Below are 113,248 nucleotides of genomic sequence, written 5' to 3'. Positions count from 1 at the left end.
CCAGCCACCCCCGGCGTCGGGGCCACTGACCTCGTCGCCGAAGCGCACCCGGGTCAGGCCGAGTTCCTCGTCCAGTTCGCGGCGCAGCGCATCGATCGGGTCTTCCCCCTCCTCGACCTTGCCGCCGGGGAACTCCCACATCCCCGACAGGGTGCCGTGGGCCCGTCGGGTGGCGAGCACCTTGGTGGGTGCGTCCAGCCGGTCGACCACGACCGCCCCCACGACGAGTTTCGCCGGGCGGGTCATGCGGCGGTGGTCTTCGGGTAGCGCGACCAGTAGAAGCAGTACAGCCCGTAGGCGGCGAAGCCCAGGGCCACCGCCAGCAGCAGGAAGGTGCCGAAGGGCTGTTCCAGGATCGTGCGCAGGGCCTCGTCGGTGCCGCCGGCCTTGTCCGGGTCGAAGGTGATCGCCGCCCAACCGAACAGCGCGCCCACCACCCCGATCGCGATGCCCTTGGCGATGTAGCCCAAGGTGCCCAGCACGCGGGCCCCGGTGCCGGGACGAGTGTTCAGTTCTTCGGTGAACTTCTGTCGCACCGCCTTGACGATCATGCTGATCCCGACCGCGATCACCACCACGCCGACGACGATCACCAAGATCCGCCCCAAGGGCATACCCATCAGTTTTCCGGTGAGTGATTCCTCGGTGCCGCCACCGCCGTCATCGCCGGTGGTGGCCAGCCGCACCGCGCTGAACCCGAGTGCTCCGTACAGGATCACCTTGCCGGCCGAGGCCAGACGTTTCCGGATCCGCTTCTTGTCCTCGAACTCGTGGTGGCCGAACAGGGCCTGCAGTAGCTGCCAGATCACCAGGGTGCCGAAACCGATTGCGATCACCACCATCAGCACCTCACCCCAGGGCTGCTGCGCCAGGCTGCGCAGGGCTCCGCTGGACGAAGCCTCCTCTCCCCCGCTGGACCCGCCGAGAGCCAGTTGGCCCGCGACCCAGGCGATCAGCAGGTGCACGATGCCGTAGCAAATCAACCCCACGGTGACCAGCCAGCGGTAAGCCTTGCTCTGTTCCACCGCCCGGCCGGCGCTCTTGCCGGTTTCCTCGGCCTGGTCGCGGGCCTGACGCACGTCGTCGCCATCAACCATGTCGGGCTCCGTTTCAGAAGTTGATCATGTGCCCCGAGATGCCCTCGGCAGCCTCCTTCATTGCTTCCGACAGCGTGGGATGGGCGTGGATATTACGTCCGATTTCCTCGGCGGTGAGATCCCACATCTGCGCCAGGGTCAGTTCCGGCAGCAGTTCGGTGACGTCGGGGCCGACCATGTGGGCGCCCAGCAGTTCGCCGTGGGTGGCGTCGGCGACGATCTTCACGAAACCGGTCGCATCGCCCAGGCCCCAGGCCTTGCCGTTGGCCTGGAAGGGGAACTTCGACACCTTGACGTCGTAGCCCAGCTCCTTGGCCTTGTCCTCGGTGTAGCCGAAGGAAGCGATCTGCGGCTGGCAGTAGGTCGCACGCGGGATCATGTCGTAGTTGATCGCCATCGTCTCGGCCCCGGCGATCGTCTCGGCCGCCACCACACCCTGAGCCTCGGCGGTGTGGGCGAGCATCAGCTTGGCGGTGACATCGCCGATGGCGTAGATGTGGTCGACGTTGGTGCGCATGTAGTCGTCGATCGCGATCGCGCCGCGGTCGGTCAACTCCACCCCGGTGTTCTCCAGACCGTAGCCCTCGGTGCGCGGGGCGAACCCGATCGCCGACAGCAGTCGGTCGGCCTCGATGACCTTCTGTTCCCCACCGTCTGCAGGGCTGACGGTGACCCGGACGCCGGAGCCGGTGTCCTCGACCTGCTCGACCTTGGTGGCGGTGAGCACGTCGACACCGAGTTTCTTGTAGGCCTTGGCCAGTTCGCGGCTGATCTCGGGGTCCTCGTTGGGCACCAGCCGGTCGAGGAACTCCACGATGGTGACCTTGGCGCCGTAGTTGGCCAGCACATAGGCGAACTCGGTGCCGATCGCGCCGGCACCGGCGATCACGATGCTGCCGGGCACCTGGTCGTCGAGGATCTGCTCCTCGTAGGTGACCACGTTCTGACTGCGCTCCACCCCGGGCACCATCCGGGTCACCGAACCGGTGGCGATGATCACATTGTCGAAGGTCACGGTGGTTTCGTCCTTGCCGCCGCTGACCTTGATGGTGTTCGCGTCGACGAACTCGCCCCAGCCGTCCAGTTCGGTGATCTTGTTCTTCTTCATCAGGAAGTGGATGCCCTTGACCATCCGGTCGGAGACCGCGCGGCTGCGGGAGAACGCCTTGCCGTAGTCGAAGGACACGTCACCGGAGATGCCGAAGGTGTCGGCCTCGGCGTTGAAGATATGAGCCAACTCCGCATTGCGCAGCAGCGCCTTGGTGGGGATACAGCCCACGTTCAGGCACACCCCACCCCACCACTGCTTCTCGACGATGGCCGTCGACAGGCCCAGTTGGGCGGCACGAATCGCCGCAACGTATCCGCCCGGGCCCGCGCCCAGAACCACGACATCAAAGTGAGTGCTCATGACCCATACTCTATTGGCCCGCGGCGTCCATCACACGATGGGTTCATCGCGGCACCTGCTTCATCGAGATTGGTCGCACCACTTGGCTGCACCCGACACTCCCCACCCCACCCGGCCTTTATCTCCTATATGACATATGACGTAGGCTGGACGGGTGACTGAGACGACACCTGACCGGGTTGGCAATCTGATCCGCGACGCCCGCAAGCATCGCGGCCTCACCCAGAGCCAATTGGCCGAGAAACTGGGTACCAGCCAATCAGCCATCCATCGCATCGAATCGGGCAACCAGAACCTGAGCCTGGACACCATCAACCGCATCGCGGTCGCGCTCGACCAGGAAATCATCACCCCGGCCGGCCACGGCCCCACCCATCTGCGGATCAACGGCGGCAACCGACTCAGCGGTTCGATCGCGGTGCGTTCGTCGAAGAACGCCGCCGTCGCGTTGCTGTGTGCCTCGCTGCTGAACCGCGGACGGACCGTGCTGAAGGGCATCGCCCAGATCGAGGAAGTCAACCGCATCGTCGAGGTGCTCACCAGCATCGGGATGCGCGCCACCTGGAGCCCCGACCGCAGTTCCCTGGAACTGGTGCGTCCGGCCGAACTGGATCTGTCGGCGATGGATCAGGTCGCCGCCCGCCGCACCCGCAGCATCATCATGTTCCTCGGCCCGCTGTTGCACGAGTTCAACAGCTTCAGCCTGCCCTATGCCGGCGGTTGTGACCTGGGTGCACGCACCATCGAACCGCACCTGCAGGTGCTGCGGCACTTCGGCCTCGAGGTGCTGGCCACCGACGGGCTCTACCGGGCCTCGGTCGATGCCAAGCGAGGCACCGACACCCCGATCGTGCTCACCGAACGCGGCGACACCGTCACCGAGAACGCGTTGATGGCCGCTGCGATGACCCCGGCCGAAACCATCATCCGCAACGCCTCGCCGAACTACATGGTCCAGGACCTGTGCGTGTTCCTGCAGCAGTTGGGCGTGGAGATCGACGGCATCGGCTCGACCACCCTGCGGGTGCGCGGCAAGGAGGTGCTGGACGCCGACGTGGAGTACTACCCGTCGGAGGATCCGATCGAGGCGATGAGCCTGATCACCGCCGCTCTGCTCACCCACTCCGAGATCACCATCACCCGCAGCCCGATCGAGTTCCTCGAGATCGAGTTGGAGATCCTCAAGGAGATGGGGGCCGACATCTCCCGCTCGGCCGAGTATCTCTCGCGCAACGGCCACACCCGGTTGGTGGATCTGACCGTGCACGAGGCGGAGTTGAAGTCCCCGCCGGACAAGGTGCACCCGATGCCCTTCCCCGGGTTGAACATCGACAACCTGCCCTTCTTCGCGGTGATCGCCGCCGAGGCCAAGGGCCGCACCCTGATTCACGACTGGGTGTATGAGAACCGCGCGATCCATCTGGTCGAGCTCAGCAAGCTCGGCGCCGATGTGCAGTTGATGGACCCGCACCGATTGATGGTCACCGGGCCCACCCGGTGGCGGGCCGAGGAGGTCGTCTGCCCGCCGGCTCTGCGTCCGGCGGTGTGCCTGCTGCTGGCGATGTTGGCCACCAAGGGTGAGTCGGTGCTGCGCAATGTCTATGTGATCAACCGTGGTTACGAAGATCTGGCCAATCGTCTGAACGCCTTGGGCGCCGACATTCAGGTCTTCGGGGACTGATCCGCCCTCGCGTCCACCCACCCCGATCGGACAAATATGGCCGCCGAGGAGCCGACCCCGCCGACCGACAAGATCGACGAGCCCGCCACCACCGACACGTCGGCGGAAACCGACGCGTCGGGCGGGATCCACAGTGCCGACCAGCCGAAGAAGCACGGCTGGTCCCACCATCCGCACCTGCATCTGCCCCGAGTGCGGTCCGACGGTGACGTGCCACTGCTGCTGGACAAAACCGACGACCGCTGGGAGTGGCGGCGCAAGATCCGGGAGGATCCGCGCAAGGCCTTCTTCTACCGACTCGGGGTCGGCATCCTGGGTGGCCTGCTGATCATCGCCGGGCCGATCACCGGCCCACTGCCCGGCCCCGGCGGTATTCCGCTGGTGCTGCTCGGGTTGGCGGTCTGGTCGTCGGAGTTCGAGTGGGCCCAACGCCTCGCGGTGTGGTTCAAGCGCAAGGTGCACCAGTACCGGGGCATGCGCTGGCGCTGGAAGCTGCTGATCCTGTTGGCCTTCTTCATGGTGATCTGGCTGATCTGGTACGTCGGCCTGGTGATCGTCGGAATCCCGGCGTGGGTGCCCGAGTGGGCCCGGGAATGGTTGCTGCAACTGCCCGGGGTGGAGTGATTCAGACCCGCTTGGCCCACGCGTCGGCGATCAGCCCGCGGGTGTCGCCGAGCAACTGCGGGACGGCCTTGGTCTGGGCGATGATCGGGAAGAAGTTCGCATCCCCGGTCCAGCGCGGCACCACATGCTGGTGCAGGTGCGCGGCAATCCCGGCCCCGGCCACCGCACCCTGGTTCATGCCCAGGTTGAACCCGTGCGGCGACGACACCTCGCGCAGTACCGACATCGCGGTCTGGGTGAGGTGGGCGAACTCCGCAGTCTCGGCCACGTCCAGATCGGTGTAATCGGGCACGTGCCGGTACGGGCACACCAACAGGTGGCCGGGCGAATACGGGTAGAGGTTGAGCACCACGAAACAGCTCTCGCCCCGATGCACGATCAGAGCCTGCTCGTCGTCCATCTGCGGGGTCCGGCAGAACGGACAGGAGGTGGGGTCGGCATCGTTGGGTTTGTTCTCCCCGCCGATATAGACCATCCGGTGCGGGGTCCACAGCCGTTCCAGACCGTCGGACTCACCGACGAACTGCTGCGAGTCCTCGGTCTCCATCACCCCACCCCCTCGTAGTCGCTCAGACCTGCAGCTTCTGCTCGATCGCGTTGGTGATCTCGGCGATCGCCTCGGCCACCGGCACCCCGTTCTTCTGGGTGCCATCGCGATACCGGAAGGACACCGCGCCGGCCTCGATGTCCTGGGCGCCGGCGATCAGCATGTACGGCACCTTCTGCTTCTGGGCGTTGCGGATCTTCTTCTGCATCCGGTCATCGGAGTTGTCCACCTCGATGCGCACCCCGGCGGCCCGCAGCTGCTCGGCCACCTTGTCCAGGTATTCGGTGAACTCCCCGGCGACCGGAATGCCAACCACCTGCACCGGGGACAGCCACACCGGGAACGCCCCGGCATAGTGCTCCACCAGCACACCGATGAACCGTTCGATCGACCCGAACTTCGCCGAGTGGATCATCACCGGGCACTGCCGCGAACCATCGGCGGCGGTGTACTCCAGTTCGAACCGGCGCGCCATGTTGAAGTCGTACTGGATCGTCGACATCTGCCAGCTACGCCCGATCGCGTCCCGGGCCTGGATCGAGATCTTCGGCCCGTAGTAGGCAGCACCACCGGGATCGGGCACGACCTCCAGCCCGGTGTCGTCGGCACAGCGCTGCAGTACCTCGGTCGCGGTCTGCCATTCCTCGTCGCTGCCGATGAACTTGTCCTTGTGCTTGTCGTCACGGGTGGACAGTTCCAGGAAGAAATCGTCCATCCCGAAGTCGCGCAGCAAGCTGAGGATGAAGTCCAGCAGGTGCTTGATCTCGTCCGGGGCCTGTTCGGGGGTCACGTAGGAGTGCGAGTCGTCCTGGGTGATCGAACGCACCCGGGTCAGGCCCTGCAACACACCCGACTTCTCGTTGCGGTACACCGTGCCGAACTCGAAGAACCGCAGGGGCAGTTCGCGGTACGACCGACCCCGCGAGCGGAAGATCTCGTTGTGCATCGGGCAGTTCATCGCCTTGAGGCGATACATCTGTCCGTCGTCGTCCAAGGCGGGGAACATGTCGTCGGCGTAATACGGCAGATGGCCCGAGGTGTAGAACAGGTCCTCGCGGGCGATGTGCGGGGTGCCGACGTATTGGAACCCGGCCTCGATGTGACGCCGGCGGACGTAGTCCTCCATCTCACGCTTGATCACCCCACCCTTGGGGTGGAACACGGGCAGGCCGGGGCCGACGTTCTCGGGGAACGAGAACAGGTCGAGCTCGACGCCCAGCTTGCGGTGATCGCGCTTGGCGGCCTCCTCCAACCGGGTGCGGTAGGCCTGGTATTCCTCCTTGGTCGGCCAGGCCGTGCCGTACAGCCGTTGCAGCTGCTGGTTGGCCTGGTCGCCGCGCCAGTAGGCGGCCGAGGTGCGCATCAGGGCGAAGGCGGCCTGGTTGATGTAGCCGGTGTGCGGCACATGCGGGCCGCGGCACAGGTCCTTCCAGGCCGTTTCACCGTCGCGGCGGACGTTGTCGTAGATCGTCAGGTCACCGGCACCCACCTCGACGCTGGAACCATCGTCGTCGGAGGCCGACCCCTTGTCGGCGATCAACTCCAGCTTGAACGGCTCATCGACCAGCTCCACCCGGGCCTCGTCATCGCTCACCACCCGGCGCACGAAGCTCTGCCGCTCCTTGATGATGCGGGTCATCCGCTTCTGCAGGTCGGTCAGGTCTTCGGGGGTGAACGGCTCGGACACCGCGAAGTCGTAGTAGAAACCGTCGGTGATCGGCGGGCCGATGCCCAGTTTCGCGTCACCGAACTTGTCCTGGACGGCCTGGGCGGCCACGTGGGCGCAGGAGTGTCGCAGAATCGCCAGGCCCTCGTCCGAGTCGATCAGCACCGGCTCGATCACCGAATCGCCGTCGGCTTCCAACGGACGATGCAGGTCCCGCACCTCCCCATCGACCCGGCAGGCCACGACCGAACGATCGTCGCCGTAGAGGTCCAGGCCGGTAGTGGTCGCATCGAGCTCTTCGCGCACGATGGGATCGGCACCGCCGGGCTGGGTGATGGTGATGGACACGGGTCTGTTCCTTTCGATTGCAGCGTTCTCCATCATGCCACTTACGGGCTGTGGGGGTCGCGGCTGCTCGGCGCGCGCGTCGTCACGCCGAAGATCGTGTGACGTTGTGTTCGAGGGGCGAACAAGATGTCACACGATGATGTTGGTCAGAGCCAGACGTCGCGGTAGTCGTGCGCGGTCAGGAACGCGCTGACGTTCTCGTGCTCGGGCTCGGGCTCGACCACGCCGGGCTCGATCTCCAGGTAGGCGCCGCGGTAGAACAGCAACGGACGCTGGTCATCCACCGGCTCACCGAGGCCGTCGACCCGGGCGATCACGATCCAGTGGTCACCACCGTCGACCACCTGCGAGATCGTGCAGTCGACGTAGCCGAGCGCCCCGGGGATGCGCGGATTGCCGTGCAGGTTCGGTTCCCATTCGATGCCGGCGAACTTGTCCTCGGCCTTGCCGCCGAAGGTGCCGGAGATCTCTTCCTGGTCCTCGGCCAGGATGCTGACACAGAACGACCCGGCCGGTTCGATCTTCGCCCACGACCGTGAGGTCTTCATCGGGCAGATCAGAATCTGGGGCGGCTCCAGCGACAGGGCCACGAAGGACTGGATCACGAAACCGGCCGGCACGCCGTCGACGGTCGAGGCCACCACGGCCACGCCGGTGCAGAAGCGCCCGAACACGTCGCGCAGTTGCCTGCTGGTGAACTCGTGCATATCGACGATGCGATCGTCGGCCATGGTCAGGTTCCTATCGTTGGCGGCCGGGGGCGTGAGCCATTGTCGCATCCACCCGGCCGGGGACGAGGCACCGGTTGTGGTGCGGACCTCAACGGGTGAAGTACTCGATCACCACACGCTCGAAGGCTTCCTTCTGCTCGATCATCGCCCAGTGCCCGCAGTTGGAGAACACCGTCAGTTCGGCATTCGGCAACTGCCGGAAGGCGAAGTGAGCCTGTTCGTAGGGCAGCATCCGGTCGTCGCGGCCCCAGATCATCAGGGTCTCGTGCTTGAGTTCGGTTGCCCGCTTCCACGGCGCGGTGTGCTTGCCGGCGTGCTCGCGCATCGAGGCGAAGATGCGCTGGGCCTGCTCCATCATGCCCGGCTCGAGGGCACGCCGGGTGCGCTGCTCGATGAGCTCGTCGGTAACCACCGCCCGGTTGCCGACCATCGTGTCGACCCAGGCTTCCATGGTTTCGTTGCTGGGGTTGGCGAAGAAGTCGAACAGCCGCCGTGAACCCTCGCTCTGGAAGGGCAGGAACAGCGGGGCGGCCAGTCCACCGGGGCCCATCAGGGCCATCCGGTTCACCCGGTCGGGAAACTCCAGGGCCATCTGCACCGCGACGTAGCCACCCATCGAGTTGCCGACCAGGTGGGCCTTGTCCACGCCCACCTCGTCCATGAACCGCACCATCTGTTCGGCGGCGATCTCGGGATAGATCCGGTCCAGATCGACCCACTTGGAGCGGCCGAAACCGGGCATGTCGGGTACCAGGGTGCGGAACTTCTCGGCGAAGACCTCGAAGTTGCCACCGAAGTTCGACCAGCCGTTCACCCCGGGGCCGGAGCCGTGCAGCAGCACCACCGCCTCACCGGAGCCGGCTTCGTCGTAGTAGGTGCCGGCGGGGGTGATCTTGCCGGTCTCGCGGTCGATCGCAGCGGGCTCGGGGGTCATCGCAAACATCCTTCGGTTGGCAACGGGGGCTCCGCACCGGCGCAGAACCGTGAAAGTTCCCGGACGGGCGGGCACTCAGTACGTAACCAGCCGCTGTCGCTCGGCGCGGTCCCCCTCCCGCTCATTGGGAGGTCGAACGCGGGCGACAGCGGCCGATTCATAGCCTGTCCAGCCAGGGCATTGCGAAGTCACGTGCCCACAGACGGAGTCGTCCACCGCGACGGGCCCGCACCGAACGCCAAGGGGTAAACATGTCGGAGATCAAGGGACTCGGGTACGTCATCGTGTCCACCGCACAGATGGAGCGGTGGCGGGTACTGGCCCTGGAGGTGCTCGACCTGGGTGAGGGCTCCGGCCCCGACCCCGATGCCCTCTACCTGCGGATGGACGAGCGGGCCGCCAGGTTGATCGTGCAGCCCGGGGACGAGGATCGGGTGCAGGTGATCGGCTGGGAGGTGCGTGACCAGTACGCTCTGGCCCGGCTGCGCGAGACCCTGGTCGCCGATGGCTGTCAGGTCACCGACATGTCGCTGGAAGAGATCGAGAATCGGCGCGTCGAGGGCGGTTTCCGATTCACCGATCCGTCCGGTCACCCGGTGGAGATCTTCTTCGGCCCGGTGCTGAACCACGATCCGCTGTGCAACAAGTACGGCACGCGTTTCAAGACCGGTCACCTCGGCCTGGGCCACGTCGTGGTGCCGATCACCGACCCGGTCGAACACGACCGCTTCTACCAGGAAGTCCTGGGCTTCCTGCCCCGTGGCGCCTACCGGATCACCCCCGCCGGGGTACCGCCGGTGTACGTGCGCTTCGCCTCCACCAACCGCCGTCACCACACCCTGGCGACGTTGCCGGCCGGCACCCACTCCCCCGCCCTGGTGCACATCATGATGGAGGTCGAAACCCTCGACGAGGTCGGCCGGGCGCTGGACCGGATGCACAAGGAGGGTTTCGAGCTGTCGATCACCCTCGGTCGGCACACCAACGACCACATGGTGTCGTTCTACGTGCGCACCCCCGGCGGCTGGGACATCGAGTACGGCTGTGAGGGTATGGAGATCGACGAGGACTACTACACCTCCGAGCAGATCTCGGCCGATTCGTACTGGGGTCACGACGGCTCCGGATCCTCCCCGCTGGCGGTGTTCACCCCGCCCGCACAGAGCTGACCGGCCACGTCCGATCCGGCCCGTTGCGACCGGGCCGAAGACAGTGCCGCCTCACCTCCCAGTGACCGGGAGACAAGCCCGGAGCGTTTCCGGCGCCTCCGTAGGCTGACAGCGACCCACCCGTCGTCGACGGGGGTGTAGACATCGTTGCGAGGAGTATGCATGTCCGAAATCAAGGGGCTCGGCTACGTCACCATTTCCACCACCGACATCGACCGGTGGCGCCACTTGGCGTTCGAGGTCCTCGACTTGGGTGAAGGCTCCGGCCCGAACCCCGATGCTCTGTACCTGCGGATGGACGAGCGTGCGGCCCGCCTGATCATCGTCCCCGGCGACGAGGACAAGGTGCAGATCGTGGGCTGGGAGGTCCGCGACCAGTACGCGCTGCAGCGCGTCCGCGAAGCCGTCGTCGCTGACGGCAAGGACGTCTCCGACCTGACCTTGGAAGACATCGAGGACCGGCGCGTCGAGGGCGGCTTCCGGTTCACCGATCCCTCGGGTCACCCGGTGGAGATCTACTTCGGCCCGGTGCTGAACCACGACCCGCTGGGCAACAAGTACGGCACCCGCTTCCGGACCGGCCAGCTCGGTCTGGGCCACGTCGTGATGCCGGTCACCGACCCCAACGAGCACGACCGCTTCTACCAGGAGGTCCTGGGCTTCCTGCCGCGCGGCGCGTTCAAGATCACCCCGCCCGGCGTCCCGCCGATGTACGTGCGCTTCGCCTCCACCAACCGCCGCCACCACACCCTCGCCACCATGCCGGCCCCGGCCTACGGCCCCGGCCTGGTGCACATCATGATGGAGGTCGAAACCCTCGACGAGGTCGGCCGCGCCCTGGAGCGTTCCACCAAGGAGGGCTTCACCCTGTCGTCGACCCTGGGTCGGCACACCAACGACAAGATGGTTTCCTTCTACACCCGCGCCCCGGGTGGTTGGGACATCGAGTACGGCTACGACGGCATCGAGGTCGACGAGGACTTCTACACCTCCGAGCAGATCACCGCGGACTCCTACTGGGGTCACGACTGGTCGGGTTCGGAGCCGCTCGGCGTGATGGGTCAGTGACCACCACCCGCTGAACGTTCGAGGCCCGCATCCCGATTGGGGTGCGGGCCTCTTCGTTGCCGTCGGCGTTGCTGCGTGCGGCGTTACTCCGAGAGGAAGTCGTCGACCACCCGGCAGAAGGCGTCGGTGTGTTCGATCTGGGTCCAGTGCCCACAGCGGCCGAAGACGTGCATCCGGGAATCGACGATCAACTCGTTCAGGGTCAGCGACGTGCTGAGCGGGATCACCTTGTCGTCGCGGCCGTGCACCATCAGCGTGGTGTGCTCGATTGCACGGATGTCGGCGAAGTCGTGGCTCATCGCGTCCACCCAGCGCTGCCGCGGCGCGGGGAACATGCTCTCGTAGGCCTCGCGGGTGCCCGGACGCATGCTGGCCTCGTACCGCAGTTGCACCATGTCGTCGGTGATCATGTCGGCGTTGTAGGCGAAAGTGTTGCGCATCAGATCACCCATCCTGGCCGGGTCGGGGGTGTAACCCCACACCTCGTCCAGCCCGTCGGTGATCTTGAACGGCACCCCGACGCTGCCCATCAGGATCTGCCGGCGCACCCGCTGTGGATGACCGATGGTCAGCGCGAGCGCCATCGATCCGCCGAAGGAGTTGCCCACCACGTCGACGCTGTCGAGCTCGAGTGCATCGAGCAGATCGACGATCTGGGTGAGCCACCGTTCGCGGCTGTATTCGATGCCCTCGGGCACCTGGGAATAGCCGAAGCCGGCCAGGTCGGGGGCAATGATCCGGTACCGATCCTTGAGCCGGTCGATGACCAGCCGCCAGTTGGCCCAGGCGCTCACCCCGGGCCCCGAGCCGTGCAGAAGCAACAACGGCGAACCGCTGCCGATGTCGTGATAGTTCGTGACGATGTCACCGGTGGTGACGCTGTGACCGATCTCGGGATTGTCGCTCATCGTGGGCCCCTTCTTCTCGTCGCTGACCGTCACCGTCAGACTAGAAGTGCGGTGATCACCACGGGGACGTCGTTCCGCACCGCGTGACACAGGAGGGTGTGCGATGTCGGTAGTCGAAGAAGACCTGTTCATCGGTGGACGATGGGTGCCGGCCTCGTCCGGGGAGACCTTCGAGGTCACCGACCCGGCCACCGACGAGGTGATCGGCCGGGTTGCCGACGCATCGGCCGCCGACGGACTCACCGCTCTGGACGCCGCCCAGAATGCCGGACCCGACTGGGCCGCCACCCCGCCGCGGGAACGCGGTGAGGTGTTGCGCCGGGCCTTCGAACTGATGGGTGAGCGCCGCGAGGATTTGGCGCGCACGATCACCACCGAGATGGGCAAATCGCTGGACGAGGCCCGCGGCGAGGTGGACTATGCCGCGGAGTTTCTGCGCTGGTTCGCCGAGGAAGCGGTGCGTGCCAACGGCAACCTGGTGACCGCACCGGGTGGGCAGTACCGGATGTTGACCCGGATGCAGCCGGTCGGGGTGTCGCTGCTGGTCACCCCGTGGAACTTTCCGGCGGCGATGGCCACCCGCAAGATCGGCCCTGCGCTGGCGGCCGGGTGCACCACGATCCTCAAGCCGGCAAGTGCGACGCCGCTGACCGCCTTCGCCCTGGCCCGGGTGTTCGCCGACGCCGGTGTGCCGGACGGGGTGGTCAACGTGGTGAGCACCAGTTCGTCCGGCGCCCTGACCGAACCTCTGCTGGCCGACCCACGGCTGCGCAAACTGTCGTTCACCGGCTCCACCGAGGTGGGGCGCGCCCTGCTGCATCAGGCTGCCGACCAAGTGCTGCGCACCTCGATGGAACTGGGTGGCAACGCCCCCTTCCTGGTGCTGGCCGATGCCGATCTGGATGTGGCCGTCGAGGCCGCGGTGGTGGCCAAGCTGCGCAATATCGGTCAGTCCTGTGTCGCGGCGAACCGGTTCCACGTGCATCGCTCGCTCGCCGAGGAATTCGCCGAGCGGTTGGCCGAGAAGTTTGCCGCGCAGCGGGTCGGTCACGGCCTGGACGACGGCGTACAGCTCGGTTCGTTGATCAACACCAAGGCTCGCGACGAGGTGTTGGAGCTGATTCGCGATGCGACCGATCGCGGGGCAAGGCTGCTCACCGGTGGCGAACCCGTCGGTGACCGGGGTGCGTGCCTCTCCCCCGCCGTCCTGGTGGACGTACCCGCCGACGCGCGGTGTGTGCAGGAGGAGATCTTCGGCCCGGTCGCACCGGTTGTTGCCTTCGACGATCCGGACGAGGCGGTCTCCGTGGCCAACGGCACGATCTTCGGGCTGGTCGGTTATGTCATCGGTGGTGACCTGCAACAGGCACTATCGGTGGCCGAGCGATTGGAGGTCGGCATGGTCGGCATCAACCGTGGTGTTGTTTCCGACCCGGCGGCACCCTTCGGCGGCTGGAAGCAAAGCGGTCTGGGCCGCGAGGGTGGACACGAAGGGCTGCTGGAGTACCTGGAAACGAAGTACATCGCCGCCCAGTGGTGACCCACCCGTCCGGGATCACTAGCCTGAGCCCATGAACCCGACCGAGGTGGGCGAACTGTTGCCCCGGGTACGCGAGATCGCGCTGTCCTTTCCGGGCGCGCAGGAAAAGCTGAGCCACGGCTCCCCCACCTGGTTCACCAAGAAGGTGTTCGCGATGTACGGCGCGCACGTCAAGGGCGACCACGACAGCGACCTGCTGGATCACTCGGTGGTGTTCATGCCCGACACCGATGAGCGTGAAGCTCTGTTGCAGGACGGTCGTTTTCACGTCCCCGGCTATTGGGGCCCGTTCGGTTGGCTCGCCCTGAATCTGACCGACGGCGACGTCGATTGGGACGAAGTCACCGAGCTCATCGACGCTTCCTACCGCAACACCGCCGGAGTACGTCTGATCCAGCAACTGGACTCCCGATAGGACGCCGTCGTACCGAGTGGCACACCGCCCGGCGGAGCCTCCCCGATCCGGGCGGCCTTTGACTGTTGCAGCGACATTCTCCCGGTGATCGGGAAATCCTCGAGTCCTTCGAGACGTTCCGTTGACAGTCGCGCAAGTAGCCGCATTAGGTGTTTATTCACCAGACGGCTCGTCAACGACGAAAGGCGGCAGGTATGTCCTTCACTTACGACCGTGAGGTGGCGGCGTTCGTCCCCTACGCTCCCCCGGTGGATGCCACCAAGGTTGATCAGACCCGCGAGATGCTGCTGGAGTTCGGCAAGCAGAAACCGGTGTGGAATCCCGGTGAGAACACCGAGTACTCGGTGCACGAGGTGCCCGGTGTCGAGGGTGCACCCGCGGTTGAGGTGCATGTGCTGCGCACCAAGTCCGGGAACGGGGATCGTCCCGCGCTTCTGTGGTTCCACGGGGGTGGGTTCGTGCTGGGCGACGCACGCGAGAGCCTGCCGTTCCTGGAGCCGATCGTCACCGGCAACGATGCCGTGGCGGTTTCGGTGCAGTACCGGCTCTCCCCTGAGACCCACTACCCCGGCCCGCTCGACGACGGTTACGCGGCCTACTCATGGCTACGTGACAACGCGGCCGAACTGGGCGTGGATCCGGGCCGGATCGCGGTGGGCGGTCAAAGCGCCGGTGGGGCGTTGGCGGCCGGCCTGGCGCAGCGAGTGCGCGATGAGGGTGGCAGTTTCTGTTTCCAGTTGCTCGACATTCCGGTGACCGATGATCGCGGCACCACCGAGTCGGCGACCGATTACACCGACAGCCTGGTGTGGCATCGCACCAACGCCGAGGCGAGTTGGCGTCACTACCTCGGCGAGACGTCCGACGCCCCCGCGTACGCCGCACCGAACCGTGCCGAAGACCTCAGCGGTCTACCGCCGGCATTCATCACCGTGAATCAGTTCGACCCGCTGCGCGATGAGGGCATGGAATACGCGCGCAGACTGGCTCACGCCGGGGTACTCACCGAGTTGCACATGTACCCGGGCACCTTCCACGGGTCGGCGTCGATGGCTCCCACTGCCCAGGTGTCCCTGCGCCAGATCGCCGACCTGCACGCCGCCATCGGGCGCGCCTTCAGCAGCCCTTCGGAAGGCTGAGATGACCGGACGAAAGACCCCGGAAGTCGACGCGGTGGTGATCGGCGCCGGATTCGCCGGGCTTTACGCCGTCCACCTCATTCGCGAGCACGGCTTCAGCCTGCGCGGGTTCGAGGCCGGCGAAGGCGTCGGCGGAACCTGGTATTGGAATCGCTATCCCGGGGCACGTTGTGACGTGGAAAGCCTCGAATACCAGTATCGGTTCACCCCCGAACTGGTCCGGGAGTGGACGTGGAGTGAGCGTTACGCCACCCAACCCGAGATCCTGTCCTATGCCGAGTGGGTCGCCGACCGTCTGGACGTGCGCAAGGAGTTCTCCTTCGGTGAGCCCATCGTCCGGGCGGTCTGGGACGAGGAGAACCATCTGTGGACCGTGGACACCGCGTCCGGCACGTCGGTCACGGCGCGGTTCATCGTGGCGGGTTCGGGATCGATCTCGGCGCCGCAACTGCCCGACTACGAAGGCGTCACCGAGTACCGCGGCGAGGTCTACCACACCGGTCGCTGGCCGGCCGAGAATCCTGATTTCAGCGGTAAACGTGTGGGCGTGATGGGGGTGGGTTCCTCCGGCGTGCAGGTGATTCCGGAACTGGCCAAGGTGGCCGAGGAACTGGTGGTCTTCCAGCGCACGCCGGCCTACACGCTTCCGGCCCGCAACCGCCCCCTGTACGCCGACGAGATTCAGTATGCGCGCAGGTTTCATGACGAGATCATGGAGCGTGCGGACGCCTCGTATTCCGGACACAATGCGATGTTGCCCGGACACCTCCTGACCGAGCTCGGCGAACAGGAACGCACGGTTCTGATGGAGCGCAACTGGAAGCTCGGCGGCAACCTGTTCATCTCGGCCTTCCCCGATATCAGGCACGACCCCGAGGCAAACCGGATCATGTCCGATTTCGTTCGCGGCAAGCTGCACCAAATCGTCGAAGACCCCGAAACCGCGCGCAAGCTCACTCCCACCACGTACCCGATCGGTACCAAGCGGATCATCACCGACACCGACTACTGGGCCACCTATAACCAGCCCCACGTGCACCTGGTCAACCTGCCCGAGGAGCCGATTCTCAGGTTCACCCCCGACGGCATCCAGACCGCCGAGCACACCTACGAACTCGATGCCCTCGTGATGGCCACCGGCTATGACAACCTGACCGGAGCTCTGACTCGCATCGACCTGCGAGGCCGGGGAGGAGAGACGCTGAAGGACTCGTGGGCCGACGGGGTGCACACCTATCTGGGTATCGCCACCGCCGGTTTCCCGAACCTGTTCATGCTGACCGGCCCGCAGAGTCCCTCGGTGATCGTCAACATGTTCCCCGCCATCGAGCAGCACGTGGATTGGACCGTTGCGACGATGTCCAGGATGCGCGCCGACGGACACACGCTGATCGAGGCGGACCCCGGCCATGAGCACTGGTGGTTCGACCAGGTGGAAGAGGAATTCAACAAGACGCTCTACCCCCGGGCCAACAGTTGGTACAGCGGTGCGAACGTTCCCGGCAAGAAACGTCAGGCGATGATGTACATGGGCGGGCTCCACCGATATCGCGAGTTGTGCAATGAGGTGCTGGACGATGATCTTCGGGGATTCCGCCTGGAGGCGTAGTGCCGGCGATCCCGTTGAGTGCCATTCCCGACCATCGGCCGTTTCGTCCGTCGACGGACGGTAACCGCCTAGGGTCCGAGCTACTCCCGAAGGAAGGTACTCGCCGTGACCGAATCGACCACTGACCCCTTTCTGACGATCTGGGACGAGGTTCTGGGCGGATGGCGGGACCTCGCCGCCCAGATGCTGGAGAAGCTGCCGGAGAGCGTCCGCCACGAGCCGCAAATCCAGCACGAAGCCGGTCGCCTGCTGCTCGAAGCCATCGCCTCGGCCTGCTTGGAGGCCGTCGCGGCGGATGGCGACCATCCCGTTTTCCTTCCTGCCCTCAACGAGGTGCTCAACATCCACCAACCCAATGCCGACACCTTGTACCGACGGGCCGTCATCACTCCCGGTGGCTCCTATCGGCTTCGCGGCCGGGTCGGCTCGATGCGGATCTCCCGGCTCGGCGCCATGGGTACGAGCCCGGCCAAGGCCGGGCAGATCCGTGCCGAAACCTTCTACGACCTGCATGAACTGACCCTGGGTGCCGACGGTGAGTTCGACCTACTGCTGAGCCCCGAGAAACCGGACGATTACCACGGTGATTGGCGAGAACTCCATCCGGAGGCGAATGCGCTGCTGCTTCGCCAGATGGCCTACGACTGGGCCAACGAACGTGATGCCGTCATCTCGGTCGAGCGCGTCGACATCCCGGTTGCCCGTCCCCGGCCCGAGGCTGCCGAGCTCTCCCGTCGGATGCGTGCTCTCGTGAGGCAAACGATGTTCAAGGCCACCCTCCTGCTCGACCACGTGGAGCAGGTGCGCAGCGAAGGCGCCGTCAACGGCGTCTTCAAGGAATGGGACGTGGTCGGCGGTTTCGGTGGGCTGACCGGGCAGTTCTACTACGAAACGGTGTTCGATCTGGCCGAGGACGAAGCCCTGATCATCGAGTGCGACTACCCCGAGTCGCATCTCTACGCATCACTGTTGTTGGCCAACGAGGTCTTCGAAACCATCGACTGGGTGAACAATCACAGCAGCCTCAACGGGTCGCAGTGGCACGTGAACTCCGACGGCAAGCTGCGGGTGGTGGTGTCACAGCGTGACCCGGGCGTACAGAACTGGTTGGACACAGCCGGCTACCCCACCGGCATCGTCCAGGGCCGATGGACCGAGGCCAGTTCGACTCCCATGCCCTCCGGCCGAGTGGTGAAGGTCAGTGAGGTGTTGGACGAACTCCCCGACGACACCGTTCGGATCTCACCCGAACAGCGCGAACAGGTTCTGCGCGATCGCCGGGCAGCCTTCCAGCAGCGGGTGCACTGGTGAGCGAGGGCCGGTTGCGCGGCGTCGAACTATGACGATGGTGGTGTCCGGTCCTGCAGATCCAGGCGGTAGATGACCTCACGGACTCCGTCGGCACGACAGTGACCCGGTATCCCGGCTTCGACGAAGCCGTACCGGCGGTACAGGGTCAGGGCCGGTTCGTTGTCGGGTCCGACCGACAGCATCACGTACCGGGCACCCCATTCGTGAGCCCACTGTTCGACGGCCTCGACGAGTTGGCCGGCCAGGCCCCGGCCGCGCAGGTCGGGCGCCACCCACAGGGAATGCAGCAGCGCCCAGGTGCCGTCCCGAACTCCTCGCACCACCCCGACCGGGCGGTCATCGTCGAGAATCAGCACCTTCAATGCGTCCGGGTCGTTGAGCATGTCCCGCCATTGCTGCAGCGACAGTTGCGCCCAATCCGGTGCGATCGGCGGGGTGTAGTCGCTGGTGTCGGCCAAGCCGGCCTCTCGCACCGCAACCCACTGGGGCCAGTCCTTCTCACCGTGAACGCGCACCACTCGCATGCCAAGAACCGTAGCAATCCCTGCCACACGGTGGATCGCCCTTTCCACCGAAACCCTTGACACGCCGTCCGGGCCCAATGCGAGAGTGGGAACCAAAGTCACAGATCGATAAGGACACACCCCATGTCGCGAGTCGGCAAGTCACTATCCCTGGCCGCAGCACTGCTGCTTCTCGCCTCCGGGCCGGCCTTCGCCGAATCGCCCACCCCGGACCCGAGCGAGGAACCTTCCCCCACGGTTCCGGCCGACCCGTCCACCAGCCCCTCGCCGACCGGCGATCCCACGACCGATGAGTCGGAATCACCGGCCCCCTCCCCCGCCCCCACCGAACCCGAGCCGACCGAGCCCGACCCCACCGAGCCCGAATCCGGTGAGGACGCCGGCGAGACGCCTCCCGATGGTGAGCGAGATGACCAGACGCAGCCACCGCCAAGTTCGGAGGACGAATCCGGTTCCGACCAGGGCGAGGAACCCGAGCAGAGCGAGATGGAGAAGTACGCGCTCGAGGTCGGACTGGGCAAGCCCAATCAGCAGCCCGTCTCCGTCGCGGGTGGGCAGGTTCAGTACTTCGAACGCGGCGTGGTCACCAACCACCCGGAGCACGGCATGCATTACCTGCGCTCCCCGATCCTGACCAAGGTGCATTCCTCCGGCGGTGTCGCCACCGTGGGCTACCCCACCACCAATCCGTACTCGTACCACGGGCATCAGGCCCAGCGGTTCTCCACCGGGATCGAGATCTGGACCTCATCGCGCGGCACGTACCGAATCAGGGGCTCCATCCTGGCCCGATACAAGGCCATGAGCGACGCCACGCGCAAGCAGATCGGGCAACTGACCTGTGACGAGAAGGACGCCCACGCCGGTGGCCGGATGTCGTGTTTCGTCTCCGGCGACATCTACTGGTCACCCAGGACCAAAGCCTCCGAAGTGGTCGGTGCGCTGCGCACCGCCTACGCCCCGGTGCGCACCCAGTTGGGTCTGCCGACCGGGCCGCCGCGCGCGGCCCATGGCGGCCAGGTGCAGAACTTCCTCAAGGGCCAAGTCGTGTCCTATCGGGGCACCACGCGGGCCTCCTACGGGATGATCTACCGCGCCTGGCAACAGGTCGGTGGGTTCGGCGGCTCCCTGGGCGCACCGACGACCTACGAATATGCCGTGCCCGGCGGTTACCTGCAGAAGTTCACCCGCGGGATGGTGTTCTACAAGCCCGGCGTACGCACCCGCGTCCACTATTACGCCCACCCCAATGTCGGGGTGTACCGGACCCTCGCGGCCCACGTGAAGAGCACCTACCGTGCCGGCTGTCCGGTCGGGGCCGCATCACTACGCACCATTCACGTCGATTACTGGGATTACAACGGCGTACCCGACCGTGGCGAGATCATCGTGCGGACGGACCGCTCGGCCGACGTCCAGCAGATGTTCGCGGCGATGTGGCGGGCCGGATCACCGGTGGCCCGGATGCTGAACCCGAACTACTTCAACGGGTCGGACCCGGCGATGATGCGCAACAACAACACCTCCGGGTTCAACTGCCGGCAGGTGGTCGGCAACCCCTATGCCCGGTCGCCGCACGCCTACGGGGTCGCCGTCGACGTCAATCCGGTGCAGAACCCCTATCACGACGCACGCGGCACCTGGTGGCCCGAGAACGGCCGCAGCTACATCCGTGGTGGGGGCGTCAATCGCACGCCCATGAGCAAGGGCATGTTCAACAGCAACTCGGTGACAGTGCGTGCCCTGGAGAGCCGCGGCTGGACCTGGGGCGGACGATGGGTCGATCGTGACTACCACCATTTCCAGCGCAAGTAAGCCGATGTCGACACGGATCCGGACGGGGGCCCTGGTCGCGGCCGCCCTGATGACCATCACCGCTTGCACCGGTGACGATCCGGAACCTGCTCGGGAACCGACCCCCAGCGCAACGTCCTCGGAACCGTCGGCCGAACCCACCGCACCGCCGACCCCCACACCGGCCCCGTCGATCAGCGGCGAGTTGACCGGCGAGGTGTTCCCCGAACAGGTCGGGTCGTTCAAGCCCAAGCCGGCCGAGGCCCACGAGGGCGAGTTCAACCCCAACGAGACCCCGTATTACGCCTTGGAGCCGGGACAGGCCGCCGAGGAAGCACTGCGGCCCTGCACCGACGATGTGCCGGCCTATACCGACCCGACCCACGCCTTGGGTGCCTATTACGCCGATGAGGAGGGGGCACCTGGACGAGCGCTGGTCTTCCAGTTCCGCACCGCCGAGGACGCAGCCGGCTACTTCAAGGTGCTGAGCACGCTGGTGACCGGTTGTGCCGCGCAAAACAACCCGCAGCTCAAGGTCGAGGACGTGGTTCGCGACCAGGACACGATCACCTCGCGTTCCACCTTCGACGAGCAGGACAAATGGTCGGAGTTGATCATCCGTCAGGACAATCGGGTGGCGATGATGATCCTCAACGACGGCCACACCCTGTCCCGCGACGAGTTGTTGACGGTGCGCGACCGGCTCGGACGCTGAGACTTCAGCGGCGGGTGCTGGCCGGGCCTGCCCCATCAACCAGCAAAGCCACTCTCCGCAGATGCAGAAAGTGGCTTTCCACAAGGGATGCTGGTGGGCGATACCAGGTTCGAACTGGTGACCTCTTCCGTGTCAAGGAAGCGCGCTACCACTGCGCCAACCGCCCGAGGTGGCGACGGGATTTGAACCCGTGTACACGGATTTGCAGTCCGTTGCCTCGCCTCTCGGCCACGCCACCAAAATGGAGATTTACCTACTCCCGACGGTGTCGGCGAGAGCCGCTCCGAGCGGACGACGGGATTCGAACCCGCGACCCTCACCTTGGCAAGGTGATGCTCTACCAGCTGAGCCACGTCCGCATGCTCCCCGTGGGTTTCCCCTGAGGTGCGCGAGCCACCTTAGCCCACTTGTCACCACCGACACAAACTCGCCCGATCGCGTGTCGATGCTCGCCCGTCGTCGAGCCATGACCGGGCGTTTGGCAGCATGGATGACATGACATCTGCAGGCGAACACGACATCCGCGTTTGGGTCAACGGCACCCTGTACGACGACCCCGCCGCGGCCACCGTCTCGGCGGTCGATCATGGCCTGGTGGCCGGCAATGGAGTCTTCGAAGCACTCAAGGTCGAATCCTGGGGGCCGTTCGCGGTGACCCGGCATCTTGAGCGCCTCAACCGGTCGGCCGAGCGGATGGGCCTGCCGCACCCGGATCACGACCTGCTGCGTCAAGGCATCGATGCAGTGCTGGCCGGACGCACCTGGGAGCTGGGCAAGATCCGGATCACCTGGACCGGCGGCCGCGGCCCCCTCGGCTCGGGTGCACCGTACGGACCACCCAACGCGGTCGTCGCCGCCGAAGCCACCGAGCGTCCGTCGCCCACCACCCGCATCGTCACGCTGCCGTGGACGCGCAACCCCGACGATGTGATGGCCGGAGTGAAAACCACCTCCTACGGCGGCAACGTCCGTGGCCTGGCCACCGCCCACGCCCAGGAGGCCACCGAGGGCATCTTCGTCACCACCGACGGCCACATCGCCGAGGGCACCGGAACGAACATCTTCTTCGTGATCGACGGCGAGGTCGTCACTCCCCCACTCGACTCCGGGATTCTGGACGGGATCACCCGGGCCCTGTTGGTGAAGTGGTACCCCGAGGTGGTCGAACGCCCGATCACCGTCGCCGAGGCGCGTGCCGCCGACGAGGTCTTCCTCACCTCCTCGCTGCGCGACATTCAAGCCGTCACTTCCTGGGACGATCGGGAGTATCAGGTCGGCGAGGTGACCACCCGAATGCGGGAGCTTTTCGAGGAGAAATCGCGGGCCGAACCCGATCCGACCTGACCTTCGCGCCGCCGGCGGATCCGGAATTTGTGTCCGGGGCGGTTCGATGCGCTAATGTGGGGCGTCGCATGGGCGATTGGCGCAGTGGTAGCGCGCTTCGTTCACACCGAAGAGGTCGCCGGTTCGAACCCGGCATCGCCCACCAGCAGACGTCGTTGATCGGCGGCTCGAACTGCGGTCTCCCACCTCGGGAGGGCCGCAGTTTTTTGTTGTCCCGACAGGTAATCGGTCGGCCTCGATCATCCGCCGACAAGCACTTCACGAGGCATAATCGGTTCATGTCTGAGGGCAGCGGCGACTCGATGGCACGCGATGACGATGTCGGCCGTCTGCTCGACGCGGCACGAGCCGGCGATGCCCCATCCCTCGACGAGTTGGCCCGCAGGGCGCATTTCAGCCGCTTCCACCTGTCGCGGCTGTTGAAGAAGCACCTCGGCTTTCCGCTACGCGAGTTCATCGCCGCTGCCAAGGTCGACCGCAGCATCGACGGCCTGGTCACCGGCCACTCGGTGACCCGCTCACAGACCGACGCCGGACACGAGTCGCCGTCCAGCTTCCACCGCGCCTTCCTGCGCCACACCGGCATGTCACCGTCGGCCTACCGGCGGCAGATGCGCATGCTGGCGACCCAACTGATGCGGCATCAGGACGACCCGGAACCCCTCGTGGTGCTGCACCGGAAGTTCGATCCTGCGGCCCATCGGCAGCCACATCCGCTGACCATCCGCATCGAGGGCGCCGGGCCACACAGTGCGCTCTTCGCCGCCCTGCACCCCGAGCAACTGGTCAAGGGCGAACCGCTGCTGGGAATGGCGCTGCTCGGCACCGGCGAGTACGACGTCACCGCCATCCCGGACGGCACCTACTACGCGATGGTCGTGGAGATCCCCCGCGCCACCGATCTGCGCTGTTACTTCCAGATGGACCACAACCGACGTCAACTCCAACGCGTGCCCGTCACCTTTCCGCTGGCCGGCCCGACCACGGTGACGCTCCACCTGCGCGACCGGATTCCGCAGGATCCGCCGATCACGGTGAACCTGCCCAGGCTCTTCTTCCAAGCCGTGGCCGGGCAGGTGGATGTCGAGCTGGGCGCCCAGCAATAGCCCGCGCCGCGCCAACGGCGCCGAGCCCGTGCGAAACCGCTCCCGGTACAGCAATCCGGGACAAGTGCCGGCCCGCAGAGCCCAATAGCTTTTTCGTCATCACCCCGCACGGCGGGATGGACCAGCGACCGCTACCGGCCACCCACTCCGGCTACAGCCGGCTCACCCCGAAAGGACCATCATGGCCAACCTCTCGACCTACATCTCCTTTCCCGGCAACGCCGAGGAAGCCTTCACGCACTACCACGACATCTTCGGCGGCGACTTGAACCTGATGAAGTACAGCGACATGCCGCCGATGGAAGGCATGCCCTTCGAACCGGACCCGAACACCGTCGCGCACGCGCAGCTCGATCTCCCCGGCGGCACTGTCACCGGCGGCGACGACATGCCCGGCGAGGACCACGGCCTCACCAACACTGCGTACTCGCTGCTCTACGCCCTGGACGACATCGATCAGGCCAAGGCCCTGATCGAGAAACTGGTCGGCGCCGGCGGCTCGGTCGCGATGCCCTTCGAACAGGCGCCCTGGGGCGACTACTACGGCCAGGTTCTGGACAAGTTCGGGGTGCTGTGGGCATTCGACGTGAGCGCGTGACGGCGTAGCCAGTTGACGTGGTGAACTGCGGCCCTGCCGCGGACGCCGTGCTGCTGCAATTGGCCCGGAGCTGCTGCAACAAGCCCGATTTCGGGCCGCAAAACCATATGCGGGTTTCGTGGCCCGAGAAACGGCCAGTTGCAGCAGCGGGCGTCGCTCACGCGGCGAACCGGGGCGGTGAAGCATCACGTTCGGATCAACACCGGGTACGGGTGTTCGTGATTGCCCGACGATGAGACAGACTCATGGCCATGCAGACCGCGCCCTGGCACCAGAAGCTGTGGCACGTGCTGCGCAAGACGGTGGGTGCGGCCTTCGACTACCGGATCACCGGGATGTCGGCCGAGGCGGCTTTCTTCGCGATCCTGTCCCTGCCCCCGCTGATCTTCGGCCTGGCCGGTTCGGTGGGGTTCATCGCCCGGCGCTTCGACCCCGAAGCCATCGTCACCTTCCGCGATCAGGTACTGACCCTGGCCGGCCGGGCCTTCCAACCCGATGTGGTGGACTCGATCGTCGCCCCCACCCTGGACGAGGTACTGTTCACCGGCCGATTCGAGTTCGTTTCGGTCGGTTTCCTGATCGCCCTGTGGTCGGGCTCGCGGGTGGTCAATGTCTTCATCGACACCATCACCATCACGTACGGAATGGCCGGCGAACGAGGCGTGGTTCGGCAGCGCGCACTGTCGGTGGGGGCCTACGTGGTTTTCATCACACTCGGCATGGTGCTGTTTCCACTGGTATTGGCCGGCCCGGACATCATCTCGGCCCTGTTACCGGCGAGTATGGACTGGTTGACCGCCCTCTACTGGCCAGTGGTATTAATCGCTTCGGTAGCCCTGATGGCGACCATTTATCACCTGGCGGTACCCATCCGGCACCGGTGGTCGGACGATCTTCCGGGGGCCGCTCTGGCGGTGCTGTGGTGGGTGGTCGGATCGGCACTTCTCCGCATGTTTCTGGGCTATTCGGTCGGTTCCACGTCGATCTACGGCCCGCTCTCGGCTCCCATCGCGGTGCTGCTCTGGCTCTACCTGATGTCGATGGCGATCCTGGTCGGAGCCGCACTCAACGCGGCCTTCGCCGAAGTCTTCGGCATCACCGGAACGCCGCTGGCACAGACCGTCTCCGAAAAGCAAGTTCGCCGCGACGCCGACGACTCCCCCGCTACGTGAAATCGGCACCTAGTCTCAGTATCTGATACCTTGTCTCGTATTCTGGATTCCGGTCTTGCACCGCGGATACCAGTACGACGAAAGTGCGCCATAGATTCGGCCATCGGCGGTCGGGTCCGGCCAGTTGAGAGAAAGGCGAAGTAATGCCCGCTCCCGCACTCGTGCTTCTTGCTCATGGCAGCCACGACCCCAAGGTCGTTTCGGTAACCCACGCCATGCGTAAGGAGATGCAGGAGTGCCGGCCAACGCTGGACGTACAGATCGCCTTCATTGACCACTGCCCGCCCACCGGCCCGCAGGTGGTCAGCCAACTCGCCCGCCGCGGAGTGCAGGAAATCGTCTTCGTCCCGCTGGAGATCGGCAGCGCCCAGGAGGCCGGCGCCGAGGCCCTGGCCGTGGTCGAAAAGGCGCGCCAGAGCCACCCCGACATCAAGATGATCGCCTCGCGCCCGATCGGCCCCGAGGCCTGCCTGCTGGGCCTGGTCGATCGTCGCCTGCGCGAAGCCCTGAGCCGCAACCACGTCGAGCAGTTGGACGCTCTGGTGCTGTCCACCGCCGGAGTGGACGAGGTGCGCAGCCGCTCCCTGCTGGCCCGTCGTGGCCGCCAGTGGGCCGCCAACCACCGGCTGCCGGTGGTCGTCGCGCACGCCTTCGGTGCCGGCCCGAACGTCGCCGAAGCGGTGCTCCACCTGCGCGGCCAGGGACGGCGTCACGTGGCCGTCGGATCCTGGTTCCTGACCGGTGACGAGACCTGGTACGCCCAGGCGACCCAGGCGATCGCCGCCGGTGCGGTGTCGGTCAGCGCTCCCCTGGGCGGTGGCCCCGAGGTGCGCGATATCGCGATGAACCGCTACGTGGTCGCCGCGATGGACCTGCTGCCGATCGGTGACGAGGAAGCGGCCGAGTCGGCGGCCGGCTGACCCGGTACCTCAACTGTTGGCGACGCGCTTCTTCTCCTTCTTGACGTCGAAGTCGGCCTCCGGCCACTGGAGTTTCAGGGCGCGCAGTTCTTCCAGCATGAGTTGGGCGACCGCCCAGTTGCGGTACCACTTGCGGTCGGACGGAATGACGTACCACGGCGCGACATCGGGATTGCACAGTTTCAGCGCGTCGGCGTAGGCCTCCATGTAGTCGTCCCACTTCTCCCGCACGTCGACATCCCCGGGATTGTACTTCCAGTACTTCTCCGGGTTGTCGAGGCGGGCCAACAGCCGCTCGCCCTGCTCCTCGTGCGAGACATTGAGGAAGCACTTGATGATCCGGGTGCCGGAGGCGGCCAGCTCGGCCTCGAACTCATTGATCAGGTCGTAGCGGGCGCGCCATTCCTTCTCCGGCACCAGGGAGTCGACCCGTCCGATCAAGACGTCCTCGTAGTGGGAGCGGTCGAAGATGCCGATCATGCCCGGACGGGGCAGTTCCTTGCGGATCCGCCAGAGGAAGTCGTGGGAGAGCTCTTCCTCGGTGGGCCGTTTGAAGGCCTTGAGTTGAATCCCCTGCGGGTCGACCAAACCGAAGGCGTGCCGGATCACCCCGCCCTTGCCGGCGGTGTCCATCCCCTGCAGGATCACCAGCACGCTGGGAGCCTCGTCATCGGCCCGGCCGTTGGCGAACAGTCGCTCCTGCAGGTCGGACAGTTCGTCCTCGATCTCCTGCTTGAGCTCGTCGACGCCGTCCTTGCCGTCTTTCTCCGGGTAGGACGGGGTGTCATCGGGCGCGATGAGATCTTCGATGTCGTCGAAGCGCTGCGGCACCCTCAGTACGCCGCGCAATTCGGGCTTCAGTTCGGTCTTGTCTGACATCCACCCAGTTTGGCATGCCCCCTCGGCGGGGAATCAGGAGACCGTGGGTGTTCCCTCGTCGGCGTCCATCGGCAAGCCGGCCTCATGCCAGGCGATCGTGCCGCCGCCGATGTTGATCGCGTCCCGGCCCTGTTCGATCAGCCAGTCGGCCGCCTTCATCGAACGTCCGCCGGAACGGCAGATCACCTGGATCGGCCCTTCGGGCAACTCACCGGCCCGGTCGACCAGTTCGCCCAGGGGAATATGCACCGCGCCCCGGGCCCGGCCGGCCGCCCATTCGGCGGGCTCCCGAACGTCCAGGATCGGTTGTGTCTGGTCCACCTCGGACACCGTGATCTCACGCGCCATCGAACCCCCCTCGGGTCGTTGGTGACCCACCGTGGGTCACCGATTACCAGCAGCCTAGGCCCCCTCGGGGTGGTGTGTCCCGGGTTCCGCACTGCGTACAGTGATGAATATGACCGATTCCACGCAGAATCCGGCCGACCAGGTCGGCAAGGTTGTCAAAACCGAGGACGAGTGGCGCGCCCAACTGAGCAAGCTCGAGTACCAGGTGCTGCGTCAGAACGGTACCGAGCGTCCCTTCACCGGGGAGTACGTCGACACCAAGACCGCCGGGGTGTACGCCTGCCGGGCCTGCGGCACCGAGTTGTTCCGCTCCCAGCACAAGTTCGACTCGCACTGCGGGTGGCCGTCGTTCTACTCCCCGCTGGCCGAGAACCGGGTGCGTTACATCGCCGATGTGAGTCTGGGCATGCTGCGCACCGAGGTGCGGTGTGCGGCCTGCGATTCACATCTGGGCCACGTGTTCGAGGGTGAGGGCTACCCCACCCCCACCGATCAGCGCTACTGCATCAACTCGGTGTGCCTCACCCTGGTGCCCGACGAGGAGCAACCGGCCGACTGAGGTTCGGACGCCTCAGCGGCGCCAGCCCTGGACGATGTCGGCCAGCTCGCGACGCGCCCCGGTGTAGAAGGGGATCTCCAGCCGGGTGTGTCGGCGCGCCTCGGCCCCGCGCAGGTGCCGCATCAGGTCGACGATGCGGTGCAGTTCGGGGGCCTCGAAAGCCAGCATCCACTCGTAATCGCCGAGAGCGAAGGCCGAGACGGTGTTGGCGCGCACATCGGGGTAATCGCGGGCCATCCGGCCGTGTTCGGCCAGCAGCTTGCGACGCTCGTCGTCCTCGAGCAGGTACCACTCCAGGGAGCGGACGAAGGGGTAGACACAGACCCAGGCCTGGGGTTCCTCCCCCGCCATGAACGCCGGGACGTGGCCCTTGTTGAACTCGGCCGGACGGTGCAGGGCCATCGCCGACCACACCGCAACCATCGATTCACCCAGAATCGAATCGCGCAGCGCCCCGTAGGCCGCCTGCAACATCTGCGGGCTCTCGGCATGCCACCAGACCATCAGGTCGGCGTCGGCGCGCAGACCCGAGACGTCGTACCAGCCGCGGATCACCAGATCGTCGCCGCCGATCTCGCCGAGCATCTCGAGCGCATCCTGCACCGCACCGTCGGGCACCGCCCCATCACGGCGGAATACCGACCACATCGTGTAGCGGATGGTTTCGTTGATCTCGCGCGCCTTCATGCGGTTGCCTCCTGGCGAATGGTCGGGCCTTCGGTGTGAATCAGTTCGACGATACGGGTCAGAACGTCGGGGTCGGTGTGCGGTGGCACCCCGTGCCCGAGGTTGAAGATATGTCCGGGGGCCTTGGCACCGCGGGCGATCACCTCGCGCACCCGCTCGGCCAGCACCGGCCAGGGGGCGCCGAGCAGGGCCGGGTCGAGGTTGCCCTGAACGGCATGGTCGGGGCCGATCCGCTCGGTGGCCACGTCCAGCGGCACCCGCCAGTCGACACCGACCACTTCCGGACCGGCCTCACTCATCGCGGTGAGCAGTTCGCCGGTGCCGACCCCGAAGTGGATCCGGGGCACATCGGCGACCTCGGCCAATACCCGGGTCGAGTGCGGCAGGACCTGGGCCCGGTAATCGGCCTCGGGCAGGCAGCCGGCCCAGGAGTCGAACAACTGCACCATCCGGGCGCCGTTGTCGATCTGCACGCGCAGGAAGGTGGTGGAGATGTCGGCCAGCCGGCGGCACAGTTCGGCCCAGGCCTGCGGTTCGGCAACCATGAACGACTTGGTGCGGGCGTGGTCCTTGCTCGGGCCACCCTCGATCAGGTAGCTGGCCAGGGTGAACGGTGCCCCGGCAAAACCGATCAGCGGGGTGTCGCCCAGTTCGGCGACCAGCAGGCGCACCGATTCGGCGATGTCGTCGATCTGTTCCACCGCCAACGATGGCACCCGTTCGACATCGGCGGCCGAACTGATCGGCTGCTCGACGACCGGCCCGATACCGGCCTTGATCTCGACCCCGATCCCGGCCGCCGACAGCGGCACCATGATGTCGGAGAAGAAGATCGCGGCGTCCACCTTGTGCCGGCGCACCGGTTGCATGGTGATTTCGCAGACCATGTCGGGGCGTCGGCAGCTCTCCAACATGGCGGTGCCCTCCCGCAGCGAGCGGTACTCGGGAAGGGATCGGCCGGCCTGTCGCATGAACCACACGGGCAGGGCATTGCCCTGTTCGCGGCGGGCGGCGGTGAGGATCGCAGGCTGGGTCTCGGTCACGCTCGCCCATCTTGCCATGTTCGGTCCGGGATGCGGCGCGTCGCCGCCAACTGGGCCCGGGGCCGACATACTCTCGGGCTTATGAGTGCACGCCAGGCCAAGGTGTCGGCGCCGGCCCCGTTTCGACGGGCCGTGGCCGCATTGGAAGCTGCTGTGTGGCGTCCGGAGTTGGTGATCGAGCCCCTGCCCGCCCCGCAGCGGATCGCCCCATGGGCGGCCGCAGTGGGTGCCGAGGTGATGGTGCGCGGTGCCGAGGTGGGTAATGGTCGGCTGGTGCTGTTGCACGACCCGGCCGGTAACCAAGCCTGGGAGGGCACCTTCCGATGTGTCAGCTTCGCCCGCAGCGAGGTGGACCCCGAGATGGTCACCGATCCGTTCTTGTCGTCGGTCGGATGGTCGTGGCTGCTGGAGGCCCTCGACAGCCACGAGGCGCAGTATCTGGCCCCCAGCGGCACGGTGACCTCGGTGTCGAGCGAATCCTTCGGTGGCATGGCCGATGATCCGGCCCGCGCCGAGGTGGAGATCCGCGCCTCGTGGACCCCGGTGCTCGAGGACGGGGAAGGCCTGGAGGCCCATCTGGCCGCCTGGGGTGATCTACTCTGTCACACCGCCGGGGTGCCCCCGCTGCGGGTGATCGGGCTGGCCGACGACGTACGGGTGCTGCCGGGCCGTTCGGGGTTGTCCAACCCCGTGCAGTAAGTTCACCGGCGATGACTGCTCCCACTGATCCGCCCGACGAACTACCGGTGCTGCGCGCCCCGGCCGATGGGGTGCCCGAGGTGATCGACTCCCCCACCGGGCTGGACGAGGTCGCGCATCGGATCAGCGAAACCTCCGGTCCGGTGGCCCTGGATGCCGAACGCGCCCACGGCTTCCGCTACACCACCCGTGCCTACCTGGTGCAGTTGCGCCGCGAGGGTGTCGGCACCCGGCTGATCGACCCGATCGGAGTCGCCCGGCAACGTCCCCGGCCGGGATCCGACCTGGCCGACCTCACCTCGTTGAACACCGCGATCGGTGAGTCCGAGTGGATTCTGCACGCCGCCACCCAGGACCTGCCCTGCCTGACCGAACTGGGCCTGCGTCCGGTGAACCTCTTCGACACCGAACTGGCCGCCCGGCTGCTGGGATGGCCCAAGGTGGGTCTGTCGTCGCTGGTGGAACGCATCGCCGGGGTTCGCCTGTTGAAGGAGCACTCCGCGGCCGACTGGTCGACCCGTCCGCTGCCGCCCGACTGGTTGGTCTACGCCAGCCTGGACGTGGAATTGCTGGCCGAACTGCGCGAGCATCTGGCCGCCGAACTGGTCACCCACGGCAAGGACGAATGGGCCCGACAGGAGTTCGCCCACCTGGTGGCCACCGCCGGGCAACCCCGCAAACAACTCCCCGAGCCGTGGCGGCGCACCAGTGGCCTGTCACAGGTGAAGACCCGGCAGGGTCTGGCGCTGGTGCGTGAACTGTGGAATGCCCGCGAGGAACTGGCCCAGCGCCTCGACAAAGCACCCAGCAAGATCCTGATCGACAAGGCGATCAGCGAGTTGGCCGCCGGCTCGTCCTGGGGACGAAACGATCTGCGCGCCATCGACGGATTCAAACGACGCAATGCCCGCCGCTTCGAGGCGAATTGGTTGGACGCGATCGAGCGCGCCCAAGCCCTGCCGTCGTCCAAGCTGCCGCAACGGCATCCACCTCAGGACGGTCCACCCAACTGGCGCAACTGGGAACGCAACCATCCCGAGGCCCATGCCCGGCTGATCCCGGCCCGCGAAGCGATCAACTCCCTGGCCGCCTCCTTGGAAGTGCCGGCCGAAAACCTGCTCACCCCCGATTACTGGCGCCTGTTGTGTTGGCAGCCCCCCGCCGAACTCACCGTCGAGACCGCCGACGCGGTACTGGCCGGGCTCGGGGCACGTCCCTGGCAGCGTGAACTCACCGTCCCACCGCTGGTGGAGGCGATTTCCTCGGCCGGAGGCTGAGCGGCTTTCGGGCCCCGAATCCCGGCCCGAGGATTTTCTTGGGCGAAGCACTCGCCACAGAAGTTACCTATGGGTAACCTGTGGGCCATGCCTGAACTCCGTGAAGCCGTTTTCGTCGACGGCGTCCGCACTCCTTTCGGCAAAGCAGGCTCCCTGTACGCCGAAACCAGGGCCGACGACATGGTCGTCGATTGCCTGCGGGAGTTGATGCGACGCCACCCCGAACTGCCACCCGAACGCGTCGATGAGGTCGCCATCGCGGCCACGACCCAGACCGGTGACCAAGGACTGACCATCGGACGCACCACCGCGATCCTGGCCGGCCTGCCCCAGTCGGTGCCCGGCTACGCCATCGACCGGATGTGCGCCGGGGCGATGACCGCGGTGACCACCACTGCCTCCGGAATCGCCTTCGGCGCCTACGACATCGCCCTGGCCGGCGGTGTGGAGCACATGACCCACCATCCGATGGGTTCGGGAGCCGACGTCAACCCGCGGTTCATCGCCGAGAAGCTCGTCGACCCCAGTGCCCTGGTGATGGGCTCGACCGCCGAGAACCTGCACGACCGGTTCCCCTCCATCACCAAGGAACGCGCCGACGCCTACGCGGTGCTCAGCCAGCAGCGGGTCGCCGACGCCTACGCCGCCGGCATCATCCAGGAATCCCTGGTACCGGTGGCCCTGCGCTCGGTGGAACAGGGCTGGGGTCTGGCGACCGCCGACGAGCCGCCGCGCCCGGGCACCACCGTGGAGGGTCTGGCCCAGTTGCGCACCCCCTTCCGTCCGCACGGACGCGTCACCGCCGGTAACGCCGCCGGCCTCAACGACGGTGCCACCGCCTGCCTGCTGGCCGAGGCCTCCACCGCGGCCGAGCTGGGCCTGCCGGTGGCGATGAAGATGGTCGGGTACGCCTTCGCCGGGGTCTCCCCCGAGGTGATGGGTGTCGGCCCGGTTCCGGCCACCGAGAAGGCGCTGGCCCGGGCCGGGCTGACCATCGACGACATCGGTGCCTTCGAGATCAACGAAGCCTTCGCCGTGCAGGTACTGGCCTTCCTGGAACACTTCGGCATCGCCGACGACGACCCACGGGTGAACCCCTACGGTGGGGCGATCGCGCTGGGCCACCCGCTGGCCTCCTCCGGTGTGCGGCTGATGATCCACCTGGCCCGCAGCTTCCGGGAACGACCCGAGGTGCGCTACGGCATCACCACCATGTGCATCGGCCTGGGAATGGGCGGCACGGTCATCTGGGAGAACCCGAACTGGAACGGAGCCAAGCAGTGAGCGAGACCTACCTGAACCAGGCCGAGATCGACGGCCTGCTCGCCCGGGTGGACGCAATGGGCGACACCGGTGAGGTGATCAGCCACACCCGCGCCCGCGACATCGACCTGCCGGGAGTGGGCACCTTCGTCCTGCTCACCCTGGACAACGAACGCGACCACACCCGTCCGGCCACCCTCGGCCCGCAGACCATCGCCGGGCTGTACCGCACCCTGGTCGAACAGACCGCGCGCACCGACATCGTCGGCATCGGGGTCACCGGCAAACCCTTCGGGCTGGCCGCCGGCGCCGACCTGGGCCTGATCGGCAATGTGCGCGAACGCGAGGACGCGCTGATGATCGCCCGGATGGGTCACGCCGCCTACCACCTGCTGCACACCGCCGAGGTGCCCACCTTCTGCTTCATCAACGGCCTGGCCCTCGGTGGCGGGTTGGAGATCGGCCTGCACTGCGACTACCGCACCGTGTCGAAGGCGGTGCCGGCCGTGGCCCTGCCGGAAACCTTCCTGGGCCTGGTGCCGGGCTGGGGTGGTGCCCATCTGGTGCCGAAACTGATCGGCCCGAAGAAGGCCGTCCAGGTGATCATCACCAACCCGCTGAACCGCAACCGCACCATCAACGGCCCCAAGGTCTTCGAACTGGGGTTGGCCGATGTGCTGCTGGACGGGGCCGACTTCCTGGAACGTTCACTGCTGTGGGCCGCCCAGGTGATCAAGGGTGAGGTCACCGTCGAGCGCAGCACCGAAACCGATGCCGGCGTCTGGGACGAAGCCCTGGCCGAAGGTCGGATGATCGCCGACGGGGTCGTACACGGGGCCGCACCCGCGCCCTACCGCGCCCTGGACCGGATCGCCGCGGCCCGCACCGAATCGCGTCCGGAGGCCTACCGGGCCGAGGACGAGGCGCTGGCCGACCTGATCATGGGCGAGGAACTGCGTGCCAGCCTGTACGCCTTCGACCTGACCCAGAAGCGGGCTCGCAAGGCCGCCGGGGCCCCCGACAAGTCACTGGCCCGGCCGGTGACCAAGGTCGGGGTGGTCGGCGCCGGGTTGATGGCCACCCAGTTGGCCACCCTGTTCGCCCGTCGCCTCGGCGTGCCGGTGGTGATGTCGGATCTCGATGCCGAACGGGCCGAACGCGGTGTGCAGATGGTGCGTGCCGAGTTCGACAACCTGCACGCCAAGGGACGGTTGTCCGCCGACGACCGCAACCGGCTGAGCGCGCTGATCTCGGGCACGACCGAGATGGCCGACTTCGCCGACTGTTCCTTCGTGATCGAAGCGGTCTTCGAGGAGATGTCGGTCAAGCAGCAGGTGTTCGGCGAGGTGGCCCGGCACGTGGCCGACGATTGCGTGCTCGCCACCAACACCTCCTCGCTGTCGGTGGCGGAGATGGCCGAAGGCCTGCCGCACCCCGAACGGGTGGTGGGCTTCCACTTCTTCAACCCGGTGGCGGTACTGCCGCTGTTGGAGGTGGTGCGCACCCCGCAGACCGATGATGCGACCCTGGCGACCGCGCTGGCGGTGGCGAAGGAACTGCGCAAGAACGCCGTGCTGGTGGCCGATTCGACCGCTTTCGTGGTGAACCGGGTGCTGGTGCGGATGATGAGCGAGCTCACCCGGGTGGTCGATGAGGGCACCCCGATCGAGGTTGCCGATCAGGCCCTGCAGCCGTTGGGTCTGCCGATGACCCCCTTCGAGTTGCTCGAGCTGGTCGGCCCGGCGATCGCGCTGCATGTGGCCGAGAGCCTCCATGCTTCCTTCGGGGACCGCTTCCACGTGTCGCCGAACCTGAAGGCGCTGGTGGAGGCGAAGCGTCCGGGCATCTACGACCGCGACGACCGGGGGCGGCCCTACGTCAGCGACGAAACCCGGGAGATGTTCCGGGTCGGTGACTCCCCCAGCTCGGCCGAGGAGGTGCGCACCCGGATCGAGGACGCGCTGGCCGAGGAGATCCGGCTGATGCTGGACGAGGGTGTGGTCGAGGCCCCGATGGACATCGATCTGTGCATGATGCTGGGTGCCGGCTGGCCCTTCCACCTGGGCGGGATCACCCCGTACCTGGATCGGGCCGGGGTCAGCGAACGGGTCACCGGCAAGCGGTTCCTGCCGCGCGGGGTGGCGAGCCTGCCGGAGTGATCGCGGGCGGCCGGTCGGGGCGTCGTCCTATTCGGGGACGATCTCGGTGGTGAAGCACTCATCGGCCTCGACCGGCCCGCTCAGCAGGTCCATCTCGGCCAGGAAGGACGACATCGCCTGCCAGGTGGCGGGGTTCTGCTTGCCGAAGGCCTCGGCATCGCCGAACAGCGGGATAGTGGCATTCAGGGTGGCCAGCGCCGAGGCACGTTGCTCGGCTGCGGCCAGCCCGGGAATGAACTTCTCCGAACTGGTCACCGCCTTCTCGGGGTCGGCGACGATATCGGCGTGGGCCTTGGCCACGGCCTGTTGCAGGCTGCGCACCTGATCGGCGCGTTCGGCCAGGACGGTATCGGTGGTGCCGAGCCCCACCCCGATCAACGGCGGGGTGGCCTCGGTGATCGGCAGGGTGCGCACCGCGAATCCGGCGGCTTGCAGCCGTACCGCGTCGTTGTTCACATACCCCATCACCGCGTCCACCCGTCCCGAGCTGAGGGCGGCCTGCTGGGTGTAGCCGATGTGTTGCACCGACACGTCCTGCTCGCTCAGCCCGGCCTGTTTCAGCATGGCCAACAGCCCGAACCAGGTCTCCCCGTAGGGCCCGGGCACACCGACGCTGCGTCCGGCCAGGTCGGCCGCACTGCGGATCGGGGAATCCTCGGCGACGACCAGCACCACCGGGTATTCCTGGTAGTAGGTCGCCACGCTCACCAGCGGCACGCCCTGGGAGCGGGCCTGCATCAGTTCGGCACCGCCGGCGTAGACCAGGTCTTCCTCACCGGCCTGGATCGCACCGAAGAGTTGTTCGTTGGCGCCGTGGTGGCGCAGGGTCACGTCCAGCCCGGCGTCGGCGAAGTGACCGTGTTCGGCGGCCACGTAGAAGGGGGCGAACTGAATGTCGGGGGTGTAGGTCAGCCCGACGGTGAGTGCTCCCGAGGCTGCTCCGCCGGATCGGTCGCCGCATCCGGCGACGCCCAGGCCGATGGCGACCACGCCGGCCGCCCCGATGGTCTGCAGAAACTGGCGACGGTTCACGCGACCCCGGATTCGAGGTACCGGCGGGTCGCCGATGACGTCGGGCGGCTGGCTGCGGGGCGGCCGACCACCGACAGGTGGCGCGGTTCGGGCAGCGGTTGCACCGGGGCGATGACGGGCGGTTCTTCGACGGTGGCGGTGCGGCCCCGTTCGGCGGCCACCGGACGCAGTGGGTCGGTGAGGGTTTCGATCAGGATCATCGCCAGGTAGATCACGACCGCGATCAGGCTCAACATCACCAGGGTGGCGAACAGACCGGTGGTGTCGATCGAGGTGGCCTGCACCGAGAGCAACATGCCCAGGCCGTTGCCACCCATCACGAGTTCACCCACGACCGCGCCGGTCACCGAGAGGGTGAAGCCGTTGCGCAGGCCGGTCAGCACCGCGGGCAGGGCGAGTGGCCATTCGATGTGCCGCAGCATCGTGAAACCGTGGGCACCGTCGAGTTTGGCGGCCTCGACCATTTCCGGGTCGAGGGTGCGCAGGCCCAGGACGGTGGACAGCACGACGGGGAAGAACACCAGGACCGCGCACAGGAACATGATCGGCACCAGGCCGTAGCCCACCCAGATCACCAGCAGCGGCGCGATCGCGACGGCCGGGATGGCCTGGGAGGCGGCCAGGTACGGCGAGACGGCGGCCTCGGCCAGCCGGGCCTTGGCGATCAGGTACCCCAGGGGCAGGCCGACCACCACCGCCAGCAGACAACCCAGGAGAGCCTCGGCGACGGTGATCCCGGCGTAGCGCAGCAGGGCACCGGAGGCGAAGTCGGCGGCGAACCGCTCGAAGACCTCGGCCGGTGGTGGCAACAGGGTCGGTGCGACGCTGCCGGACGCAGTCACCAGGTGCCAGGCACCCAGCACGACGGCACCGAACAGCAGCGGCGCGAGCACCCGTGCGGGCGTCGGCAGCCGCCGTGGGCGGTTCTGAGTGGTCATCCGTGTCCCCTCGCCGTGTGCGCCGGGGTCGGACGGAAAGCACTACGCGCAAGCCCCACCGGATGGTGGTCGGTATGTGGACCGAGTCCGCATACCCATGCGTAGGCAAACCGCTCGTGCGCCTCCCATCCGGACTTTAACCGTCGGTACCGGAATTTCACCGGTTCAGCCACACCTGGGTGTGGGTCGCGGACTATCACCGCCGGTTCGGATTCTCACCGACCCCGGAGCACGTGTTTGCTGTCACAACTATAACGCGGCGATGGGGTGGATGCATTCCCTGTCCCACCGATGGGTCGCCAAAGGGTTCGTGCCGGGGGTTGTCAGCCGCCCACCGGCAGGTCGGCCGGGTTGTCCGAGTCGACCAGCGCCTCGATCACCTGACGTGCGATCTGCTGACCGGTGAGCCCCATCTCTTCGAGCAGTTCGGCGCGCGAGGCGTGTTCGGGAAAGCCCAGCGGCACCCCGAAGGTGAGCAGCGGTGTGTCGATCCGGTGGGTACCCATTTCCTGACCCAACCGTGCCCCCAGGCCACCGACCACTACACCGTCCTCGATGCTGACCACGAGTTCGTGGTGGCCGGTCAGCTCGATCAGGTGGGGGTTCACCGGCAGGGCCCAGAGCGGATCGACCACCTGCACACCGATGCCCTGATGTTGCAGGCGTTCGGCCACCGCCAGCGCGGTGCCGGCCATCTGGCCGTGCCCGATCACCAGTACCCGGGGTTCGGGGTCGGCCAGCAGCACGTCGATGCCGTCGCGGTGGGCGATCGCCTCGATGTCGTCGGGAATCCGTTCCTTGGAGAACCGAATCACGGTGGGCGCGTCGTCGATGGTGACCGCTCGGGCCAGTGCCTCGCGCAGGCGGGTGCCGTCGCGTGGGGCTGCCAGTTGCAGCCCCGGGACGGCCTGGAGCAGGGCGAGGTCCCACATGCCGTTGTGGGAGGCGCCGTCGGGGCCGGTGATCCCGGCCCGGTCGAGCACGAAGGTGACGCCCAGCTGGTGCATCGCCACATCCATCAGCACCTGGTCGAAGGCCCGGTTGAGGAAGGTGGCGTAGACCGCGACCACCGGGTGCAGGCCGGCCGCGGCCAGACCCGCAGCGGAGGTGACCGCGTGCTGTTCGGCGATGCCGACGTCGAAGGTGCGTTCCGGGTAGCGGGCGGCGAAACGGTTCAGCCCGGTCGGATGCAGCATGGCGGCGGTGATCGCCACGATCCCGGGGTGCTCGGCGCCGAGTTCGACCAGTTCGTCGGCGAAGACGCTGGTCCAGGTGGCGGGGGTGACCGACGACAGCGGTTCGCCGGTGTGCGCGTCGATCTGTCCGACGGCGTGGAAGCGGTCCTCCTCGTGGTTCTCCGCGGCCTGGAATCCCTTGCCCTTGCGGGTGATGCAGTGCACCAGGACGGGCGCGCCGAAGCCCTTGGCCTGCTGCAGGGCTCGTTCCACCGCCGCCAGGTCGTGGCCGTCGATCGGGCCGACGTACTTCAGGCCCAGGTCGGAGAACATTCCCTGCGGGGAGAGGATGTCCTTGACCCCGACCTTCACCCCGTGCAGGACGTCGTAGGCCTGTTTGCCGACCAGCGGGGTGCCGCGCAGGTTGCGTTTGACCAGTTCGAGCAGTTGTTCGTAGCGCCGGTCGGTGCGCAGCCCGGCGAGTTGTACCGCGATGCCGCCGACGGTCGGGGTGTAGGAGCGTCCGTTGTCGTTGACCACGATCACCATCGGCAGGTCGACGTCGACGGCGATGTTGTTCAGGGCCTCCCAGGCCATGCCGCCGGTCAGCGCACCGTCGCCGATCACGGCCACCACGGTGCGGTCCTCCCCGCGCAGCCGGAAGCCGCGGGCGAGCCCTTCGGCCCACGACAGGGAGGTGGAGGCGTGCGAGTTCTCCATCCAGTCGTGTTCGGATTCGCTCCGGTTGGGGTAACCGGAGATACCACCGCGCTGGCGCAGGGTGTCGAAGCGGCCCATCCGTCCGGTGAGCATCTTGTGCACATAGCTCTGGTGGCCGGTGTCGAAGATGACCGGGTCGTGGGGCGAGTCGAAGACCCGGTGGATGGCCATCGTCAGTTCGACCACGCCCAGGTTCGGCCCGAGGTGTCCCCCGGTGCGGCTCACGTGGGTGATCAGGAACTCCCTGATCTCCTCGGCCAGGTGGCCCAGTTCGGTACGGGACAAACCTCGCAGATCCGCAGGCCCGGTGATCGATTCCAGCAATGCCATGCCGGTCATAGTAGGCCCGCTGCCGGCGCCCGTCCGGGGCGACAACCCCATCGGCACATCTTCGCGCCGATCCGCACATCTTCCTGCTCATCGTCATAATTTCTTGACGAAAACCCGGCCGCGCAGCGCCTCCTCCACCAGGGCGACCGACCGTTGCACCCGGCGCAGATGCGCCTCCTGCGCCTGCCAGGCGTCCACGGCCCGATCGACCACCTCGGGAGAGACGTGATCGATCAGACTGACCCGCATCCCGGGCAGTCCGCTGCGTGCGGCCCGCAGTTGCCCCTCGACGAACTCCGCGGCGAAGCGGGCCAGCACCACCGGGTGTCGGCGCAACACCGGGTAGGCCCGGAACTCCGGCGGGCAACAATCCAATAGGTAGGCCGCTGCCGTGCGCTCCCAACCGGGAGCACCGGGCGGGCGCACCTCACCGGGCCATCCCGGCGGAACATACACCTGAACACCATTTTCGTTCATGCGTTCGATTCTAAGTGAGGGGTCCGACACTTTCGATCGCCTCCCGGCCGGACCAACCCGAAGCCGGTGCGAAAAACCCTTCGAACCGGCGAGACTCCGTTTGTTAGCGTGTGCGGTCATGACCTCTGCTGCGCCCCGTGCCGATCGGCATGCCTTCGAACGCACCCATCACGGCGATACCTTCGTGGACCACTACGAGTGGCTGCGCGACGGTGAGGCCCCCGAAGTACAGGCCTATCTGAACGCCGAGAACGAGTTCACCGACCGGGTCACCGCCGACCTGGCCGAGGCCCGGGAAACCTTCTTCAACGACATCGTGGCGCGCACCAAGCAGACCGACCTGTCGGTGGCCTCCTGGATCACCCACTTCACACCCGAACCGCGTCCCTACTGGTACTACTCCCGCACCGTCGAAGGACAGGAGTACCGGATTCACGCCCGGGTACCAGCCGCTGACCGCGACACCCCGCCCGACCCCGAGATCGGGATCCCCGCCGATGAAGAAGTCTTCTTCGACGGCAACGCCGAGGCCGCCGGGCACGACTTCTTCTCGCTCGGCGATTGCGACCCCTCCCCCGACGGCACCCGCCTGGCCTACTCGGTCGACACCGAGGGCAACGAGCGGTACACCCTGCGCTTCCGCACCATGTCGGGTGATCATGCCTGGCCCGAGGTCATTGCCGACACCGCCGGCGGTATCGCCTGGGCGGGCAATGACGTCGTCTTCTACACGGTCACCGATGAGGCGTGGCGTCCACACCGGGTGTTGCGGCATGTGATCGGCACCGACCCGGCCGAGGACGTGGTGGTCTTCACCGAGCCCGACGACAAGTTCTGGGTATCGGTGGGCAACTCCCGCGACGGTGACTGGGTGGTGATCGATTCCTCCAGCAAGATCAGCTCCGAGGTGCACCTGGTGCCCACCGCCGAACCCGAGGCCGAACCGCACCTGGTCGCACCGCGGCGCCATGGAATCGAGTACTCGGTCGAACCGGCCGGCGACCGGCTGCTGATCGTGCACAACGACCGGGCCGTCGACTTCGCCCTGGCCGAAGCCCCGCTCGATGCGACCGGCCCCGAACAGTGGCGCGAACTGATCGCCGAGCGCCGCGGGGTGCGACTGCTGGACGTGGCCGCCCACCGGGGCCACGCGGTGCTGTCACTGCGCACCGACGGGCTGAGCGCGATCCGGGTGCTGCCGCGCACCGAGGCCGGTGACCTCGACCTTACCGACCACGACGGATACCCGGGCCGTGCCATCGAGGTGGACGAACCGATCCGCGTCCTGTCGGCGGTCGAAGAACACGATTACGACTCCGACCGGGTGCGTTTCCACCACATGTCACTGATCACCCCGCCCCGGATCAGCGAAGTGGACCTGATCTCGGGCACCACCTCGGTGCTGCGCGAGACCCCGGTGCTCGACCACCCCGAACACGGCCCCTACCGGCCCGAGGACTACGTCCAGGAACGACTCTGGGCCACCGCCGCCGACGGCACCCGCATCCCGATCTCGCTGGTGCGTCGCGCCGATACCCCGCCCGGGCCCGCGCCGCTGGTGCTGTACGGCTACGGCGCCTACGAAATCCCGATGGAGCCGACCTTCCTCACCTGGCGGATCTCGCTGCTCGATCAGGGCATCACCTGGGCCATCGCCCACATTCGCGGTGGCGGTGAGCTGGGCCGCTCGTGGTACGAGGACGGCAAGTTCGCGGCCAAGCCGAACACCTTCAGCGACTTCGTCGACTGCGCCCGGTTCCTGGTCGATTCCGGCTACACCACCCCCGATCGCCTCGGTGCCATCGGTGGCTCGGCCGGTGGGTTGTTGATGGGGGCGGTGGCCAACCTCGCCCCCGACCTGTTCCGCGCCATCCTGGCCCCGGTGCCCTTCGTCGACCCGCTGACCTCGATTCTCGATCCGTCCCTGCCGCTGACGGTGATCGAATGGGACGAGTGGGGCAATCCGCTGGAGGACCCCGAGATCTACGCGGTGATGAAGTCGTACACCCCCTACGAGAACCTGCGTCCGGTGCGGTATCCGGCGATTCTGGCCGCCACCAGCTTCCACGACACCCGGGTGCTGTTCGTCGAACCGGCCAAGTGGGTGGCCGCGCTGCGGCACACCGCCACCAACCCCGACGAGGAGATTTTGTTGCGGGTGGAGATGTCGGCCGGCCACGGCGGGGTGAGTGGTCGATACCAGGCGTGGCGGCAGATGGCCTTCGAGATGACCTGGCTGATCGACCGGATCACCGGGGACGACCCTGAAAGCCCCGCCGGAACTATTCAGGGTTAGCTCAGGGACGATCGGGAATCTTCTCGCCCTCGGCAGGCGTTGTACTGACTGAGTCATTGCGAGAGGAGCCATTCGTGGCACAGCACCGAGTTCGATCGACCGACGGTATCGACGGTAAGGACGCAGTGGGCCTGTACCTGCACGGCATCGCGCAGACCCCCCTGCTGACGGCCGCCGAGGAGGTCGAGCTGGCCCGCACCATCGAGGCGGGCCTATATGCCCAGAAACTGCTCGACCGGCAGGTCGACCCCGCCGAGCGTGGCCCCGATCCGGTGGAGGCCACCGAGGAGGAGTTGACCGCCCTGGTCGAGGCGGGTCACCGTGCGATGCGCCGGTTCATCAATGCCAACCTGCGGCTGGTGGTCTCGGTCGCCCGCCGCTACAGCCGCTCCCAGATGCCCTTGCTGGATCTGGTGCAGGAGGGCAACACCGGCCTGATCCGTGCGGTGGAGAAGTTCGACTACACCAAGGGATTCAAGTTCTCGACCTACGCCACCTGGTGGGTGCGACAGTCGATCAGCCGCGGCATCGCCCAGCAGGGACGGATCGTGCGCCTGCCGGTGCATGTCGCCGAGCAGGTCAACCAGGTCAATGCGATCCGCCGCAAGCTGGAACTCGAACTCGGCCGCGAGGTCGAGGTCGAGGAGATTGCCGCCGAGATGGACATCGAGGTCGACCGGGTACTGGACCTGATTCGCTACGGACGCGACCACCTGAGCCTCGATGCCCCCGTCGAGGAGGACGGTGACACCGCCCTGGGCGACCTGATCGCCCGCGAGCCGATGCCCGGCCCCGACGAGATGGTGATCAACAGCGACGAGCGGGCCCGGCTGGAGTCGATGCTGGAAACCCTCGATGAGCGTTCGGCCGATGTGGTGCGTCGCCGCTACGGCCTGCTGGACGGACGCCAGGCCCGGTTGGCTGATATCGGTCAGGTCTGGGGTATCACCGCCGAGCGGGTGCGCCAGATCGAACGGCACGCCATCTCGCAGTTGCGCAGCGCCGAGAGCGAAATGGCTGCCTGAGTCTTTCCCCCTCCCCAACCAGCAGTGGCCGGGCCCCATCGGGCTCGGCCACTGCTGTGTTCAGGTTCGGGTCGCGGTGTCGGTCATTCCCTGCCGGTCAACCGCAGGAGACCTTCCTGGGCGACCGAGGCAACCAGTTCGTCGTTCTGGAACAACATGCCGAACGACAAACCCACCCCGCGCGAGGCCGAGGGCGAGATCTGGTCGTAGAGCAACCATTCGCCGGCGTTGAACGGTCGGTGGAACCACATCGAGTGATCCAGCGAGGCCGCAGCCAGGGAGCGTTGCCCGATCATCAGGTGGTGCGGCACGGTGGCCGCCGACAACAGGGTCAGGTCCGAAAAATAGGCCAGAGCGGCCTCGTGCAGGTGCGGCCCCTCGGGCATCCCGGGCACCCGTACCCAGAAGCGTTGCCCGGCCGGGTGCGGGGCATTGGACGGGGCGGCCGACTCCCGGTTCGACCCGATGTAGCGCACCTCCAACACCCCGAACTCGCGCTGCCATTCCTCATCGCGTTCGGCGCTGCGTCCCATCGCCTCGGCCAGCGGCGGGCAGTCCTCGGGGGCGGGTACCTCGAGCCGTCCCGGGTCGGCGTGATCGAGCCCCTCCTCGTCCACGTGGAAGGACATGCTGGCGGTGAAGATCACCTTGCCGCCCTGGCGGGCGACCACCCGGCGGGTCGAGAACGACCGTCCGTTGCGGGTGTTCTCGGTGTCGTAGATCATCGGGATATCGGTGCGCCCGGGCAGCAGGAAGTAGGCGTGCAGCGAGTGCAGGTGACGGTCTTCGGGCACCGTGCGTGATCCGGCCACCAAGGCCTGCCCCAGCACCTGACCGCCGAAGGCACGCTGCATCTGGGTGACCGGCTGGTGCCCTCGGAACAGTCCCACCTCGATCTCTTCCAGGTCGAGCAGGGTGAGCAATTGGTCGAGAGTGGCTGGCATGGTTCGTCTCCTGACTGGCGATCTGAGGGCAACTTATCGCGCCCCGTCCCCGCCGCGGCATCAGCCCGGCAGGATCGCGACGAACCGGGCTATGCGTCCGAACCGGACTGTGTGTGCGAACCGGTCTGTGCGCAACCGGACTATGTGTCGGGATCGGTGTCGGGTTGTTCGGCCAGGAAGCGCTGGAACTCGGCCGCCAACTCGTCCCCGCTGGGCACCTGCGGTTCAGTGACCTCGTCGTACTGCTCCTCGAGGGCGGCAACAACCTCCTGGGCCTCGGGTGAGTTGCTGAGTTCCTCATCGATCTGGCTGCGATTGAACACCGCGGCATCGGTCAAGCCGGCCAGGGGTATGCCCAGCCCGGTCAGCCCCAGCAGTTTGGTCAGCCCCACCTCGGCGGCCTCCAGATAGGCGGTTTGGGCCAGGTAGTGCGGCACGTGCACGAAGTGCCCGGCGGCGGGAATGTCGTTGCGGCCCAGGGTGTATTGCAGGAAGCCGTTGAAGGAGCCGGGTACCTCGACATTGGCCCAGCGATCGGAGAGATCCTCGGTGGCCAGCAGGTCGGGTTGCGAGGCGTGCGCGGTGACCCCCAGCGGTCGGGTGTGCGGCACCCCCATCGGGGCTCCGGCGACGGTGGCGGCCAGCCGCACGTCGAGGTCGTGGCAAAGCTGGGTCACCGCGGCGGCGGTCCGCTCCCATTGGACGGCCGGTTCGGTGCCGCGCAACAACAGGAACGGTTCGCCGTGGTCGTCGATCAGCCGGTGAATCCGCAGTTTCGGCAAGCTGACCGACTCCCAGGAATTCTGGTGGAAGACCATCGTCGGGCGCCGGGCCCGGTAATCGTGCAGTTGGTCGTGGTCGAACTCGACCAGCACCTCGTGGTCGCACTGCTCCATCAGGTGGGCGTCGATCACCGTGCCCACCTGGCCGCCGTCGATGAATCCCTCCGTCAGATGCACCAACACCGGACGGTGTCCGGCCAGGCCGGCGCGGATGTCCTCGTCAACGGTGAACAGGTCACGGGGATCCAACATGTGATCCAGCCTACTGGCCCAGACGCGTTGCCGGGGGTATTCGGTCTAGGCCCAGCGCGTGGGGGCGGCTTCGATCGCCTTGCGCAGTCGCTTGGCCGAGACCGGCACCCGGGTGCCCAACTGTTGGGCGAACAGGCTGACCCGGTATTCCTCCAGCAACCAGCCGACCTCGGCAACCTCGGTCGGTACCGGGCCGGGTGGGAACCCGTCCAGCAGCTCGGCGTAGCGGTCGTCGGCGGTCAGGAAGAGGTCGAGTTGCTGGGTGTCGCGGGCCTGTCCCCCGTTGCGCCAGGCATTGATCCGGTGCTCGGCGGCGCGCAAGTAGACCGCCAGTCGTTCGAAGTGCACCGCCGGGGTGGCGGTGAGAAAGCCGGGATAGATCAGATCGTCCAGCCAACGGCTCAGGTCGGTGTGCAGATCGCTGCCCTGCGGCACCTCGGCGAGCCCATTGCGCACCGCGGTGGCATGGCGCAGAATCTCGGCGGTTTCGGCCACCACCTCACGCATCCGGGACGGAACATCCGGGCGGATCTGTTCGCGCAACCGTTCGAACTCGGCCCGGGTGCGTACCCGTGCCAGATCGGTGTGAGTCGGATCGGTGTGAGTCTCAGCGCAGTCGGCCACCGCCTTCAACCGGGCATCGGCCAGCAGCGCGGGCACCTCCGGATAGGGATTGTCGGCCAGGGACAACTTGTCGGTGTTGGACAGGTGGGCCACCACCCACATGGTCGGATCGGGGGTGGTCAACGCGAGCAGTCGGCGCACCCCGCCACGGTGGGTGATCGCGGCCCGGCCGCGGTTGTCGCCGACCACCACGTCCACCCCGGTACCCCGGTCGGCCAGGGCCGGATAACCCACCGCTCCCCCGCTGCTGCGGGCCTCGGCGGGCAGGTCGTCGAAGGTCCAGTCGGTGGCACCGGTGACCTGCGCGGTGTGCTGCTTCCTGCCCGGACGGGCCGCGCCGCCCGGCAACAGGGCGGTGAGTGAGGCGCTCACCTTCTCGGCCAACCGGTCGCGCAGTTCCAGCAGGTTCTTGCCGCGAGCGAGCTCCTTGCCGTCAGGATCGGTAACCACGAAACCGACCTGCAGGTGCTCGGGCAACGGATGGGTACCCCACGCCTCGTCCGGGACCTCCACCCCGGTGAGGGTGCGCAGGGCCCCGCCGAGTGCCTCGGGCAGGGTGGTCTCGGTGCGGTCGGGGTTGCGTTCGTGCACCAGGCTGAGCGCCCGGGTCGCGACGTCGGGGGCGGGCACGAAGTTCGTGCGCAGTTGTTTGGGTAGGGATTTGATCAGCGCCACCGCGAGTTCGCCGCGCAGTCCGGGAACCTGCCAGGTGAACGGTTGGGGTGGGATCTGGTTCAGCAGCCGCAGGTCGATGCGCACCGTCACCCCATCGTGGCCCGCCCCCGGTGACCAGACATAGGCCACCGGCAGTTCGTGCTCTCCCACCGGCCAACGGTCGGGAAAGTCGGAGGTGTCGACGTCCTCACCGAGCAGCAGATCCATGGTGAGGTCGAGCAGGCCGTCGTCGCCGTGTTCGCGCCACCAGGTGTCGAAGGTGGCTCCGGAGGTGACCGTGTCGGGCAGCCGGTCGTCGTAGAAGGCGTACAGCACCTCGTCGTCGGCGACCACGCCGCGGCGCCGGGTGCGTTCCTCGACCTCGGCGGCTTCGATGCGCAGGTCTGCGTTGTGGCTGAAGAACCGATGCCGGGTGCGCCACTGTTGTTCGACCAGGCCGGTGCGGATGAACACCTCGCGCGCCACCCGGGGGTTCACCTTGGTGTAGTCGACGCGGCGGTCGGCGACGATCGGCACGCCCAGCAGGGTGACCCGTTCGGCGGCGACGACCTTGCCGGTTTGGGCCGAAAAGTGCGGTTCGCCGTAGGAGCGTTTCACCAGATGGCGGCCGGCCTCCTCCACCCAGCGGGGTTCGATGCCGGTCACGGTGCGCGCCCACAGCCGGGTCGTTTCGACGATCTCGGCGGCCATCACCAACTCCGGGGGCTTCTTGGCCACCGCCGACCCTGGGTTGATCGCGAACTGGGTGCCGCGGGCGCCGGTGTACGTGCGCGGCCCGCGCCGGCGAGGCGCGCCGCGTTGTCCCTTGGCCGGACGGGGTTCGGTGGCTTCGGCCAGGCCGATATTGGACAGCAGGCCGGTGAGCAGGGCCCGGTGGATCCGGTCGGGGTCGTTGCGGGTGCCCGACTTGCGCAGCCCGAGTTCGCGGGTGATCTCGCGCAGTTGGGCGTGCAGGTCCTGCCACTCCCTGATCCGGACGAAGTTGAGGTATTCGGCGCGGCAGCGTTTCCGGAACTGGTTGCCCGAGACCTCGCGGCGCAGGTTCTCCAGGTACTGCCACAGTCGCAACCAGGCGATGAAATCCGAGCCGTCGGTCTCCACGGTCTCGTCGGGTCGGGTCGGCATCGGCGCCCAGAACCGGCGGTGCATCGCCTCGGCGGCCTCACGTTCCTCGGTCGGGCGCTCCCGCGGGTCCTGAATCGCCATCCCGGCGACGATCACCAGCACATCTGCCAGGCAGTCGAGGTGGTCGGCGGCCACCAGCATCCGGGCCAACCGGGGATCGACCGGCATCCGTGAGAGCAGTTGCCCGGTCTTGGTCAGCCGCGGCCCGGACGGTTCGGCTCCACGTTCACTGCGTCCCGCATCGCGGGTGTCATCGTCGCCGGCTCGGCCGTCGCGGCGCCGGCCACGGCCCTTGCGGTCGCGGGGGCCCCGTTTGCCATGGGACAGCGCGCCGAGTTCGTCCAGCAGCCGCAGGCCGTCGGTGATGCGGGCGTGGTCGGGGGCCTCGACGAAGGGGAAATCGGCGATGTCGCCGAGCCGGGCATCAGCCATCCGCAGGATCACCGAGGCCAGGTTGGTGCGCAGGATCTCGGGATCGGTGTACTCCGGACGGGACTCGAAGTCCTCCTCGGAGTAGAGCCGGATACACACCCCCGGCGCCACCCGTCCGCACCGGCCGGCGCGCTGGTTGGCCGAGGCCTGTGAGATCGGTTCGATCGGCAGCCGCTGCACCTTGGTGCGGGCCGAGTAGCGGCTGATTCGGGCGGTGCCGACATCGACCACCGAGCGGATGCCGGGCACGGTCAGGGAGGTTTCGGCGACGTTGGTGGCGACCACGATGCGCTGCCCCGGGTGGGGGGCGAAGATGCGTTGTTGCTCGGCTGCCGACAGGCGGGCGAACAGCGGCACCACTTCGACGTCCCAGGGTTGGGCGTGAATGGCCTCCATCGCGTCACGGATCTCGCGCTCGCCGGAGCAGAACACCAGCACATCGCCGCGTTCGGTGCGGCGCAGTTCGGTCAGGGCTTCGACGATGCCGTCGGTCTGGTCGCGGTCGTCCAGTGGCCGGTAGCGGATCTCGACCGGGTAGCTGCGGCCGGCGACCTCGATCACCGGGGCGTCGTCGAAATGTTCGGCGAATCGGGTGGTGTCGATCGTCGCCGACGTGATCAGCACCTTGAGGTCGGGGCGGCGCGGCAGGAGTTGTTTCAGGTAGCCGAGCAGGAAATCGATGTTGAGGCTGCGTTCGTGGGCCTCGTCGATGATGATCGTGTCGTAGCGGCGCAGGTCACGGTCGTGGCTGATCTCGGCCAGCAGCACCCCGTCGGTCATCACCTTGAGCCGGGTGTCGCGTCCGGTTTGTCGGGTGAACCGCACCTGGTAGCCGACCAGCTCGCCCAGTTCGGTGTCGAGTTCGGCCGCGATCCGGGTGGCCACGCTGCGGGCGGCGATCCGGCGCGGCTGGGTGTGCCCGATCGAGGTACGTCCCAGTTGCAGGCAGATCTTGGGCAGCTGGGTGGTCTTCCCCGATCCGGTTTCGCCGGCCACCACCACCACTTGGTGGTGCCGGATCGCTTCGGCGATGTCGTCGACCCATGCCGTGATCGGCAGGTCGGGGTCGTACTCGATGCGTGTTGTGGCGCTCACTCAGGACTTCTGCGGGCGCACCAGCGCCAGCGGGCAGTTCGAGTGCGCCATCAGCGCGCGCACCACCGCGCCCACCCCGAATCCGGCGATGGTGTGCACCCCGACGTAGAGGAGGTCGAGTTCGGCGCTGCGCGAGGTGAGCTCGGGTACCGGGTGGCCCGGGATCAGCTTCACCTGCAGTCGTACCTGCGGGTACTGCCGACGCAACGGTGCGATCAGTTCTTCGACGCCCTCTTCGACGGCCTTCTGGTGTTCGCCACCCTCGGCCTTGTCGCTCCAGTCGGCGAAGAAGTGGTTCGGCGGCTGCCAGGCGTGGATCACCTCGAGTTCGGACCCGCGCAGGGAGGCTTCCTCGAAAGCGGCCTCCACGGCGGCCTTACCGCGATGGGTGTTGTCGACGCCGACCCCGATCCGGCCGAACTGGCCGGTCTTCTCCGGCATATTGGCCGCCGAGATCATGATCACCGGGCACTTGGAGGTCGCAGCCACGCCCACCGAGGTGGAGCCGACGAAGAGCCGTTCCAGGCCGGAGATCGAACGCCGACCGACCACCATCAGGTCGGCCTTCTCCGACAGCCGGGCCAGCACCCCACCGGGGTTGCCCATCACCACGTCGGAATGCACCCGCTCGTGCGGGAAGCCGCTGCCGATGATCTTCTGGCGGGCCTCCTCCAGCACATTGCGGCCGGCTTCCTGCAGGGCGGTCGGGTCGTAGACCACGCCCCAAGCGCCTGCCAGTACCGCATCGTCGACCGCATGCACGATCCACAGGTCGGAACCACGGTGTTCGGCCGTGCGCTGAGCGTAGGTCAGGGCCCGCATCGAGTCATCGGATCCGTCCACACCGACCAGAACTCTGGGTCGTTCACTCATGATGGGTCCTTCCGTGGTTTTGCATGTCTTCCACCATTGTTCCCGAAGTGCGCGCCCTACCGGGGAGAGACTCTCACTTCTCGACGAGTCGTCCCGATACCTCGGTGATGGTCAGTGCGATCCACAGGTCGCGGTGGTCGTCCACCCACGGTTGGGGGTCGGGGCCGTCATGGGGTTGGGGGACGCCGCTGGCGCCCTGGGCGAGTACCGCCCAACCGGTTTGGGTTTCGGTGTCGATGTCATCGATCTGGAAGGCGACCCGGCGTCCGGAGGCCAACGAGGCGAGGGCGCCGCCGCCGATGGTGCGGAACACCACCCGATCGTCGTCCAGCACATAGTTGACCGGCAGCACCTGCACGCCGTCCTCGCCCGACCAGGCAACCCGTCCCACATTCTGGGTGCGCAACAGTTCCCAGCACTCGGCTTCGGCCAAGGTTTCGAAGGTGCCGTCGAAGACGTCCACCTCGGTTTCCTTCTCGTCCACGGGTAGGATCACGCCTCCTCGAAAGTGGTACGTCCACCCAGCTTACTGGCCAGTTCTTCGTCGATGCCGTCGGCCACCTCGGAAATCAGGTGCACCGCTTGGTGCAAGTGGGCCGGGACGAAGGGGTGGGCGAAGACCGACAGGGTGACGAACACCCGGTCGCGAATGAGATGGAATTTCACCATTCGGGCATCGGCGTTGAGGTCGTTGAGCACCTCGGCGGCCCGGGACCGTCCGGTCACGTCGTGCACCACCGCGGAGAACAGGATGACCTCGCGGTAATCGGCCGAGATGCGCACGAACAGCATCGTGGAGCCGACCCGCAGCGCGAAGTCGCCCTCGTCGTCGCGCACCGGGGAGTGGCCGAACATCTGGGTCAGTTCGGTGTCGATCAGCTCTTCGAGGTGCTGGGAGGTGCGCGGCACCGTGGCCTCGATGTCGTCGGCGTCGAAGGGGGTCTGGGCCACCTCGTCGGCCGGTGCCGGCTGCAGGATCTCGGCAAGTTGGTCGGGGGCCAGGAAGACCGGATGCTGCACCAGAAACACGTCGCGCAGGGTCTGCACCGTCAGCACGGCCAGGTCGTGAGCGCGCTCCTGGGGTTGGACGGTCCAGAAATTGCGGTTCGGGTGCTCGCCCTCGGTGGTCGGGTCCGACCAGCCCAGTTCCGACATCGCGTCCAGTTGTTCGTTGCTGAGCTGCCAGGTCTCGCCCAGGGAGGCGTTGCTCGTGGCGGTGACCAGCAGGGTGTCGCGGTCCAGAGCGTGAAAGCGGACGTAGGGCACCTCGTCGGCCCCCACCGCGACACAACCGATGGTCAGGTCCTCGGTGTCGTCGATCACCGAGATCACGTCGGCCAGCCGTTCGGTGAAGGCCGCCCACGACTGCGCCGTGCTGCGGTCGAGGTCGAAATCGTCGTACTCGGGCATCTGGTCCTCTCCCTTGCTGCCCATGACGCTAGCGCACTTGTCCCAGCCGATGTATCAGTGCAACAGCACCGCGATGATGAACATCGAGGCGATGGAACCGATGGTGGTCAAGAACACGGTGTCGCGGGCCAACACCAGGGCACGGTTGTAGGTGGCCGCCACCACGAAGACATTCTGGGCGGTGGGCAGGCCGGCGATCACGGTGACCGCGAGCACCTCGGCGGGCCCCAGGTGCCAGATGTGGGCGGCGAGAAGGTAGCCGATCAACGGTTGCACGATCAGCTTCAGGGCCACGATGCTGCCGACCTGCACCATCGGCTCACCCCGTCCGGGGCGCGGGCCCAGGCGCAGCGACATGCCGAAGGCCAGAAGGTTCATCGGTACGGCCAAATCACCCAGCAGGCCCAGGGAATCGTTGATCACCACCGGTAGCCGCAAGCCGGTCACCGCGAGCAGCAAACCGACGATCGCGCCGACCGTGATCGGGTTGCGGAAGGGCCGGGTCAGCACACTGAACGGTGTGAGTTTCTCGCGTCGTTCCCGGGCCAGGGTGAGGTCCAGCACGGTGAGGCCGAGGGGTTGCAGGAAGAGCACCTGGGTGAGCAGCATCGGCAGCACCGCGGTGACGTCACCGATCACATAGGCAGCGATCGGCAGGCCGAGGTTCGCGGCGTTGACATAGGACGAGGAGAAGGCGCCGATCACCAGGTCGGGCAGGCTGCGTTTCCACACCAGCCGGCCCAGCAACAGCCAGATGATCGCCACCGCGGCCACCGACCCGATCGAGGCACCGAGTTGGTGGGTGAACAGGGTGCGCAGGTCGGCCTTGGCCAGCATCATCGCGACCAGGGCGGGGGTGGCCACCATGAACGACACTTGGGCGAAGAGCCGCTGGCCCTTGGCGTCGGCGATGCCCACGTGCGCCAGCACCATGCCGACCACGATCACGACACCGACCACTCCGAAGCCGGTCAGGACTCCCTGCACCGGCTCATCGTAAGCCAGCGGACGAGTTGCTCAGTTCTGCTGCACATCGGCGGGCGGCAGGTTCAGCCCGACCCGTTGGGCCACCTCGGGGGCACCGACCACCACCAGGGTGTCGATCGCCCGGGAGCAGCCCACGTAGAACCGTTCGGTGGCCCGGTCGCGGGTCTCGTCCTCATTGATGCACAGCACGACCGTCGGCCGTTCCAGACCCTTGCAGCCCAGCACGTGACCGTGGAAGACATCCTCGGCGGCGAAGAATGCCTCCCAGTAGCCGTCCGGGCCGAGGTGGCGTTGGCGTTCCACCTGCTGCGGATGCCGCGACCCGGTGGTCAGCACCAGGATGTCGCCGGCCGCCACCCCGGAATTGCGCAGCCGTTGCACCTGACGGTCGGTCTCGTCCAGCACGCCGGTGGTGCCGGAGGCGACGAACCGGACGGCCGGACCCTGCTTCTCGGGCAGACCGGCGTCGGCCAACAGCGGTGCGAAGGTGGCGGCGATCTGGCCGGTGTTGCGCAGGTTCTGGTCCAGGCTGATCGGTACCAGGGGCAGCGGTGGCGGGGCGTAGCGGTCGTACAGGTGCCGGTTCGGGTCGCGGTAGACGAAGAATCCGCCATGTACTTCGTCGCGCAGCGCCGCGATCAGTGGCGGCCACCACAGGTCGGCGATGTCGTGGCCGTCGTCGACCACGATCGAGTCGAAGCGGTCCGCCGGTGCCAGGCGCAAGACCCTCGAGCCCACCTGTTCGGGAAACTCCCGTTCCCAGAAGTCGGAGTCGGTGCGGTCCGCGCCCGACACGCCCCAACTGCGGCCGAGTTCTTCGAAGGTGCCGACGAAGGCAGGCCGTTCGGCAGCAGGCGCAGCGGCGACCGCCCGTTTGAGGTGTTCACCGTGGCCGATCGAGTAACACACCAGCGCGACCCGCTGGGCCGGCGTGCCGGGACGTCCGCGGGTCAGTTCCCGGGCCTGGGTGAGGGCCAGGGTGGATTTGCCGGTACCGGCGGTGCCGCGGATCTCGGCCCGCGGAATGTGCCGCAGAGTGCGCAGTACCCGGGCCTGGTCGGCGGTCAGCCGGGTGACCAGGGCCGGTGGCCCCTCGGGGCCGTGCTCGACCGGGCGGGGTTGACGTCCGCTGAGAATCTCGATGATCAGTTCGACCTCGTCGGCCTGCGGGGGCCGTCCGTTGTGGTGGTCGTGCACCAGGATCTCGCGCAGCCGACTGCCCAGGTATTGCTGGTCGCCGGCACCGTGCACACCGGTGCGCGGGCAGTCGGGCATCGCGAAGTCGGAGGAGAACTCGGCATCGGGGGCGATCAGGCAGTGCTGGAAGCGCAATTGGCGACCGTTCCATCGGGGGTCGTCGGCCACATATTTGCGCACGGCGAACTTGTTTCCCAGGGCGTGCCCGATCGGGGTGATCCGGTGGTCGCCGCGATCATCGAGCAGGTACCAATCGTTGCCCTTGACGAAGACCCGACCACCCTGCACTTCGACCACCATGATGCCGACGCCGGGCATCAGCACCACGAAGTCGATCTGGTGGTCCTGTTGCGGGCCGATCAGGTTCACGTCGGTCAGCACCACGTCCTCGGGACGCAGTTGGTGCACCAGACGCTGCCACACCGCCCGCTGGGTTCGCGTGGCGAACGTCGGTTGAGCAGGGACGGACCGGGCTGCCATGCCTCCATCCTGTCCCAGGGACTAGTCGCTGTCACCCATCGCCGCGCCGGTATCCGCGTCCGGGTCGACCATCACCAGCATCATGTGGCTGGGTTCGTCGGCGATCAGGGCGTGCCGCTCCCCCGGGGCCAGGTAGAGCAGGTCACCGGCGACCATCGCATGCTCCTCGCCCGCAGCGGTGAACCGGATCGCCCCGGTCAGCAGTTGCACCACCACCGCCCGCGGTGAGGCGTGCTCGGTCAGTTGCTCACCGGTGTCGAAGGCGAAGGTCACCACCCGCAACAGCGGATTGTTCACCAGCACCCGGCTGGTGATCGACTCCTTGGTGACCGGCAGGTCCGCCAGCACCTTCAGCTGGGCCACAGTCCGATCCAGCGGCGTTGATTGCTTGGCCATCGGGGTGCCTCCTCAAGGTCGGGGACTCGATGCTAGACCTGCGATATCTGTACTTGAACGACGCCACGGCCGGCCCGGATTTCGCCCGGCGGCAACCCTCGGAATCGGCTGGTAACTTCGATGCGTGCCATCCCACGCTGCCACCACCGAGCGACCCCTCACAGCGGGCCTGGTCGTCTGGCACCTGCTCGGCATCACACTCGCTTGGGGCTCGACCTGGGTGTTGGCCCGGGTTGCCCTGGGCAGCAGAACCGGCCAGTGGCTGGACGAACGAGCCCTGCAGGCAGCCCATGCCCTGTGGGGGACGAGCACCTCGCAGGTCGTCGGTTCGTTGCGGTCGGCCCTGGACATGTTGCCGACCGCCGCGTTGGTGGTCGGGGCGATCGCCGTGGTGGTGTTCACCCTGCGCAGCCGCCGGGCACTCCCGGCGTTAGTCGGCATCAGCACCTTCGCCGCCTCCCTGATCTCGGTGCAGATCCTGAAGCGCTGGATCCTGGACAAGCCGGACTTCGCGATTCACGAAGCCGCGCTCAACTCCTTTCCATCCGGGCACACCGCCCTGGCCGCCGCGGCCGGGCTGGTGGTCGTGCTGGCCTCCCCCGCCCGCTACCGTCCGGTGACCGGGCTGCTCGCTGCTGTGGTGTCGGCGCTGACCGGAGCGTCCACGGTGATCAATGCCTGGCACCGGCCCTCCGATGCGATCGCGGCGATCCTGATCACCTGTGGCTGGGGCCTGCTGGGGGGACTGTTCCTGTGCAGCACCACCGGACGGGGTTCCAACGCACCCACCCGCTTCCTCGCCCTGTGGCTGACCGCGCTGGGGGTGGTGGCGATGGCTATCGCCGGCGGCCTGGCCTGGTTGGCCTGGCCCGCCGGTGCCGCGGAGACCGCCCTGCTCGCCGGGATGTTCGCGATCGTTGCTGGGGCGGCCCTCAGTTGGGGCCTGTTGACCCTGATTCTGCAACACCGCTGAGCCGCAACCGCTACGTCCGACCCCGGTGCGGCCGGGTCGCCGGCCAGAACCCGGGCCAGGGCCGGTAATGGTTTCCCGCCCAGCGGGTTGGTTCCTCCCGGGTGGTGAGGTGGCTGCCTACCGTGTGGTCTCATGAACACTGCCGCGGTCCGCTCCACCATCCGGTTCACCTTCGCCCTGCCCGACCCCGATCCGGTGAAACAGTCGGATTACTACCGGGCCGCGCGGGAGATGATCCATTGGGGTGACAAGCGCGGTTTGAGTTTCGTCAGCGTCGATGAGCACCACGCCACCGGCTTCGGCTGGTCACCCAATCCGATCCTGGAAGCCGGGATGATCCTGGCCGGTACCGAGAAGGTACGGGCGATCGCCGCGGCCGCGCTGGCGCCGCTGTGGAACCCGGTGCGGTTCGCCGAGGACGTCGCCGTGGTCGACCAGATGACCCAGGGACGGCTGATCGTCCACTTCGGCCTCGGCTACCGGCCGATCGAGTACGCCGCGATGGGCCAGAACTTCAAGCGCCGCGGCAAACTGATGGACGAGTTCCTCGACGTGGTGCTCAAGGCCTGGAGCGGTGAGCCGTTCGAGCTGAACGGCGAGATGGTGTCGATCAGCCCGCTCCCCTACACCCAGCCCCATCCGCCGATCTTCGTCGGCGGGTCGGTGCCGGCCACCGTCGACCGGGCGATCAAGTATCGGTTGCCGCTGAACCTGCCCGATTACCTGCCCGAGTTGCGTGACGACTACGTGCGGCGGGCTGAGGAAGCCGGCTTCCAGCCGGTGGTCACGATGGTGCCCGAACGCCGCCCGGGCATGGTGTTGCTGCACGAGGATCCCGAGAAGGCCTGGGATGTGCTCGGTGAGCACCTGATGTGGGAGGCGATCAACTACGGCGCCTGGGCCCGCGGGGCCGATGTGCGATCGGTGATGCACGTGGCGGATGCGATGACCATCGACGATGTGAAGGCGTCCGGACGCTATGTGGTGATGACCCCCGACGAGGCGGTGCAGATGCTGACCGCCCCGGATTCGGACCGGATGATCGCGATGCACCCGCTGGTCGGCGGCATGCCGCTGGACGAGGCCTGGAAGTCGGTGCACCTGCTCACCGACGAGGTACTCCCCCGCGTCGCGGCACACCGCAACGACTGAGGGGTCAGTGGGCAGTCGCCTGCGGGTCGGGAATCGCCGACATCATTGCGATCGTCCCGTCGGTGTTGAACTCGAAGATATCGGCCGAGGCGAAGGGCTCACGGCCCTCGACCTGCACCCGCAACATCATGTTCGCGTAGCGGCCGAGCACCGTGATCGGGGTGTGCAGGCTGACCCGGAAGGGTGCGTTCGCGCTCTTGGCGTAGAAGGAGCGAATCTCCTCGTGCCCGCGGTATTCGGCGATTCCCCAGGGTTCGCGCAGCACTGCGTCGGGGGCGAACAGGGCGACGGTCTCGTCCACGGCCTTGCGGTCGACCGCCTCGACATAACGCTCGATCACATCGACGATCACGTCACGGCTGGGGGCGTCACTCATCGGGTTCCTCCTGGTTTGATGGCCTTTCGCCCGACCCTAATCGCAAGGTCACCGCAGCGACCGGATCGTCCCACCCTCCTTTTCGCTCCCGGATTAGGCGGTCGTCGGAGCCTAGTGTTGGGTCCGTGCGTTCCTACGAAGAGCTTGTGGCCGAGGCCAACGATGCCGACGTCACGGGCTGGGGGTTCGACTGGCTGAACGGTCGAGCGACGGAGGAACGACCCCCATGGGGATTCGCCACGCTGCTGGCGGAGCGGCTTTCCGAGGCCGAGAACGCGCTGGATATCGATACCGGCGGTGGCGAGGTCGTCAATGAGGCTCCGCACCTTCCCGCGCGGATGACCGTCACCGAGTCCTGGCCACCCAACGTCGAGCGCGCCCGCCGAATCCTGGAGCCACGCGGTGTGAACGTCGTGCAGACCCGGCAGAACGAGCCCCTACCGTTTCCCGACGCGACCTTCGACCTGGTGACTGCCCGCCACCCGGTCACACCGAACTGGAGTGAGATTCACCGGGTGCTGCAACCGGGCGGACACTATGTCGCCCAACATGTCGGCCCGGCGTCCGCGTTCGAACTCATCGAGTTCTTCCTGGGCCCACTTCTGGCTGAACGGACGGCCCGCGACCCCGAACTGGAAGCCACCGAAGCGCGGGCGGCCGGCCTCACGATCGAGCGGTTGTCGACCGCGCGATGCCGGATGGAGATCTTCGACATCGGGGCCGTCGTCTGGCTCCTGCGCAAGTGCGTGTGGTGGGTCCCCGGCTTCACCGTGGCGAGGTTTGACGACAAGTTGCGCGAACTCGATGCTCGGCTTCGAGCCGGTCACCCATTCGTCGCGCACTCCACCCGGCACCTCATCGACGCCCGCCGTTAAGACCTATCCCGCTCCTGCAACCCGTACTCGTTCCTGCGTCACGTAGTAGGCCACGCAGGAGGGAGTACGGGTTGCATGTGCGAGAAAAGACAGTGGGTCCCCCGTACCGCGAACGGACGGGGGACCCACTGGTCGGATCGGATCAGCTGCAGCCGCTGGTCGAGCCGCAGCCCTCGCAGACGTAGCACGAACCGCTCGGACGCATCTTGGTGCCGCAGGTGAAGCACAGCGGTGCGTCCACGGTGTTACCCGAGATGGTCTCGAGCAACTCGGCGGTGGTGTGCGCCTCGACCGGGGCCGTGCGGGTGGTCGCCGCTTCGGTCACCGGGGCCGGGGTGTCGGCCTTGAGCTCTTCGGCCTCGGTCTTCGCCTCCGGCTCGGCCGGGGCCTGGTACTGGCCGGTTTCGACGTGGCGGGCACGCTCCTCGGCGGAGTAAATGCCGAGTTCGGCACGCTCGTCGAAGGACAGGTAATCCAGCGCCAGGCGACGGAAGATGTAGTCCATGATCGACTGGGCGATCCGGATGTCCGGGTCGTCGGTCATCCCGGCCGGCTCGAACTTCAGGTTGGTGAACTTCTGCACGAAGCTCTCCAACGGCACGCCGTACTGCAGACCGATCGAGACCGCGATCGAGAAGGCGTCCATCACACCCGACAGGGTCGAACCCTGCTTGCCGAGCTTCAGGAAGACCTCACCCAGGCCGTTGTCGGGGTAGGAGCCCGAGGTCATGTAACCCTCGGCGCCACCGACGGTGAACGAGGTGGTCAGGCTCGGCCGCGACTTCGGCAGCCGCTTGCGGATCGGACGGTACTCGATCTGCACCGGGGTTTCGGCGTCCTCGGTCTTGGCCTTGGCATCCGACAGTGGCTGGCCGACCTTGCAGTTGTCGCGGTAGACCGCCAGCGCCTTCAGTCCGAGCTTCCAGCCCTGCATGTAGACGTCGGCGATTTCCTCGACCGTGGCGGTCTCGGGCAGGTTCACCGTCTTCGAGATCGCACCCGACAGGAAGGGCTGCACCGCGGCCATCATCCGCACGTGCCCCATCGGCTTGATCGCCCGCTGGCCCATCGCGCAGTCGAAGACCTCGTAATGCTCCGGCTTGAGCCCGGGCGCATCGATCACGTGACCGTTCTCGGCGATGTACTCGATGATCGCCTCGGCGGTCTCGTCGGCGTAGCCCAGCATCTGCAGGGCACGGCTGACGGTGTTGTTGACGATCTGCAGCGAGCCGCCGCCGACCAGCTTCTTGAACTTGACCAGCGAGAAGTCCGGCTCCACACCGGTGGTGTCGCAGTCCATCATGAACCCGATCGTGCCGGTCGGGGCCAACACCGAGGCCTGGGCGTTGCGGAAGCCGTTCTTGGCACCCAGCTTGATCACCTGGTCCCATTCCTTGGCGGCCAGCTTGTGCACCTCGGAGTCGGTGGAGCCGATCACGCGCAGGGCGTCGTTGGCGGCCTGATGCTTGCGCATCACCCGCTGGTGGGCCTCGGAGTTGCGCTGGTAGCCCTCGTAGGGGCCGACCACGCCGGCCAGTTCGGCCGAGCGACGGTACGAGGTGCCGGTCATCAGCGAGGTGATCGCCGCGGCGACCGCCCGGCCGCCCTCTGAGTCGTAGCCGTGGCCGGTGGCCATCAACAGCGCGCCGAGGTTGGCGTAGCCGATGCCGAGCTGGCGGTAGGCACGGGTGGTCTCACCGATCGACTCGGTCGGGAAGTCGGCGAAGCAGATCGAGATGTCCATCGCGGTGATGATCAGCTCGACGGCCTTGACGAACTTGTCGGCGGCCCAGGTGCCGTCGTCGTTGAGGAACTTCAGCAGGTTCAGGCTGGCCAGGTTGCACGAGGAGTTGTCCAGGCTCATGTACTCCGAGCAGGGGTTGGACGCGGTGATCCGTCCCGACTCGGGGTTGGTGTGCCAGTCGTTGATCGTGTCGTCGTACTGGATGCCGGGGTCGGCGCACTCCCAGGCGGCCTTGGCGATCTTGCCGAACAGGTCGCGGGCGTCGACGGTATCGATCACCTCACCGGTCATTCGGGCGCGCAGGCCGAACTCGGTGCCGTCCTCGACCGCGGTCATGAACTCGTCGGAGACCCGCACCGAGTTGTTGGCGTTCTGGTACTGCACCGAGACGATGTCCTTGCCGCCCAGGTCCATGTCGAAGCCGGCATCGCGCAGAGCGCGGATCTTGTCCTCTTCGCGGGCCTTGGTTTCGACGAACTCCTCGATATCGGGATGGTCGACGTCCAGCACGACCATCTTGGCCGCGCGACGGGTGGCGCCGCCGGACTTGATGGTGCCGGCCGAGGCGTCGGCGCCGCGCATGAACGACACCGGTCCCGAGGCGGTGCCGCCGGAGCTGAGCAGTTCCTTCGACGAACGAATCCGCGAGAGGTTCAGTCCGGCGCCCGAGCCGCCCTTGAAGATGAAGCCCTCTTCCTTGTACCAGTTCAGGATCGAGTCCATCGAGTCGTCGACGGAGAGGATGAAGCAGGCCGACACCTGCTGCGGCGCGGCGGTACCCACGTTGAACCACACCGGGGAGTTGAAGCTGAAGTACTGGTGGGTGAGCATCCACACCAGCTCGTGCTCGAAGATCTCGGCGTCGGCGGCGGTGGCGAAGTAGCCGTTGTCCTCGCCGGCCTTGCGGTAGGTCTTGACCACCCGATCGACCAGTTGCCGCAGGCTCCACTCGCGGGCTTCACTACCCACCGCACCCCGGAAGTACTTGGTGGTGACGATGGTCGAGGCGTTCATCGACCAGAAGTCGGGGAACTCCGCGCCACGCTGCTCGAAGACCGTCTCGCCGGTCTTCCAGTTGGTTTGGACGATGTCACGTCGTTCCCAGGTGATCTCGTCGTAGGGGTGGACACCTTCGGTGGTGAAAACGCGCTCAATGGTCAGCCCGGCGCCCTTGCGGTTGCCGCGCTTGGCCGAACTACGGACGGTTTCGGTCATTTGAGTGCCTCTCTGCGCCCGAATGGCGCCGGTGTGGGTGGTGGGATTACGACGGAATCGATGTGCTGTGCTCTACCCGCAGCAGAGCGATTTCGTTCTCGAAATCTTCGATCGTTTCGAACTGGCGGTACACACTGGCGAACCGCAGATAGGCGATCGGGTCGAGCTGACGCAGCGGGCCCAGAATGGCCAACCCCACCTCATCGGCGGGCACCACGGCCTTACCCAGGGCGCGCAGGTTCGCCTCGACCTGCTCGCCCAGTTTTGCCAGATCCGCGTCACTGACCGGACGGCCCTTGCAGGCCTTGCGGACTCCGGCGATCACTTTGTCGCGGCGGAAGGGCTCGTTGACCCCGCTGCGCTTGCAAATCACCAGTTGGATCTGCTCGGTGGTGGTGAAGCGTTGTCCGCATTCGGGGCACTGCCGTCGGCGCCGGATGCTGGCGCCGTCTTCGGAGGTGCGCGAGTCGAGAACACGCGAGTCGTTGTGCTGGCAATAGGGGCAGAACATGCCTCGCGCGCTCCTTTCTGGGGACAAACTTCGGGATAACCCTGTTGGGACTGTTGTGCACTTCGTGTGGAGAATAACCACAACTTGTGGACAAACCACATTGGTGTAACTACTAGATCTAGATACTAGACCTCCGCTGGGCGGAGTCAAGACCGACCCCGGGGCGGGTGTCGCCAGGCAAGCCACGAATTCGGCGCCGGGATGCGGAACCAAGGCACCCGGGGGCCGGAAAAGAATTCCGGATTCGGCGTGTCGTCAGCCGCCGACCAGGATGCGGCCGATGTTGCGGGAGATCACCCAGACCACCATCACGACCATCGCGAGGGTGAACCACCAGCCGAAGGGTCGGCGTTGCACCAGAGTGCGCCACGGTGGCGCTTTACCGGTTGCCCACTCGGCGACCCACCCCGTGGTGGCGGCACCGAGTACGAGCAGTGCGATGAAAACCGCCGGGTTCCAATAGAACGCACCGGCGAAGTCACCGTCGAGCACCGAGGACGCCATTCGGGTGGCACCACAGAAGGGGCACCACCAGCCGGTCAACGCCAGCATCGGACACGGAACCCCCACCCCCATCTGGTGATAGGCGAGGGTGAAGACCAGACCGCCGGCCGCGAATGCCGATACCCCCAGCACCCGTCGCCGAGCTGCGACGGCTCCCCCCTTCACGGGGCGCCGAGCGGTCACGGTCGAAGAAGTCACCGCCCCAGTGTAGGCACGGTCGGGCTCGGAATCAGCCGGCCGTGATGGCCAGGAACTGGGTGACCAACAGAGCGCTCACCCCGGCGAAGGCCAGCAGCACGCCCAGCACCACCACGGCCCAGCCGCGTTCGGTCAGCTCCCAACCGCGGGCATCCGGCGCGGCGATGGCCGCTTCGGTGATCGTGACCCGCGGGCGCGGACGCTCCAGTCGGCAGGCCCAGCCGTTCGGGTGCACCGGCACCACCACGCGGGCGTGTCGGGCGTCCTGCCCGGCCCGGGTACGCCGTCCGGCCTGCGTGCTACGCCCCGGGGACAGGGCACGGCCCGGCGAAGCAGTGCGCCCCTGGGGAGCAGGGTGCACTTGAGAAGCGGTGCGCACATGAGAAGCAGTGCGCCGCGGACGAACGCGGACGTCGGCTGCGGGGGTGGCCGCGGTCGCGGTGTCGATCAGCAGTGCAGTCATGGTGACCTCCTCGGGGCGAACATGTGTTCGATACCTCTATTTGTACACCAGTTCGAACGGTTTGCCAAGATTCGCACACCTATTCGACTCATTCGGTGAGCCGGATTCGAACTCGTACCTGCAGTGCACCGCGACCCACTGACAGTTTTTCGAACGATTCGGCGACACTCTCGAACAGATGTTTGAATGCTCACCCCGATTCCGCCATTCTTGATCCATGGCAGACAGCGCGCAGGGTCGAGGAGGACGCCGACGGGGCCGTCCGAGCGAAGCCGACATCGACAACCAACTCCAGGACGCCGCCGGCAAACCGGTGGAAATCCCCGAGGAACACCTTCGGGCCTTGGGGCTCACCTCTCGGCAGTATCGGATCTTGGTGGTGATCGGCGACTACATCGCCGAACACGGCTATCCCCCGAGCATGCGCGACCTCGGCGCGGCAGTCGGGTTGGCCAGTTCGTCGAGCGTGTCGTATCAGCTCAAGGAACTCGAAGAACGCGGCTACATCCGACGCGACCCGAAACGCCCCCGGGCGATGGATATCCGGATGCCCGACATTCCCGGCCTGGCCACCCCGCGCACACTGAGTGCGGTCGACGACCACGGCTTCGACGAGACGGGTATCGGCGATGCCCACCCGACACCGGTCAACGTGCCGGTGCTCGGTGAGATCGCCGCCGGCGGGCCGATTCTGGCCGAGGAGCATGTCACCGACGTTTTCCCGCTGCCCAAGGAACTAGCCGGCGACGGCGAGGTGTTCCTGCTGAAGGTGCGCGGCGACTCGATGATCGACGCGGCGATCTGCGACGGCGACTGGGTGGTGGTGCGCCAACAGGCCGACGCCCTCAACGGAGACATCGTGGCGGCCCTGTTGGACGACGAGGCGACGGTCAAGACCTTCCGCCGCACCGGCGATCAGGTGTGGCTGCTCCCCCACAACCCGGCCTACGAGCCGATCGACGGCAACTACGCTCAGATCCTGGGCGTGGTGGTGGCGGTATTGCGCCGCCTCTGAGCCGGTCCCTGGTCGGCCCGAGCTGCGCGTGGCGCCTGAATCTCCGCCGCACGCGACCCGTCTAGCCCCGTCGCGGGGTCAGTCCCCGCGGAGCCGGCTCAGTGCGCCGACGACGGTTTCCCGGTCGGAGGTTTGCCACATCGGCGGCATCGTCGCGCGCAGGAAGGATCCGTATCCGGCGGTGACGATCCGCGGATCCAGCACCGCGACCACCCCGCGGTCGGTGGTGCGGCGAATCAGCCGTCCCGCCCCCTGGGCGAGCAGCAGCGCAGCATGGCTGGCCGCTACGGCCATGAACCCGTTGCCGCCGGCCTTGGCGACCGCTTGCTGACGGGCCATGTGCAACGGGTCGTCGGGACGCGGGAAGGGAATTTTGTCGATCAGTACCAGCCGGCAGACATCCCCGGGCACGTCCAGGCCCTGCCACAGCGACAGGGTGCCGAACAAACTCGAATCCGGCTCGCTGATGAACCGGCGGGTGAGTTCGGGCAACTGGGCATCGCCCTGACACAGCACCGTCATGCTGGGCAGTTCCTGCCGGACATGAATCGCTGCGGCCTCGGCGGCCCGCTGGGAGGCGAACAGGCCCAGGGTCCGGCCTCCCGCGGCCCACACCAGTTCGGCGATCTCGGCGAGGATCTCGTCGGCGGTTCCGTCCCGGCGCGGCGCCGGCAGATTCCGGGCCAAGTACAAGATGCCCTGTTTCGGGTAGTCGAAGGGCGAGCCGACATCGATCCCCCGCCAGCCCATTCGGTCGGGATCGACGTCGTGAACGGTTTCGTCCTCGGGTTCGTCGGCCGCACCTTCGGCAACCGCCGGATCGACGGGGGCCTCGTCCGCAGAAGCAGCCTCGGTGCCTGCGGCAGCGGCTTCGTCGTCGGGAACGGCCGGCAGTTCGTCGGCGGCGCGCAGCCCGATCGAGGTTGCCACCGGGGTGAAGCCGCCACCGAGTTTCAGGGTCGCCGAGGTGAAGACCACCGGGTGTTCGGCCAGGAGCCGTTCGCGGAGCAAACCGGCCACACTGAGGGGTGCGACGTTGAGTTGCCGTCCGAATCGTTCCCGGTCGGAGATCCACACCACGTCGTGTTCGATCGGGGTCGCCATCCGTTCGGCGATGTCGAAGATTTCCTTCACCGCGGCCGCGGATTGGCGCCGTTCGGGCGGTGCGTCATTGCCGCCCCCGGCCAGGGCGCTGACCACCTTGCGGGCGGTGTTGCGGATCTGTCCGCACGTCATCGCGACCGCCGACTCGGGGTCGGTGATCCGGGCGAGTTCGGCATCGTCCAGGGCGTTGCGCAGGGTGTCGCCCAGCTCCAGGAACTCCAGGGCGAGGTCGTCCTCCAACCAGGTCAGCGCACGTTTGGCCTGCCGCTCGATCAACTGCGGGCTGAGTTCGGCCGAGGCCGCCCCGGTCACCCGGGCGACCAACTCATGGGCCTCGTCGACGATCGCGGCCCCGTACTCGGGCAGGGCGGTGCCGCCGTGCATCGCATCGATGGCCAGGAGCGCATGGTTGGTCACCACCAGGTCGGCGTCCCGGGCGAGTTCGCGGGACTTCTCGACGAAACAGACCTCGCCGTACGGACACCGCTGCGCGCCGAGACACTCGCGCACCGGCACCGAGACGTGGGTCCAGGCCCGGTTGGTGTGGGCCGGGGCGTCGTCGCGGTCGGCCAGACCACCGTCGCTGGCCTGCTTCTCGGCCCAGGAACGCAGGGTGACCACTTCGGCGCCGAGGGCCGATTCGGCCGTCACCGTCGGGGTGGGTGCGGCTTCCGGCTCGATGCCGAACAAACTCTCCTGATCGGCGCCCACTCCGTCACGGACCCGCAGCAGGCAGGCGTAGTTCGACCGACCCTTCAGCACTGCGGCGCGGGGGCGGCGTCCGGTGGCTTCTTCCATCGCATCCAGGGCGGCCGGAATGTCGGAGTTGGCCAACTGTGCCTGCAGGGCCAGGGTTGCGGTGGCGATGACCACCCGGTCGTCGGGGTGCTTGTGCAGGTGGGCCAGGGCGGGTGCGAGATAGCCCAGTGATTTACCGGTGCCGGTTCCGGCCTGCACCAGTAGATGGTCGCCCTCGCGCAGGGCTTGGGAAACCGCCGATGCCATCCGCACCTGGCCGGGACGCTCGGTGCCGCCGATGGTGTCGACGACGGTGGTCAGCACCCTGCGGGCCAGTTCTGCACTCACTTGCCCCACCCTAGTTCGGTGCACCGACAGTTCCGTTGACCGACAGGTCCGCTCATCGACGACCTTCGACCGATCCGGCCTGCAGGGGTTCGACGACCTCGGCCCGGAAGCGGTCCGGGTCACCGTCGGGCCACGGCAGGCTGATCTGGTCGGCCCAGGGCCCGTACCACCGGCGCAGCACCTCGGGCAGTTCGGCCCAGGTTGCCTCGGGCAGCAGTGCGTGCAGCGTGTCGTCGTCCAACTCGTTCACCAGCCGCGTCCAGTGTTGGTCACGGGCCGCCGCGGTGAGCCGCTCCCCCACCTCGGCCAACCCGAGAATTCTCAAGGTGTGCTGGTAGTTGGGCGTGGTCAGCAGAAAGGCGAGTTGTTCCTGGGTGCGGCGTCGGGCTTCGGGCAGGTCGTCGGCGTCGGCCGCGGTGATGCACATCGGCACCACGGTCACCGGCGGCACCGGACGGCCCAGTTCCCCGGCACCGGCGGTCAGGGCCGGGGTGATCACCTCTTCGAGGTAGCGGGGATGGGAGTTGGTGGCGTGGGTGACCAGCCGGTCGGCCCGGCGTCCGGCCAGGGTGACCATCTTCGGCCCGACCGCACCGAGGCAGACCTTCGGTGGGTCGCCCAACAGCGGGGCCGGGGTGAAGGCCGGTTGCAGCCTGGTGAAGGTGTAGTGCGGACCGTGATGCTCCAAACCGGTGCCGAGGGCGAAGGCGGTGAAGATCTTGCGCAGCGCCACCAGGTAGTCGTCCAGCCACCCGACCGGCTCCGACCAGGGCACCGAGAAGCGGCCCTCGATATTGCCGCGTACCTGGGAGGCCAGGCCCAACTCGAAGCGGTGCCCGGAGAACCGGGCCAGATCCCAAGCGGCATAGGCGGTGATCATCGGCGACCGGGGAAAGGCCAGCGTCATCGAGGTGCGCACCACCAGCTCGGAGGTGGCGTTGATCGCCAGGGCGGCCACCATCAACGAGTCGTGGGTCATCTCCGGCACATGCAGCACCCGCACTCCGAGGCGTTCGGCCAGCGCCGCCCGCTCGGCCACCTGGGCCAGTTCGGTCTGTGGGGGAAGGGTGAGGGCCACGTCCATGGCAGTCACCTTCTCACGCTTGGCCCTCCAGGTAGGGCTCCAGCGCCCCGGCCAGGTCGGGGTGCACCAGCGCCACGATCCTGGTGCCCTCGGCGGTGTGTTCGGTGGTGATGAACTCCCCGGCCTGGTGGATCCGATTCAGCAGATCACCGCGTTCGTAGGGCACCAGGGCACGCACCTCCACCTCGGGGTGCGGCAGCATCTCATCGATCCGGGAGCGCAGCCCGGCCAGGCCGACACCGGTGCGGGCCGACACCACCACGGCCTCGGGGAACTGGCTGCGCAGCATCGTGACCTGCTCGGGGTCGGCCACATCGACCTTGTTGAACACGATGAGTTCGGGGACGTCACCGGCCTTGATCGATGCCAGCACCTCGCGCACCGCCCGGATCTGCCCGACCGGGTCGGGGTCGGAGGCGTCGACCACATGCACCAGTAGGTCGGCCAGCGCGGTTTCCTCCAGGGTGGAGGCGAAGGCCTCGACCAGGTCGTGGGGCAGGTGTCGGACGAAACCGACGGTGTCGGTGAGGGTGTAGTGGCGTCCGTCCGGGGTTTCGGTGCGCCGGGTGGTGGGGTCGAGGGTGGCGAAGAGCGCATTCTCCACCAGCACCCCGGCGTCGGTGAGCCGGTTCAGCAGGCTGGATTTGCCGGCGTTGGTGTAGCCCACGATCGCCACCGAGGGCACCTGGTTGCGGGTGCGTTCGGCGCGTTTGGTCTGGCGGGTGGAGTCTAGGTCGCGCAGCTTGGCCCGCAACTGCGAGATCCGGGTGTTGATCCGGCGTCGGTCGGTTTCGATCTTGGTCTCACCCGGGCCGCGGCCTCCGATACCGGCACCGCCGGCGGCCCGGCCACCGACCTGACGGGACAAGGACTCGCCCCAACCCCGCAAACGTTGCTTCAGGTACTGCAACTGGGCCAGCTCAACCTGAGCCTTACCCTCAGCACTCTTGGCGTGCTGGGCGAAAATGTCGAGGATCAGGGCGGTGCGGTCGATCAGCTTGACGCCGATCCGGTCCTCCAAGTTGCGCAACTGGGCCGGGCTCAGCTCACCGTCACAGATCACGGTGTCGGCTCCGGTGGCGATCACCACCTGGCGCAGTTCATCGACCTTGCCCCGGCCCACGAAGGTCGCCGGATCGGGCTGGTTGCGACGTTGAATCAGCCCTTCGAGCACCTGGGAGCCGGCCGTTTCGGCCAGCAGCTTCAACTCGTTCATCGAGTTGTCGGCATCATCGGCCGAGCCGGTGGTCCACACCCCGACCAGCACCACCCGCTCCAGCCGGAGTTGGCGGTATTCCACCTCGGTGATGTCGGACAATTCGGTGGACATACCGGCCACCCGCTTGAGGCTGAGGCGCTCCAGCAGGTCGAGTTGATCACCGTCGGGGTCGGCCTCCGGGTCGTCCTCGGCCCAGGGGTCGGACCACAGGGCTTCGTCGTCGGTGCCGGGCTCGTCGAATCCGGGCTCTTCGACGTTTTCGTCGAGACCCTCGAAGGGTTCGTCGGCGGTGGATCGTGGTTCAGCAGTCATCGTGGCGTCAACTGTTTCACAATCGCCCTCGCCCCGACACCGGTTTTCCCCGGCCCAGGCGGTTTCCGGAATCAGGCGGTATCAGGAAGCTGCGCAACTCCGAAGGCAACGATCTCGGCGGGCCCGGTCAGGTAGGCCTGCGGATCATCGGAGGTGGGCAGGTCGACCTCCACGGTGCCACCGGGTACCTCGACCACCCAGTGGGTGGTGTCGGAACCGATCGCTGCCGCGGCTGCCACCGCCACCGTCCCGGTTCCGCAGGAGCGGGTTTCGCCCACGCCGCGTTCGAACACCCGCATCCGCGCCCCGTCCCCGCTGAGTGTGGCGAACTCGACATTCACCCCGTGCGGAAAGCTCTCCGCCGAGTAGCAGGGTGCGGTGCTCAGATCGAAATCGTCGATCCGGTCGGCGAAAACCACCGCATGCGGATTGCCCACGTCGATCGGTACCGCGCTGTAGTGCTGACCGCCGGTTTCGATCACCTCCGGCTGAGCACCAACGGTGACCGCGCCCATCGACACCCGAATTCGGCCGTCGGGCAGTTCGGCGGCAGTGCGCTCCCCGGCCCGGGTGCCGATCCGGTAGTTGCCGGCGGCATCGCGGTCTGACTCTTCCAGTCTCCCCCGGTCGAGCAGATAGCGGACGAACACCCGCAAGCCGTTGCCGCACATTTCGGCGATCGACCCATCGGCATTGCGGTAGTCCATGAACCAGATGTCGGGGTCACCATCCCAATCGGCGATGTGGCCGGCGCGTACTGCGCGCAGCAGCCCGTCACCGCCGATGCCGGCATGTCGGTTGCACAACCAGCGCACCTGAGCGGCGCTGGGCTCGGCGGCACCGTCGCGATCGGACAGGATCACGAAGTCGTTCTCGGTGCCGTGCCCCTTGGCGAACTGCAACTCGGTCATGTCCCCCAGTGTCCCAGTACGGCCAAAGTGTGTTCCACCAGCACCTCGGGCCCCGGGCCGGTATCCCCGACGGTCAGCCAGGTGATTCGGTCGTCGCGGGCGAACCAGCCCTGTTGTTTGCGGGCGAAACGGCGGGTACCGGTGATGGTGGCTTGTTTCGCCTCGTCCTCGGTGCATTCCCCGGCGAGAAACTGCAGCACCTGGCGATAGCCCAGTGCCCGCGAAGCGGTGCGTCCGGCACGCAGCCCTTGGGCTTCCAGTTCGCGCACCTCCCGGACGAATCCGGCCGCCCACATGCGGTCGACCCGTTCGGCGATCCGTCGGTCGAGTTCGGGACGTGGCAGGTCCAGGCCCACCTGCACCACTCCGGGCAGGGCATAACGCCATTCGGGCAGCGTCGGCGTCCACGACCCGGTCAGCTCGATCACCTCCAGGGCCCGCACGATCCGACGCCCGTTTCCGGGCAGGATGTCGGCGGCGGCCTCCGGTGACTTCGCGCCCAGCACCCGATGCAGTTCCTCCGCGCCGACCCGAGCAAGTTCGTCCTCCCAGCGGGCCCGGATCGCGGGCTCGGTGCCGGGAAACTCGAAATGGTCGACGATGGCCCGGACGTAGAGGGCCGAGCCGCCGACCAGAATCGGCAACACACCTCGCCCCCGGCAGTCGGTGATCGCATCCCGGGCGAGGGTTTGGAACTCGGCCACGGTGGCGGTGGCGGTGATGTCCATGATGTCGATCAGGTGGTGCGGCACCCCGCGGCGCTCGGCGAGGGTCGGTTTGGCGGTACCGATGTCCATCCCCCGATATACCAACATCGAATCGGCATTGATCACCTCGGCGGGACGCCCGGCGGCGATCAGACGCTCGGCGACCGCGACGGCCAGATCGGTCTTGCCCGATGCCGTCGGCCCGATGATCACCAAGACTTGGGGAGGGGTCGACATGGCTCCCAGTGTGCCCGCAAGAATGGCACCAGTCATTCCGACGAAAGGAAGCACCCGATGGGAATCTTCGACAAGGCCAAGGATCTCGCCTCCAAGCACCCCGACCAGGTCGATCAGGTCATCGAGCGGGTCGGCGACGAGGTCGACGCCCGCACCGGCAACAAGCACCAGGACAAGGTGGACCGCGCTCAGCAGGCCGCCAAGGACAAGCTCAATCCCAACCCCTGATCATTCGTTTCATCCATGGGCTCGCCCCGACCGGTTCTAGGGTGGGCCCATGGATGACACGGATCGGCTGGCCGAACGGCTGGAGGCACTGGCCCAGCAGCAATCGGCCCTGGCCGACCGGATCGGTGAGTTGCAGGAGCAGGTGACCCGCCTGCAGGCCCGACTGGACGCCGACCACGACACCAACCCCACCCGCCGAGTCGGCCAACCCGGCCCCCACATCGCGCAATCCCTTCCCCACCCAGCGCATTCCCCGCCACACCCGGCGCAGGCCCCGCCGGCCCAGTCCCCGGTGGCTCGGCAGCCGGCCCCGCGCCCCGCGGTATCCGGGCCCGGCGCAGCTCCTCCGCACGGCCATTGGCAACCTCCGCACGGACCACCACCGGCTTCCACGCCCCTGGGTGCGGCCGTGCCGGCTCACTGGCAGGGGTCTGACGTGGCCGCCTATGACCTGCCCACGATGAGCCGGCGTCCACCACGAGCCGACCTCGCGCCGATCCCGTCGGCTGGCGATGACCCCGATGCCACCCGCCCGTCGATCGCCCCGGAACCGGCCAGGCAGAACGTGATCGCAAAGGTGTTGGCCTTCGTCGGCTCGGGGGTGTTGCTGATCGGTATCGGCCTGCTGCTGGTGTTGGCCGCTCAAGCCGGGTTCTTCGGGCCCGTTGCCCAGGTGGTGACCGTCGCTGTCGCCGCGGTCGCTCTGCTCGCGGCCGCGATCTGGCTGCGTCGGCGTTCGCCGGTGGGCGCCATCGCGCTGGCCGCGGTGGCCTTCGCCGCCGGGTACCTGGACATGGCGGCGATCACCGCCCTGCACGGTTGGCTCCCCCGCCCCGCCGGTCTGGTCGCTGCCGGAATCATCGCCCTCGGCGGGTTGGTGCTGGCCCGGTGGTGGCTCAGCGGCGCCCTGGCGACCATCGTGTCGCTGGGAGTCCTGGTGCTGGTGCCGTTGGTCAGCCCTGATCCGACGACCACGCTGGCCTTCGGGCTCGCCTTCGCGCTCGTGTCCCTGCTCGCCACCTGGGGGCTGGGTTGGGTCGGCGCCCAGATCGCCCGCCTGATTCCCCTGACCCTGGTCGCCGCGGCCGCAGCCCTGACCGTCCCGTTGAGCGATCCCGACTTTCCGCTGCTGGTCGCCGCCGGCGTGATTCTGGTCGTCCTGGGGTTGGTGGAGGGCGTCGCGGCCAAGTTCCGGCCCACCCGCGACCCGGACGCCTCGGACGACCCAGTGGCATCGCTGCTTCCGGCCACCGCCGCGGTGTGCTTGGGGCTGTTGGTGGTGCCGTCGCTGATCGTGGGGATCCGGCTGGAGGACCACGGGGGCCCGATACTGCTGATCGCTGTGGCCGTGGGCCTGCTGGTCGTGGCCGGAACCAGGCTGGCCCCCACCGGCACCCGCGCGGTGGCCGCCGGGGTCGGCAGCCTGTGGCTACCCATCGGTGCCACCGCGTGGTTGCCCACGGAGTGGCTGCCCGCCCCCTTCCTGGTCACCTCACTGCTGCTGATCGCGATCGCCTGGCTCACCAAATCGGCTCTGTTCGGCTGGGCGGCGGGGGTTCATGCCACGGTGATGATCGCTGGACAGATGTTGTTCCTGCTCCCCTTGTTCGACCGGAGCGCCGCACTGGAGGCTTTCCCGTTCCAGCCCCTGCAGTCACTGCTGGCGGCGATCACCTTGGTACTGCTGCGCGAGACGGTGTTGCGGTTGCACCGGCGGGCCGCCAAGGTGGCGCACCGCAACCGGCACGTGGTGAACGTGGTGGCCGGAGCCATGGCCCTGGTGCTGTTGTCGCCGGCGGTGGTGTCGGTGAGCACCTGGCTGGGTGATCGGATCGGTGATGCCGAGGCCGGATACCGGGTCGGCCACGGTGTGGTGACCATCGGTTGGTTCCTCGCCGCCGGGGTGGCGCTGCTGTTGGGGTTGCGACGCACCGCGGGTGGTGGCACCCGACGCGGCTTCGGCCTGACCGTCGCCGCTGCGGCGCTGATGAAGTTTCTGTTGTGGGACCTGTCGGTGCTGTCGGGTTTGGTGCGGGTGGTGGTCGCGATCGTCACCGGACTGCTGCTGATCGGCTTGGGTATGTGGTACGCCCGGGCGCTCGATCGGGCGGGCCGGGACGCGACGCCGGAATCGCAGGTCAGTCCTGAGCCGCCTGCGCCACCACCGTCCTGGCACGGGTGAACTCTTCGAGCCGCTCCTGGTGAACCTCGGCATTGTGCAGGTCCTGTTGGTGGGCCTGCCGTTGGGTGCGCTCCACGGCTTGGTCGAGCCGTTCCACGGCTTCCTGCCCGGCGAGCACCATCTGCTGCTCCTGCTGCCAGCGCCAGAATCCGTGAATGCCCACGGCGAGCCCGGCTGCAGCCAACAAGAACCCCGGCACGGTCCACTGCAGAATGAAACACACTGCGGCCAACACCAGCAGCCCGCCACCGATCGAGCCACCGCGAATCAGTGGCCGGTTGGACGGGATGTGCCGCTCGGCGATCTGGCGGCGGGCCCGGTCCAGTTCGGCCGGGTCGGGCCCGGCAGCGCTCACCGTCAGGTCCAGTAGCGGCATTTTGGCCCGCAGGATGGTCGGGGTGGGTTCGGCCGCCGGTGGTATCCGATCCAGCACGGCCAGGAGTTGGGGGGCGATCCAGCTCCGGGCCAACCGGCGGGCTGTGGCCGGCCCGTCCCGGTCGATGGCTGCCCGGCGCAACACCTCGACCACCTCGGTGCCGGTGTCGGTCCCCTCGGCGGTCTCGGGAACAGCCGGTGCCATCGGGTTGCGCACCAGAGCGCGCAGATGCCTGGCGCGCGCGATCAGGGGTTGTTCGGGCGGCGAGCCGGCGGTGACCTCGATCATCGCCACCCCGCGCAGGTCGTCGTGGTGCCGGCCGGTGTCGGTTTCCGATTCGGTGGTTTCGGCGCTGTAGACATTGATCAGCCACCCCAGTGGCACCTCCGAGCCGTCTTCCCGGGCCAGCAGCCATTCCTCCCAGCCGTCCTGCCCCGGTGCGCCCAGGGCCGGTTGCACCGCCCGGTGGAGCTGCGCGATCGCCTGATCGCCGAAAACCCCATCGGCGATCGCCAGCCAGATGAGTTGCTGGGCATCGTCCCACCGTGGGGTCGACAGCGCGGCGATGGCGTGTTGTGCCCCGGCCCGGCCGTGTCCGGCGGCACCGAGTACTCCGGCCAGAAAGCGGTGGGTACTGGCTTCGTCCCGGGCCAGGGCGGTGCCCAGCAGCGCTTCGTCCACGCCACCGCCGAGTTGTAGCGCGTTGACGGCCGGCGGGAGCCAGTAGTCGGCGATGTCGTCGAGGGGTTCGGGCTGTCGGCCGGCGTCCAGGGCCTGCAGAGCTTCGGTGGCGCGGCGGCGGGCCTGGGCCCGGTCGGGGAAGCCGGCCAGTTGTTCGCGCACGTCGTCCAGTGCGACGTAGGACTCGAAGGCTCGCGACAGGGCGGTCAGTCTGGTGTCGAGGTCGCCTCGCAGGGTGCTGATCTGCTGCTGGAACCGTCGGCGCTGCACACTGCGGGCGGCTGCCGCATCGCCCTGGTACTGCTCGAGCCGGTCTCGCAACAACTTGTCGCGTCCGTGCTCGGTGTTGAAGAAAAACTCCCAGTCCATACCCGGATTATTCCGTCGCGGTAGGTCAGCCCCGGCCCGGTACCGGTCGGCGCGGCACGAAAAAGACCAAGGCGCAAGCGGTCAGCGCCGACAATCCGGCGAGCAGGTGCACCGTGGCGAAAGCCCCCGGACTGGGCACCAGCACCCCCGCGATCATCGTGGTACTGGCGGCGAGAATGGCTGCCACCGTGGCGCTGGAGGTGGAGGTGCCGATACTGCGAATCAGGGAGTTGAGGCCGTTGGCGGCGGCGGTTTGGGTCATCGGCACCTCTTGCATGATCAGTACCGGCATGGTCGCCAGCGCGATCGAACTGCCCAGTGACAGACCGGCCGCACCCACGATCACCATCCAGGCGTGTTCCACCAACACGATGCGCATGAGGTAGCCGAACCCGAGCACCGACGCCCCGATCAGCATTGTGGCGCGGGCCCCGATCCGGCCCATCAACCAGGCCGCCAGCGGGGCCAGCACCACCGAGAGCAGGGCCGCGGGCAACATGCCCAGCCCCGCAGTGGCGGCGTTCATGCCGAAGCCTTCGCGCGGCACCTGCAGCATCTGGGTGGTGGTCAGCATGTTCACATACATCGCGAAGCTGATCAGGCACGCGGCGATGTTGGCCAACAACACCGGACGGCGGGTGGCGGTGGCCAGGTCGACCAGGGGGTCACGTCGACGTAGCACCCAGGGAATGAAGATCGCGAACCCGATGACACCGATGACCAGGGCGGTACCGGTGCGGCTGGTCAGCCAGCCCCATTCGCCGCTCTTGGTGATCGCCAGCAGCAAACCGATCAGGCCGATCGAGAGGAATACCGCTCCGGGCCAGTCGAAGCGTCCCCCGGTGCCGCGGGCCAGCGGCGGGATCAGCAGCACGAAACCCAGCATCAGCAAGGCACCGACCCCGCCGAGAACCAGGAAGATCGCGTCCCAGCCCCAGGCGTGGTAAATCAGCCCGGAGGCCGGCAGACCCACCGCCCCGCCGATGCCGAACATGGCGCTCATCATGGCCACCGCGCCGGGCAGGCGCTCGGCCGGCAGCAGGTCGCGCATCACACCCATCGCGATCGGCACCACCGCGATCCCCATCCCCTGCAGGGCTCGGCCCAACACCGCCATCGCGAAGGAGCCGGTGACCACCACGAGGGCACTGCCCAGCACCACCAGCCCCATGCTCACGACCAGCATCCGGCGCTTGCCGAACATGTCGGCCAGCCGGGACAGCGCCGGGGTGGACACCGCACCGGCCACCAGGGTGGCGGTCACCATCCAGGACGCGTCGGCCGGGCTGACCCCCAGAATGGCCGGCAGTTCGGGAATCAACGGCACGATCATGGTTTGCAGGATCGTGACGATCAGCCCGGCCAGAGCGAGCAGACCGATCACCGCGAAGGCGGGTGGTTGTGGGGCGCGTTCGGTGGGCGCACTCACCGCGCAACCGTTCGGGGTGCCCGGTGTGGCCCGGCGGACTCACGATGGGTGGGTCCGGGAGGCCAAACCTGCATGCGGTACTCCTTTCGGCGTACCGCGCACACTAGGGGCGTTCGCCGACGGTGGGTATACCGAGTCCCACAGTGCGCACCGGAGCTTCGCGGCGAGCCTGCCAGGCGTCGCCGCCCCGGGTACGGGTGAGGCTGAGCAGGCCCTGGTCGGCCATCAGGTGGTGCGGGGCGGCCTTGGTGATCAGCACTTCGCCGAGATCACCGGGACGGGGGCGCTCTTCGGCGGCCTCGGGCACCGCGACGTGCACCAGCCGGTTGTCCCGGCCCCGGCCCGACATCCGGCCGGTGGCGGCATCCTTGCGTCCTTCGCCGTCGGCGAACATCACCTCGACCACGGTGTTCTCCAGCTTGCGGTTCTCGGCCCAGGCCAGGTCGTTGACCAGGGTGATCAGCCGGTCGTACCGCTCACGGACCACCTCGGCGGGTACCTGATCGGGCATGGTTGCCGCCGGGGTGCCGGGACGTTTGGAGTATTGGAAGGTGAACGCGGCCGAGAACCGGGCCTGTTCGACCACCCGCATGGTTTCGTCGAAATCCTCGTCGGTCTCACCGGGAAAGCCGACGATGATGTCGGTGGTGATCGCGGCGTGCGGCATGGCTGCCCGTACCCGGTCGATGATGCCCAGGAAACGCTCCGAGCGGTAGGAGCGACGCATCCGTTTCAGCACCGCGTCCGAGCCGGACTGCAGGGGCATGTGCAGTTGCGGCATCACATTGTGGGTCTCGGCCATCGCGGCGATGACGTCGTCGGTGAAGTCCTTCGGGTGGGGGCTGGTGAACCGCACCCGGCGCAACCCGTCGATGTCACCGCAGGCGCGCAGCAACTTGGCGAAGGCGCCGCGGTCGCCGAACTCGACCCCGTAGGCGTTGACGTTCTGGCCCAGCAGCGTCACTTCCTGTACCCCGTCGTCGACCAGGGCGCGAATCTCGGCGAGGATGTCGCCGGGCCGCCGGTCGGTTTCCTTGCCGCGCAGGGCGGGCACGATGCAGAAGGTGCAGGTGTTGTTGCAGCCCACCGAGATCGATACCCAGGCCGAGTAGGCCGAATCGCGCCGGGTCGGCAGCGTGGACGGGAAGGCCTGGAGGTGTTCGGCGATCTCGAGTTGGGCCTCGTTGTTCACCCGGGCGCGCTCCAGCAGCACGGGCAGGGAGCCGAGGTTGTTGGTGCCGAAGACCACGTCCACCCAGGGGGCCCGGTCGAGTACGGTCTGACGGTCTTTCTGGGCCATGCATCCGCCCACCGCGATCTGCATGCCCGGGGTGACCGCCTTCACCGAGGCCAGGTGGCCCAGGTTGCCGTAGAGCCGGTTGTCGGCGTTCTCGCGCACCGCGCAGGTGTTGAAGACCACCAGATCGGGGGTGGCCCCTTCGGGGGCAGGTTGATAGCCGGCGTCGTCCAACAAGCCACTGATTCGTTCCGAATCGTGTTCGTTCATCTGACAGCCGTAGGTGCGCACCTCGTAGGTGCGGGTGGGGTTCGCCATGGTGGCGTCAGTGTAATCCAGCACCCCGTACGGACCGAAGTTCGCGAAGCGGTCGTGGCAGCCGGATGGGCGTGCGGACCCGCCGGGAGGTCGCGGCTCAGCGGGCGACTTCGGTGGCGCGTGACTCGCGTACCACGGTGACCCGGATCTGGCCGGGGTAGGTGAGTTCTTCCTCGACCTGTTTTACGATGTCGCGAGCCAGCACCTGTGCTTCGATGTCGTCGACCTCACCGGGGTCGACCATCACCCGGACTTCGCGGCCGGCCTGCATCGCGAAGACCTTGTCGACCCCGTCGCGGGAGGCGGCGATCGATTCGAGTCGTTCCAGCCGTTTGACGTAGCTCTCCAGGGATTCACGGCGGGCGCCGGGACGGCCGCCGCTGATCTGGTCGGCGATCTGGGTGAGGACGGCCACCACCGTGGTTGGTTCGACCTCGTTGTGGTGGGCCTCGATGGCGTGCACGATTTCGGGGTGCTCACCATGGCGGCGGGCCAGGTCGGCACCGATCAGCGCATGTGACCCTTCCACTTCGTGGGTGAGGGCCTTGCCGATGTCGTGCAGGAAGGCCGCCCGGCGGCATTGTTTGGGTTCCAGCCCCAGTTCCACCGCCATCAGCCCGGCCAGGTGGGAGCACTCGATGAGGTGTTTGAGCACGTTTTGGCCATAGGACGTGCGGTAGCGCAGCATGCCGACCAGTTCGACCAGGTTCGGGTCCAGGTCGGCGATGCCGACCTCGACCAGGGCATCCTCGGCGGCCTGGGCGCAGCGTTCGGCGATGCGGCGTTGGGATCGTTCGTGCACTTCCTCGATCCGGGCGGGGTGGATCCGACCGTCGGCAACCAGGTCTTCGAGGGTGAGTCGGGCGGTTTCGCGGCGCACCGGGTCGAAGCAGCTCAACAGCACTGACCCGGGCGTGTCGTCGATCATCACGTTGACCCCGGTGACCTGTTCGAAGGAGCGGATATTGCGGCCCTCGCGGCCGATGATGCGGCCCTTCATATCGTCGCTGGGCAACTCGACCGTGGCCACGACGCTCTCGGTGGTCTGCTCCGAGGCGACCCGCTGCATGGCGTCGACCAGCAGGGTGCGGGCCCGGGCTTCTCCCTCACGGACGGCCGCTTGTTCCAGATCACGCGAAATCAGCACCGCGCGACGTTTGGCGTCATCGACGATCGATTCGACCAGTTCGTCGCGGGCCTGTTCGCGGGTGAGCCCGGCGATACGTTCCAGTTCGGCGACATGGAGCCCGGTGTCGCGGTCGAGGTCGGCGCGTTCGGAGTCCAGCGTGGCGCGCAGTTCGGCGAGCCGGTCTTCGCGTTCGGCAAGTCTCTGGTCGCGACGTTCCTGGCCCAGGCGCAGTTCGCGCAGCTCGTCACGTTGGTGTTGCGCGGACTGTTCGGCTTCTTGACGGGCACGTTCGGCTTCCTGGCGGGCACGTTCGGCCTCGCGCAGTACCTGGTCGGCGTGGGCACGCACGCTGCGCTGGTACTCATCGGCATCGGCGCGTACTTCGGCGGCATCCTTCTCGGCCGCCGCGCGCAGTGCAGTGAGTGCTTCTGCGTTGCGTTTGCGGGCTTCCTCGGCGGCCTGGGCCCGTTCGGCCTCCTGTTCGGCGACCGCGACCCGGCGGCCCCGCACCACCACCAGGGCGAGGACAACGACGGCGGCCAGAACCAACAGCAGCAGAACCGTCAGTACCCATGCACTCGGTTCCATTGCCGCCCCCTCGCCTAGCTTGCTCGTCGTGCTTCTAAGACCACAGGGACGGTCGACACACCTCGGTACTACTGGTCATATCGACGCCGGAGCGTCGTGCCGAATATCGGTCGTCACATTCACTGCAGAACTTCACCGTAACCCTGGCTTTTCAGGCTAGGCCCCGCCCACCGGTCAAGCAAGCACCGGCTCACCCCTCGGGGTCGGTTGTTGCCTCACCGAGAACTTCTTCCAGCACCCGGGCGGTGATCGAAGCGTCGAAGCCGCGCCGGGCCAGTACTCCGGCCATCCGGCGTCGTCTGACGTGGGGCTCGAGCCGTGCGTAGGAGCGCAGCTTGCTGCGGGCCAGGGAGACCGCGGCGGTGTATTCGTCCTCGTCGTCGACTTCGTTGACAGCCTCCCCGATCACCTCCCGGTCGAGGCCCTTGCGGCCGAGTTCGGCTCGCAGGGCCCGCCGCGACAGGTGGCGGCGTTGCTGCCGGGAGGCGACCCAACTCGCGGCGAAGGCGTCGTCGTCGACCAGGCCGACCTGTTCCATCCGGTTCAGTACGCGTTCGGCGACCTCACCCGGCACATTGCGCTTGGCCAGAGCCTGAGCGAGCTCGGCGCGGCTGTGCGCCCGCATGGTCAACCGCCGCAGCACGATCTCGCGAGCAATGTTCTCCGGGTCGGCGTCCTTATCGAGTTCGGAGGCCGGCCCGGGGCGGGGTTCGCGGCTCAGAACTCCACCTCACCGGTGACCGGGTCAACCCCCTCGGGCACGTCGACCTGGGGGCCGATGCCCATCTTTTCGCGGATCTTCTTCTCCAGTTCGGCGGCCAGATCCGGATTGTTCTTGAGGTGGTTGCGGGCATTCTCCTTGCCCTGGCCGAGTTGCTCGGTCTCGTAGGTGAACCAGGCCCCCGCCTTGCGCACCAGACCGCATTCCACACCGAGATCGATCAGACCGCCTTCGCGACTGATGCCCTCGCCGTAGATGATGTCGAACTCGGCCTGCTTGAACGGCGGGGCGACCTTGTTCTTGACCACCTTCACCCGGGTGCGGTTACCTACCGACTCCGAGCCGTCCTTGAGGGTCTCGATGCGGCGCACGTCGAGGCGCACCGAGGAGTAGAACTTCAGTGCCCGACCACCGGTGGTGGTTTCCGGGGAGCCGAACATCACACCGATCTTCTCGCGCAACTGGTTGATGAAGATCGCGGTGGTGCCCGAACCGGACAGGGCACCGGTCATCTTGCGCAGCGCCTGGCTCATCAACCGGGCCTGCAGACCGACATGGGAGTCGCCCATCTCGCCCTCGATCTCGGCCCGGGGCGTCAACGCGGCCACCGAGTCGATCACGATCAGGTCGAGCGCTCCGGAGCGCACCAGCATGTCGGCGATTTCCAGGGCCTGTTCGCCGTTGTCGGGCTGGCTGACCAACAGGGCGTCGGTGTCCACGCCGAGGCGCTTGGCGTAGTCGGGGTCGAGGGCGTGCTCGGCATCCACGAAGGCGCAGATACCGCCGGCGGCCTGGGCGCTGGCGATCGCGTGCAGGGCGACGGTGGTCTTACCCGAGGACTCCGGACCGTAGACCTCCACCACGCGACCGCGCGGCAGGCCACCAATACCCAGAGCAACATCCAAAGCGATCGAACCGGTGTTGATGACTTCGATCGGAGCACGCGTCTCGTCGCCGAGACGCATCACCGAACCCTTGCCGTGAGTCTTCTCGATCTGGCCCAGGGCAGCTTGCAGAGCCTTCTCGCGATCGGTGGCTGCGGCCATCGTGTTTTCCTTCCATCGGGTGGCCTCGAACGAGACCGCGGGGGTGGTTTGTTCTTACACCCAAAACAGTAGGCAGCGGCTCCGACAGTTTCCCTGCCCCGGGTTCATTTGTGGAGAGATTTCTGTCGGTTACCTCGACCCGGTGGACAACTTATGCGAACACCCGTTCGATCCCAAGTCAACACGCCGGGAATGTCGCCGCCGCTGCGGTTTCACACCTCGTACCGGAGGCGCAGTCGGTGAACTACCCGCTCGAGATCTTCGCGCTTGACCAGTACTTCCCTGGGCGCCGCCTCCCGGGATGGCCCGACCACGGCGTCGGTCTCCAGGATCGTCAGCAATCGTCGGGCCTGGGCGAAGCCGCAACGCAGCTTCCGTTGGAGCACCGTGCTCGACACCGTCTGAGAGGTGATCACCAACTCGGCGGCGGGCACCACCAGTTGTCAACCCTCAGGGTCGGACAACGGCTGCTGCTCGGCTACCTGTTCGAGGTATTCGTCGTATTCTCGGGTGGCGGTGGTCGTTTCGCCCGATTCCCCCTCAGAGGGCGACTCACGACGGATCACGCGAGGCAGCTCTTCGAGCCTGACTACCTTCAGCGGCGGAGCGACCTTGTTCTTGATCACCTCCACCTGAGTCGTGCGAGAAGGGCTGTGCGCCTTCGCATATACGTCCAAACGCACCGAGGCATGGAGCTTGAACACCGGATCCTCACGCATGTGAGCCAAGGACTCGAAGCGACGTGGCTCTGCCTCCCTGTGTTGCAAGAAGACCACGATGGTGCCGGACTCTGCGACTGCGCTACTGAGCTTTCGCAGCGCGCGACTCAGCACCTCGTCCTGCTTCAGCTCGTCGAAGGCCTCGTTCGGATGGTCGGTCTCCCGCAGAGGCAGCGCGTAAATCGAATGCACCACGATCAGAGTCAGGGCACCGGATCTCGCGAGCATGTCGGTGACCCCCAGCGCCTGCTCCATGCTGTTGGGCTGACTGAAAAGCAGCGCACCGGTGTCCACTCCGGTCCGGGCGCAATCAAAGGAATCCAATAAGTGCTCGCCGTCCACGACGGCGCAGGTGCCACCAGCGACCTGAGCGTGAGCGAGCATACCCAGGGTCAGGTAGTTGGCATCCACGAAACGGCCACCCACTATCTGCACGATGTGCCCTCGCGGCAGGCCACCACCCAGTGCAGCGTCCAGCTTGTCAGACCCGGTGCTGATCGCATCGACAATGCCGCGCTCCTCATCACCCAGGCACATCACCGCCCCTTGGCCGTGGGTCTTCTCGATCATGTCCAGGACTACCGACAAGTCCTGGCGCGAGGGGTTCGTAGCCGTCATCGGGCCTGTCCTTTCGTCATGTGGGGGAAGCTGACACCCACGACCTTAGATAGCGGCACCGACATTTCCGGCCACCGATGGGAACACTTGTTCGAGGCGGTCCGATTCAGGGCAGCGGCCAGGTGTGTACCGGCTCGTTGGCGTCCATCCCCTGCCGGTAGGCCGCCAACATCTCGGTCAGTGCCAGCTCGCGCGACAGGCCGCGACTTTCCAACCGCTCCACCGCCCGGGTCTGCCACCAGGCACCGTTGCGTCCGGTACGGGTGCGTTCCTCGATCACATTCAGGTACCGGTCACGCACCGCCGGACGCACTCCCCAGGCGTCCAGGCCCTCCGCGGCCAGGCCCAACAGCTGCTCCAACACCAACTCCGCCACCCCGATCTCGCCGGCCGAGGGCCACAACACGCTTGCCTCCAACCCGCGTTGGGCACAGGAGCGGAAATTCTGCTCCGCGGTGCTGAACGACAGGGTCGACCAGACCGGCCGTTCGGCATCGGCCAGAGCGCGCACCACCCCGTAGTAGAAGGAAGCGTTGGCCAAGGTGTCGATCACGCTGGGGCCGGCCGGCAGCACCCGGTTCTCGACGCGCACGTGGGCCATGTCGTCCACCACGTCGTAGACCGGTCTGTTCCAGCGGTACACGGTGCCGTTGTGCAACCGCAGTTCGCGCAACTGTGGTGCGCGTCCGGCGGCCAGTTCGGCGCGCGGGTCCTCATCGGTCAGTTCCGGCAGCAGCGAGGGAAAGTAGCGGACGTTCTCGTCCAACAGGTCGAAGATCGAGGTGATCCACCGGTCACCGAAGAACACCCGCGGTCGCACCCCCTGGTTGCGCAGCTCCGGGGGCCTGGTATCGATCGCCTGGTGGAACAGCTCCACCCGGGTTTCGGCCCACAGCCGTCGGCCCAGGAAGAACGGGGAGTTCGCCGCCACCGCGACCTGCGGGCCCAGGAAGGCCTGCGCGGCATTCCAGTACCGAGCGAAATCCTCCGGGGCCACCTGGAGATGCAACTGGGCGCTGGTGCACGCGCTCTCGGGCGCGATGTCGGGCCAGGCGGTGCGCAGCCGCTCCCCGCTGACCCCAGGGCCGGTGATGTCGATCTCCATGTCCTCGCCACGAAAGGAGAAGATCGAATCGTTGAGTTCGGCGAACCGCGCCGAGTCGCTCATCCACGCCCCGGTCAGATCGTCGCTGCGCAGGGTCGGCAGGATCCCGATCATCACCAGGTTCATGTCGAGTTCTCGGGCGGCCCGGGAGGCGGCATTCAGCGAGTTGCGCAGGCTGTTCTCCAGCTCGAAGGTTTCTCCGCCGTCGATGGTGCGCGGGGGCACATTGAGTTCGATGTTGTAGCGGCCGAGTTCGGCCACGAAGTCGGCGTCGGCGATCTCGGCCAGGGCATCGGCATTGCGCATTGCGGGGCGGCCGTCGGCATCGACCAGGTTGAGTTCGATCTCCAGCCCGATCGTGTCCGAGGAAGGCATGATCAGGTCGCCGACCAGCATGGATTCGAAGACGTCGAGGCATTCCTGGACCTTGCGGCGATAGGCGCGCCGGTGTTCCCGGCCGCTGTCGGCACCGATTTCCTCACCCATGCCGCCCGCCTCCCTATCGCTCCCGGTCGTCCAGTTCCAGGTAGGCCCAAACGGCCCGCCAGATCTGCTTGGGTGGGACGCCTGCGGCGAGTGCCTCGTCGACGGTGCGTCCCTGTAGTTCTGCGATCACCTGCATCGATGCCCACACCGGCGCATAGGCTGCGCCGAGGTGTCGGGCCATTCTTTCCCGCAATTCTGCCAGTCGCACTCTGTCTCCCATCCACGCACCAGTATGTCGCCTGCACGCCCCGGTGATAACGCTAGGCTGCCGCGCATGGCTGCAAAGACTCCCACCGCTGCTTTTTCGGTGCGCGCACATGTCCGTTTGATCGACCGTCCCGGCACCCTCGGCCGGTTGACCGTGGCGATCGGCGAAGCGGGCGGCAACATCACCGCTCTGGACGGTTTCAAGATCAAGTCGCTCCACATGGAGGACGAGATCGACATCTACTGCAGCTCCGAGGAACACCAGCGGGAGGTACGCCGAGCCATCGAGGCGGTCGAGGGCGTGGAAATCCTCGGCTGGGAGGATCGCACCTTCGACCTGCACGAGGGCGGCAAGATCAGCACCGCGGTCAAGAAGGAAGTCCACACCCTCAACGACCTGGCGATGGTCTACACCCCCGGTGTGGCCCGGGTGTGCACCTCGATCTCCGAGGACGTCAACCTCAGCCATGAGTTCACGATCCGCAAGAACACCGTCGCGATCGTCTCCGACGGCACCGCGGTGCTGGGTCTGGGCGATATCGGCCCCGAAGCCGCGATGCCGGTGATGGAGGGCAAGGCGCAGTTGTTCAAGAACTTCGCCGACGTCGATGCCTTCCCGATCTGCATCGGCACCAAGGATCCGGACGAGATCGTCGATCTGGTGAAGAAGCTCGAGCCGACCTTCGGCGGCATCAACCTCGAGGACATCGCCGCCCCCGGTGCCTTCGAGATCGAGGAGCGGCTCGTCGAGGCCCTCGACATCCCGGTCTTCCACGACGATCAGCACGGCACCGCCATCGTCACGGTGGCCGCGCTGCGCAATGCGCTGAAGATCGTCGGCAAGAACCACGAGGACGTGAAGGTGGTCGTGGCCGGGGTCGGTGCGGCCGGCGTCGCGGTGTCGAAGATGCTGATGGACGCCGGGGTGCGCAACATCATCGGTGTCGACCGCAAGGGCGCGGTGCACGAGGATCGCACCGACCTCAACGATTCCAAGCGTTGGTTCGCCGGCAACACCAACCCCGAGGCGCTGCAGGGCACGATCACCGACGTGATCGCCGGAGCCGATGTCTTCGTCGGCCTGTCCGGCCCCGACATCCTCACCGTGGACGACGTGAAGTCGATGGCGGACGAACCGGTGGTCTTCGCGATGGCCAACCCGAACCCGGAGATCCGCCCCGAGCTGATTCAGGGCATCGCCGCGGTGATCGCCACCGGACGCAGTGACTTCCCGAACCAGATCAACAATGTGTTGGCCTTCCCCGGTGTCTTCCGGGGCGCCCTGGACGCCCGGGCCCGCCGGATCACCGAGAGCATGAAGTTGGCCGCGGCCACCGCGATCGCCGACACCGTCGGTGACGACCTGTGGCCGCAGTACATCGTGCCCTCGGTGTTCGACACCCGGGTGGCTCCGGCCGTGGCCGAGGCGGTCAAGGCCGCGGCGATCGCCGACGGGGTGTGCCGCCCCGATCCGCTCGGTCGCGAATGATGGTCGGTTGCGAATGATCGTGCCGAGATCGTTCGGGCGGTAACCGAACAACGTGAAAGGCGGGCCGACGATGCGTCGGCCCGCCTCTACGTGTCTGTGGGGTCAGGGTGGGGTCAGGCTGCGTTGGCGTTGGCCACCGGCAGGCTGATCACCTCCGCGCCGCCCAACTCGTGGGTGACGCGGCCGAGCAACTCGGCCAGGGTGATGTCCAGGGCCTGACAGATCGCGGCCAGCAGTTCGCTGGAGGCTTCCTTCTGGCCCCGCTCGATCTCCGACAGGTAGCCCAGGCTGACCCGGGCACCGGCGGACACCTCACGCAGGGTGCGGCCCTGTTCGATGCGAACCGCACGCAACGAACTGCCCAGGTGCTCCCGCAGCAGTACCGGCGGTGACGAGTGGCGATTCATGCCTCAGAGCCTATCCCAGCCGGGCCAACAGTGCGTTGATGGCGGCAGAAACGGTCTGTTCGCGGATCCGGTTGCGGTCTCCGGCGAAGTCGAACAACTCGGCGCGCACGACGTCCCCGGGGCCGGCGATGCCCACCCAGACGGTGCCGGCGGGCTGCCCACCCTGCAGGTCGGGGCCGGCCACCCCGGTCACCCCGATCCCCCAGTGGGCCTGACACCGCTGCCGGGCCCCCAGGGCCATCTGCTGGGCGGTTGTCTCGGCGACCGGGCCCTCACTGCGCAGCACCGACGACTCCACCCCGGCCAGGGTGTGTTTCAACTCGGTCGCGTAGGTGATCAGGCCACCGCGATACACCCGGGAGGCACCCGGGATCGAGGTCAGTTCGGCCCCGATCAGGCCACCGGTGAGCGATTCGCAGGTGGCGACCGTTTGGCCCACGGCCATCAGCCGGATGACGAGTTCAGCTGCCCGGTTCATTGTTCGCGGCGAACTTCTTGGCCTCGTGTTCGCGCACCATCCGGATCGCGGCACGCACGTAGTCGACACCGGACACCACCGTCAGCAACAGGGCGACCATCATCAGGATCCAGGAGAGCAACTCCACCAGGTGCAGCGGTTGCAGCGGCACCCCCCACAGCAGTTGCGGCAACGGCAGCAGGAACAGAATCAACGCCACGGTTTGCACCACGGTCTTGATCTTGCCGCCCTTGTTCGCCGCCTGTACTTCACCGAAGCGCAGCAGCGCGAACCGCATCACGGTAATGCCCCATTCGCGCACCAGGATCACGATGGTCACCCACCACCACAGTTCGCCGATGATGCTCAGCCCAACGAGGGCCATGCCGGTCATCAGCTTGTCGGCGATCGGGTCGGCGATCTTGCCGAAGCTGGTGATCAGGTTCGCCCGGCGAGCCCACCACCCGTCCACCAGGTCGGTGAGCATCGCCACGCAGAACACCACGGTGGTCCAGATCCGCATGGTGGGGTCGTCGGCGAATGCGATCAGCATCCACCCCAGCAGCGGCACCATCAGGATGCGCAACGTGGTCAGCACGTTGGGTCCGTTCATGGTGAGAGCCTAACCAGCGCGCAGGTTGTCGAGCACCTCGTCCAGCTCATCGGGCTTGACCAGCACTTCCCTGGGCTTGGATCCCTGACTCGGGCCGACCACGCCGCGGGTCTCCAGGATGTCCATCAACCGGCCGGCCTTGGCGAAGCCGACGCGCAGTTTGCGCTGCAGCATCGAGGTCGAGCCGAGGTCGGTGGTGACCACCAGTTCGGCGGCCTCCAACACCAGGTCGAGGTCGTCGCCGATCTCCTCGGCGACCTTCTTCTCGCCCTGTGGTGCCCCGACATCGTCACGGTACTGGGCCTTCATCTGGGAGGTGACGTGCTTGACCACCTCGCGAATCTCGGCCTCCCCCACCCAGGAGCCCTGCACCCGGATCGGTTTACCGGCGCCCATCGGCAGATACAGCGCATCACCCTGCCCGACCAGTTTCTCGGCCCCGTTCTGGTCGAGAATCACCCGCGAGTCGGTCTGCGACGAGGTGGCGAAGGCCAGCCGGGAGGGCACGTTGGCTTTGATCAGGCCGGTGACCACGTCAGTGGACGGACGCTGGGTGGCCAGCACGAGATGGATGCCCGCGGCACGGGCCAACTGGGTGATCCGGGCCACCGATCCCTCGACGTCGCGGGGCGCGACCATCATCAGGTCGGCCAACTCGTCGACCACCACCAGCAGGTAGGGGTAGGGCTCGAGGATGCGTTCGGAACCTTCCGGGGCGTGTAACGCGCCGGCGCGGATCGCTTCGTTGAAGTCCTTGACATGCTTGAAGCCGTACTGCGCCAGGTCTTCGTAGCGCATGTCCATTTCCTTCACCACCCATTCCAGCGCCTCGGCGGCCTTCTTGGGGTTGGTGATGATCTTGGTGATCAGGTGCGGAATGCCGTCGTAGATGGTCAGCTCGACCCGCTTCGGGTCGATCAGGATCATCCGCACCTCGTCGGGGGTGGCCCGCATCATGATCGAGGTGATCATGGAGTTGATGAAGCTCGACTTACCCGAACCGGTGGCGCCGGCCACCAACAGGTGCGGCATCTTGGCCATATTCGCCAGGACGAAACCGCCGCCGACGTCCTTACCCAGCCCGACCGTCATCGGGTGGTGGTCGTTGGTCGCGGCCTTGGAGCGCAGCACGTCACCGAGGGAGACGATCTCCTTGTCGGTGTTCGGGATTTCGATGCCCATCGCCGACTTGCCCGGAATCACATTCAGGATCCGCACCTCGGGACTTCCCACCGCGTAGGCGATATTGCTTCCGATGCCACTGACCTTCTTGACACTGACGCCGGAGCCGAGAGCGACCTCGTACTGGGTGACCGTCGGGCCGCGGGTGTAGCCGGTGACCTTGGCATCGATGCCGAACTCGTCGAAGACCCGTTGCAGCCGGTCGACCACCGCATCGGAGGCCTCCGACTTCAGCTTCGGGGCGGTACCCGACTTCAACAAAGCGGAGTCGGGCAGCACGTACTGCACATCGCCGGACAGTTGCAGTTGTTCCACCCGTGCCGGGGGCGGGGTGTGTTGCGGCGGGCTCAGTTCGGCATCCGGATCGGGTTCGGGTGGCAGGCCCGCAGTGACCGGCTTCGGGTCGGGCTGCTTGACCGTAGGGGCTTCCTCGGTCTCGTCCGCTTCGTCGACCACCAGCGGGGTGTCGTAGGCACGGTCCTGGCCGTACTCGGGTTCGTCGGACTTCGACGTCCGTTCGGGCAGCCGCTCCCGCAGCGCACGCAGCCGGGCCGGCACCTCGTACAGCGGGATACCGATGATCACGATCAGCCCGAACAGCGACAGCAACACCAACAGCGGTACCGCCACCCAGGCAGTCAGCAGGTCGGTGAGCAGGCTGGAGGACAGGAACCCCAGCACGCCGCCGGCTGCGGCCATCGCCTCGGGGTCGGACGGGCGCGGCACCCCGTGGGCGATGCCTACCAGCCCCAGCACACCGAGCAGCAGGCATCCCCAACCGACCAGTTGGCGGCCCATCGGGCCGTTGGCCTCCGGGTCGCGCAGGGTGCGTACCGCCATCAACAGCAACAACAGCGGCGCGGCGTAGGCGAGTTGGCCGACCAGCCCGGTGCCGACCGAGTGCAGCCAGGGGCCCACCGGTTCGGGCAGGCCGAACCAGAACTCCGCCCCGGCCACGATTGCGCAGCCGAGCAGGAACAAGCCGAAGCCATCGCGACGCAGTTCCGGGTCGACCTCACCGGCGGTGTTGCCGATGGCCCGCACTCCCCCGCCGACCGCTCCGGCCAGGCCGCGCCAGGCCGCCACCAGACCGCCGCCCAGGCGGGCACCCAAGCCCGGCCCGCGGCGGGTGTTTTTGCGGGGTGCGGATTTGCGGGCGGGTTTGCGCGCCGACGAGCCCGACTTCGCCGGGGGTCGCCGGGTCGAGGTACTGGTCTTTTTGCTTCCGGTCGACCGCGATGACGCACCACGAGTGGTACGCGACCGCGGTGGGGAAGACGCGCGGGTCGCCATGCTGGCGATCTTAGGACACCGGTTCTCGACCCCTCGGGGTTACACGCCGGTCAGCGACGGAAGTGATCCCAGCCGGTGGCGCCGTCCCATTCGCCCCCGTCGACGGTGACCCGGGGCCCGTCCTGGTAGGGCAGCACCCGTCCGACGACATTCCACCCGGCCGGTACATCGTGCGGCGCGAAGGTCGCGGCCAGGGCGTGGTCCTCCCCGCCGGTGAGCAGAAATACCAAGGGGGACGTGCCGGTGGCCGAGGCGACCGCCTGCACCGGGTCGGCGATGTCGAAGGCATCGGTGAGCACATCGATGCTGACGTCGGAGGCCGTGGCGATATGACCCAGATCCGACAACAGCCCGTCGGAGACGTCGATCATCGCGCTGGCGCCGGCCTCTGCGGCCACCCGGCCCTGCCCATAGGGCACCGAGGGCACCTTGTGGGCCTTCACCACCGCCCGCGGCGAGCCGAAGCCCCGCCGCAACACCATGTAGCCGGCCGCCGACCATCCCAGGGTGCCGAGCACCGCGACCACATCGCCCGGTCGGGCACCGTCGCGGCGAATCGGTTCGCGCTCGGCCAGATCGCCGATCACCGTCACCGACAGAACGACCTGGTCGGCCCTGGTGACGTCACCGCCGACCGCCCACACCCCGGCGACCGCACATTCCTCGGCGATTCCCTGCACCAGGTAACGCAGCCAGGTCACCGGTAGGCTCCCCGGCGCGCTGAAGCCGAGCACCATGCCGACCGGCCGGGCGCCCATCGCCTCGATATCGGCGACATTCACCGCGACCGCTTTGCGGCCCACTTCGATAGCCGAGGACCAGTCGCGGCGAAAGTGCACTCCCTCGACCAACACATCGGTGCTGACCACCGCTCGATCACCGGCCAGCCGCAGCACCGCGCCGTCGTCCCCGGGCCCGACCAGCACCGATTCGGCACTGGTGACGCCGCCCGGTGCCAAGCCTCGGGCGATGATGTCGATCAACTCGAACTCGCCCAGATCACCCAGCGTCTGTTGCTCTGCCACGACTCTCCCCTCAGCCCCTGCTCTGGTGGGCCATCGGTGCACACGGTAGCCTTTCGACGCACCGGCCGGGCGGTGCGCGGTCGCGTTTCGCCGAGGCGTTGTCGGGCCGAAACCTCAGGAGGTTGCCATGTCTGTGCAGGCTTATGTGCTGGTTCAGACCAGCGTGGGTAGGGCCGCTCATGTCGCGGCCGAGATTCGCCGAACCGACGGGGTGGTTGTGGTGCACGACGTGACCGGGCCCTATGACGTGATCGTGCAGGTCGAGGCGCCCAGCATGGACGACTTGGGCAAGCTCGTGGTCAGCGAGATCCAGGCCGTCGAGGGCATCACCCGTACCGTCACCTGCCCGGTGGTGAACATCTGAGGTGCGTCGCCCTCGGATCGTCGCCGGCCTGCTGCTGACCGCAGCCCTGGCCGGGTGTGCCGCGCCGGTGTCGATCGACGACCCTGCTCCCACCGGCGAGGTGGCAGAGATCTGTACCGCCGTAGTGGCCGAAATGCCCGACGAACTGCTGGGTGCGGTGTCCCGCGAGACCAGTAGTCAGTGGGGGCGGGCCTGGGGTGATCCGCCGATCACCCTGGTGTGCGGGGTGGCGAAACCACCGGAGTTGACCCCGACCAGCCCGTGTCTGGAGATCAACGGGGTGGGCTGGTTCGAACAACAGGGCTCGGGCGGCGGCACGGTGTGGACCACGATCGGACGCCCCGCGGTGATCCGGGTGGGGGTGCCGGCCGAGTACGGCGATCCGATCTCACCCCTGGCGGATCTGTCGGTGCCGATCGGTGCCCACAATCCGGTGCAGCAGCCCTGTGTGGGTTGATCAGCGCAGCCCCAGCGGACGGGCACGGGCCAACTCGATCAGGGTGCTGATCAGTTCGGAATAACTCAGCCCGGCGTCCTGCCACAGCATCGGGTACATCGAGAACTCGGTGAAGCCGGGCATCGTGTTCAGTTCGTTGATGAACAGTTCGTCGCCATCGAGAAAGAAGTCCACCCGCGCCAGACCCTCACCGTCGAAGGCCTCGAAGGCCCGACGGGCCAGCTCCCGGGCCCGGCCGAGCACGTCCTCGGACACCTCGGTGGGCACCTGCAGGGTGACCTGATCCTCGGGGAGGTACTTGGCATCGAAGTCGTAGAAGCCCGATTCGGTGTGCATCACGATCTCGCCGACCCGGGTGGTGCGGGCCGGTCCGCCGTCGAGGTCACCGAGCACCGCGCATTCGATTTCGCGGGCGCCGACGAAACCCTGTTCGACGATCACCTTCGGGTCGAACTCGCGGGCGTGGGCGATCGCATCGTCGAGCTGATCGGGCGCGGTGACCCGGGTGATGCCCATCGAGGAGCCACCGCGGGCCGGCTTGACGAATACCGGCCAGTTCAGCCGTGCCACTTCTTCGCGCACCTTGTCGGGTTCGTTCTGCCAGCGTCGCGGCGGGACGGCGACATAGGGGCCGACGGGAAGATCATGGGCGGTGAGCACCTGCTTCATCAGCACCTTGTCCATCCCGGCGGCCGAGCCGGTGACCCCCGAGCCCACATAGCGCAGGCCGAAGATCTCGAACAGGCCCTGGATCGTGCCGTCCTCACCGAAGGGGCCGTGGATCAGCGCGAAGGCGACGTCGACGGGCTGCCGGTCGATGAGCCGGTCGTCGACCAGGGTGGCGACCTCGCAGCCGTCCCCCACTCGCATCAGCACCGCGGTCGGGTACTCGGCCGAAACCTCGGGCAGGGTGCGATCGACCGTGACCAGACCGGCGATCTGTTCGGCGGTGTACCGGATCAACTGCCCGTCGCGGGTGATGCCGATACCGGAAACCTCATAGCGGTCGGTATCGATGGCAGCCATCACCGAGGCTGCGGTCAGGCAGGACACTCCGTGTTCGGCGGACTCCCCACCGAATACCAGCACAACTCGTACGCGTTCGGTCACCCGCGTCACTGTAGCCGTCCTCAACGCTCACTACGCAACGCTCGCCCCATCGCGAACTCGACCATCGTTGCCGGGGTGACCTGTTCGGTGAGCACGGTGTGCACCCCCTGCACGATCGGCATCTCGACCCCGTAATCCTCGGCCAGTGCCTTGACCGAGCCGCAGGTGCGCACCCCCTCGGCCACCCCGCGGCTCTCGCGGATGGCTTCGTCGACCGAGTGCCCCCGGCCCAGGTGTTCGCCGAAGGTGCGGTTGCGCGACAGCGGTGAGGAGCAGGTGGCGATCAGGTCACCCATCCCGGCCAGACCCGCGAAGGTGAGCGGGTCGGCCCCCATCGCCTCGCCGAGGCGGCTCACCTCGGCCAGGCCCCGGGTGAGCAGCCAGGCGATCGCATTGTGACCGGCCCCCACGCCCTGGCCCATCCCGATCGCCAGGGCGATCACGTTCTTGGTGGCGCCGGCGACCTCGCAGCCGACCACGTCGGTGTTGGTGTAGGGCCGGAACCAGGCGGTGTGGCAGGCACGCTGCATGGCCACTGCGTTGTCGTGACTGCCGGCGGCGATCACCGCGGCGGCCGGCTGGCGTTCGGCGATCTCGCGGGCCAGGTTCGGGCCGGTCAACACCCCGATCCGCGCCGGCGACACGCCGGTCACTTCGGTGATCACCTGGGTCATTCGGGCCCGGGTACCTTCTTCGATTCCCTTGGCCAGGTTCAGGATCAGTGAGTCGCCGAAGTCGAGGCCGTCGGCCAGCCAGGTGGTGAGTTGAGCGCGCAGGGCCTGGGCGGGCACGGCCAGGACGACCATCGAGGTGCCCGCGACAGCTTCGGTGACGTCGGTGGTCGCGGTGATGGTCTCGGGCAGGTCGACGCCGGGAAGGTAGGCCCCGTTTCGGTGGGTGTGGTTGATCTCATCGGCCACATCAGCGCGTCTGGCCCACAGCCGCACCCGGTGGCCGGCGTCGGCGAGTACCAGCGAGAAGGTGGTGCCCCACGAGCCGGCACCCAGCACGGCCACGTCCCCGGCCGCGCCACGGCCGATGTTCTCGGCCCAGGTGGGGGCGGGCCAATTGGCCGGCCAGGCCCCGCTGGTGGGGAACGCCATGTGTGCAACCTCCTCGATCGAAGTCCCAGCCTAGAGCGTGGGCTCTGCCGGTGCTGGTTCGGTGTGGCACCATCACGCACATGAGTCAGCCAGCCACCATCGCCGTCGTCGCGCTCAAGGAGTTGCGGTTCGCGAAATCACGGATGGTGGACCTGCATCCTGCACTGCGTCAGCAGTGGGTGCTGGCGATGGCCACCGACACGGTGATCGCGCTGACCCACCGGCTGCCGGTGGTGGTGGTCAGCGATCAGCCCGCCCTGCAGGCCGAGCTGTCCCGAGCAGTGCACCGGGCCGGCTGCCCCCACCCGGTGACGGTGATCGCCGATGCCCGTCCCGGTCTGAACGAGGCCCTGCGCCATGGTGCGGCATGGGCCACCGAGCACGGGGCCGAAGCGGTACTGGCGGCGGTCGCCGACATTCCGGGGCTGACCCCGGACGATGTCGACGAGTTGTTCGCGGCCACCGGTGATGGGCCCGGGACGTGGTTCGTGGCCGATCTCTCCGGAGTGGGCACCACCATGCTGTTGGCCCGCTCGGTGCCCTTGGCGCCACTGTTCGGGCCGGATTCGGCGGCTCGGCATTTGGCCTCGGGGGCGGAACAGGTTGATCTGCCGCCGCGGGCCCGCTGTGATATCGACACGATCGAGGAACTGCGGCGTTGCCATGGGTTGGGTGAGCACAGCCGCAGGTTGCTCACCGAGGCCGGCCTCCCGGCGGATTACCGACCGATCACCGTCCTCGCCGATGACCGTGCGGTCACCGATGACGGAATCGCCCTGTCCTTGACCGCGGGATCGAAAGGTGAACTCCACCGCATCGCCCCGGGTCAACGCGTCCACGCCGCCGTGGACGGCGATCGGGTTCTCAGCGTGTGGTGGAGTCGACCAGCTCGTTGAAGGCCGATCCGGGACGGAATCGGGGCACCTTGACCGCCGGCACCTGTTTTCGCTCCCCGGTGCGCGGGTTTCGCACCACCCGCTCGGGACGGTCGATCACCTCGAAGACACCGAATCGGGCGATGCCCACGTGACCGTGTTCGGCCGTTTGGGTCATGATTTCGTCCAACACGACATCCAACACACGGGCCGCCCGTGCCTTGTTGCCCTCGAAGTGTTTTGCCAACTCATTGACGAACTCGGCCTTGTTCACGATACCTTCCTCGCTGACTCCCGCAGGGTTATCGTCCGTGAAGGTACTGTATTCGGGCCGGTTGTCGTTCAGTCGACCGGGGCCACCTTCACCGGCAAGGTGGCGGGCTTCCAGGCCGGACGCTTCGCCTCGTAGGCAGCGATCTTGTCCTCGTGCCGCAGGGTCAGCCCGATGTCGTCCAAGCCCTCCAACAGACGCCACTGGGTGTAGTCGTCGATCTGGAATTCGATCACCCGGTCACCGGCGGTGATCGTGCGGGCCTTCAGGTCGACGGTCAGTTCCAGGGCCGGGTCGGCCTCGGTGGCCTGCCAGAGGTTCTCGACCTCGGACTGGTCGATCACCGCGATCAACAGACCGGCCTTGCCGGAGTTGGAGCGGAAGATGTCACCGAAGCGCGAACCGATGATCACCTTGAAGCCGTAGTTCTGCAGCGCCCAGACCGCGTGTTCGCGCGACGACCCGGTACCGAAGTCGGGCCCGGCGATCAGCACCGTGGCACCGGCGCGCTCGGGCTGGTTCAGCACGAAGTCGGGGTCCTGGCGCCAGGCGGAGAACAGACCGTCCTCGAAACCGCTCTTGGTGACCCGCTTGAGGTACACCGCCGGGATGATCTGGTCGGTGTCGACGTTGCTGCGACGCAGCGGAACCGCGGTGCCGGTGTGGGTGGTGAACTTGTCCATGTCAGTAATCCTCAGTTCAGGTCGGCCGGGGCACTCAGGGTGCCGGTGACTGCGGTGGCGGCGGCTACGGCCGGGGACACCAGATGGGTGCGGCCACCCTTACCCTGGCGACCTTCGAAGTTGCGGTTGCTGGTGGAGGCCGAACGCTCACCGGGGGCCAATTGGTCGGGGTTCATGCCCAGGCACATCGAGCAGCCCGCCTCGCGCCATTCGGCACCGGCGGCCAGGAAGATCTTGTCCAGGCCTTCCTCCATGGCCTGTAGGCGCACCCGGGCCGAGCCGGGCACGATCAGCATCCGCACACCGTCGGCGATCTTGCGGCCCTCGACCACCGAGGCGGCCAGGCGCAGGTCTTCGATCCGACCGTTGGTGCAGGAGCCGACGAAGACGGTGTCGACCTTGATCTCGCGCAGCGGCTGACCGACCTTCAGGTCCATGTATTCCAGGGCCCGTTCGGCGGCGGCCCGGTCGACCGGATCGTCGAAGGAGGCGGGGTCGGGCACGACATCGCCCAGCGGTGCGCCCTGACCGGGGTTGGTGCCCCAGGTGACGAAGGGGGTCAGTGTCGCGGCGTCCAGGGTGATCTCTTTGTCGAACACGGCGTCGTCGTCGCTGCGCAGGGACGACCAGTACTCCACCGCGGCGTCCCAGTCGGCGCCGGTCGGAGCGTGCGGGCGACCCTGGAGGTAGTCGAAGGTGGTTTGGTCGGGGGCGACCAAGCCGGCCTTGGCGCCCCATTCGATCGACATATTGCAGATCGTCATCCGGCCTTCCATCGACATCTTCTCGATGGCCGGGCCGCGGTATTCCACGATGTGCCCCTGGCCGCCGCCGGTGCCCTCCTGGGTGATCAGGGCGAGCACCAGGTCCTTGGCGGTGGTGCCCTCGGGCAGTTCGCCGACCACGTTGACCGCCATCGTCTTGGGCTTGGCCTGCGGCAGGGTCTGGGTGGCCAGGACGTGTTCGACCTCGCTGGTGCCGATGCCGAAGGCGATCGCGCCGAAGGCGCCGTGGGTGGCGGTGTGCGAGTCGCCACAGACCACGGTCATCCCGGGCTGGGTGATGCCCAGCTGCGGGCCGATGATGTGCACCACGCCCTGATCGATGTCACCGAGGCTGTGGATGCGCACGCCGAACTCCTCGGCGTTGGCGCGCAGGGTGTCGACCTGCAGTTTCGAGACCGGGTCGGCGATCGGCTTGTTGATGTCGATCGTGGGGGTGTTGTGATCTTCGGTGGCCAGGGTCAGATCGGTGCGGCGCACCTGGCGGCCGGCCGAGCGGAGACCGTCGAAGGCCTGCGGGCTGGTGACCTCGTGCACCAGGTGGAGGTCGATGTACAGCAGGTCAGGTTCCCCTGCCGCGGAGTGCACGACATGGTCGTCCCACACCTTCTCGATCAGCGTCTTGCCCATGGATGACCTTCCGTCCGTTGTCCTGTCGGACAATCTTCGACTGTTTCTGCTCCCCCGACTTGCGTATCACATGCTGGGACGGCAATATCAGCTTATGGACAACTCTAGCGGTGTTGGCGTTTTGGACAAAGCGGCCCTGGTGCTGAGTGCTTTGGAAACCGGTCCGGCCACCCTCGCCGGCCTGGTCAGCTCGACCGGTTTGGCCCGCCCCACGGCGCATCGGCTGGCGGTGGCTCTGGAGCATCATCGCCTGGTATCGCGCGACCTGCAAGGGCGCTTCGTACTCGGCCCCCGGCTGGCCGAACTCGCCGCCGCGGCCGGTGAGGACCGCCTGCTCGCAACCGCCGGCCCGGTTCTGGCCCGGTTGCGCGACATCACCGGCGAATCGGCACAACTGTTCCGCCGCCAGGGCGACATCCGGATCTGCGTGGCGGCCGCCGAACGGATGTCCGGCCTGCGCGACACCGTGCCGGTGGGCAGCCAACTGACGATGGCCGCCGGGTCGGCCGCCCAGGTGCTGCTGGCCTGGGAGGAACCCGACCGAATGCAACGCGGCCTGCGCAACTCCCGCTACTCCGCGGTCGCGCTGGCTGCGGTGCGACGCCGCGGCTGGGCCCAGTCGGTGGGTGAACGCGAGGCCGGCGTGGCCTCGGTGTCGGCCCCGGTGCGCTCCCCCTCGGGCAAGGTGATCGCGGCGGTCAGCGTGTCGGGCCCGATCGAGCGGCTCAGTCGTCAACCCGGACGCCAGCACGCCCCCGCGGTGATCGCCGCTGCCGAGCGGCTCAGCGAGGTACTGCGCCGCAACGCCACCGAACGGTAATCGCGTCGGCCGAGGTTAGCTGGCGGCCTTCTTGGTCGACTTCTTCGCGGCCTCGGCCTCTTCTGCACGGCGCTGTTTGGCCGCCTCCACCGAGGCGCGCAGCGCGGCCACCAGGTCGACCACCTCGGATTCGGCCGGCGCCTCGCCGCTGGGTAGTTCGACCCCGTCGAGTTTCGCCTCGACCAGTTCTTCGACCGCCTCGCGGTAGCTGTCGGTGTAGTTCTCCGGCTCCCACTCCGAGGCCAGTGCCTCGATGAACTGTTCGGCCATCTTCACCTCGGCCTTGGTGGCGGTGACCTCCTCGGGTGGAGCCGCGAAGGACACATCACGCACCTCGTCGGGCCACAACATCGTCTGCAGCACCAGCACCTCGTCGCGAACCCTGATCAGTGCCAGTGACTCGCGGGTGCGGATCGCGATCTTGACCACCGCATCGCGGCCCGAGGAGATCATCGCATCGCGCAACAGGACGTACGGTTTCGCGCCCGGCCCATCGGCCTCCAACACGTAGGTGCGGTCGAAATAGACCGGGTCGATCTGGTCGGAGTCGACGAAGGCCAGCACGTCCACCGATTTGGCGGTCGGCAGCGGCAGTTCATCCAGATCGGACTTGGTCAGCACCGCCATCCGACCGTCGGAGGCCTCGTAGCCCTTGGCGATGTCGGCGTACTCGATCTCTTCGCCACAGACCTCGCAGACCCGCTTGTACCGGATCCGTCCCCCGTCATCCTCGTGAACTTGCCGAAACGAGATGTCCTTGGCCTCGGTGCCGTTGTAGAGCTTGACCGGGATCGTCACCATGCCGAAGGTGATCGCTCCCTTCCACATTGAACGTGGCATCAGTTCATCCCCTCCTCGGCGAGTGCGTCCAACTCCCCCGGTACGTACCAAAGCAGGTCGAACCCGGTGACCAGATCGTCGATGGCCGGTTCCTCCCAGGCGTCGGGCCAGCTTCGTCCGGCCAGCGCATCATGGGCGGCCACCACCGCGTCGGCAGCGGCCGGCTCGTCGGCGAAGATCGCTTTCACCGACCGCCACTCGGCATCGGCCACCTGTACCGCACCGACCTCGACCGCGGTGGTCTGCGACATACCACGCGGGACGGTGGGCCGCGCCTCGCGGCCGATCGCCAGCACCAGGCGACGATCCCCCGGCGCCCACAGCGACAGGGCGGCGGTGGCGGCATAGTTCAGGGCGGTGAAGTCGCCCTCCTCTTCCTCCCCCGGTTCCAAGCCATGAGCCTCCAGCATCGGCACGGTCGCGGCATAGCCGGTCACCGTGGGCGGGATGCCTTCGTCGCGCCAGTTCTGGGCCAGCCGCACGGTGCACGGCACGAAGACGGTCATTGCGACTCCTGGGTGGCGAGCAGCTCGGCCACGGCTTCGGGCACGCAGGCGGCCAGTTGGTCGACATCGCCGAGTTGGTCACGGTCGGCGGTGAAGCCGATGAAGATCCGGCCCTGGTACGAGGTGACGCCGATCGCCAGCAGGTGTCCGGGGCTGAGCGGCTGCACCGGGTAGGAGGCGATCAGGCGGGCGCCGGCGGCATACAGCGCGCGCTGGGGCCCGGGGGCGTTGGAGACCACCACATCGTGCTGGCGGCGCATCACCTCACCGGCCACCCGGCCGGCCAGGGCATGCAGGGTGCCGGGGGCGAAGCCGGCGATGTCGATCAGATCGCGGGCACCCACGGTGCGTCCGGTGTCGGTGTGGGCGCGGGTGCCGTAGGCGACCTGGTGCAGCCGCATCAGCGGGTCGGCCTCCCCCAGCGGCAGGGTCATCAGGTGCGGGGCGACCCGGCTGCCCAGTGAGGTCGGTTGGCCGTCCATGTCGGGCACGCTCATCGGCACCATCGCCACCAGATCACGGCGGCGTTCGTCACCACGGCCGGTCAGCCACAGGCGCAGTGCCCCGGTGAGCACGGTCAAGACGATGTCGTTGACGGTGACCTGATGCGCCTCGTGCAGGGCGCGGACCTGTTCCAGATCGATCTCGGCCACCGCCACCCGGCGCTGCGAACTCACCCACCCCGACAGGGGTGAATCGACCGGGGCACGGCCACCGCGCAGCAGGTTGCCGGCCACCTCCGACAGCACGCTGCCGACCCCACCGACGGCTTCGCCGACGTTGACCGCCAGGCCGATCACCTCGGTGGCCTGCCGTTTCACGGTGTCGACCGCACTGCGCGGGTCGACGAAGGCCTCCACCACCGCGTCAACCAGCAACTGACCCGAGGACGGTTCGGATTCGGGCCGCCATTCCCCGCCGATCAGCGGTTCCACATGTGGTGTGTCGTCGAAAAGGACCTGGCACAGGTCGACATCGTCCACGCCGTTGACCAGGGCCAGGTGGGTCTTGGTGACCAGGGCGAAACGCTGCCGATCGGGATCGGGGCTCTGCAGTCCCTCGACCAGGTAGGCCTCCCACAGCGGACGGTCGTGGTCGAGTTTGCGGGCCACGACCCGTCCGGCGAACTCCAGCAGTTGCTGTTCGGTGCCGGGCCTGGGCAGGGCGGAACGCCGGACGTGGAAGCTGAGGTCGAAGTCCTCGTCGTCGACCCACACCGGGGCCGCGATCGAGGCCGGCACGGTGCGCACCAGTTTTCGGTACCGGGGCACGTAGGCCAGCCGGTCGGAGATCAGGTCCACCACCCGGTCCATCGTGAAATCGTGGGGAGCCTCGAACACATCCAGGGACGCGGCATGAACCGGCGTGTGCTGGGAGTCGGCGGCCAGCAGGGAGATTTCGCGAGCGCTGAGGCGGTCGGGCATGTGAAACAGGTTACCTTGTCCACAGATTTCGGGGTTGTCCACAGGCTGGCGGGTCGCCGAGGACGGTTCCGGGGCCGAGGTGCGTCACGGTCGGTACATGACCTTGGTGACCCGTCCCGCCCCCGAATACCGTCCCGACCCGTTGCCGGTGCCCCGCCTGCCGGCACCGGCGCCACACCATCAGCCGATGCTGGAGTTGTTGCCCGACAGCACTTCCCGGCCCTCGGACCCACCCAGACCCGCCCGGGCCGACCCGGCCTGGCAGTTGGCCCGCGGGGTCAGTCATGCGGTCGTCGAGGTGCTGGCCGGACGGCGGCCGGCCACCCAGTTGGAACGCTGGGCCACCCAGCCGGTGGTCGCCACCCTGCACGTGATCGCCAGACGGCGTCGCCGCCGACCCGTGCGGGTGGCCACGGTGCGTGTTCAGCAACCCTCCCCGGGGGTGATCGAGGTCGGCGTGCGGGTCGAACACGACCGCGACCGATCGGGTGCCATCGCGCTGCAACTGGTGCGGCGCGATCAGCGGTGGCTGTGTTGTGCGGTGGAGATGGGCCCGGAGTTGAGCCTCATCGTCCGTGGCACATCTTGAACTTCTTGCCCGATCCGCACGGGCAGGGCTGGTTGCGGCCCACGCCGGCGTAGGGATCGTCGGCCTTGGACTTCGGCTTCGAGTTGCCGGATCCGGCGGACGGGCCGCCGGTACGGGTTGCGGTGCCGTCCTCGCCGGGGGCCGAGTAGGCCAGCGGCCGTTCCTTGGTCTCCAGGCCCTTGGCCTGCAGGGTCGGCTGGGTCGGGGGTGTTGCGACGGCGGTGCCCGCCTTCGACGCCGAACTGCTGCTCTTCGAGCCGGTACCGCCCGACTTCGACGTGGCCCCGGCGGTTGCCTTGGCCTTCGGTGCGTCCTCGCTCACCGCCCGGGCGCCGGAGGCCACCAGGGCCGCCAGTGCCGCTGCGTCCAGTGGCTTGCCGTCGCCGTCCACCTCGACCTGCACCTGCTCGGCCGGGGTCTGCTGAACCTGCACCTCCAGGTTGAACAGGTAGCCGACGACTTCCTCGCTGAGCGCGGCCATCATCGCGTTGAACATGTCGCCGCCCTCGCGCTGGTACTCCACCAGGGGGTCGCGCTGGGCCATCGCGCGCAGGCCGATGCCCTCGCGCAGGTAGTCCATCTCGTAGAGGTGTTCGCGCCACTTGCGGTCGAGCACGGTCAACAGCACGCGGCGTTCCAGCTCGCGCATGTTCTCCGCGCCCAGTTCGGCCTCGCGGGCGTCGTAGGCGGCGATCGCGTCGGCCTGGAAGTCCTCGATCAGTTCCTCGGGACTGATGTCGGTGTCCTCGTACTCGGCACGCTTGAGGGTGACCGGGTACAAGGTGGCCATCTCGGTCCACAGCGTTTCGAGTTCCCAGTCCTCGCTGAAGCCCTGGGTGTGTTGGCGCACGACGCCGGCGACGGTCGATTCGACCGCCTGGCGCATCTGGGCCTCGACATCGGCACCCTCGAGCACCTTGCGGCGGTCGCTGTAGATCGCATGCCGCTGCCGGTTCATCACATCGTCGTACTTGAGGATGTTCTTGCGGATCTCGAAGTTCTGCGACTCGACCTGCTTCTGAGCGTTCTGGATCGCCTTCGACAGCGACTTGTCCTCCAGCGGCTGGTCGTCGGGCACCCGGAAGGTGCGCAGCGCCCACTCGATCACCTCGGGACGGAAGCGACGCAGCAGGTCATCGCCCAGGGACAGGTAGAAACGGCTCTCGCCGGGGTCACCCTGACGGCCGGATCGACCGCGCAACTGGTTGTCGATCCGTCGTGAATCGTGCCGTTCCGAACCGATCACGTACAGACCGCCGAGTTCGACGACCTCCTCGTGTTCGACAGCGGTCTGTTCCTCGAAGGCGGCGAGGGTGTCGGGCCAGGCCGCCTCGTAGGCCTCCGGATCCTCCAGCGGGTCGAGGCCGGACTCGCGCAGCTTCTGGTGGGCGAGGTGTTCGGCGTTACCGCCGAGGATGATGTCGGTACCACGGCCGGCCATGTTGGTGGCCACCGTGACCGCACCCTTGCGTCCGGCGAGCGCGACGATGTCGGCCTCGGAGGCATGGTGTTTGGCGTTCAACACGTTGTGCGGCACGCCGGCACGCTTCAGCATCGCCGACAGCACCTCGGACTTGGCGACCGAGGCGGTACCCATCAGCACCGGCTGGCCGCGGTCGTGGCGTTCCTTCACGTCGGCCACGATCGCGTCGAACTTGGCCTCCTCGGTGCGGAAGATCAGGTCGCCGAGGTCTTCGCGGATCATCGGCCGGTTGGTCGGAATCTGCACCACCGACAGACCGTAGATCTTCTGGAATTCCGATTCCTCGGTCTTGGCCGTACCGGTCATGCCGCCGAGCTTGTCGTACATCCGGAAGTAGTTCTGCAAGGTGATGGTGGCCAGCGTCTGGTACTCGTCGCGGATCTCGACCTTTTCCTTGGCCTCGATCGCCTGGTGCAGACCCTCGTTGTAGCGGCGCCCGGGCAGGGTGCGTCCGGTGTGCTCGTCGACGATCAGCACCTCGCCCTCACCGGTGACGACATAGTCCTTGTCGTTGGCGAACAGTTCCTTGGCCTTGATCGCGTTGTTCAGGTACGAGATCAGCGGGGTGTTGGCCGACTCGTAGAGATTGTCGATGCCCAGGCGGTCTTCGACCATGTCGATGCCCGGTTCCAGGATCGACACGGTGCGCTTCTTCTCGTCCACCTCGTAGTGGGTGTCGCGCTTCATCCGCTCGGCCATCCGGGCGAACTCGGGATACCAGCGGTGGCTGTCCTCGGCGGGGCCGGAGATGATCAGCGGGGTTCGGGCCTCGTCGACCAGAATCGAGTCGACCTCGTCGACGATCGCGAAGTGGTGGCCCCGCTGCACGCAGTCGGCCAGCGAGTGGGCCATGTTGTCGCGCAGGTAGTCGAAACCGAACTCGTTGTTGGTGCCGTAGGTGATGTCGGCGGCGTAGGCCTTACGGCGTTCGGCCGGGGTCATCCGCGACAGGATCGAGGAGGTTTCCAGGCCGAGAAACTTGTGCACCCGGCCCATCTGCTCGGACTGGTACTCGGCCAGATAGTCGTTGACCGTGACCACGTGCACGCCCTTGCCGGTCAACCCGTTGAGGTAGGACGGCAGGGTGGCGACCAGGGTCTTGCCCTCACCGGTCTTCATCTCGGCGATGTTGCCCAGGTGCAGCGCGGCCCCGCCCATCAACTGGACGTCGAAGTGCCGCTTGCCGAGCACCCGGCGGGAGGCCTCGCGGACGGTGGCGAAGGCCTCGGGCAGCAGGTCTTCGAGCGGTTCGCCGTTTTCGAGGCGCTGCCGGAAGTCGGCGGTCTGACCGCGCAACTCGTCGTCGTCCATCGCAAGAAAGTCCTCTTCGATGGAGTTGACCCGGTTGGCGTATCCCTCGAGGCGGCGCAGAACGCGCCCCTCACCGAAGTTGAGCAGCTTGTCGAGAAAGGCCACGTGCGATCGTGCTCCCTGTGTTGCGTGCGCCGGCGACGGCATTGACCCGACCATCTTAGGCGGTGCGCGGTGAACCTACCGCACCGTCAAAGGTTTCACTGGTCGGGCAAGAGTTCGGTGGGCGTGCCGCTGTAGCTGATCACCAGTTCGTCGCGGGCGCGCGAGGCCGCCACGTAGAGCAGCGACCTTTCGCGCAACTGCGCCTCGGCAAAATCCTGTTCGTCGTAGTCATAGGTGGTCAGTCCCATGGGCATGGAGTCAGCGCTGAGCCCGAACAACAGGACCCGCGCGAACTCGGTGCCCTTGGCCCGGTGCATGGTCAGCGCTACCGGGTGACCGGGTTTGGCCGCTTGCCGATCCAACGCCCGAATCTCCACACCGCGCTCCGCCAGTCCGGAAACCACTCTTTCGCGGGTGGCCTTGTCACGTACGAGCACGGCAATGCTCTCGGCCGGTAGGTCCTCGGTGCTGACCCATCCGGCGATCAACTCTGCGGCATGGTCCAGCTCTTCGGTGATTGTTCGGAAGGACCGCACAGTCGGCTCGGGCCCGGTACGCGCGGAGCGGTATCCGGCCATGGACTCAGCATTACCGTCGGAGTCGACAACTTCTTGTCCGGTGAGCACCCCTACAGCCCAAGCCAGATTCTGCGCTGTAGTGCGGTAGTTGAGGCGCAGACCACGTGACCGTCCCTGAGTCTTGATGCCGTAGTCCGACAACACGAGCCGATGACCGTAGATGCGCTGGTGGGCGTCCTCGGCAATGAAAATGTCATTGGGGCCCTCGGGTGTGAGGGCACGGACCAACTGCCAATGGCAGGGCTTGAAGTCTTGGCCTTCATCCACCAACACGTGGTCCACCGGGCGCTCTCCGGTGCGCTCGAGGTGGGCCGCTGCGATCGACGCAGCTTCGGCATAGTCCAAAGTGCCGGTCTCGCGCGTCGCGCTGCGATAGGCCTCGACCACGGCCCAAACGGCTTTGCGTCCAGATCTTGACAGACGAACTCCGCGGCCAGTGCGAGCCACCTTGAGATACTCACTCACCTGGGTGATCCGGTTCGGCAGGATGACCATCTCGTACTCGGCCCGCAGGAAGGCCGGTTTGCGCAGGTGCTCGGCCAAGTTCTGCCCAGCGCGCAGTACCGCCTGCCGCCATGTGGCATCGGCATCCAAATCATTGCTGCGACCCTTGAGGTCGGTGCGCCCCACCCCGAGTACGTCCGCTACGGCGGCACTGATGTCGGCCCCGGCCGACTGCACGATTGCCCGGGCAAGTGCGTCGATGCCTTTCACGTGAAGGCCTTCTCCGCCCACGTGATCGGTCAGCTTCAGGTCGGGGTCAAGTCGCTCCAGATTCTTGCTGAGTTCGGCGGCAAGGTTGGTCGTGAACGTCGTGACGACAATCGATGCCTGGGGCCTTAGGGTGGCAAGCCGTTTGGCACGGTGCATCAGCACCACGGTCTTGCCGGTGCCGGCACCTCCGGCGATTCGGTAGGGCCCCTTCCAATCCCCTCGTACCCAACGGCGCTGCTGCGGGTGGAGGAAGACGCGCCAGGCGCTGAAATCCGGATCCATGATCACCCGGCGCAATTCCTCGGCCCCACCGATCTTCGCAAACCCCATACGCGCGCTGGGTTGATCGAAGCTGTCGAGTAGTTCCTGGTCACCAGCCGGTTTCGGATCGGCGAATCGGGCAGCCGCTTCCTCATGACTCATGGGCTGCTTCAGCAGTTCCAGTTCCTGTTGGATCTGGGACATCTTCTCCCCGGCTGCCAGCAACAGCAGCGCCAGTCCCTGCCATTCCGGTAGTGGAGCCACGAAAGTGTTCAACGCGTCTTCATTGGTCAGCGCGATCGCTTGTTGCGCGATTGCGGGTGGGATCCCGAGCGAAACTGTCAGGTCCTCTGCACTGCAGGGGATCAGCGGTGGCGGGGTGAAAGATGCCATTTCCCCTGCAGGCTGCTTGTACACCGCCTTGGGTGCTTGGATGTCGACCTCACGGAACTCGGGCAGAAGGTTGACCGGGTTGGTGTCGAGGACGACTTTCTCGGCCACCTTGTAGGCGTCGTCGTGGGGATAAATGCCATGCACCACATAGGCGGTGATGTCCGGCGTCGAAAGCTTGAACAGCAGCGCTCGGTATTGCAGGTCGACCCGGCCGGACATGGCCCTGCGATCGGCGGCGTTCTTGATCTTCTCGAGGTTCAAGCCGGGCATGCTGTCGTCCTGGGCAAGCTTCTCGAGAAAGGTGTACGCCTTCTGCTTGATCGAAGAGTCCAGCAGTCGGTCCTGCTTGGGATAGATGATGGTGCTCTCACCCATGTTTGTGTTCCTTCCAAGCGGCCGCTATCAGAGACGCATCGGGGGCGATGATGTGCCAACCTCCGATGTCGAGACCGGGGGTGGGGTCCATCTGCACGGCAATGCGGCGATCACTCCAGACGAGGTCGAAGGGAATGCCATCGATCTCATACCCGACCTCTTCATTCGGGGGGGTGATACCGGTTCGGCTGAGTTCGACAATAAGGTTGAGAGTCTCGGGGGTTTCGCCTTCGAACTCCTCGGCCACTGGTTGCCATTCAATCGCCACTTCTCGATCCATGACGCGTTCAACGTCCGGGACGGGAGCGGCCCTGAAGGTCGAGATTCGTGAAAGCGCGTCGACCGCCACGGTCGAGTCCGGCAGCAACGCGAGCACGTTGCCCAGTCGCAACCATTCGCGCCATGCTTCCATCGATTCCGGAGCAGCAAGGGCAACGGTGTCATCGAGCAGGGCAACGACGCGGACCGAACCTCGTTTCGGGATGTGCACCGCAACTGCAAGGTTGGCTCGACGCCAAGTACTCACCGCTTCGCCGGACGGTGCTGCCAGCATCGCGCGCGCTCGCGCAGAGACGTCGTCGGCCGTACCGGCTCCGGACTCTGCCGCAGTTGCGAAAACCGATGTCGCGGCTGCACGAGCGAATCGTTCCAAGTTGTCGGGGTCGGGCCGTTGCATCCAAGCGACCAAGAACTCCATGGGACCACGCAACAGGGCGTCCCGCGCGGCAGCGGTGTGTTGCATGGTCGGTTCGCTGTTGAGGCGCTGCGTCATCTGCGGGTTGACCCAAGCCGGAGCGGGTACGGGGGTGCCGGATTCATGAAGATCCAGATCGTGGGCTGTAATAGCGAGCACGATTTTGCCGCTTTGTCGAAGGATGCGTCGTTTAGCGGCGTCGTCGGCGATGTTGTTGTTCTTGGGCGATGCGTGAAACTGCCATCCATCGGTGAAAATAACCACATCGGGCAGGCCTTCGCTGAACAGCACGAAGTCCGGTTTGGAATTCGCCACATGCACTTGGGGCTGCAGGCGGAAGGTTCGGCTCCCCAGCGAGACCGTGATGCTGTTGCCCCCCGAGTAGCTCGGAGTTTGTTTTATGGTGCCGCCCAGCCGTTCGGCGAGTTCGAGGAAAGCAACTCGGAACCTCTCTTCGAGCCAGGATTCGCCCGACGGGTCCGAGGTTGGCGCATCTTCGGTGATGCTCCAGCCGGGATTCTGCGGAGGGTCGCTGTCGGCGATACCCAAAAGGGAGCGTAGGTGCCGTTCGGCGGCGATCCGTGAGGTCACGTCGCGGGCGTGAGGGGCTGCGAACGGGAGCAGACAACGGTGGCAGGACAAACGTCCCTCCTGGGCACAGGGGCAGTCCCGCACCCGTAATAGGGCCGATACGAGAACTTGCCACAACTCGTGTGGGTCGGCGAGTTCGGCCAGATATCCGGTGCCACCGGGAACCAAGTCATGGAGCAGCAGCGCGGCACGATTATCGAGGTGCGGATCGGTGACGAAGGCCACGTCGAGGTGGTCGGGGGCGCCGCCATAGTTCTCGCGCAAACCGAGCAGGATCGCGGCGGTGAGACTCGGGATGGCGAAAACGTCGTCCCCGAAGGCCAGTCGCTGTGGCAAGGTCAGCGTGACTCCCTCGGTGGTGAGGCGGCGAGTGAGCAATACCGAACGCGTGTGCTCCTCGTGACTGTGCCTGTGCTTGCACCAAGGCCGGTGCTCTTCTTTGGCATTGGCCCGACTTGTGCGGTCGAGGTGTCCACAGCCCTCGCAAATGCGGAACAGGGGACCAGAAGCGGTGCCACCGGCGATCGTCATTTGTTGCGAGGTGTGCCGTCGCGGGCCGAGATTGAACCAGCGCACGTCCATGCCCTTGAGGTACGTCACCGCCAGGCCGTCAGTGGTGTACCAGCGACGCTGAATGGCATGCGGGTCGAGGTCGGCGGCCGTGACGATCACGAAACTTGTTCGCAGCCGGTCATCCTCGGCATCGTCGATCCGGGAATCGTCACGGCGGACGAATGCCGACACCCGGTTCAGTTCGATCGTGTCGAAGCATTGCCCGATGTCGTTGATGCCGGGCTTCTTACAGCGAGGACACATGTTGGGTGCGTCATCGCTGGGGTGGCTGTAGCCGCAGTGCGGGCACAGACGCATCCCTCTGATCGACGAGGCGTCGTGGCCGACGTCGACGGCATCGATGCTGATTCGGTAGCCACCGGCATAGAACGATGCTCCCGGGGCGAAATCGCGCAATGCGTTGGCGCTTGCCCGGGAGTAGTCGGCGTTCTCGGAGTGGTATTCACCGGTGTCGGTGTCGATCCAACTCATAGTCACGTTGAGTTCGACCGAATCGTCAACCAGGGAGTAGTTGGGCAACAACCCAATCCGTTCCAAGGCCGAGATCCAGTAATCGGCGTGCGCCTCGGCGAGTTGCCTCTCGACGACCAGTTGTGCGGAACGGGCTTCTTTGAGTGCCCGCGCGTCGTCCTCGCTGTCCTGCTGCCTGGCTTCGAGATCAGGCAGAGTTTCCACCAACTCTTGCAGGCGGTCTTCCAGTTCTTGCTGCTCGGCACGCCAGCGTTGGGCCGCCGAACCGATCGTTGCGACCAGTCCACTGGAACCGTCGGCGGCCGGGGTGGCCCACTCCCGTAGCGCCTTGGCAGCATCGCGGCGGATGGTGTCGTTGGCGTCACCGTCGACGGCGAAGGCGTTCAAAAAGGTGTCGATCACGCGGGGCTTGCGGGATGCTTCGATGATCTGGTCGAGGAAGGTGTCGGTGCCACCCGTGGGTTCGGCCAAGGCCTTGGCAGTGGTTCGCGGATGGATTGCGTCGGCATCCCGGGCCAGGCCGTCGGCGAGATGTGCGATGTATTGGCGGCGCAGGATTTCTTCGGCACTCAGGTAGGTGGCCGGCGGAGTGACTGCACCGTTGATCAGCGACAACGGGTCGCCGAGGCGTGGTAGGAACTCGCCGCGACCCTGCACGAAGGCCAGGTCGAGAGCATTACCGGTGAGCCGGCCTGCGCGACCGACGCGTTGGACGTAGCTGCTGACACTGCGCGGCAGGGAGGCCAGCATGACCGAGGACAGGTCGCCGATGTCTATACCCATTTCCAAGGTGGGGGTGGCGACCAGCACGTTCGGTGCGGTGGGGTCTTCCTGGCTTTGTTTGAAGGCCTTCTCGTAGGCCAGGCGCTGGCCCGTTTCCAGGAGGCTGGTGTGTTCTCGTGCCACGACCCGGCGCACTTCCGCCGAGCCGTACAGGCGGCGGTAGTAGTTGTTCGGGTCGCCGCGATGCAGGGTCAGCGTGCCGAGACACCTGGCGTGCAGACACGGTGCGTCCGACAGCTCCGAACCGGTTTTGACGCTGACGGGGAACTCTGTCTGGCAAGCGGTACATCGCAAAGTGTGGCGACCTGCGGCGAGGTCGTCGTCGTCGGTGGCCAAGACGATGACCCGTGCCGGGTCGATAGCGTAAACGGTGGCGCCGTCCTTGGTTTCGAAGGCCCGCAGGAGGTTGTTTTCGGCCAGCTTCTCGAGCAGCAGTCGAGCCAGCACTCCCCCGGTGTTCCGATCAACTCCGAGGCATCGCACCGCCCACAGGGCGTACCAGGCCTGGCTGCCGGTGACCGGGTCGAGCAACGCCTTCGATGAGTCGATCTTCTTGCCGCCCACCCGTGGAAATGCCGGTGCTGATCGTCCGGGCGGGAAGGCCGGCATGTATTTGGGACGTCCTCGGTTGCTCCACAGCCGCCACCGGCTCCCGTCCTCCTCGATGTACTTGTTCAGCCACTCGTGCCAGATACCGCCCTGATTGCGGATGCGTTCGAGGACACCGCGGACCCACCACAGCGAGGCTCGGTCGTCTCCGCTAACGGGCAGGAGCTGGCGGTCGAGGCTCTCGAGTACTTGGCCTGCAATTGCACACATCTCGGCGCTGTCGGCGTCGATATGCACGCTCATGGCCCCGGTGCGTTCCAACGTACGACCGAAGGTGTTGTTGAGCCCGAACTCCATAGTGGCCGCGAACTGCAGTCGACGCCGGACGTGTTTGGTGAGCTTGGCCGGCGGCTCGTCTCGGGTCCAGAAAGGCCGGAATTCATCCTCGCGGGCAGCGAGGTTTGGGGCCAACAGTCGGTAGCGCTTGAACGGGTCATCACCCGCCTGGTCGATGGCGTTGACGACCAACTCGGGGAGCGTCCGTGGCCTGTCCGCGGCGGCGCGGAGCACCGATCGCAAGGTCAGCGTGTGCGAGCGAGCCGCGACGAACCCCGCTCGATGGGCGGCGTCCTGAACCGAGTCGACGAAAACCAGGGATTTCTTCTCGTTCTCGTCGAGCATGGCCTGCCCGAACATGTTCGAGAGGGTTACCGACATCATGGTCGCGATCGCGCTGCCGGTGAAGCGGATCGCATCACCTTGCCCACAGCTGGGGCAGGTGTCTCGTCTGGATTTCTCGTCCGCGTCGTCACCGGTGTGGGTGAGCACGCGTAGCAGTCGGCCTTCCCGAACGGCGTTGGGATCGATGTCCTCACCGATGATCAGTCGCCTTTCGCGCGGATCGAACCACGCATGGCCGCTGTCGGGTGGGGCCTCGGTATCGGTACGCGTGTTCAGCAAAGCCCGGAAGCGACCTTCTCGGCTTGCGTGATGCCGGCGGACGTTCTCATCATTGGCTGCCAAGTTGTTGCCAACTGCACTCAATTCGATCCCCCAGCCGGACCGACCACAGAACCGGCAGTGCACTGCCGGAAAGGCTGGACCGCCAGCTGTCGTTGCGTCCTCGGCGGCGACCGTTGGGCCATCGTCGGACCATCGAAATCGAGCGGCCGAATCCGCATAACGATCGATGCGGCTCAGTTCGCGCACCCACATGTGGGTCTCGGTCGTCGGCATGCGGCGATCGGGACCGCCGCTGTTACCGCGCGCACGCAGGTGCCCGAGCGCATTGTGCAAAGCGAGCACGAACTGCCGACGCACCTCGAAGGTGTCGGGGTTACCCGGGATGAGACGAGCCACATCATTGACATGCCGGGCTTGGGCTGTTTCGTTCAGAAACGCGTGGACCAAGGGGTGCACCCTGGCCAGCGTTCGCAGGTCGTCGTCACCCACCTGCTCGTACATGCCAGTGAGCACGACTCGGCAGAGGTCGGAGGGCTCGGTGTCCTCACTGAGTCGCGCGAGCACTTCGGCAGCAAGCCCGTCAGTGACCCTCGCGGGAACCGAGTCGCCCGCGGCTGTGGCGCCTTCTCGTTCGAATTCCTCGGTCGTGACGCGCTGTTCTCCGACTACGCAATCGTCGTCGAACCTTTCACCGAAAACCTGGGTGGCGAAGCGCACGATGGAGGAGGTTTCGGCGCGGTTTTCATCCCGCGGCCCCAGCGTGGCCGAAGTTCCCACCGGGGTGATCCTGCCCAGCGCACGGCTCCACTCTTCGGCACTGTGTGTGTCGGCAGCACTGTGCCGCTCGGGCCAATACGATTTGAGCGCCAATCCAAGACGTCGCAACAACATCGCCACATCGGTGCCTTGGGCCCCGTCATAGGTGTGGAACTCGTCGAGCACCAGGTAGGTGAGCGAATCTGCCGACAGCTCCCACAGGAGTTGATCAGGTGCTCGCAGCAGCAGTTGGTCGAGCATCTTGTAGTTGGTCAGCAAGATGTCGGGCGGATCGTCACGAATGATCGCCCGATCGGTGATCAGTCCGTGCTCGGTGACCGTTGTGGTCGGGCCCATGACCTGACCATCAACCACCACGTTGGCTTCGCCGGTGTACAGGGCGGCAGTGATGGAGGCCAGCGGTTGGTGTCCGGTGTCATCGCGCTGGGTGATCATCCGGGCAAGGCGCTGGGCTTGGTCGTTGGCCAAGGCGTTCATCGGGTAGAGGATCAGGGCTTTCATACCCCGGATGCCTTGCCGCTTGGCTCGCAGGCAGTGGTCGATAATCGGCAGCAGAAAGGCCTCGGTCTTGCCTGAGCCGGTGCCGGTGGTGATCAGGGTGGGTTCCGGGCGGCCGTACAGACTGGTCAGCCGTGAGAAGGCCTCGTACTGGTGGGCATAGGGCTCGAACCCGGGCGGCATCCATTCCAGGGGTGAAACGCCGCGACGTGGCGCGGCCTTGAAGGGCAGCCCCGTTCGCAGGTACGGACCCTTGAACATACCTTCGGTTTCATCGTCCAACAGTTCGTGGAGCGCAGCACGAGCGTCAGTATCAGCCAGAGCGAAGGTCGTGGTGAGGTAGTCGAGCAGGCCTTCGCGCAACCGCATGGCTTGCCGGCCGGGCAGCAGCTCACTCACTTGTGCGACTCCTTCTCTCGGACGCCAGCGTCCTTGCCGACCAACTTAGCGAAGAAGGCTGAGCCGACGCGGGACGTGGTGACCTTGAGGTTTCATCCGCGTCGCGAGATTGGGCGAGTTGCCTCGACCGAGAAGATGCGGTTTGAGCATGTCAGTTGACCGTGCGCTCTCCTTCCCAACGACGGGAGCGGTCGATGATAGCTGCGCGCATCTGACGGTCGTCGACAGCGAGGTAGCGCTGCGTGGTCGCAAGGGATGAATGGCCGAGCATCACCTGCACCAGGCGAACATCATGGGTTTGTTCGTGCACCTCGGTGGCGCACAGATGCCTGAGCTGATGCATCGTTGTGCCGTCGGCCAGCGCACGCGAGACCAGCGTGCCGACCCAATGTGGAGTCAGATGTCCGCCCCGCGGGCTCGGGAACAGGTAACCGGGCGGCGCATTTCGAAGGATGCGAGCCAGATCATCGGGAAGCGGCAGCACTCGCTTGCGCGAGCCCTTGCCATGCACCACCAAGGACCACCCGATCAGGTCATGGACCAAGTCATTCTCCGGGTGCACCTGCGCAACCTCGCCACGACGCATCCCGAGTTCATTGGCAAGTCGCAGAATCAGTGACAGGCGATCATCTGCGATTCGTAGGGCTGCAGCCACCGCGGTGGGTGCTGCCGGTCGTGGATGTGGTTGCTCTGCTCGGACGACGGGGAGTACGTCAGCGACATTGTCTGTGGTTCGGCCAGTCGTCACCCCCCACTCCCAGAACTTGCGCAAAGAAGAACGCACAGACCTGGCTGTCTCTCGCCGCCAGTCATGCAGGCCTGCCCATTCCAAGAGGTCGCGTCTCGAAACCAGCCAAGGACTTGTGGAGAGTTCGGCTCGTGCGAGGCGGCGTAGGTGATAGTTCCTGAGAACGATCGTCTGTTCGGAGAGCCGCATGGCCTTCATGGCGAGGGACCAAGGACGTAGTTCGCTTGCCCAACCGGGACTTATGAGTTCATTGTGCATGCAGGCAACGGTGCCTCATGTGCGCGTCACCGCCTGGTTCGGCCGTTGGCCTGATTCATCCCGAGACGCACTTCACCGACGAGAAGGCCGGCCGCCTGCGCGAGGAGACGTACCGCCGGTTACGGCGTC

Annotated in this window: 98 protein-coding genes, 4 tRNA genes and 1 riboswitch (1 of these 103 cut by a window edge); of the genes, 36 read left to right on the top strand and 66 right to left on the bottom strand. The window is 66.9% G+C overall.

All coding sequences use genetic code 11. The features are described from left to right. The 3 genes in view from ACR4XW_RS12790 to lpdA are tightly spaced (at most 13 nt apart) and all read right to left on the bottom strand, a layout consistent with a single transcriptional unit that may run on beyond the window. On the bottom strand, positions 1-246 hold the 5' portion of the coding sequence (locus ACR4XW_RS12790) for an NUDIX domain-containing protein (RefSeq protein ID WP_434760946.1). It extends 195 nt beyond the left edge of the window; the window shows 246 of its 441 coding nt (coding positions 1-246); it begins with the start codon at positions 244-246; the stop codon falls past the left edge of the window. Continuing rightward, positions 243-1,097, bottom strand: a complete 855-nt coding sequence (locus ACR4XW_RS12785) for a DUF1206 domain-containing protein (protein ID WP_434760945.1) — start codon at positions 1,095-1,097, stop codon at positions 243-245. Before ACR4XW_RS12785 ends, ACR4XW_RS12790 begins: the two co-directional genes overlap by 4 nt. A 13-nt stretch (positions 1,098-1,110) precedes the next feature. Further along, positions 1,111-2,508 (bottom strand): dihydrolipoyl dehydrogenase, encoded by a 1,398-nt coding sequence (lpdA, locus tag ACR4XW_RS12780; protein WP_434760944.1) that lies wholly within the window; start codon positions 2,506-2,508, stop codon positions 1,111-1,113. Between the two features lie 154 nt (positions 2,509-2,662). Here lpdA and ACR4XW_RS12775 point away from each other — a divergent pair, with 154 nt between their 5' ends. After that, positions 2,663-4,189 carry a helix-turn-helix domain-containing protein gene (locus tag ACR4XW_RS12775; protein WP_434760943.1) on the top strand — a complete coding sequence of 509 codons (1,527 nt, stop codon included), beginning with the start codon at positions 2,663-2,665 and terminating at the stop codon, positions 4,187-4,189. Between the two features lie 36 nt (positions 4,190-4,225). Further along, on the top strand, positions 4,226-4,813 hold the full coding sequence (locus ACR4XW_RS12770; RefSeq protein WP_434760942.1) for a PGPGW domain-containing protein: 588 nt from the start codon (positions 4,226-4,228) through the stop codon (positions 4,811-4,813). A 1-nt stretch (position 4,814) separates the two neighbouring features. Here the strand turns inward: ACR4XW_RS12770 and ACR4XW_RS12765 are convergent, their stop codons facing one another. The 4 genes from ACR4XW_RS12765 to ACR4XW_RS12750 all read right to left on the bottom strand — a co-directional run bounded on the left by ACR4XW_RS12765 (position 4,815) and on the right by ACR4XW_RS12750 (position 9,039). Continuing rightward, positions 4,815-5,360, bottom strand: a complete 546-nt coding sequence (locus tag ACR4XW_RS12765) for an HIT family protein (protein WP_434760941.1) — start codon at positions 5,358-5,360, stop codon at positions 4,815-4,817. Positions 5,361-5,382: 22 nt separating this feature from the next. Beyond that, positions 5,383-7,407 (bottom strand): threonine--tRNA ligase, encoded by a 2,025-nt coding sequence (thrS, locus tag ACR4XW_RS12760; RefSeq protein WP_434760940.1) that lies wholly within the window; start codon positions 7,405-7,407, stop codon positions 5,383-5,385. A gap of 113 nt (positions 7,408-7,520) precedes the next feature. After that, positions 7,521-8,105, bottom strand: coding sequence for a flavin reductase family protein (locus tag ACR4XW_RS12755; protein WP_434760939.1), 585 nt, complete (start codon positions 8,103-8,105; stop codon positions 7,521-7,523). A gap of 88 nt (positions 8,106-8,193) precedes the next feature. Next, positions 8,194-9,039: an alpha/beta fold hydrolase gene (locus tag ACR4XW_RS12750; protein ID WP_434760938.1), complete on the bottom strand. Its 846-nt coding sequence runs from the start codon at positions 9,037-9,039 to the stop codon at positions 8,194-8,196. A 251-nt stretch (positions 9,040-9,290) separates the two neighbouring features. Here ACR4XW_RS12750 and ACR4XW_RS12745 point away from each other — a divergent pair, with 251 nt between their 5' ends. Then, positions 9,291-10,208 carry a VOC family protein gene (locus ACR4XW_RS12745; RefSeq protein ID WP_434760937.1) on the top strand — a complete coding sequence of 306 codons (918 nt, stop codon included), beginning with the start codon at positions 9,291-9,293 and terminating at the stop codon, positions 10,206-10,208. A gap of 162 nt (positions 10,209-10,370) precedes the next feature. Continuing rightward, positions 10,371-11,276, top strand: a complete 906-nt coding sequence (locus ACR4XW_RS12740; protein ID WP_434760936.1) for a VOC family protein — start codon at positions 10,371-10,373, stop codon at positions 11,274-11,276. A gap of 83 nt (positions 11,277-11,359) precedes the next feature. Here ACR4XW_RS12740 and ACR4XW_RS12735 read toward each other — a convergent pair whose 3' ends face one another. Then, positions 11,360-12,184 (bottom strand): alpha/beta fold hydrolase, encoded by an 825-nt coding sequence (locus ACR4XW_RS12735; protein ID WP_434760935.1) that lies wholly within the window; start codon positions 12,182-12,184, stop codon positions 11,360-11,362. A 103-nt stretch (positions 12,185-12,287) separates the two neighbouring features. On the opposite strand from ACR4XW_RS12735, the gene ACR4XW_RS12730 reads away from it, so the two are divergent. From ACR4XW_RS12730 to ACR4XW_RS12710, 5 genes are all read left to right on the top strand, one after another. Then, the gene (locus ACR4XW_RS12730; protein ID WP_434760934.1) at positions 12,288-13,724 is read left to right on the top strand and encodes an NAD-dependent succinate-semialdehyde dehydrogenase; all 1,437 of its coding nucleotides are present in this window, start codon (positions 12,288-12,290) and stop codon (positions 13,722-13,724) included. A 31-nt stretch (positions 13,725-13,755) separates the two neighbouring features. Beyond that, complete coding sequence (locus tag ACR4XW_RS12725) at positions 13,756-14,139, top strand: MmcQ/YjbR family DNA-binding protein (protein WP_434760933.1); 384 nt, start codon at positions 13,756-13,758, stop codon at positions 14,137-14,139. A gap of 194 nt (positions 14,140-14,333) precedes the next feature. Beyond that, positions 14,334-15,278 (top strand): alpha/beta hydrolase, encoded by a 945-nt coding sequence (locus tag ACR4XW_RS12720; protein ID WP_434760932.1) that lies wholly within the window; start codon positions 14,334-14,336, stop codon positions 15,276-15,278. Position 15,279: 1 nt separating this feature from the next. After that, the gene (locus tag ACR4XW_RS12715) at positions 15,280-16,887 is read left to right on the top strand and encodes a flavin-containing monooxygenase (protein ID WP_434760931.1); all 1,608 of its coding nucleotides are present in this window, start codon (positions 15,280-15,282) and stop codon (positions 16,885-16,887) included. A gap of 105 nt (positions 16,888-16,992) precedes the next feature. Then, positions 16,993-18,198, top strand: a complete 1,206-nt coding sequence (locus tag ACR4XW_RS12710; RefSeq protein ID WP_434760930.1) for a hypothetical protein — start codon at positions 16,993-16,995, stop codon at positions 18,196-18,198. A 26-nt stretch (positions 18,199-18,224) separates the two neighbouring features. Here the strand turns inward: ACR4XW_RS12710 and ACR4XW_RS12705 are convergent, their stop codons facing one another. Continuing rightward, positions 18,225-18,722: a GNAT family N-acetyltransferase gene (locus tag ACR4XW_RS12705; RefSeq protein ID WP_434760929.1), complete on the bottom strand. Its 498-nt coding sequence runs from the start codon at positions 18,720-18,722 to the stop codon at positions 18,225-18,227. 123 nt (positions 18,723-18,845) lie between these two features. Here ACR4XW_RS12705 and ACR4XW_RS12700 point away from each other — a divergent pair, with 123 nt between their 5' ends. Both ACR4XW_RS12700 and ACR4XW_RS12695 read left to right on the top strand, forming a co-directional pair. Then, complete coding sequence (locus tag ACR4XW_RS12700; protein ID WP_434760928.1) at positions 18,846-20,537, top strand: M15 family metallopeptidase; 1,692 nt, start codon at positions 18,846-18,848, stop codon at positions 20,535-20,537. Between the two features lie 4 nt (positions 20,538-20,541). Continuing rightward, positions 20,542-21,231, top strand: a complete 690-nt coding sequence (locus tag ACR4XW_RS12695; RefSeq protein WP_434760927.1) for a hypothetical protein — start codon at positions 20,542-20,544, stop codon at positions 21,229-21,231. 91 nt (positions 21,232-21,322) lie between these two features. On the opposite strand, the gene ACR4XW_RS12690 is transcribed toward ACR4XW_RS12695, so the two are convergent. The 3 genes from ACR4XW_RS12690 to ACR4XW_RS12680 form a co-directional block, all read right to left on the bottom strand. Further along, a tRNA-Val gene (locus tag ACR4XW_RS12690) sits at positions 21,323-21,397 on the bottom strand. A gap of 1 nt (position 21,398) precedes the next feature. Further along, positions 21,399-21,469, bottom strand: a tRNA-Cys gene (locus ACR4XW_RS12685). Between the two features lie 48 nt (positions 21,470-21,517). Next, a tRNA-Gly gene (locus tag ACR4XW_RS12680) sits at positions 21,518-21,590 on the bottom strand. A gap of 136 nt (positions 21,591-21,726) precedes the next feature. Here ACR4XW_RS12680 and ACR4XW_RS12675 point away from each other — a divergent pair. From ACR4XW_RS12675 to ACR4XW_RS12650, 6 genes are all read left to right on the top strand, one after another. After that, entirely contained in the window at positions 21,727-22,575 is an 849-nt protein-coding gene (locus ACR4XW_RS12675; RefSeq protein WP_434760926.1) for an aminotransferase class IV, read from the top strand. Between the two features lie 70 nt (positions 22,576-22,645). Next, positions 22,646-22,720 (top strand) — tRNA-Val (locus ACR4XW_RS12670). A 133-nt stretch (positions 22,721-22,853) separates the two neighbouring features. Next, complete coding sequence (locus ACR4XW_RS12665) at positions 22,854-23,681, top strand: helix-turn-helix domain-containing protein (protein WP_434760925.1); 828 nt, start codon at positions 22,854-22,856, stop codon at positions 23,679-23,681. A 181-nt stretch (positions 23,682-23,862) separates the two neighbouring features. Further along, the gene (locus ACR4XW_RS12660) at positions 23,863-24,279 is read left to right on the top strand and encodes a VOC family protein (protein WP_434760924.1); all 417 of its coding nucleotides are present in this window, start codon (positions 23,863-23,865) and stop codon (positions 24,277-24,279) included. 251 nt (positions 24,280-24,530) lie between these two features. Beyond that, complete coding sequence (locus ACR4XW_RS12655; RefSeq protein WP_434760923.1) at positions 24,531-25,451, top strand: YihY/virulence factor BrkB family protein; 921 nt, start codon at positions 24,531-24,533, stop codon at positions 25,449-25,451. Between the two features lie 143 nt (positions 25,452-25,594). Further along, positions 25,595-26,371: a sirohydrochlorin chelatase gene (locus ACR4XW_RS12650; RefSeq protein ID WP_434760922.1), complete on the top strand. Its 777-nt coding sequence runs from the start codon at positions 25,595-25,597 to the stop codon at positions 26,369-26,371. Positions 26,372-26,380: 9 nt separating this feature from the next. Here the strand turns inward: ACR4XW_RS12650 and ACR4XW_RS12645 are convergent, their stop codons facing one another. Continuing rightward, positions 26,381-27,250 (bottom strand): PPK2 family polyphosphate kinase, encoded by an 870-nt coding sequence (locus ACR4XW_RS12645; RefSeq protein ID WP_434760921.1) that lies wholly within the window; start codon positions 27,248-27,250, stop codon positions 26,381-26,383. Between the two features lie 33 nt (positions 27,251-27,283). Next, positions 27,284-27,598 carry a rhodanese-like domain-containing protein gene (locus ACR4XW_RS12640; RefSeq protein ID WP_434760920.1) on the bottom strand — a complete coding sequence of 105 codons (315 nt, stop codon included), beginning with the start codon at positions 27,596-27,598 and terminating at the stop codon, positions 27,284-27,286. Between the two features lie 109 nt (positions 27,599-27,707). Here ACR4XW_RS12640 and msrB point away from each other — a divergent pair, with 109 nt between their 5' ends. Then, complete coding sequence (gene msrB, locus ACR4XW_RS12635) at positions 27,708-28,157, top strand: peptide-methionine (R)-S-oxide reductase MsrB (RefSeq protein ID WP_434760919.1); 450 nt, start codon at positions 27,708-27,710, stop codon at positions 28,155-28,157. A gap of 12 nt (positions 28,158-28,169) precedes the next feature. Here msrB and hemQ read toward each other — a convergent pair whose 3' ends face one another. After that, on the bottom strand, positions 28,170-28,844 hold the full coding sequence (gene hemQ, locus ACR4XW_RS12630) for a hydrogen peroxide-dependent heme synthase (RefSeq protein WP_434760918.1): 675 nt from the start codon (positions 28,842-28,844) through the stop codon (positions 28,170-28,172). Next, on the bottom strand, positions 28,841-29,887 hold the full coding sequence (hemE, locus tag ACR4XW_RS12625; RefSeq protein ID WP_434760917.1) for a uroporphyrinogen decarboxylase: 1,047 nt from the start codon (positions 29,885-29,887) through the stop codon (positions 28,841-28,843). Before hemE ends, hemQ begins: the two co-directional genes overlap by 4 nt. Positions 29,888-29,968: 81 nt before the next feature. On the opposite strand from hemE, the gene ACR4XW_RS12620 reads away from it, so the two are divergent. The 4 genes from ACR4XW_RS12620 (at position 29,969) to ACR4XW_RS12605 (ending at position 35,285) form a co-directional block, all read left to right on the top strand. Next, complete coding sequence (locus ACR4XW_RS12620) at positions 29,969-30,586, top strand: DUF3000 domain-containing protein (protein WP_434760916.1); 618 nt, start codon at positions 29,969-29,971, stop codon at positions 30,584-30,586. A gap of 11 nt (positions 30,587-30,597) precedes the next feature. Further along, positions 30,598-31,863, top strand: coding sequence for an HRDC domain-containing protein (locus ACR4XW_RS12615; protein WP_434760915.1), 1,266 nt, complete (start codon positions 30,598-30,600; stop codon positions 31,861-31,863). 87 nt (positions 31,864-31,950) lie between these two features. Further along, complete coding sequence (locus ACR4XW_RS12610) at positions 31,951-33,147, top strand: thiolase family protein (protein ID WP_434760914.1); 1,197 nt, start codon at positions 31,951-31,953, stop codon at positions 33,145-33,147. Further along, entirely contained in the window at positions 33,144-35,285 is a 2,142-nt protein-coding gene (locus ACR4XW_RS12605; protein WP_434760913.1) for a 3-hydroxyacyl-CoA dehydrogenase NAD-binding domain-containing protein, read from the top strand. Before ACR4XW_RS12610 ends, ACR4XW_RS12605 begins: the two co-directional genes overlap by 4 nt. A 27-nt stretch (positions 35,286-35,312) precedes the next feature. Here the strand turns inward: ACR4XW_RS12605 and ACR4XW_RS12600 are convergent, their stop codons facing one another. The 4 genes from ACR4XW_RS12600 to ACR4XW_RS12585 all read right to left on the bottom strand — a co-directional run bounded on the left by ACR4XW_RS12600 (position 35,313) and on the right by ACR4XW_RS12585 (position 39,957). Beyond that, complete coding sequence (locus tag ACR4XW_RS12600) at positions 35,313-36,317, bottom strand: ABC transporter substrate-binding protein (RefSeq protein WP_434760912.1); 1,005 nt, start codon at positions 36,315-36,317, stop codon at positions 35,313-35,315. Further along, entirely contained in the window at positions 36,314-37,255 is a 942-nt protein-coding gene (locus ACR4XW_RS12595) for an ABC transporter permease (protein WP_434760911.1), read from the bottom strand. Before ACR4XW_RS12595 ends, ACR4XW_RS12600 begins: the two co-directional genes overlap by 4 nt. 113 nt (positions 37,256-37,368) lie before the next feature. After that, positions 37,369-37,491, bottom strand: a riboswitch (FMN riboswitch). A gap of 87 nt (positions 37,492-37,578) precedes the next feature. Then, a complete protein-coding gene (gene dxs, locus ACR4XW_RS12590; RefSeq protein ID WP_434760910.1) occupies positions 37,579-39,480 on the bottom strand; it encodes a 1-deoxy-D-xylulose-5-phosphate synthase in 1,902 nt (633 codons plus the stop codon). A 93-nt stretch (positions 39,481-39,573) separates the two neighbouring features. After that, positions 39,574-39,957 carry a hypothetical protein gene (locus tag ACR4XW_RS12585; protein WP_434760909.1) on the bottom strand — a complete coding sequence of 128 codons (384 nt, stop codon included), beginning with the start codon at positions 39,955-39,957 and terminating at the stop codon, positions 39,574-39,576. Between the two features lie 118 nt (positions 39,958-40,075). Here ACR4XW_RS12585 and ACR4XW_RS12580 point away from each other — a divergent pair, with 118 nt between their 5' ends. Next, the gene (locus tag ACR4XW_RS12580; protein ID WP_434760908.1) at positions 40,076-42,253 is read left to right on the top strand and encodes a S9 family peptidase; all 2,178 of its coding nucleotides are present in this window, start codon (positions 40,076-40,078) and stop codon (positions 42,251-42,253) included. 74 nt (positions 42,254-42,327) lie between these two features. Beyond that, the gene (locus ACR4XW_RS12575) at positions 42,328-43,278 is read left to right on the top strand and encodes a sigma-70 family RNA polymerase sigma factor (RefSeq protein WP_434760907.1); all 951 of its coding nucleotides are present in this window, start codon (positions 42,328-42,330) and stop codon (positions 43,276-43,278) included. Between the two features lie 83 nt (positions 43,279-43,361). On the opposite strand, the gene ACR4XW_RS12570 is transcribed toward ACR4XW_RS12575, so the two are convergent. The 9 genes from ACR4XW_RS12570 to ACR4XW_RS12530 all read right to left on the bottom strand — a co-directional run bounded on the left by ACR4XW_RS12570 (position 43,362) and on the right by ACR4XW_RS12530 (position 54,550). Further along, complete coding sequence (locus ACR4XW_RS12570) at positions 43,362-44,222, bottom strand: acyl-CoA thioesterase (protein ID WP_434760906.1); 861 nt, start codon at positions 44,220-44,222, stop codon at positions 43,362-43,364. Between the two features lie 140 nt (positions 44,223-44,362). Then, complete coding sequence (locus ACR4XW_RS12565; protein WP_434760905.1) at positions 44,363-45,256, bottom strand: proteasome assembly chaperone family protein; 894 nt, start codon at positions 45,254-45,256, stop codon at positions 44,363-44,365. A 45-nt stretch (positions 45,257-45,301) separates the two neighbouring features. Then, positions 45,302-49,207 carry an ATP-dependent RNA helicase HrpA gene (hrpA, locus tag ACR4XW_RS12560; RefSeq protein ID WP_434760904.1) on the bottom strand — a complete coding sequence of 1,302 codons (3,906 nt, stop codon included), beginning with the start codon at positions 49,205-49,207 and terminating at the stop codon, positions 45,302-45,304. Next, positions 49,208-50,080, bottom strand: a complete 873-nt coding sequence (locus tag ACR4XW_RS12555; protein ID WP_434760903.1) for a universal stress protein — start codon at positions 50,078-50,080, stop codon at positions 49,208-49,210. 73 nt (positions 50,081-50,153) lie between these two features. After that, positions 50,154-50,576 (bottom strand): pyridoxamine 5'-phosphate oxidase family protein, encoded by a 423-nt coding sequence (locus tag ACR4XW_RS12550; protein WP_434760902.1) that lies wholly within the window; start codon positions 50,574-50,576, stop codon positions 50,154-50,156. Next, a complete protein-coding gene (locus ACR4XW_RS12545; protein WP_434760901.1) occupies positions 50,573-51,514 on the bottom strand; it encodes a T3SS (YopN, CesT) and YbjN peptide-binding chaperone 1 in 942 nt (313 codons plus the stop codon). Before ACR4XW_RS12545 ends, ACR4XW_RS12550 begins: the two co-directional genes overlap by 4 nt. A gap of 30 nt (positions 51,515-51,544) precedes the next feature. After that, positions 51,545-52,477, bottom strand: a complete 933-nt coding sequence (locus ACR4XW_RS12540) for an AEC family transporter (protein WP_434760900.1) — start codon at positions 52,475-52,477, stop codon at positions 51,545-51,547. A gap of 30 nt (positions 52,478-52,507) precedes the next feature. Continuing rightward, a complete protein-coding gene (locus ACR4XW_RS12535) occupies positions 52,508-54,097 on the bottom strand; it encodes a nuclease-related domain-containing DEAD/DEAH box helicase (RefSeq protein ID WP_434760899.1) in 1,590 nt (529 codons plus the stop codon). A 78-nt stretch (positions 54,098-54,175) separates the two neighbouring features. Then, the gene (locus tag ACR4XW_RS12530; protein WP_434760898.1) at positions 54,176-54,550 is read right to left on the bottom strand and encodes a cupin domain-containing protein; all 375 of its coding nucleotides are present in this window, start codon (positions 54,548-54,550) and stop codon (positions 54,176-54,178) included. Positions 54,551-54,674: 124 nt separating this feature from the next. Between ACR4XW_RS12530 and ACR4XW_RS12525 the strand changes: the two genes are divergently transcribed. Next, on the top strand, positions 54,675-55,523 hold the full coding sequence (locus ACR4XW_RS12525) for a phosphatase PAP2 family protein (protein ID WP_434760897.1): 849 nt from the start codon (positions 54,675-54,677) through the stop codon (positions 55,521-55,523). A 132-nt stretch (positions 55,524-55,655) separates the two neighbouring features. Further along, positions 55,656-56,675 (top strand): LLM class flavin-dependent oxidoreductase, encoded by a 1,020-nt coding sequence (locus ACR4XW_RS12520; RefSeq protein ID WP_434760896.1) that lies wholly within the window; start codon positions 55,656-55,658, stop codon positions 56,673-56,675. Positions 56,676-56,679: 4 nt separating this feature from the next. Here the strand turns inward: ACR4XW_RS12520 and ACR4XW_RS12515 are convergent, their stop codons facing one another. After that, on the bottom strand, positions 56,680-57,051 hold the full coding sequence (locus ACR4XW_RS12515; RefSeq protein ID WP_434760895.1) for a nuclear transport factor 2 family protein: 372 nt from the start codon (positions 57,049-57,051) through the stop codon (positions 56,680-56,682). Positions 57,052-57,197: 146 nt separating this feature from the next. Between ACR4XW_RS12515 and ACR4XW_RS12510 the strand changes: the two genes are divergently transcribed. Continuing rightward, complete coding sequence (locus ACR4XW_RS12510) at positions 57,198-57,926, top strand: class I SAM-dependent methyltransferase (RefSeq protein WP_434760894.1); 729 nt, start codon at positions 57,198-57,200, stop codon at positions 57,924-57,926. 142 nt (positions 57,927-58,068) lie between these two features. On the opposite strand, the gene ACR4XW_RS12505 is transcribed toward ACR4XW_RS12510, so the two are convergent. From ACR4XW_RS12505 to ACR4XW_RS12490, 4 genes are all read right to left on the bottom strand, one after another. After that, positions 58,069-60,885: a vitamin B12-dependent ribonucleotide reductase gene (locus ACR4XW_RS12505; protein ID WP_434760893.1), complete on the bottom strand. Its 2,817-nt coding sequence runs from the start codon at positions 60,883-60,885 to the stop codon at positions 58,069-58,071. A gap of 46 nt (positions 60,886-60,931) precedes the next feature. Continuing rightward, positions 60,932-61,396, bottom strand: coding sequence for a transcriptional regulator NrdR (gene nrdR, locus ACR4XW_RS12500; RefSeq protein ID WP_434760892.1), 465 nt, complete (start codon positions 61,394-61,396; stop codon positions 60,932-60,934). Between the two features lie 255 nt (positions 61,397-61,651). Further along, positions 61,652-62,098 carry a DUF2752 domain-containing protein gene (locus ACR4XW_RS12495; RefSeq protein ID WP_434760891.1) on the bottom strand — a complete coding sequence of 149 codons (447 nt, stop codon included), beginning with the start codon at positions 62,096-62,098 and terminating at the stop codon, positions 61,652-61,654. 31 nt (positions 62,099-62,129) lie between these two features. Next, on the bottom strand, positions 62,130-62,561 hold the full coding sequence (locus ACR4XW_RS12490) for a hypothetical protein (RefSeq protein ID WP_434760890.1): 432 nt from the start codon (positions 62,559-62,561) through the stop codon (positions 62,130-62,132). A gap of 217 nt (positions 62,562-62,778) precedes the next feature. On the opposite strand from ACR4XW_RS12490, the gene lexA reads away from it, so the two are divergent. Beyond that, the gene (gene lexA, locus ACR4XW_RS12485; protein WP_434760889.1) at positions 62,779-63,576 is read left to right on the top strand and encodes a transcriptional repressor LexA; all 798 of its coding nucleotides are present in this window, start codon (positions 62,779-62,781) and stop codon (positions 63,574-63,576) included. 78 nt (positions 63,577-63,654) lie between these two features. Here the strand turns inward: lexA and ACR4XW_RS12480 are convergent, their stop codons facing one another. The 5 genes from ACR4XW_RS12480 to miaA form a co-directional block, all read right to left on the bottom strand. Further along, positions 63,655-65,685, bottom strand: a complete 2,031-nt coding sequence (locus ACR4XW_RS12480) for an ATP-dependent DNA helicase (RefSeq protein ID WP_434761181.1) — start codon at positions 65,683-65,685, stop codon at positions 63,655-63,657. Positions 65,686-65,818: 133 nt separating this feature from the next. Next, complete coding sequence (locus tag ACR4XW_RS12475) at positions 65,819-66,850, bottom strand: LLM class flavin-dependent oxidoreductase (RefSeq protein WP_434760888.1); 1,032 nt, start codon at positions 66,848-66,850, stop codon at positions 65,819-65,821. A 13-nt stretch (positions 66,851-66,863) separates the two neighbouring features. Continuing rightward, entirely contained in the window at positions 66,864-68,381 is a 1,518-nt protein-coding gene (hflX, locus tag ACR4XW_RS12470) for a GTPase HflX (RefSeq protein ID WP_434760887.1), read from the bottom strand. Positions 68,382-68,452: 71 nt separating this feature from the next. Continuing rightward, a complete protein-coding gene (dapF, locus tag ACR4XW_RS12465) occupies positions 68,453-69,292 on the bottom strand; it encodes a diaminopimelate epimerase (protein ID WP_434760886.1) in 840 nt (279 codons plus the stop codon). After that, positions 69,289-70,236, bottom strand: a complete 948-nt coding sequence (miaA, locus tag ACR4XW_RS12460) for a tRNA (adenosine(37)-N6)-dimethylallyltransferase MiaA (RefSeq protein ID WP_434760885.1) — start codon at positions 70,234-70,236, stop codon at positions 69,289-69,291. Before miaA ends, dapF begins: the two co-directional genes overlap by 4 nt. Positions 70,237-70,293: 57 nt before the next feature. On the opposite strand from miaA, the gene ACR4XW_RS12455 reads away from it, so the two are divergent. Both ACR4XW_RS12455 and ACR4XW_RS12450 read left to right on the top strand, forming a co-directional pair. Continuing rightward, positions 70,294-70,464, top strand: coding sequence for an antitoxin (locus tag ACR4XW_RS12455; protein WP_434760884.1), 171 nt, complete (start codon positions 70,294-70,296; stop codon positions 70,462-70,464). 49 nt (positions 70,465-70,513) lie between these two features. Next, positions 70,514-72,646 carry a DUF2339 domain-containing protein gene (locus tag ACR4XW_RS12450; RefSeq protein ID WP_434760883.1) on the top strand — a complete coding sequence of 711 codons (2,133 nt, stop codon included), beginning with the start codon at positions 70,514-70,516 and terminating at the stop codon, positions 72,644-72,646. Here ACR4XW_RS12450 and ACR4XW_RS12445 read toward each other — a convergent pair. The 10 genes from ACR4XW_RS12445 to ACR4XW_RS12400 all read right to left on the bottom strand — a co-directional run bounded on the left by ACR4XW_RS12445 (position 72,603) and on the right by ACR4XW_RS12400 (position 83,688). Further along, positions 72,603-74,072: a hypothetical protein gene (locus ACR4XW_RS12445; protein WP_434760882.1), complete on the bottom strand. Its 1,470-nt coding sequence runs from the start codon at positions 74,070-74,072 to the stop codon at positions 72,603-72,605. The genes ACR4XW_RS12450 and ACR4XW_RS12445 overlap by 44 nt on opposite strands. Positions 74,073-74,097: 25 nt before the next feature. Next, positions 74,098-75,501 carry an MFS transporter gene (locus tag ACR4XW_RS12440; protein WP_434760881.1) on the bottom strand — a complete coding sequence of 468 codons (1,404 nt, stop codon included), beginning with the start codon at positions 75,499-75,501 and terminating at the stop codon, positions 74,098-74,100. Positions 75,502-75,604: 103 nt separating this feature from the next. Further along, on the bottom strand, positions 75,605-77,056 hold the full coding sequence (gene miaB, locus ACR4XW_RS12435) for a tRNA (N6-isopentenyl adenosine(37)-C2)-methylthiotransferase MiaB (RefSeq protein ID WP_434760880.1): 1,452 nt from the start codon (positions 77,054-77,056) through the stop codon (positions 75,605-75,607). Between the two features lie 97 nt (positions 77,057-77,153). Next, complete coding sequence (rny, locus tag ACR4XW_RS12430) at positions 77,154-78,773, bottom strand: ribonuclease Y (RefSeq protein ID WP_434760879.1); 1,620 nt, start codon at positions 78,771-78,773, stop codon at positions 77,154-77,156. A gap of 190 nt (positions 78,774-78,963) precedes the next feature. Next, a complete protein-coding gene (locus ACR4XW_RS12425; protein WP_434760878.1) occupies positions 78,964-79,416 on the bottom strand; it encodes a regulatory protein RecX in 453 nt (150 codons plus the stop codon). Between the two features lie 74 nt (positions 79,417-79,490). After that, a complete protein-coding gene (gene recA / locus ACR4XW_RS12420; protein ID WP_434760877.1) occupies positions 79,491-80,540 on the bottom strand; it encodes a recombinase RecA in 1,050 nt (349 codons plus the stop codon). 212 nt (positions 80,541-80,752) lie between these two features. Continuing rightward, entirely contained in the window at positions 80,753-80,974 is a 222-nt protein-coding gene (locus ACR4XW_RS12415) for a DNA translocase FtsK (protein WP_434761180.1), read from the bottom strand. Between the two features lie 9 nt (positions 80,975-80,983). Then, a complete protein-coding gene (locus tag ACR4XW_RS12410; RefSeq protein WP_434760876.1) occupies positions 80,984-81,877 on the bottom strand; it encodes a P-loop NTPase family protein in 894 nt (297 codons plus the stop codon). Positions 81,878-81,983: 106 nt separating this feature from the next. Further along, the gene (locus ACR4XW_RS12405; protein WP_434760875.1) at positions 81,984-83,468 is read right to left on the bottom strand and encodes a glutamate-cysteine ligase family protein; all 1,485 of its coding nucleotides are present in this window, start codon (positions 83,466-83,468) and stop codon (positions 81,984-81,986) included. A 13-nt stretch (positions 83,469-83,481) separates the two neighbouring features. Continuing rightward, on the bottom strand, positions 83,482-83,688 hold the full coding sequence (locus ACR4XW_RS12400) for a DUF3046 domain-containing protein (protein WP_434760874.1): 207 nt from the start codon (positions 83,686-83,688) through the stop codon (positions 83,482-83,484). 54 nt (positions 83,689-83,742) lie between these two features. Between ACR4XW_RS12400 and ACR4XW_RS12395 the strand changes: the two genes are divergently transcribed. Further along, complete coding sequence (locus tag ACR4XW_RS12395; RefSeq protein ID WP_434760873.1) at positions 83,743-85,164, top strand: NAD-dependent malic enzyme; 1,422 nt, start codon at positions 83,743-83,745, stop codon at positions 85,162-85,164. Between the two features lie 113 nt (positions 85,165-85,277). On the opposite strand, the gene ACR4XW_RS12390 is transcribed toward ACR4XW_RS12395, so the two are convergent. The 5 genes from ACR4XW_RS12390 to ACR4XW_RS12370 are packed head-to-tail and all read right to left on the bottom strand — an operon-like array spanning position 85,278 to position 90,141. After that, complete coding sequence (locus ACR4XW_RS12390; protein ID WP_434760872.1) at positions 85,278-85,571, bottom strand: helix-turn-helix domain-containing protein; 294 nt, start codon at positions 85,569-85,571, stop codon at positions 85,278-85,280. Positions 85,572-85,581: 10 nt separating this feature from the next. Next, entirely contained in the window at positions 85,582-86,049 is a 468-nt protein-coding gene (locus tag ACR4XW_RS12385; protein WP_434760871.1) for a CinA family protein, read from the bottom strand. Then, positions 86,033-86,641: a CDP-diacylglycerol--glycerol-3-phosphate 3-phosphatidyltransferase gene (pgsA, locus tag ACR4XW_RS12380; RefSeq protein WP_434760870.1), complete on the bottom strand. Its 609-nt coding sequence runs from the start codon at positions 86,639-86,641 to the stop codon at positions 86,033-86,035. The genes ACR4XW_RS12385 and pgsA overlap by 17 nt, the downstream gene beginning before the upstream one ends. A 9-nt stretch (positions 86,642-86,650) precedes the next feature. Then, the gene (locus ACR4XW_RS12375; protein ID WP_434760869.1) at positions 86,651-89,116 is read right to left on the bottom strand and encodes a DNA translocase FtsK; all 2,466 of its coding nucleotides are present in this window, start codon (positions 89,114-89,116) and stop codon (positions 86,651-86,653) included. 50 nt (positions 89,117-89,166) lie between these two features. Continuing rightward, positions 89,167-90,141, bottom strand: coding sequence for a thiamine-phosphate kinase (locus tag ACR4XW_RS12370; RefSeq protein ID WP_434760868.1), 975 nt, complete (start codon positions 90,139-90,141; stop codon positions 89,167-89,169). Positions 90,142-90,268: 127 nt separating this feature from the next. Between ACR4XW_RS12370 and ACR4XW_RS12365 the strand changes: the two genes are divergently transcribed. Then, a complete protein-coding gene (locus ACR4XW_RS12365) occupies positions 90,269-90,505 on the top strand; it encodes an Lrp/AsnC family transcriptional regulator (protein WP_434760867.1) in 237 nt (78 codons plus the stop codon). Position 90,506: 1 nt separating this feature from the next. Further along, entirely contained in the window at positions 90,507-90,962 is a 456-nt protein-coding gene (locus ACR4XW_RS12360) for a DUF3515 domain-containing protein (protein ID WP_434760866.1), read from the top strand. Here the strand turns inward: ACR4XW_RS12360 and ACR4XW_RS12355 are convergent, their stop codons facing one another. Both ACR4XW_RS12355 and ACR4XW_RS12350 read right to left on the bottom strand, forming a co-directional pair. Further along, positions 90,963-92,072, bottom strand: coding sequence for a D-alanine--D-alanine ligase family protein (locus ACR4XW_RS12355; protein WP_434760865.1), 1,110 nt, complete (start codon positions 92,070-92,072; stop codon positions 90,963-90,965). 20 nt (positions 92,073-92,092) lie between these two features. Then, positions 92,093-93,175 carry an NAD(P)H-dependent glycerol-3-phosphate dehydrogenase gene (locus tag ACR4XW_RS12350; protein WP_434760864.1) on the bottom strand — a complete coding sequence of 361 codons (1,083 nt, stop codon included), beginning with the start codon at positions 93,173-93,175 and terminating at the stop codon, positions 92,093-92,095. 80 nt (positions 93,176-93,255) lie between these two features. Between ACR4XW_RS12350 and cofC the strand changes: the two genes are divergently transcribed. Beyond that, entirely contained in the window at positions 93,256-94,071 is an 816-nt protein-coding gene (gene cofC / locus ACR4XW_RS12345) for a 2-phospho-L-lactate guanylyltransferase (protein WP_434760863.1), read from the top strand. On the opposite strand, the gene ACR4XW_RS12340 is transcribed toward cofC, so the two are convergent. The 3 genes from ACR4XW_RS12340 to leuC form a co-directional block, all read right to left on the bottom strand. Continuing rightward, positions 94,040-94,324, bottom strand: coding sequence for an HU family DNA-binding protein (locus tag ACR4XW_RS12340; RefSeq protein ID WP_434760862.1), 285 nt, complete (start codon positions 94,322-94,324; stop codon positions 94,040-94,042). The two genes, cofC and ACR4XW_RS12340, sit on opposite strands and share 32 nt — an antisense overlap. A 68-nt stretch (positions 94,325-94,392) precedes the next feature. Then, complete coding sequence (leuD, locus tag ACR4XW_RS12335; RefSeq protein WP_434760861.1) at positions 94,393-95,004, bottom strand: 3-isopropylmalate dehydratase small subunit; 612 nt, start codon at positions 95,002-95,004, stop codon at positions 94,393-94,395. 11 nt (positions 95,005-95,015) lie between these two features. Continuing rightward, on the bottom strand, positions 95,016-96,416 hold the full coding sequence (gene leuC, locus ACR4XW_RS12330) for a 3-isopropylmalate dehydratase large subunit (protein ID WP_434760860.1): 1,401 nt from the start codon (positions 96,414-96,416) through the stop codon (positions 95,016-95,018). A gap of 94 nt (positions 96,417-96,510) precedes the next feature. Here leuC and ACR4XW_RS12325 point away from each other — a divergent pair, with 94 nt between their 5' ends. After that, positions 96,511-97,236, top strand: coding sequence for an IclR family transcriptional regulator (locus tag ACR4XW_RS12325; RefSeq protein ID WP_434760859.1), 726 nt, complete (start codon positions 96,511-96,513; stop codon positions 97,234-97,236). A 15-nt stretch (positions 97,237-97,251) separates the two neighbouring features. Here ACR4XW_RS12325 and ku read toward each other — a convergent pair whose 3' ends face one another. Genes ku through ACR4XW_RS12310 form a run of 3 tightly spaced genes read right to left on the bottom strand, consistent with a single transcriptional unit; the run spans position 97,252 to position 100,006 of the window. After that, positions 97,252-98,076 carry a non-homologous end joining protein Ku gene (gene ku / locus ACR4XW_RS12320; RefSeq protein WP_434760858.1) on the bottom strand — a complete coding sequence of 275 codons (825 nt, stop codon included), beginning with the start codon at positions 98,074-98,076 and terminating at the stop codon, positions 97,252-97,254. Beyond that, positions 98,076-98,582, bottom strand: a complete 507-nt coding sequence (locus ACR4XW_RS12315; protein ID WP_434760857.1) for a DUF6912 family protein — start codon at positions 98,580-98,582, stop codon at positions 98,076-98,078. Before ACR4XW_RS12315 ends, ku begins: the two co-directional genes overlap by 1 nt. Then, complete coding sequence (locus ACR4XW_RS12310) at positions 98,579-100,006, bottom strand: wax ester/triacylglycerol synthase family O-acyltransferase (protein WP_434760856.1); 1,428 nt, start codon at positions 100,004-100,006, stop codon at positions 98,579-98,581. The genes ACR4XW_RS12315 and ACR4XW_RS12310 overlap by 4 nt, the downstream gene beginning before the upstream one ends. A 34-nt stretch (positions 100,007-100,040) precedes the next feature. On the opposite strand from ACR4XW_RS12310, the gene ACR4XW_RS12305 reads away from it, so the two are divergent. Next, positions 100,041-100,595 (top strand): Rv3235 family protein, encoded by a 555-nt coding sequence (locus ACR4XW_RS12305; RefSeq protein ID WP_434760855.1) that lies wholly within the window; start codon positions 100,041-100,043, stop codon positions 100,593-100,595. Here ACR4XW_RS12305 and secA read toward each other — a convergent pair. The 4 genes from secA to ACR4XW_RS12285 form a co-directional block, all read right to left on the bottom strand. Beyond that, on the bottom strand, positions 100,573-103,494 hold the full coding sequence (gene secA / locus ACR4XW_RS12300; RefSeq protein ID WP_491777827.1) for a preprotein translocase subunit SecA: 2,922 nt from the start codon (positions 103,492-103,494) through the stop codon (positions 100,573-100,575). The genes ACR4XW_RS12305 and secA overlap by 23 nt on opposite strands. 95 nt (positions 103,495-103,589) lie before the next feature. Then, complete coding sequence (locus ACR4XW_RS12295) at positions 103,590-105,815, bottom strand: UvrD-helicase domain-containing protein (RefSeq protein ID WP_434760853.1); 2,226 nt, start codon at positions 105,813-105,815, stop codon at positions 103,590-103,592. After that, positions 105,808-112,113, bottom strand: coding sequence for a DEAD/DEAH box helicase (locus tag ACR4XW_RS12290; RefSeq protein WP_434760852.1), 6,306 nt, complete (start codon positions 112,111-112,113; stop codon positions 105,808-105,810). Before ACR4XW_RS12290 ends, ACR4XW_RS12295 begins: the two co-directional genes overlap by 8 nt. A gap of 151 nt (positions 112,114-112,264) precedes the next feature. Then, positions 112,265-112,699, bottom strand: coding sequence for a tyrosine-type recombinase/integrase (locus ACR4XW_RS12285; protein WP_434760851.1), 435 nt, complete (start codon positions 112,697-112,699; stop codon positions 112,265-112,267). Positions 112,700-113,248: the final 549 nt, after the last annotated feature.

The organism is Pseudenemella bisphenolivorans (genome assembly GCF_051133435.1).
Taxonomy (GTDB): domain Bacteria; phylum Actinomycetota; class Actinomycetes; order Propionibacteriales; family Propionibacteriaceae; genus JAAYAO01.
The sequence above is the reverse complement of the archived record's forward strand: the minus strand, read 5'-3'. Positions and strand labels throughout refer to the sequence as shown.

What these genes read in the sequence shown, in the direction of transcription:
- ACR4XW_RS12455 (WP_434760884.1), top strand. Translation starts at nt 70,294, where the DNA reads ATGGGAATCTTCGACAAGGCCAAGGATCTCGCCTCCAAGCACCCCGAC.
- miaB (WP_434760880.1), bottom strand. Translation starts at nt 77,056, where the DNA reads ATGGCGAACCCCACCCGCACCTACGAGGTGCGCACCTACGGCTGTCAG.
- ACR4XW_RS12615 (WP_434760915.1), top strand. Translation starts at nt 30,598, where the DNA reads ATGACTGCTCCCACTGATCCGCCCGACGAACTACCGGTGCTGCGCGCC.
- ACR4XW_RS12410 (WP_434760876.1), bottom strand. Translation starts at nt 81,877, where the DNA reads ATGACGGCTACGAACCCCTCGCGCCAGGACTTGTCGGTAGTCCTGGAC.
- miaA (WP_434760885.1), bottom strand. Translation starts at nt 70,236, where the DNA reads ATGTCGACCCCTCCCCAAGTCTTGGTGATCATCGGGCCGACGGCATCG.
- ACR4XW_RS12565 (WP_434760905.1), bottom strand. Translation starts at nt 45,256, where the DNA reads ATGTTGGATCCCCGTGACCTGTTCACCGTTGACGAGGACATCCGCGCC.
- ACR4XW_RS12400 (WP_434760874.1), bottom strand. Translation starts at nt 83,688, where the DNA reads ATGGGAGACAGAGTGCGACTGGCAGAATTGCGGGAAAGAATGGCCCGA.
- ACR4XW_RS12520 (WP_434760896.1), top strand. Translation starts at nt 55,656, where the DNA reads ATGAACACTGCCGCGGTCCGCTCCACCATCCGGTTCACCTTCGCCCTG.
- ACR4XW_RS12660 (WP_434760924.1), top strand. Translation starts at nt 23,863, where the DNA reads ATGGCCAACCTCTCGACCTACATCTCCTTTCCCGGCAACGCCGAGGAA.
- ACR4XW_RS12750 (WP_434760938.1), bottom strand. Translation starts at nt 9,039, where the DNA reads ATGACCCCCGAGCCCGCTGCGATCGACCGCGAGACCGGCAAGATCACC.
- ACR4XW_RS12735 (WP_434760935.1), bottom strand. Translation starts at nt 12,184, where the DNA reads ATGAGCGACAATCCCGAGATCGGTCACAGCGTCACCACCGGTGACATC.
- ACR4XW_RS12715 (WP_434760931.1), top strand. Translation starts at nt 15,280, where the DNA reads ATGACCGGACGAAAGACCCCGGAAGTCGACGCGGTGGTGATCGGCGCC.
- ACR4XW_RS12450 (WP_434760883.1), top strand. Translation starts at nt 70,514, where the DNA reads ATGGATGACACGGATCGGCTGGCCGAACGGCTGGAGGCACTGGCCCAG.
- ACR4XW_RS12645 (WP_434760921.1), bottom strand. Translation starts at nt 27,250, where the DNA reads ATGTCAGACAAGACCGAACTGAAGCCCGAATTGCGCGGCGTACTGAGG.
- ACR4XW_RS12405 (WP_434760875.1), bottom strand. Translation starts at nt 83,468, where the DNA reads ATGGGTGAGGAAATCGGTGCCGACAGCGGCCGGGAACACCGGCGCGCC.
- ACR4XW_RS12505 (WP_434760893.1), bottom strand. Translation starts at nt 60,885, where the DNA reads ATGACCGAAACCGTCCGTAGTTCGGCCAAGCGCGGCAACCGCAAGGGC.
- ACR4XW_RS12665 (WP_434760925.1), top strand. Translation starts at nt 22,854, where the DNA reads ATGTCTGAGGGCAGCGGCGACTCGATGGCACGCGATGACGATGTCGGC.
- recA (WP_434760877.1), bottom strand. Translation starts at nt 80,540, where the DNA reads ATGGCCGCAGCCACCGATCGCGAGAAGGCTCTGCAAGCTGCCCTGGGC.
- ACR4XW_RS12610 (WP_434760914.1), top strand. Translation starts at nt 31,951, where the DNA reads ATGCCTGAACTCCGTGAAGCCGTTTTCGTCGACGGCGTCCGCACTCCT.
- nrdR (WP_434760892.1), bottom strand. Translation starts at nt 61,396, where the DNA reads ATGTTCTGCCCCTATTGCCAGCACAACGACTCGCGTGTTCTCGACTCG.
- ACR4XW_RS12350 (WP_434760864.1), bottom strand. Translation starts at nt 93,175, where the DNA reads ATGGCGTTCCCCACCAGCGGGGCCTGGCCGGCCAATTGGCCCGCCCCC.
- ACR4XW_RS12655 (WP_434760923.1), top strand. Translation starts at nt 24,531, where the DNA reads ATGCAGACCGCGCCCTGGCACCAGAAGCTGTGGCACGTGCTGCGCAAG.
- ACR4XW_RS12480 (WP_434761181.1), bottom strand. Translation starts at nt 65,685, where the DNA reads ATGGCATCGGCGGTTTCCCAAGCCCTGCGCGAGGGCGACCATCTACTG.
- ACR4XW_RS12740 (WP_434760936.1), top strand. Translation starts at nt 10,371, where the DNA reads ATGTCCGAAATCAAGGGGCTCGGCTACGTCACCATTTCCACCACCGAC.
- ACR4XW_RS12585 (WP_434760909.1), bottom strand. Translation starts at nt 39,957, where the DNA reads ATGAACGAAAATGGTGTTCAGGTGTATGTTCCGCCGGGATGGCCCGGT.
- ACR4XW_RS12545 (WP_434760901.1), bottom strand. Translation starts at nt 51,514, where the DNA reads ATGGGCAGCAAGGGAGAGGACCAGATGCCCGAGTACGACGATTTCGAC.
- ACR4XW_RS12365 (WP_434760867.1), top strand. Translation starts at nt 90,269, where the DNA reads ATGTCTGTGCAGGCTTATGTGCTGGTTCAGACCAGCGTGGGTAGGGCC.
- hflX (WP_434760887.1), bottom strand. Translation starts at nt 68,381, where the DNA reads ATGACTGCTGAACCACGATCCACCGCCGACGAACCCTTCGAGGGTCTC.
- lexA (WP_434760889.1), top strand. Translation starts at nt 62,779, where the DNA reads ATGGCAGACAGCGCGCAGGGTCGAGGAGGACGCCGACGGGGCCGTCCG.
- ACR4XW_RS12755 (WP_434760939.1), bottom strand. Translation starts at nt 8,105, where the DNA reads ATGGCCGACGATCGCATCGTCGATATGCACGAGTTCACCAGCAGGCAA.
- ACR4XW_RS12770 (WP_434760942.1), top strand. Translation starts at nt 4,226, where the DNA reads ATGGCCGCCGAGGAGCCGACCCCGCCGACCGACAAGATCGACGAGCCC.
- ACR4XW_RS12695 (WP_434760927.1), top strand. Translation starts at nt 20,542, where the DNA reads ATGTCGACACGGATCCGGACGGGGGCCCTGGTCGCGGCCGCCCTGATG.
- ACR4XW_RS12555 (WP_434760903.1), bottom strand. Translation starts at nt 50,080, where the DNA reads ATGAGTGAACGACCCAGAGTTCTGGTCGGTGTGGACGGATCCGATGAC.
- ACR4XW_RS12580 (WP_434760908.1), top strand. Translation starts at nt 40,076, where the DNA reads ATGACCTCTGCTGCGCCCCGTGCCGATCGGCATGCCTTCGAACGCACC.
- hemQ (WP_434760918.1), bottom strand. Translation starts at nt 28,844, where the DNA reads ATGAAGGCGCGCGAGATCAACGAAACCATCCGCTACACGATGTGGTCG.
- ACR4XW_RS12675 (WP_434760926.1), top strand. Translation starts at nt 21,727, where the DNA reads ATGACATCTGCAGGCGAACACGACATCCGCGTTTGGGTCAACGGCACC.
- msrB (WP_434760919.1), top strand. Translation starts at nt 27,708, where the DNA reads ATGACCGATTCCACGCAGAATCCGGCCGACCAGGTCGGCAAGGTTGTC.
- lpdA (WP_434760944.1), bottom strand. Translation starts at nt 2,508, where the DNA reads ATGAGCACTCACTTTGATGTCGTGGTTCTGGGCGCGGGCCCGGGCGGA.
- ACR4XW_RS12765 (WP_434760941.1), bottom strand. Translation starts at nt 5,360, where the DNA reads ATGGAGACCGAGGACTCGCAGCAGTTCGTCGGTGAGTCCGACGGTCTG.
- ACR4XW_RS12445 (WP_434760882.1), bottom strand. Translation starts at nt 74,072, where the DNA reads ATGGACTGGGAGTTTTTCTTCAACACCGAGCACGGACGCGACAAGTTG.
- ACR4XW_RS12705 (WP_434760929.1), bottom strand. Translation starts at nt 18,722, where the DNA reads ATGCGAGTGGTGCGCGTTCACGGTGAGAAGGACTGGCCCCAGTGGGTT.
- leuD (WP_434760861.1), bottom strand. Translation starts at nt 95,004, where the DNA reads ATGGACAAGTTCACCACCCACACCGGCACCGCGGTTCCGCTGCGTCGC.
- dapF (WP_434760886.1), bottom strand. Translation starts at nt 69,292, where the DNA reads ATGACCGAGTTGCAGTTCGCCAAGGGGCACGGCACCGAGAACGACTTC.
- ACR4XW_RS12570 (WP_434760906.1), bottom strand. Translation starts at nt 44,222, where the DNA reads ATGCCAGCCACTCTCGACCAATTGCTCACCCTGCTCGACCTGGAAGAG.
- pgsA (WP_434760870.1), bottom strand. Translation starts at nt 86,641, where the DNA reads ATGAACGGACCCAACGTGCTGACCACGTTGCGCATCCTGATGGTGCCG.
- ACR4XW_RS12390 (WP_434760872.1), bottom strand. Translation starts at nt 85,571, where the DNA reads ATGAATCGCCACTCGTCACCGCCGGTACTGCTGCGGGAGCACCTGGGC.
- ACR4XW_RS12530 (WP_434760898.1), bottom strand. Translation starts at nt 54,550, where the DNA reads ATGGCCAAGCAATCAACGCCGCTGGATCGGACTGTGGCCCAGCTGAAG.
- ACR4XW_RS12315 (WP_434760857.1), bottom strand. Translation starts at nt 98,582, where the DNA reads ATGACCGTCTTCGTGCCGTGCACCGTGCGGCTGGCCCAGAACTGGCGC.
- ACR4XW_RS12785 (WP_434760945.1), bottom strand. Translation starts at nt 1,097, where the DNA reads ATGGTTGATGGCGACGACGTGCGTCAGGCCCGCGACCAGGCCGAGGAA.
- dxs (WP_434760910.1), bottom strand. Translation starts at nt 39,480, where the DNA reads ATGGCATTGCTGGAATCGATCACCGGGCCTGCGGATCTGCGAGGTTTG.
- leuC (WP_434760860.1), bottom strand. Translation starts at nt 96,416, where the DNA reads ATGGGCAAGACGCTGATCGAGAAGGTGTGGGACGACCATGTCGTGCAC.
- thrS (WP_434760940.1), bottom strand. Translation starts at nt 7,407, where the DNA reads ATGGAGAACGCTGCAATCGAAAGGAACAGACCCGTGTCCATCACCATC.
- ACR4XW_RS12745 (WP_434760937.1), top strand. Translation starts at nt 9,291, where the DNA reads ATGTCGGAGATCAAGGGACTCGGGTACGTCATCGTGTCCACCGCACAG.
- rny (WP_434760879.1), bottom strand. Translation starts at nt 78,773, where the DNA reads ATGGAACCGAGTGCATGGGTACTGACGGTTCTGCTGCTGTTGGTTCTG.
- ku (WP_434760858.1), bottom strand. Translation starts at nt 98,076, where the DNA reads ATGCCACGTTCAATGTGGAAGGGAGCGATCACCTTCGGCATGGTGACG.
- ACR4XW_RS12475 (WP_434760888.1), bottom strand. Translation starts at nt 66,850, where the DNA reads ATGGACGTGGCCCTCACCCTTCCCCCACAGACCGAACTGGCCCAGGTG.
- ACR4XW_RS12720 (WP_434760932.1), top strand. Translation starts at nt 14,334, where the DNA reads ATGTCCTTCACTTACGACCGTGAGGTGGCGGCGTTCGTCCCCTACGCT.
- ACR4XW_RS12385 (WP_434760871.1), bottom strand. Translation starts at nt 86,049, where the DNA reads ATGAACCGGGCAGCTGAACTCGTCATCCGGCTGATGGCCGTGGGCCAA.
- ACR4XW_RS12375 (WP_434760869.1), bottom strand. Translation starts at nt 89,116, where the DNA reads ATGGCGACCCGCGCGTCTTCCCCACCGCGGTCGCGTACCACTCGTGGT.
- ACR4XW_RS12325 (WP_434760859.1), top strand. Translation starts at nt 96,511, where the DNA reads ATGGACAACTCTAGCGGTGTTGGCGTTTTGGACAAAGCGGCCCTGGTG.
- ACR4XW_RS12295 (WP_434760853.1), bottom strand. Translation starts at nt 105,815, where the DNA reads ATGGGTGAGAGCACCATCATCTATCCCAAGCAGGACCGACTGCTGGAC.
- ACR4XW_RS12595 (WP_434760911.1), bottom strand. Translation starts at nt 37,255, where the DNA reads ATGACCACTCAGAACCGCCCACGGCGGCTGCCGACGCCCGCACGGGTG.
- ACR4XW_RS12490 (WP_434760890.1), bottom strand. Translation starts at nt 62,561, where the DNA reads ATGACTGCACTGCTGATCGACACCGCGACCGCGGCCACCCCCGCAGCC.
- ACR4XW_RS12650 (WP_434760922.1), top strand. Translation starts at nt 25,595, where the DNA reads ATGCCCGCTCCCGCACTCGTGCTTCTTGCTCATGGCAGCCACGACCCC.
- ACR4XW_RS12700 (WP_434760928.1), top strand. Translation starts at nt 18,846, where the DNA reads ATGTCGCGAGTCGGCAAGTCACTATCCCTGGCCGCAGCACTGCTGCTT.
- ACR4XW_RS12515 (WP_434760895.1), bottom strand. Translation starts at nt 57,051, where the DNA reads ATGAGTGACGCCCCCAGCCGTGACGTGATCGTCGATGTGATCGAGCGT.
- ACR4XW_RS12640 (WP_434760920.1), bottom strand. Translation starts at nt 27,598, where the DNA reads ATGGCGCGTGAGATCACGGTGTCCGAGGTGGACCAGACACAACCGATC.
- ACR4XW_RS12310 (WP_434760856.1), bottom strand. Translation starts at nt 100,006, where the DNA reads ATGCCCGACCGCCTCAGCGCTCGCGAAATCTCCCTGCTGGCCGCCGAC.
- ACR4XW_RS12395 (WP_434760873.1), top strand. Translation starts at nt 83,743, where the DNA reads ATGGCTGCAAAGACTCCCACCGCTGCTTTTTCGGTGCGCGCACATGTC.
- cofC (WP_434760863.1), top strand. Translation starts at nt 93,256, where the DNA reads ATGAGTCAGCCAGCCACCATCGCCGTCGTCGCGCTCAAGGAGTTGCGG.
- ACR4XW_RS12620 (WP_434760916.1), top strand. Translation starts at nt 29,969, where the DNA reads ATGAGTGCACGCCAGGCCAAGGTGTCGGCGCCGGCCCCGTTTCGACGG.
- ACR4XW_RS12725 (WP_434760933.1), top strand. Translation starts at nt 13,756, where the DNA reads ATGAACCCGACCGAGGTGGGCGAACTGTTGCCCCGGGTACGCGAGATC.
- ACR4XW_RS12285 (WP_434760851.1), bottom strand. Translation starts at nt 112,699, where the DNA reads ATGCGTCGTGGCGAGGTTGCGCAGGTGCACCCGGAGAATGACTTGGTC.
- ACR4XW_RS12730 (WP_434760934.1), top strand. Translation starts at nt 12,288, where the DNA reads ATGTCGGTAGTCGAAGAAGACCTGTTCATCGGTGGACGATGGGTGCCG.